Source organism: Streptomyces sp. NPDC053069 (assembly GCF_044546895.1).
GTDB lineage: Bacteria > Actinomycetota > Actinomycetes > Streptomycetales > Streptomycetaceae > Streptomyces.
On record NZ_JBITZN010000001.1, the window covers coordinates 1 to 112,954 of the forward strand.

At 72.2% G+C, this 112,954-nt stretch carries 99 protein-coding genes and 4 pseudogenes (1 of these 103 cut by a window edge); 55 read left to right on the forward strand and 48 right to left on the reverse strand.

Annotated elements, in window-relative coordinates:
- The 4 genes from ACIGXP_RS00005 to ACIGXP_RS00020 all read left to right on the forward strand — a co-directional run.
- Positions 1–255 (forward strand): alpha-glucosidase C-terminal domain-containing protein (locus ACIGXP_RS00005; protein ID WP_360098540.1); only part of this gene is annotated, 255 nt, incomplete at its 5' end.
- 28 nt (positions 256–283) lie between these two features.
- The gene (locus tag ACIGXP_RS00010) at positions 284–1,648 is read left to right on the forward strand and encodes a maltokinase (RefSeq protein ID WP_363220961.1); all 1,365 of its coding nucleotides are present in this window, start codon (positions 284–286) and stop codon (positions 1,646–1,648) included.
- Positions 1,649–1,650: 2 nt separating this feature from the next.
- Positions 1,651–3,852, forward strand: a complete 2,202-nt coding sequence (gene glgB, locus ACIGXP_RS00015) for a 1,4-alpha-glucan branching enzyme (protein ID WP_399762470.1) — start codon at positions 1,651–1,653, stop codon at positions 3,850–3,852.
- Between the two features lie 95 nt (positions 3,853–3,947).
- On the forward strand, positions 3,948–5,036 hold the full coding sequence (locus tag ACIGXP_RS00020) for a glutamate--cysteine ligase (RefSeq protein WP_399762472.1): 1,089 nt from the start codon (positions 3,948–3,950) through the stop codon (positions 5,034–5,036).
- Positions 5,037–5,044: 8 nt separating this feature from the next.
- Here the strand turns inward: ACIGXP_RS00020 and ACIGXP_RS00025 are convergent, their stop codons facing one another.
- Complete coding sequence (locus ACIGXP_RS00025; protein ID WP_363218677.1) at positions 5,045–5,278, reverse strand: DUF6480 family protein; 234 nt, start codon at positions 5,276–5,278, stop codon at positions 5,045–5,047.
- 150 nt (positions 5,279–5,428) lie between these two features.
- Between ACIGXP_RS00025 and ACIGXP_RS00030 the strand changes: the two genes are divergently transcribed.
- The 4 genes from ACIGXP_RS00030 to ACIGXP_RS00045 all read left to right on the forward strand — a co-directional run bounded on the left by ACIGXP_RS00030 (position 5,429) and on the right by ACIGXP_RS00045 (position 11,866).
- Entirely contained in the window at positions 5,429–7,327 is a 1,899-nt protein-coding gene (locus ACIGXP_RS00030) for an AMP-dependent synthetase/ligase (RefSeq protein WP_399762474.1), read from the forward strand.
- A gap of 151 nt (positions 7,328–7,478) precedes the next feature.
- Positions 7,479–7,913: an ATP-binding protein gene (locus ACIGXP_RS00035; protein ID WP_363218675.1), complete on the forward strand. Its 435-nt coding sequence runs from the start codon at positions 7,479–7,481 to the stop codon at positions 7,911–7,913.
- Positions 7,914–8,114: 201 nt separating this feature from the next.
- A complete protein-coding gene (locus ACIGXP_RS00040) occupies positions 8,115–9,488 on the forward strand; it encodes an NAD(P)/FAD-dependent oxidoreductase (RefSeq protein WP_399763480.1) in 1,374 nt (457 codons plus the stop codon).
- Positions 9,489–9,643: 155 nt separating this feature from the next.
- A complete protein-coding gene (locus ACIGXP_RS00045) occupies positions 9,644–11,866 on the forward strand; it encodes an FUSC family protein (protein WP_399763482.1) in 2,223 nt (740 codons plus the stop codon).
- A gap of 19 nt (positions 11,867–11,885) precedes the next feature.
- On the opposite strand, the gene ACIGXP_RS00050 is transcribed toward ACIGXP_RS00045, so the two are convergent.
- Both ACIGXP_RS00050 and ACIGXP_RS00055 read right to left on the reverse strand, forming a co-directional pair.
- Positions 11,886–12,740, reverse strand: a complete 855-nt coding sequence (locus tag ACIGXP_RS00050; protein ID WP_399762476.1) for a SigB/SigF/SigG family RNA polymerase sigma factor — start codon at positions 12,738–12,740, stop codon at positions 11,886–11,888.
- Positions 12,741–12,975: 235 nt separating this feature from the next.
- On the reverse strand, positions 12,976–13,410 hold the full coding sequence (locus ACIGXP_RS00055; protein ID WP_399762477.1) for an ATP-binding protein: 435 nt from the start codon (positions 13,408–13,410) through the stop codon (positions 12,976–12,978).
- 125 nt (positions 13,411–13,535) lie between these two features.
- Between ACIGXP_RS00055 and ACIGXP_RS00060 the strand changes: the two genes are divergently transcribed.
- Both ACIGXP_RS00060 and ACIGXP_RS00065 read left to right on the forward strand, forming a co-directional pair.
- Positions 13,536–13,778, forward strand: a complete 243-nt coding sequence (locus ACIGXP_RS00060) for a hypothetical protein (RefSeq protein WP_399762478.1) — start codon at positions 13,536–13,538, stop codon at positions 13,776–13,778.
- Between the two features lie 281 nt (positions 13,779–14,059).
- Entirely contained in the window at positions 14,060–14,518 is a 459-nt protein-coding gene (locus tag ACIGXP_RS00065) for a cyclic nucleotide-binding domain-containing protein (protein ID WP_363218671.1), read from the forward strand.
- 1 nt (position 14,519) lies between these two features.
- Here ACIGXP_RS00065 and ACIGXP_RS00070 read toward each other — a convergent pair whose 3' ends face one another.
- Positions 14,520–15,827, reverse strand: coding sequence for an MFS transporter (locus tag ACIGXP_RS00070; RefSeq protein ID WP_399762480.1), 1,308 nt, complete (start codon positions 15,825–15,827; stop codon positions 14,520–14,522).
- Positions 15,828–15,929: 102 nt separating this feature from the next.
- A complete protein-coding gene (locus ACIGXP_RS00075) occupies positions 15,930–16,547 on the reverse strand; it encodes a LysE/ArgO family amino acid transporter (RefSeq protein ID WP_399762481.1) in 618 nt (205 codons plus the stop codon).
- Between the two features lie 67 nt (positions 16,548–16,614).
- Between ACIGXP_RS00075 and ACIGXP_RS00080 the strand changes: the two genes are divergently transcribed.
- Both ACIGXP_RS00080 and ACIGXP_RS00085 read left to right on the forward strand, forming a co-directional pair.
- On the forward strand, positions 16,615–17,502 hold the full coding sequence (locus ACIGXP_RS00080) for a LysR family transcriptional regulator ArgP (protein ID WP_399762483.1): 888 nt from the start codon (positions 16,615–16,617) through the stop codon (positions 17,500–17,502).
- A 355-nt stretch (positions 17,503–17,857) separates the two neighbouring features.
- Entirely contained in the window at positions 17,858–18,109 is a 252-nt protein-coding gene (locus ACIGXP_RS00085) for a WhiB family transcriptional regulator (protein ID WP_363220786.1), read from the forward strand.
- Positions 18,110–18,164: 55 nt separating this feature from the next.
- Here the strand turns inward: ACIGXP_RS00085 and ACIGXP_RS00090 are convergent, their stop codons facing one another.
- The 5 genes and pseudogenes from ACIGXP_RS00090 to ACIGXP_RS00110 form a co-directional block, all read right to left on the reverse strand.
- Complete coding sequence (locus tag ACIGXP_RS00090) at positions 18,165–18,614, reverse strand: DUF6098 family protein (protein WP_363220785.1); 450 nt, start codon at positions 18,612–18,614, stop codon at positions 18,165–18,167.
- 69 nt (positions 18,615–18,683) lie between these two features.
- Positions 18,684–20,544: pseudogene (locus ACIGXP_RS00095) on the reverse strand (ATP-binding protein).
- Positions 20,541–21,248, reverse strand: coding sequence for a response regulator transcription factor (locus ACIGXP_RS00100; protein ID WP_363220783.1), 708 nt, complete (start codon positions 21,246–21,248; stop codon positions 20,541–20,543). The pseudogene ACIGXP_RS00095 and the gene ACIGXP_RS00100 overlap by 4 nt, the downstream one beginning before the upstream one ends.
- 20 nt (positions 21,249–21,268) lie before the next feature.
- Positions 21,269–21,430, reverse strand: a complete 162-nt coding sequence (locus tag ACIGXP_RS00105; protein WP_399762484.1) for a hypothetical protein — start codon at positions 21,428–21,430, stop codon at positions 21,269–21,271.
- 42 nt (positions 21,431–21,472) lie between these two features.
- Positions 21,473–22,897, reverse strand: a complete 1,425-nt coding sequence (locus ACIGXP_RS00110; RefSeq protein WP_399762485.1) for a M1 family metallopeptidase — start codon at positions 22,895–22,897, stop codon at positions 21,473–21,475.
- Between the two features lie 165 nt (positions 22,898–23,062).
- On the opposite strand from ACIGXP_RS00110, the gene ACIGXP_RS00115 reads away from it, so the two are divergent.
- Complete coding sequence (locus ACIGXP_RS00115) at positions 23,063–23,410, forward strand: DUF488 family protein (protein WP_363220566.1); 348 nt, start codon at positions 23,063–23,065, stop codon at positions 23,408–23,410.
- Positions 23,411–23,413: 3 nt separating this feature from the next.
- Here the strand turns inward: ACIGXP_RS00115 and ACIGXP_RS00120 are convergent, their stop codons facing one another.
- Both ACIGXP_RS00120 and ACIGXP_RS00125 read right to left on the reverse strand, forming a co-directional pair.
- A complete protein-coding gene (locus ACIGXP_RS00120) occupies positions 23,414–25,087 on the reverse strand; it encodes an FAD-binding dehydrogenase (RefSeq protein ID WP_399762486.1) in 1,674 nt (557 codons plus the stop codon).
- Positions 25,088–25,104: 17 nt separating this feature from the next.
- Entirely contained in the window at positions 25,105–25,731 is a 627-nt protein-coding gene (locus ACIGXP_RS00125) for a TetR/AcrR family transcriptional regulator (protein ID WP_399762487.1), read from the reverse strand.
- A 119-nt stretch (positions 25,732–25,850) separates the two neighbouring features.
- On the opposite strand from ACIGXP_RS00125, the gene ACIGXP_RS00130 reads away from it, so the two are divergent.
- The 3 genes from ACIGXP_RS00130 (at position 25,851) to ACIGXP_RS00140 (ending at position 28,596) form a co-directional block, all read left to right on the forward strand.
- Entirely contained in the window at positions 25,851–26,480 is a 630-nt protein-coding gene (locus ACIGXP_RS00130; RefSeq protein WP_399762488.1) for an alpha-ketoglutarate-dependent dioxygenase AlkB, read from the forward strand.
- Positions 26,481–26,559: 79 nt separating this feature from the next.
- Positions 26,560–27,306 carry an MBL fold metallo-hydrolase gene (locus ACIGXP_RS00135; protein ID WP_399762489.1) on the forward strand — a complete coding sequence of 249 codons (747 nt, stop codon included), beginning with the start codon at positions 26,560–26,562 and terminating at the stop codon, positions 27,304–27,306.
- Positions 27,307–27,375: 69 nt separating this feature from the next.
- The gene (locus tag ACIGXP_RS00140) at positions 27,376–28,596 is read left to right on the forward strand and encodes a DUF4032 domain-containing protein (protein ID WP_399762490.1); all 1,221 of its coding nucleotides are present in this window, start codon (positions 27,376–27,378) and stop codon (positions 28,594–28,596) included.
- 1 nt (position 28,597) lies between these two features.
- On the opposite strand, the gene ACIGXP_RS00145 is transcribed toward ACIGXP_RS00140, so the two are convergent.
- On the reverse strand, positions 28,598–29,464 hold the full coding sequence (locus ACIGXP_RS00145) for a universal stress protein (RefSeq protein ID WP_363219014.1): 867 nt from the start codon (positions 29,462–29,464) through the stop codon (positions 28,598–28,600).
- Between the two features lie 280 nt (positions 29,465–29,744).
- On the opposite strand from ACIGXP_RS00145, the gene ACIGXP_RS00150 reads away from it, so the two are divergent.
- Genes ACIGXP_RS00150 through ACIGXP_RS00160 form a run of 3 tightly spaced genes read left to right on the forward strand, consistent with a single transcriptional unit; the run spans position 29,745 to position 33,245 of the window.
- A complete protein-coding gene (locus ACIGXP_RS00150; RefSeq protein ID WP_399762492.1) occupies positions 29,745–31,421 on the forward strand; it encodes an FAD-dependent oxidoreductase in 1,677 nt (558 codons plus the stop codon).
- A gap of 13 nt (positions 31,422–31,434) precedes the next feature.
- Positions 31,435–32,895: an ATP-binding protein gene (locus ACIGXP_RS00155; RefSeq protein ID WP_399762494.1), complete on the forward strand. Its 1,461-nt coding sequence runs from the start codon at positions 31,435–31,437 to the stop codon at positions 32,893–32,895.
- Positions 32,892–33,245 (forward strand): UBP-type zinc finger domain-containing protein, encoded by a 354-nt coding sequence (locus ACIGXP_RS00160; protein ID WP_363219017.1) that lies wholly within the window; start codon positions 32,892–32,894, stop codon positions 33,243–33,245. Before ACIGXP_RS00155 ends, ACIGXP_RS00160 begins: the two co-directional genes overlap by 4 nt.
- A gap of 46 nt (positions 33,246–33,291) precedes the next feature.
- Here the strand turns inward: ACIGXP_RS00160 and ACIGXP_RS00165 are convergent, their stop codons facing one another.
- Together ACIGXP_RS00165 and ACIGXP_RS00170 are read right to left on the reverse strand one after the other, a co-directional pair.
- Positions 33,292–34,509 (reverse strand): SGNH/GDSL hydrolase family protein, encoded by a 1,218-nt coding sequence (locus tag ACIGXP_RS00165; RefSeq protein ID WP_399763484.1) that lies wholly within the window; start codon positions 34,507–34,509, stop codon positions 33,292–33,294.
- Between the two features lie 441 nt (positions 34,510–34,950).
- Positions 34,951–36,738 (reverse strand): M4 family metallopeptidase, encoded by a 1,788-nt coding sequence (locus ACIGXP_RS00170; RefSeq protein ID WP_399762495.1) that lies wholly within the window; start codon positions 36,736–36,738, stop codon positions 34,951–34,953.
- Between the two features lie 319 nt (positions 36,739–37,057).
- Between ACIGXP_RS00170 and ACIGXP_RS00175 the strand changes: the two genes are divergently transcribed.
- The 10 genes and pseudogenes from ACIGXP_RS00175 to ACIGXP_RS00220 all read left to right on the forward strand — a co-directional run bounded on the left by ACIGXP_RS00175 (position 37,058) and on the right by ACIGXP_RS00220 (position 47,739).
- Positions 37,058–38,224, forward strand: coding sequence for a serine hydrolase domain-containing protein (locus ACIGXP_RS00175; protein WP_399762496.1), 1,167 nt, complete (start codon positions 37,058–37,060; stop codon positions 38,222–38,224).
- Positions 38,225–38,330: 106 nt separating this feature from the next.
- Positions 38,331–39,677, forward strand: coding sequence for a CAP domain-containing protein (locus ACIGXP_RS00180; protein ID WP_399762497.1), 1,347 nt, complete (start codon positions 38,331–38,333; stop codon positions 39,675–39,677).
- Positions 39,678–39,733: 56 nt separating this feature from the next.
- Positions 39,734–40,411: an AIM24 family protein gene (locus ACIGXP_RS00185; protein WP_399762499.1), complete on the forward strand. Its 678-nt coding sequence runs from the start codon at positions 39,734–39,736 to the stop codon at positions 40,409–40,411.
- Positions 40,412–40,565: 154 nt separating this feature from the next.
- Positions 40,566–41,606: a tetratricopeptide repeat protein gene (locus ACIGXP_RS00190; protein ID WP_399762501.1), complete on the forward strand. Its 1,041-nt coding sequence runs from the start codon at positions 40,566–40,568 to the stop codon at positions 41,604–41,606.
- Positions 41,603–42,622: a polyprenyl synthetase family protein gene (locus ACIGXP_RS00195; RefSeq protein ID WP_399762503.1), complete on the forward strand. Its 1,020-nt coding sequence runs from the start codon at positions 41,603–41,605 to the stop codon at positions 42,620–42,622. The genes ACIGXP_RS00190 and ACIGXP_RS00195 overlap by 4 nt, the downstream gene beginning before the upstream one ends.
- 103 nt (positions 42,623–42,725) lie before the next feature.
- A complete protein-coding gene (locus tag ACIGXP_RS00200) occupies positions 42,726–43,694 on the forward strand; it encodes a pyridoxal-phosphate dependent enzyme (RefSeq protein ID WP_399762505.1) in 969 nt (322 codons plus the stop codon).
- 196 nt (positions 43,695–43,890) lie between these two features.
- Complete coding sequence (locus ACIGXP_RS00205) at positions 43,891–45,459, forward strand: protein kinase (RefSeq protein ID WP_399762507.1); 1,569 nt, start codon at positions 43,891–43,893, stop codon at positions 45,457–45,459.
- A 50-nt stretch (positions 45,460–45,509) separates the two neighbouring features.
- Complete coding sequence (locus tag ACIGXP_RS00210) at positions 45,510–46,481, forward strand: LLM class F420-dependent oxidoreductase (RefSeq protein ID WP_363219027.1); 972 nt, start codon at positions 45,510–45,512, stop codon at positions 46,479–46,481.
- A gap of 61 nt (positions 46,482–46,542) precedes the next feature.
- Positions 46,543–47,215, forward strand: a pseudogene (locus ACIGXP_RS00215) (hypothetical protein); the annotation flags it as partial.
- 98 nt (positions 47,216–47,313) lie between these two features.
- A complete protein-coding gene (locus ACIGXP_RS00220; RefSeq protein WP_363219028.1) occupies positions 47,314–47,739 on the forward strand; it encodes an SsgA family sporulation/cell division regulator in 426 nt (141 codons plus the stop codon).
- A gap of 37 nt (positions 47,740–47,776) precedes the next feature.
- Here ACIGXP_RS00220 and ACIGXP_RS00225 read toward each other — a convergent pair whose 3' ends face one another.
- Together ACIGXP_RS00225 and ACIGXP_RS00230 are read right to left on the reverse strand one after the other, a co-directional pair.
- Complete coding sequence (locus tag ACIGXP_RS00225) at positions 47,777–48,322, reverse strand: DUF6328 family protein (protein WP_399762510.1); 546 nt, start codon at positions 48,320–48,322, stop codon at positions 47,777–47,779.
- A gap of 52 nt (positions 48,323–48,374) precedes the next feature.
- Positions 48,375–49,358, reverse strand: coding sequence for an aldo/keto reductase (locus ACIGXP_RS00230; protein ID WP_399762512.1), 984 nt, complete (start codon positions 49,356–49,358; stop codon positions 48,375–48,377).
- A gap of 151 nt (positions 49,359–49,509) precedes the next feature.
- Between ACIGXP_RS00230 and ACIGXP_RS00235 the strand changes: the two genes are divergently transcribed.
- The 3 genes from ACIGXP_RS00235 (at position 49,510) to ACIGXP_RS00245 (ending at position 52,797) form a co-directional block, all read left to right on the forward strand.
- Positions 49,510–51,228, forward strand: coding sequence for a cholesterol oxidase substrate-binding domain-containing protein (locus ACIGXP_RS00235; protein WP_399763487.1), 1,719 nt, complete (start codon positions 49,510–49,512; stop codon positions 51,226–51,228).
- A gap of 327 nt (positions 51,229–51,555) precedes the next feature.
- Entirely contained in the window at positions 51,556–51,942 is a 387-nt protein-coding gene (locus ACIGXP_RS00240) for a tyrosinase cofactor (RefSeq protein ID WP_399762514.1), read from the forward strand.
- Between the two features lie 36 nt (positions 51,943–51,978).
- Positions 51,979–52,797, forward strand: coding sequence for a tyrosinase family protein (locus ACIGXP_RS00245; RefSeq protein ID WP_363218450.1), 819 nt, complete (start codon positions 51,979–51,981; stop codon positions 52,795–52,797).
- A gap of 49 nt (positions 52,798–52,846) precedes the next feature.
- On the opposite strand, the gene ACIGXP_RS00250 is transcribed toward ACIGXP_RS00245, so the two are convergent.
- On the reverse strand, positions 52,847–53,539 hold the full coding sequence (locus tag ACIGXP_RS00250) for a ribonuclease H (protein WP_399762516.1): 693 nt from the start codon (positions 53,537–53,539) through the stop codon (positions 52,847–52,849).
- Positions 53,540–53,601: 62 nt separating this feature from the next.
- Entirely contained in the window at positions 53,602–54,396 is a 795-nt protein-coding gene (locus tag ACIGXP_RS00255) for a VOC family protein (protein ID WP_363218452.1), read from the reverse strand.
- Positions 54,397–54,801: 405 nt separating this feature from the next.
- Between ACIGXP_RS00255 and ACIGXP_RS00260 the strand changes: the two genes are divergently transcribed.
- From ACIGXP_RS00260 to ACIGXP_RS00275, 4 genes are read left to right on the forward strand one after another with little or no spacing between them, the layout of a single operon-like run.
- Positions 54,802–56,244, forward strand: a complete 1,443-nt coding sequence (locus ACIGXP_RS00260; RefSeq protein WP_399762519.1) for a family 2B encapsulin nanocompartment shell protein — start codon at positions 54,802–54,804, stop codon at positions 56,242–56,244.
- Positions 56,245–56,258: 14 nt separating this feature from the next.
- The gene (locus tag ACIGXP_RS00265; RefSeq protein WP_399762521.1) at positions 56,259–57,311 is read left to right on the forward strand and encodes a family 2 encapsulin nanocompartment cargo protein terpene cyclase; all 1,053 of its coding nucleotides are present in this window, start codon (positions 56,259–56,261) and stop codon (positions 57,309–57,311) included.
- Between the two features lie 45 nt (positions 57,312–57,356).
- On the forward strand, positions 57,357–58,235 hold the full coding sequence (locus ACIGXP_RS00270) for a geranyl diphosphate 2-C-methyltransferase (protein ID WP_363218455.1): 879 nt from the start codon (positions 57,357–57,359) through the stop codon (positions 58,233–58,235).
- A 54-nt stretch (positions 58,236–58,289) separates the two neighbouring features.
- A complete protein-coding gene (locus tag ACIGXP_RS00275; protein WP_399762523.1) occupies positions 58,290–59,198 on the forward strand; it encodes an aminoglycoside phosphotransferase family protein in 909 nt (302 codons plus the stop codon).
- A 25-nt stretch (positions 59,199–59,223) separates the two neighbouring features.
- On the opposite strand, the gene ACIGXP_RS00280 is transcribed toward ACIGXP_RS00275, so the two are convergent.
- Positions 59,224–59,709 (reverse strand): VOC family protein, encoded by a 486-nt coding sequence (locus tag ACIGXP_RS00280; RefSeq protein ID WP_363218456.1) that lies wholly within the window; start codon positions 59,707–59,709, stop codon positions 59,224–59,226.
- 121 nt (positions 59,710–59,830) lie between these two features.
- Between ACIGXP_RS00280 and ACIGXP_RS00285 the strand changes: the two genes are divergently transcribed.
- Entirely contained in the window at positions 59,831–61,030 is a 1,200-nt protein-coding gene (locus ACIGXP_RS00285; RefSeq protein WP_399762526.1) for an epoxide hydrolase family protein, read from the forward strand.
- Positions 61,031–61,448: 418 nt separating this feature from the next.
- Here ACIGXP_RS00285 and ACIGXP_RS00290 read toward each other — a convergent pair whose 3' ends face one another.
- On the reverse strand, positions 61,449–61,865 hold the full coding sequence (locus tag ACIGXP_RS00290) for a helix-turn-helix domain-containing protein (RefSeq protein ID WP_399762528.1): 417 nt from the start codon (positions 61,863–61,865) through the stop codon (positions 61,449–61,451).
- Positions 61,866–62,119: 254 nt separating this feature from the next.
- Here ACIGXP_RS00290 and ACIGXP_RS00295 point away from each other — a divergent pair, with 254 nt between their 5' ends.
- The gene (locus tag ACIGXP_RS00295) at positions 62,120–63,007 is read left to right on the forward strand and encodes an RNA polymerase sigma factor SigF (RefSeq protein WP_363218474.1); all 888 of its coding nucleotides are present in this window, start codon (positions 62,120–62,122) and stop codon (positions 63,005–63,007) included.
- Between the two features lie 49 nt (positions 63,008–63,056).
- Here ACIGXP_RS00295 and ACIGXP_RS00300 read toward each other — a convergent pair whose 3' ends face one another.
- Positions 63,057–63,509, reverse strand: coding sequence for an ATP-binding protein (locus ACIGXP_RS00300; protein WP_399762530.1), 453 nt, complete (start codon positions 63,507–63,509; stop codon positions 63,057–63,059).
- 488 nt (positions 63,510–63,997) lie between these two features.
- Here ACIGXP_RS00300 and ACIGXP_RS00305 point away from each other — a divergent pair, with 488 nt between their 5' ends.
- Positions 63,998–65,266 carry a streptophobe family protein gene (locus ACIGXP_RS00305; protein WP_399762532.1) on the forward strand — a complete coding sequence of 423 codons (1,269 nt, stop codon included), beginning with the start codon at positions 63,998–64,000 and terminating at the stop codon, positions 65,264–65,266.
- 157 nt (positions 65,267–65,423) lie between these two features.
- Here the strand turns inward: ACIGXP_RS00305 and ACIGXP_RS00310 are convergent, their stop codons facing one another.
- On the reverse strand, positions 65,424–65,834 hold the full coding sequence (locus ACIGXP_RS00310; protein ID WP_363218461.1) for a hypothetical protein: 411 nt from the start codon (positions 65,832–65,834) through the stop codon (positions 65,424–65,426).
- Positions 65,835–66,146: 312 nt separating this feature from the next.
- Between ACIGXP_RS00310 and ACIGXP_RS00315 the strand changes: the two genes are divergently transcribed.
- Complete coding sequence (locus ACIGXP_RS00315; protein WP_399762534.1) at positions 66,147–66,530, forward strand: nuclear transport factor 2 family protein; 384 nt, start codon at positions 66,147–66,149, stop codon at positions 66,528–66,530.
- Positions 66,531–67,077: 547 nt separating this feature from the next.
- Here ACIGXP_RS00315 and mgrA read toward each other — a convergent pair.
- Complete coding sequence (gene mgrA, locus ACIGXP_RS00320) at positions 67,078–68,070, reverse strand: L-glyceraldehyde 3-phosphate reductase (protein ID WP_399762535.1); 993 nt, start codon at positions 68,068–68,070, stop codon at positions 67,078–67,080.
- 149 nt (positions 68,071–68,219) lie between these two features.
- Between mgrA and ACIGXP_RS00325 the strand changes: the two genes are divergently transcribed.
- Positions 68,220–69,134, forward strand: coding sequence for a LysR substrate-binding domain-containing protein (locus ACIGXP_RS00325; RefSeq protein ID WP_363218464.1), 915 nt, complete (start codon positions 68,220–68,222; stop codon positions 69,132–69,134).
- Between the two features lie 330 nt (positions 69,135–69,464).
- Positions 69,465–69,980: a DUF664 domain-containing protein gene (locus tag ACIGXP_RS00330; protein ID WP_399762537.1), complete on the forward strand. Its 516-nt coding sequence runs from the start codon at positions 69,465–69,467 to the stop codon at positions 69,978–69,980.
- Here ACIGXP_RS00330 and ACIGXP_RS00335 read toward each other — a convergent pair.
- The 3 genes from ACIGXP_RS00335 to ACIGXP_RS00345 form a co-directional block, all read right to left on the reverse strand.
- Positions 69,962–71,041 (reverse strand): adenosine deaminase, encoded by a 1,080-nt coding sequence (locus ACIGXP_RS00335; protein WP_399762539.1) that lies wholly within the window; start codon positions 71,039–71,041, stop codon positions 69,962–69,964. The two genes, ACIGXP_RS00330 and ACIGXP_RS00335, sit on opposite strands and share 19 nt — an antisense overlap.
- Positions 71,042–71,084: 43 nt before the next feature.
- Positions 71,085–71,477 carry a VOC family protein gene (locus ACIGXP_RS00340; RefSeq protein ID WP_399762540.1) on the reverse strand — a complete coding sequence of 131 codons (393 nt, stop codon included), beginning with the start codon at positions 71,475–71,477 and terminating at the stop codon, positions 71,085–71,087.
- A 147-nt stretch (positions 71,478–71,624) separates the two neighbouring features.
- Positions 71,625–72,668 (reverse strand): GlxA family transcriptional regulator, encoded by a 1,044-nt coding sequence (locus tag ACIGXP_RS00345; protein WP_399762542.1) that lies wholly within the window; start codon positions 72,666–72,668, stop codon positions 71,625–71,627.
- Positions 72,669–72,808: 140 nt separating this feature from the next.
- Between ACIGXP_RS00345 and ACIGXP_RS00350 the strand changes: the two genes are divergently transcribed.
- Positions 72,809–73,639, forward strand: a complete 831-nt coding sequence (locus ACIGXP_RS00350) for a dienelactone hydrolase family protein (protein WP_363218469.1) — start codon at positions 72,809–72,811, stop codon at positions 73,637–73,639.
- Positions 73,640–73,752: 113 nt separating this feature from the next.
- On the opposite strand, the gene ACIGXP_RS00355 is transcribed toward ACIGXP_RS00350, so the two are convergent.
- From ACIGXP_RS00355 to ACIGXP_RS00375, 5 genes and pseudogenes are all read right to left on the reverse strand, one after another.
- Positions 73,753–74,679, reverse strand: a complete 927-nt coding sequence (locus ACIGXP_RS00355) for a M48 family metalloprotease (RefSeq protein ID WP_399762544.1) — start codon at positions 74,677–74,679, stop codon at positions 73,753–73,755.
- On the reverse strand, positions 74,676–75,056 hold the full coding sequence (locus ACIGXP_RS00360) for a BlaI/MecI/CopY family transcriptional regulator (protein ID WP_363218471.1): 381 nt from the start codon (positions 75,054–75,056) through the stop codon (positions 74,676–74,678). Before ACIGXP_RS00360 ends, ACIGXP_RS00355 begins: the two co-directional genes overlap by 4 nt.
- 106 nt (positions 75,057–75,162) lie before the next feature.
- Positions 75,163–75,824 (reverse strand): annotated as a pseudogene (locus ACIGXP_RS00365) (aldo/keto reductase).
- 41 nt (positions 75,825–75,865) lie between these two features.
- A complete protein-coding gene (locus ACIGXP_RS00370; protein ID WP_399763491.1) occupies positions 75,866–77,188 on the reverse strand; it encodes an aldehyde dehydrogenase family protein in 1,323 nt (440 codons plus the stop codon).
- A gap of 323 nt (positions 77,189–77,511) precedes the next feature.
- Positions 77,512–77,766: pseudogene (locus ACIGXP_RS00375) on the reverse strand (YciI family protein); the annotation flags it as partial.
- A 131-nt stretch (positions 77,767–77,897) separates the two neighbouring features.
- On the opposite strand from ACIGXP_RS00375, the gene ACIGXP_RS00380 reads away from it, so the two are divergent.
- Positions 77,898–78,977, forward strand: a complete 1,080-nt coding sequence (locus ACIGXP_RS00380; protein WP_399762546.1) for an acyl-CoA dehydrogenase family protein — start codon at positions 77,898–77,900, stop codon at positions 78,975–78,977.
- 285 nt (positions 78,978–79,262) lie between these two features.
- On the opposite strand, the gene ACIGXP_RS00385 is transcribed toward ACIGXP_RS00380, so the two are convergent.
- Together ACIGXP_RS00385 and ACIGXP_RS00390 are read right to left on the reverse strand one after the other, a co-directional pair.
- Positions 79,263–79,799 carry an HXXEE domain-containing protein gene (locus ACIGXP_RS00385; RefSeq protein ID WP_399762548.1) on the reverse strand — a complete coding sequence of 179 codons (537 nt, stop codon included), beginning with the start codon at positions 79,797–79,799 and terminating at the stop codon, positions 79,263–79,265.
- Between the two features lie 28 nt (positions 79,800–79,827).
- Positions 79,828–80,955, reverse strand: coding sequence for an LLM class flavin-dependent oxidoreductase (locus ACIGXP_RS00390; protein WP_399762550.1), 1,128 nt, complete (start codon positions 80,953–80,955; stop codon positions 79,828–79,830).
- 186 nt (positions 80,956–81,141) lie between these two features.
- Here ACIGXP_RS00390 and ACIGXP_RS00395 point away from each other — a divergent pair, with 186 nt between their 5' ends.
- Positions 81,142–81,576, forward strand: a complete 435-nt coding sequence (locus ACIGXP_RS00395) for an SPW repeat protein (RefSeq protein WP_399762551.1) — start codon at positions 81,142–81,144, stop codon at positions 81,574–81,576.
- A gap of 77 nt (positions 81,577–81,653) precedes the next feature.
- Here ACIGXP_RS00395 and ACIGXP_RS00400 read toward each other — a convergent pair whose 3' ends face one another.
- The 3 genes from ACIGXP_RS00400 to ACIGXP_RS00410 all read right to left on the reverse strand — a co-directional run bounded on the left by ACIGXP_RS00400 (position 81,654) and on the right by ACIGXP_RS00410 (position 84,569).
- Positions 81,654–82,421 carry an ArsR/SmtB family transcription factor gene (locus ACIGXP_RS00400; protein ID WP_399763493.1) on the reverse strand — a complete coding sequence of 256 codons (768 nt, stop codon included), beginning with the start codon at positions 82,419–82,421 and terminating at the stop codon, positions 81,654–81,656.
- Between the two features lie 137 nt (positions 82,422–82,558).
- The gene (locus tag ACIGXP_RS00405; protein WP_399762553.1) at positions 82,559–83,071 is read right to left on the reverse strand and encodes a GNAT family N-acetyltransferase; all 513 of its coding nucleotides are present in this window, start codon (positions 83,069–83,071) and stop codon (positions 82,559–82,561) included.
- Positions 83,072–83,135: 64 nt separating this feature from the next.
- On the reverse strand, positions 83,136–84,569 hold the full coding sequence (locus ACIGXP_RS00410) for an APC family permease (protein WP_399762555.1): 1,434 nt from the start codon (positions 84,567–84,569) through the stop codon (positions 83,136–83,138).
- 118 nt (positions 84,570–84,687) lie between these two features.
- Between ACIGXP_RS00410 and ACIGXP_RS00415 the strand changes: the two genes are divergently transcribed.
- A complete protein-coding gene (locus ACIGXP_RS00415; RefSeq protein WP_399762557.1) occupies positions 84,688–85,872 on the forward strand; it encodes an ROK family protein in 1,185 nt (394 codons plus the stop codon).
- A gap of 107 nt (positions 85,873–85,979) precedes the next feature.
- Positions 85,980–88,700: a glycosyl hydrolase 2 galactose-binding domain-containing protein gene (locus ACIGXP_RS00420; protein WP_399762559.1), complete on the forward strand. Its 2,721-nt coding sequence runs from the start codon at positions 85,980–85,982 to the stop codon at positions 88,698–88,700.
- 40 nt (positions 88,701–88,740) lie between these two features.
- On the opposite strand, the gene ACIGXP_RS00425 is transcribed toward ACIGXP_RS00420, so the two are convergent.
- Positions 88,741–90,192 (reverse strand): hydrolase, encoded by a 1,452-nt coding sequence (locus ACIGXP_RS00425; protein WP_399762560.1) that lies wholly within the window; start codon positions 90,190–90,192, stop codon positions 88,741–88,743.
- A 212-nt stretch (positions 90,193–90,404) separates the two neighbouring features.
- Between ACIGXP_RS00425 and ACIGXP_RS00430 the strand changes: the two genes are divergently transcribed.
- Positions 90,405–90,668 (forward strand): GlsB/YeaQ/YmgE family stress response membrane protein, encoded by a 264-nt coding sequence (locus tag ACIGXP_RS00430; RefSeq protein ID WP_399762562.1) that lies wholly within the window; start codon positions 90,405–90,407, stop codon positions 90,666–90,668.
- A 10-nt stretch (positions 90,669–90,678) separates the two neighbouring features.
- Here the strand turns inward: ACIGXP_RS00430 and ACIGXP_RS00435 are convergent, their stop codons facing one another.
- From ACIGXP_RS00435 to ACIGXP_RS00445, 3 genes are all read right to left on the reverse strand, one after another.
- Entirely contained in the window at positions 90,679–91,455 is a 777-nt protein-coding gene (locus ACIGXP_RS00435) for a GNAT family N-acetyltransferase (RefSeq protein ID WP_399762564.1), read from the reverse strand.
- A gap of 126 nt (positions 91,456–91,581) precedes the next feature.
- Complete coding sequence (locus ACIGXP_RS00440; RefSeq protein WP_399762566.1) at positions 91,582–92,436, reverse strand: GNAT family N-acetyltransferase; 855 nt, start codon at positions 92,434–92,436, stop codon at positions 91,582–91,584.
- 396 nt (positions 92,437–92,832) lie between these two features.
- Complete coding sequence (locus ACIGXP_RS00445) at positions 92,833–93,492, reverse strand: chaplin (protein ID WP_363219277.1); 660 nt, start codon at positions 93,490–93,492, stop codon at positions 92,833–92,835.
- A 281-nt stretch (positions 93,493–93,773) separates the two neighbouring features.
- Here ACIGXP_RS00445 and ACIGXP_RS00450 point away from each other — a divergent pair, with 281 nt between their 5' ends.
- Together ACIGXP_RS00450 and ACIGXP_RS00455 are read left to right on the forward strand one after the other, a co-directional pair.
- Positions 93,774–95,384 (forward strand): alpha/beta hydrolase, encoded by a 1,611-nt coding sequence (locus ACIGXP_RS00450; RefSeq protein ID WP_399762569.1) that lies wholly within the window; start codon positions 93,774–93,776, stop codon positions 95,382–95,384.
- 129 nt (positions 95,385–95,513) lie between these two features.
- Positions 95,514–96,038: a DUF4232 domain-containing protein gene (locus tag ACIGXP_RS00455; RefSeq protein WP_399762571.1), complete on the forward strand. Its 525-nt coding sequence runs from the start codon at positions 95,514–95,516 to the stop codon at positions 96,036–96,038.
- On the opposite strand, the gene asnB is transcribed toward ACIGXP_RS00455, so the two are convergent.
- Both asnB and ACIGXP_RS00465 read right to left on the reverse strand, forming a co-directional pair.
- On the reverse strand, positions 96,031–97,872 hold the full coding sequence (gene asnB, locus ACIGXP_RS00460; RefSeq protein WP_399762572.1) for an asparagine synthase (glutamine-hydrolyzing): 1,842 nt from the start codon (positions 97,870–97,872) through the stop codon (positions 96,031–96,033). The two genes, ACIGXP_RS00455 and asnB, sit on opposite strands and share 8 nt — an antisense overlap.
- A 283-nt stretch (positions 97,873–98,155) precedes the next feature.
- Positions 98,156–98,950 carry an alpha/beta fold hydrolase gene (locus ACIGXP_RS00465; protein WP_399762574.1) on the reverse strand — a complete coding sequence of 265 codons (795 nt, stop codon included), beginning with the start codon at positions 98,948–98,950 and terminating at the stop codon, positions 98,156–98,158.
- A gap of 157 nt (positions 98,951–99,107) precedes the next feature.
- On the opposite strand from ACIGXP_RS00465, the gene ACIGXP_RS00470 reads away from it, so the two are divergent.
- On the forward strand, positions 99,108–100,202 hold the full coding sequence (locus ACIGXP_RS00470; protein ID WP_363219272.1) for a chemotaxis protein: 1,095 nt from the start codon (positions 99,108–99,110) through the stop codon (positions 100,200–100,202).
- Positions 100,203–100,303: 101 nt separating this feature from the next.
- Entirely contained in the window at positions 100,304–101,329 is a 1,026-nt protein-coding gene (locus ACIGXP_RS00475; protein ID WP_399762577.1) for a Gfo/Idh/MocA family protein, read from the forward strand.
- On the opposite strand, the gene ACIGXP_RS00480 is transcribed toward ACIGXP_RS00475, so the two are convergent.
- Complete coding sequence (locus ACIGXP_RS00480; protein WP_399762579.1) at positions 101,319–103,382, reverse strand: phosphocholine-specific phospholipase C; 2,064 nt, start codon at positions 103,380–103,382, stop codon at positions 101,319–101,321. The two genes, ACIGXP_RS00475 and ACIGXP_RS00480, sit on opposite strands and share 11 nt — an antisense overlap.
- A 128-nt stretch (positions 103,383–103,510) precedes the next feature.
- Entirely contained in the window at positions 103,511–103,927 is a 417-nt protein-coding gene (locus tag ACIGXP_RS00485; protein WP_363219268.1) for an SsgA family sporulation/cell division regulator, read from the reverse strand.
- Between the two features lie 347 nt (positions 103,928–104,274).
- On the opposite strand from ACIGXP_RS00485, the gene ACIGXP_RS00490 reads away from it, so the two are divergent.
- Entirely contained in the window at positions 104,275–105,693 is a 1,419-nt protein-coding gene (locus tag ACIGXP_RS00490) for a PP2C family protein-serine/threonine phosphatase (protein ID WP_399762581.1), read from the forward strand.
- A gap of 63 nt (positions 105,694–105,756) precedes the next feature.
- Here ACIGXP_RS00490 and ACIGXP_RS00495 read toward each other — a convergent pair whose 3' ends face one another.
- Positions 105,757–107,250, reverse strand: a complete 1,494-nt coding sequence (locus ACIGXP_RS00495; protein WP_399762584.1) for a hypothetical protein — start codon at positions 107,248–107,250, stop codon at positions 105,757–105,759.
- Positions 107,251–107,585: 335 nt separating this feature from the next.
- Here ACIGXP_RS00495 and ACIGXP_RS00500 point away from each other — a divergent pair, with 335 nt between their 5' ends.
- Entirely contained in the window at positions 107,586–108,731 is a 1,146-nt protein-coding gene (locus tag ACIGXP_RS00500) for an aminoglycoside phosphotransferase family protein (RefSeq protein WP_399762586.1), read from the forward strand.
- Positions 108,732–109,017: 286 nt separating this feature from the next.
- On the forward strand, positions 109,018–110,985 hold the full coding sequence (locus ACIGXP_RS00505; protein ID WP_399762588.1) for an N-acetylmuramoyl-L-alanine amidase: 1,968 nt from the start codon (positions 109,018–109,020) through the stop codon (positions 110,983–110,985).
- 16 nt (positions 110,986–111,001) lie between these two features.
- Here the strand turns inward: ACIGXP_RS00505 and ACIGXP_RS00510 are convergent, their stop codons facing one another.
- Complete coding sequence (locus tag ACIGXP_RS00510) at positions 111,002–111,499, reverse strand: hypothetical protein (protein ID WP_030339601.1); 498 nt, start codon at positions 111,497–111,499, stop codon at positions 111,002–111,004.
- Between the two features lie 135 nt (positions 111,500–111,634).
- A protein-coding gene (locus tag ACIGXP_RS00515; protein WP_399762591.1) for a 3-hydroxybutyrate oligomer hydrolase family protein crosses the window boundary here: on the reverse strand, positions 111,635–112,954 show its 3' portion. The gene runs 96 nt beyond the window's last position; 1,320 of the gene's 1,416 nt are visible here — the last part of the coding sequence; the start codon falls outside the window, past its right edge; the stop codon is at positions 111,635–111,637.

A 112,954-nucleotide genomic window follows, 5' to 3' on the forward strand; every position in this document is an offset into this window, starting at 1 on the left:
TCCAACCCGGCCGTCCTCGCCTTCCTCCGCGAGTACGAGGACGACCTGGTGCTGTGCGTCCACAACTTCTCCCGCTTCGCACAGCCCACCGAGCTCGACCTCAGGGCGTACGACGGACGGCACCCCGTCGAGCTGATCGGCGGGGTGCGCTTCCCCGCCATCGGTGAACTTCCCTACCTGCTGACCCTGCAAGGCCACGGCTTCTACTGGTTCCGGCTCACCCGAGTCGCATCCCGCATCGGCCGCCGTCGCTGAACGCCCGGCGCCGAGGAAAGGACGCGTCATGCCGAAGACCATCACCGCACGACCGAGAAGCGCGGCCGGCCTCGACGGGCCCCTGGTGTCGCTGGGCGGGCTGCTGCGGCAATGGCTGCCGAGGCAACGCTGGTTCGCGGGCAAGGACCGGCCCGTCGCCGATCTGTCGGTGCTGTCCGTGACCGAGCTGTTCCCGGGGTGTCTGCACCTGCTGGTGCACGCCTCGCACGCGCCCGTGCCCACCCCGGGCGGCACTCCCCCGCCCGGCGACTGCTACCAACTGCTGCTCGGCCTGCGCGAACATCTCGCCCCCCGACTGGAGCGGGCGTACATCGGGCGGGCCGAACAGGGCCCGTTCACCGGGCTCGCGGTGTATGACGCGCTGCACGATCCACGTTCGGCGCATCTGCTGCTGGAGCGGCTGCGGCAGCCCGGCGCGGCCGGCCCGCTGCGGTTCGGGGCGGCCCCGGGCGCCGAGGTGCCCGGCGGGCTGCCGCCGCGCCTGCTGGACGCCGAGCAGTCCAACTCGTCGATCGTGTACGGCGACGCGTACATCCTGAAGGTCTTCCGCCGGATCCAGCCGGGCGTCAACCCGGACCTGGAGGTCACGGCCGCACTGGCCGCGCAGGGCTGCACCCGGGTACCCGCGCCGGTGGCCTGGTTCGGGACGACCGCGCCGCAGCCGGCCACCCTGGGCGTGCTGCAGCCGTTCCTGCCGGACGCCTCCGACGGCTGGACGCTGGCGCTGCGCGCGCTCGCCGCGGGCGACGACTTCACCGCCGAGGCCCATGAGCTGGGCCGGGCCATGGCCGAGGTGCACCTCGCGCTGGCCGAGGCGTTCGGTCCGGCTGGGCCCGGCGAGAACGGCCGTACGGCACAGGCGATGTGCGCACGGCTGGACGCGGCGGCGCACGCCGTACCGGGGCTCAGGCCGTTCGTGCCGGGGCTGCGGGCCGCGTTCGGGGCCCTCGCCACCTGCGACACCGGCCCGCCCGCCCAGCGCATCCACGGCGACATGCACCTCGGGCAGGTGCTGCGGGCGGGCCGCGACTGGTTCGTCATCGATTTCGAGGGCGAGCCGTCCCGGCCGCTCGCCGAGCGGTGCGCCCCGCACTCCCCGGTACGGGATGTGGCGGGGATGCTGCGTTCCTTCGACTACGCGGCCCGGCAGCGCCGCCCCTGGCGACCCGAGTGGGCGCGCCGCTGCCGGGAGGCGTTCTGCGCGGGCTACGCGGCCCGGGCGGGCTGGGATCCACGGAAGAAGCACGCGCTGCTGCGCGCGCACGAGACGGACAGGGCGGTGTACGAGGTGCTGTACGAGGCGAGACATCGGCCGGACTGGCTGCCGGTACCGATGGCGGCGATCAAGCGGCTCGCCGTGTGGGGAGGCTGACCATGGCCCTGCGCGACACCGCGCTCCCCGAGGCGGCCGGCCCCCAGCCGCTCGTGGCCCTCCCGCTCGACCCCGCCGACCGGGCCCGGCTGCTCGGCGGCGCCCACCACGATCCGCACGCCCTGCTGGGCGCCCACCCGGTCCCGGGCGGCGTCCTGTTCCGGGCGCTGCGCCCGAACGCGCGCTCGGTGAGCGTCGTGGTCGACGGGGTGCGCGGCGCCCTCCGGTCGGAGGGCGACGGTCTCTTCGCGGCCGTGCTGCCGTACCCGCAGATCCCGGCGTACACGCTGCTGGTGGCGTATGACGAGGTCGAGCAGGAGGTGCACGATCCGTACCGGTTCCTGCCCGCTCTCGGTGAGCTGGATCTGCATCTGATCCGGGAGGGCCGGCACGAGCAGCTGTGGCAGGCGCTCGGCGCCGAGCCGATGACGCACGAGGGGGTGACGGGCACCCGCTTCACCGTGTGGGCGCCCAACGCCCAGGGGGTGCGGGTGGCCGGTGACTTCACGTACTGGGACGGCACGCAGTACCCGATGCGGTCGCTGGGCGCGTCCGGGGTCTGGGAGCTGTTCCTGCCCGGGATCGGCGAGGGCGACCGGTACAAGTTCGAGATCACCTCGCGCTACGGCCACCGTTTCCTGAAGGCCGACCCGATGGCGCGGCGCACGGAGGTGCCGCCCGACACGGCGTCGGTCGTCGCTGTGTCGCGGTACGAGTGGGGCGACGCGGAGTGGATGGCCCACCGGGGCGACACGCCCGTGCACCAGGCGCCGTTCTCCGTCTACGAGGTCCACCTTCCCTCCTGGCGACCCGGATCGACGTACCGTCAACTGGCCGAAGAACTGCCCGCCTATGTGCAGGAGATGGGCTTCACCCACGTCGAGCTCATGCCGGTCGCCGGGCATCCGTTCAGCGGCTCCTGGGGCTACCAGGTCACCTCCTACTACGCGCCGACGCCCCGCCTCGGCTCTCCGGACGACTTCAAGTACCTGGTGGACGCGCTGCACCGGGCCGGCATCGGCGTGATCATGGACTGGGTGCCGGCGCACTTCCCCAAGGACGACTGGGCGCTGGCCCGGTTCGACGGGGATCCGCTGTACGAACCCGGGAACGCGACGCGCGCCGAGCATCCGGACTGGGGGACGTACGAGTTCGACTACGGCCGCACCGAGGTGCGCAACTTCCTGGTCGCCAACGCCGTGTACTGGTGCCAGGAGTTCCATATCGACGGGCTGCGCGTGGACGCCGTCGCCTCGATGCTCTACCTGGACTACTCGCGGGACTCCGGCCAGTGGGAGCCGAACGTGTTCGGCGGGCGGGAGGACCTGGACGCGGTGGCCTTCCTGCAGGAGATGAACGCCACCGTCTACCGGCGCTGCCCGGGTGTGGTGACCATCGCCGAGGAGTCCACGGCCTGGGACGGGGTGACCCGGCCGACGGACAGCGGCGGGCTCGGCTTCGGGCTGAAGTGGAACATGGGCTGGATGCACGACTCGCTGCAGTACATCCAGAAGGAGCCGGTGCACCGCAAGTACCACCACAACGAGATGACCTTCTCGATGGTGTACGCCTACAGCGAGAACTACGTCCTGCCGATCTCCCACGACGAGGTCGTGCACGGCAAACAGGCGCTGGTGTCGAAGATGCCGGGCGACTGGTGGCAGCGGCGGGCCGATCATCGCGCCTACCTGGGTTTCATGTGGGCCCATCCCGGTAAGCAGCTGCTGTTCATGGGGCAGGAGTTCGCTCAGGGAGCCGAGTGGTCCGAGGCGCACGGCCCGGAGTGGTGGCTGCTGGACGACGACTACCACTCGGCCGGCGACCACCGGGGTGTGCAGAATCTCGTGCGGGAGCTGAACACCGTGTACCGGGCGACGCCGGCGCTGTGGCAGCGGGACACCGACCCGGGCGGCTTCCGGTGGGTGCTGTGCGACGCGGCGGACGACAACGTCTTCGCGTTCCTGCGGTTCGCCGCCGACGGCTCCCCCCTGCTGGCGGTGTCGCACTTCTCCCCGGTGGTGCGGCAGGACTACCGGCTCTGGGTCCCGGACGGGATCCGCGCGTGGCAGGAGACGCTGAACACCGACGACGTCCGGTACGGCGGCAGCGGGGTCGGCAACGCGGGGCCGCTGAAGCCGGACGACGGCTTCCTGAGGCTCACGCTCCCGCCGCTGGCCACGGTCTGGCTGACACCGGAGCGCTGAAAGGCGCAGGTGTCGGCGGCCCGTCGAGGGGCAGTCGGGGTCGTACAGACCCACGACTGCCCCTCGTGGCATGGAGACAGAAGGGTGGCACCACGTTGCGCACCGTCGGAGTGGAGGAGGAACTCCTTCTGGTCGACCCGGACACCGGCGAGCCGAAGGCGCTGGCGGCGGCCGTCCTCGCCCATGTCGCCCATGACGACCCCGGACAGCAGGTGTTCGAGAAGGAGCTGTTCCGGCAGATGCTGGAGTTCGCCACGCATCCGCAGGCGGACATGGGGGCCCTCGGCGAGGAGATCGTGCGCTGGCGCAAGGAGGCGGCCCGGCACGCCGGCGAGATCGGCAGCGCGGTCGTCGCCCTGGCCACCTCTCCCCTGCCGGTCAGTCCCTCCCTCAGCGTCAACGAGCGGTACCAGTGGCTGGCCGAGCGGTACGGGATACCCACCTGGGAGCAGCTGGTGTGCGGCTGCCATGTGCATGTGTCGGTGGAGTCCGACGAGGAGGGTGTCGCGGTCCTCGACCGGATCCGCCCCTGGCTGCCGGTGCTGCGCGCGGTCAGCGCCAACTCCCCGTTCTGGCAGGGAAGGGACACCAGCTACGCCAGCTATCGCAGCCAGGTGTGGAGCCGCTGGCCGTCGGCGGGGCCGACGGAGCTCTTCGAGTCGGCCGAGCGCTATCACCGGCGCGTGACGGAGATGGTGGCCACCGGCGCCATTCTCGACGTGGGGATGGTCTACTTCGACGCGCGGCTGTCCGCCCACTATCCGACCGTGGAGATCCGCGTCTCGGACGTCTGTCTCAGCGCGGAGACCGCCGCGCTGATCGCGACGCTGAGCCGCGCACTCGTGGAGACGGCCGCACGGGACTGGCGGGCCGGCCGTCCTGCACCCGGCCACAGCGTGAGCGTGCTCAGGCTCGCCGACTGGCAGGCCGCCCGGTTCGGCCTGGAGGAGGACCTGCTCGACCCGCTCACCATGCGGCCGGTGACCGCCCCGCAGGTGCTGCGCTCACTGCTGGAGCACACCGGGGACGCGCTCACCGCCTGCGGCGACGCGGAGCGCGCCGAGCAGGGTGTGGCGGAGCTGCTGCGACACGGCAACGGGGCCCGCCGGCAGCGCCGGCTGCTGGAGCGGACCGGCAGCCTGCGGGATGTCGTCACCGAGTGCGTACGGCACACCCAGGGCTGAGTCCCCGCTCAGAAGATGAGCGAGAGGGCGTATCCCAGGAAGCCCGCCGCGATCAGGACGACGAGGACGATGATCAGGGCCATCGGCGCCTTCGCCCAGCCTCTGCGCTGGACGTGCGGCTCCCGGGGGCCGGCCTCGGGCAGGCTGCTCTCGGCGGGCGGGGTCTCGCCCGGCGGGACCGAGCCCCCGGGCTCCAGCCCGGTGGTGCGTTCTGGTTCCGGATCGGGGTTCACATGACTCATGTCTGCCGAGTCCCCAGGACACGGCCACATCATCAGCCGATCACGACTTCTCCGTTCCCCGCACCGAACGCGTTCCGCTGGGCTACATTCGAGCACCGCCGACACAGAGCCGGTCGGCGGTGTGACCCTCAGTACACCCAGGAGCAGCGCATGCGCGACGTCGCCCTCGCTCCCGCCGTTGCCCCGCCGCTCACCGGCGGCCTCGCCGACAGCGTCTTCGACACCGCCGAGCGCAGTCCGACGCTGCCGGTGCTCGCGCACCGCACGGATCCCGCCGCCACCGTGTGGCAGGAGGTGACCGCCGTCGAGCTGCGGGACGAGGTGGTCGAGCTGGCCAAGGGGCTGGTCGCCGCCGGGATCTCACCGGGCCACCGGGTGGCCCTGATGTCCCGCACCCGCTACGAGTGGACCGTCTTCGCCCATGCGCTGTGGACCGTCGGCGCCGAGATCGTGCCGATCCATCCGGCCGCCTCGCGCGACCAGGTCGAGTGGATCCTGCGGGACGCCGGCTGTGTGGCCGTGGTGGTGGAGGACGAGCAGGGCGTCATGACCGTCGGCACGGTGTGTGCCGGGCTGCCCCGGCTGGGCCACGTCTGGCAGCTGGACGCGGGCGCGCTGCCCGATCTCGTCCAGCGGGGCGCGCTCGTGCCGTACACCACGGTGGAGTCGCTGCGCCGGATCGTGCTGCCGGACGCCACGGCGGCGGTCGTCTACACCTCCGGTACCACCGGCCGCCCCCAGGGCTGCGCGCTGAGCCACCGCGGCCTCGCCTATCCCTGCGACACGCTGCTGGCCGGCTGGGCGCACACCGCGGCCCCGCCGGGCGAACAGCCGTCCGTGCTGGCCTTCCTGCCCTTCTCGCACGTCTACGGCATCATGATCATGCTCATGTGTGTCCGCGGCGGCGTCCTGATGGGGCACGAGCCGGAGCTGAGCGAGGCGGCCCTGGCCTCGGCGCTGAGCACGTTCCGGCCGACGTACCTGTACGGCGTACCGTCGATGTTCGAGAAGTTGTACAAGAAGTTCCTGCGGACCGCCGGGCAGGCGGGCCGGGGGGCACTCTTCGAGCGGGCCGCGCAGACGGCCCGGGACTTCGCCGCGGCGGAGGAACGCCACCGGCTGGGCAGGGGGCAGGGTCCAGGGTTCGAGCTCAGGCTGCAACACGCCCTGTACGAGCGGACGGTGTACCGCAGGCTGCGTGCGGCACTCGGCGGCCGAGTGCTGCGCGGCACCTCCGGCGGTTCCTCGCTCAGCCGCGAACTCAGCCTGTTCTACGCGGGCATCGGTGTGTTCATCCACGACGGCTACGGCCTCACCGAGGCCTCCGGCGGGATCACCATGCAGCCGCTCGGCCGGGAGAAGTCCGGGACCGTGGGCCGGCCGCTGCCGGGCACCGAGGTCCAGGTGGCCGACGACGGGGAGATCCTGGTGCGCGGGCCGTCGGTGTTCCAGGGCTATGTCGGCGACGAGGCGGCGACGCGGGCCGTGCTGCGTGGCGGCTGGCTGGCCACCGGGGACATCGGGCGGCTGGACTCCGAGGGCTATCTGACGATCACCGGGCGCAAGAAGGACATCATCGTCACCAGCGGCGGCAAGAGCGTCGCCCCGGCCCCGCTGGAGCAGCGGCTGCGCATGCATCCGCTCGTCCACCAGGCGGTCGTGATCGGCGACGACCGGCCCTGCGTCGGCGCCCTGATCACCCTGGACCCGGAGTTCCTCGCCGACTGGCGGGCCGCCCTGGCGCTCCAGGGCGACAGTCCGGGCCGGGAGAGCCGCGAGGAGAACGCGCTGCGGGAGGAGATCGCGCGGGCCGTCGCCTCGGCGAACGCCGCCGTCTCCCGTGCGGAGTCGATCAGGGTCTACCGTGTCCTGCAGGAGCCGTTCGCCGCGGACAACGGACTGCTCACGCCGTCGATGAAGCTGCGCCGGGACGCGATCGTGCGGCACTACGCCGCCGAGATCGATGCGATGTACCTGGCGCGGTCCCGGGCGGCGCGCGGTCCGCAGGAGCCGGCGGACTGGGACGAGCCGGACGACGTCTTCCGCTGAGGGGGGTGGACCGTAGGGACCGCGGGCCGGGGTGACGGATAGGCCGCGCGGGGGCGGGAACCCGCAAGCACAGACGGAGACCAGCACCGACGACCGTCCTGGTCCGGGGGCTCGCGAGGGCCCCCGACCGGCCGGGACCGGGGAATGCGAGATGGCGACGGAGCCGCGTTGGGACGACACACCGTCCTCGGAGGACAGGTACGAGCGCACCTTCTCCTTCGCGGGTGAGCTGCGCAACGTCACAGAGGCGCGGCTTGCCGCGGAGGATTTCCTGTGCGCGCTCGCCACGCAGTCGCCGCCGACCGCGCACGAGTACTGGGACGACATCCTGCTGGTGGTGACGGAACTGGCCGCCAACGTCATCCAGTACGCGCCCGGGCCGTTCGGGCTGCGGATGCGCCGCACCTTCGACGGTGTGCACGTGACGATGCGCGACACGAGCACGACCAGGCCGGAGCCCCGGCCCTTCCACCCGCGCACCGGTGGCGGCGGCATCGGCTGGCACCTGGTGCACACGCTGTGCACGCAGGTCAGCGTGGTCGTCCATGAGGAGGGCAAGGACATCCACGTGTTCCTGCCCTGGTGACCACATCGTGTGTACGACGTGTATCTGTGCGACAACCGGTTACTCCACCCGGAGTGGGGGCATGCTGGTGCCCACGCGTTCGTCTGCCTGCCGCGCCCAGCTGGCGGAACGGCTCGGGCCACGGTGGGATCGAAGGTGCTGCGCACCGATCCCGCGCAGGCGAACGGCGTCGACTCGGACCGCCTGGAGCCGCAGAAAGGGATGAACACCGTGACACGACCCAGGATCCTGGTGGTTGGCGCAGGCTTCGCCGGCGTCGAGTGCGTCCGCCGCCTGGAACGGAAGCTCGCTCCCGCCGAAGCCGACGTCACCCTGGTGACGCCGTTCTCGTATCAGCTGTATCTGCCGCTGTTGCCCCAGGTCGCCTCCGGGGTGCTCACGCCGCAGTCGATCGCCCTCAGCCTGCGCCGCAGCAAGAAGTACCGCACCCGCATCCTGCCGGGCGGCGCCATCGGGGTGGACCTGAAGGCGAAGGTGTGTGTCGTCCGCACCATCACCGACAAGATCGTCAACGAGCCGTACGACTACATCGTGCTGGCACCCGGCAGCGTGACCCGCACCTTCGACATCCCGGGGCTGACCGAGCACGCCTTCGGGATGAAGACCCTCGCCGAAGCCGCCTACATCCGCGACCACGTCATCACCCAGCTCGACCTCGCGGACGCCAGCGACGACCCGGCCGAGCGGGCGGCGCGGCTGCAGTTCGTGGTGGTCGGCGGCGGATACGCGGGCACCGAGACCGCCGCCTGTCTGCAACGGCTGACGCACGCCGCCGTCACCCGCTACCCGCGGCTGGACCCCGGCCTGATCAAGTGGCATCTGATCGACATCGCGCCCAAGCTGATGCCGGAGCTGGGCGACAAGCTCGGCCGCAGCGCCCAGGAGATCCTGGGGCGGCGCGGCATCGAGGTGTCGCTGGGCGTGTCGATCGACAAGGCCGGGGCGGAGGAGGTCACCTTCACCGACGGCCGGGTGGTACCGACGCACACGCTGATCTGGACGGCCGGGGTGGTCGCCAGCCCGCTGATGGCCACGCTCGGCGCGGAGACGGTCCGTGGCCGGCTGGCGGTCACGCCGGAGATGTGTCTGCCGGGCCACGACGGGGTGTTCTCGCTCGGCGACTCGGCCGCCGTGCCGGACCTGGCGAAGGGCGACGGCGCGGTCTGCCCGCCCACCGCGCAGCACGCGATGCGCCAGGGCAAGAAGGTCGCCGACAATGTCATCGCGACGCTGCGGGGTCAGCCGATGCAGCCGTACGTGCACCATGACCTGGGCCTCGTCGTCGACCTCGGCGGCAAGGACGCGGTGTCCAAGCCGCTGGGCATCGAGCTGCGCGGCGTGCCGGCGCAGGCGGTGGCGCGCGGCTACCACTGGTCGGCGCTGCGCACCAATGTCGCCAAGACCCGTGTGATGACCAACTGGCTGCTGAACGCCGTCGCCGGCGACGATTTCGTCCGCACCGGCTTCCAGGCCCGCAAGGCCGCCCGCCTGAAGGACTTCGAGTTCACCGACGCGTATCTGACGCCGGAACAGGTACGGGCCCGGGTGGAGGGGACGCCTGTCGAGGGCCCGTGATCCCCTGACGTGACCCACGTTCCGGTGGCCGGGGCACCGGCCACCGGAACGCGAGCGGTTTCGGTCCGTCGTGCGATGCTGGACCGGAGATCATGTGCGGGCACGGGAGAGAGCGCGGCGGCGTGGGCACAGCGGGACGGTCGGGGCGGGTACGGATGTGGGACCGGCTCGCGGCGTCCGATCCCGGGCTGCTCAGACTCACCGCCGGGCTGCGCACGGTCGCCGCGATCGCGCTCACCCTCGCCGTCCTGGCCGCCCTGCGGGTGCCGGTGCCGCAGCTGGTCGCAGGTGCCATGGCCGCGATGGTGGCGACCTTCGCCATCCGGGAGAAGCAGCGCGCCCAGCAGGCCCTCACGCTCGCGCTCGGACTGCCGGTGGCGCTGGCCTCGGTGTCACTGGGGGCGTTGCTGCACCAACGGGTCGTCGTCGGGGACCTGTTCTTCGTCCTCCTCATCTTCTGCGCGGTCTACGGCCGCCGGTTCGGCGACCGCGGCACCGCGCTGGGCCTCATCGGCTTCCAGGTGTATTTCCTGTCCCTGTTCGTGCGGGCGACCACCGCCGCGCTGCCCGCGCTGTACGGGATCATCTGTGTGGCGTTCGCGTGCAGCGCCGCCGCGCGGTTCGTGCTGCTGCCGCAGATCCCGGCGGGCACCCTGGACCGGCTGCGGCGGGCGTTCCGCGCCCGCCTCGCGCAGCTGATCTCCGTGCAGGCCGAGTTGCTGGACGCCGGCCCCGACGACGTGGACAAGGTCCTGGACGACCTGCGCACGGCCACCGCGCGGCTGCACGAGACGGCGCTGATGATCCAGGGGCGGCTGGAGGACGGCACCTCCGACCCGGCGGTGGCCCGGCTGCTGCAGCGCCGGGTCGCCGACGCCGAGATCGCCGCCGAGCGGCTCGGCCTGCTGCTGCTCACCGCGCGCAGCGCCGAGCGCACCGACACCCTCACCCTGCATCTGCCGGGTGCCGCGCTGCCCTCCGGCGGTGAGCTGCCGGTGCGGGACGAGGCGACGGCGGCGCTGCGCCGGGACCTGCAGGCCCTGCGGCTGCTGATGCTGCGGCCGCTCGGCGAGGCCCGGGGCACCGCGCTCGCCCAGGTGCGCAACCGTCTGCTCGGCTACCGCGACGAGGAGAACCTGCCCAAGGCCGCCCCGGCGGTGCAGGACGTCTTCCGCGGGCTCGGCGAGGCCGCCCGTGCCGCACTGGGCCTGAGGCTGGCGCTGGACGGGCCGCAGGACGACTCCGACGACAGCCCGGCGACGACGCGGTCGCGCGAGGAGCTGGACGCGGAGGACGCCGCGATCGAGGCGGGCGAGGAGCGGGAGGCGGAGGAGCCGGAGCCGACCGGCCTCGGGCGGCCCACGACGCGGGCCGCGGTCCAGGTGGCCGTCGGCTCCGCGCTGGCCATCGCCGGTGGTGAGCTGCTGTCCAGTCAGCGCTGGTACTGGGCGGTGCTGACCTGCTGGATCGTGTTCATCAACACGGCCTCCACCGGCGAGATCCTGGTGAAGGGCTACCGTCGGCTGCTGGGCACGGTGCTCGGCGTGGTGGCCGGTATCGGCCTGGCCGGGCTGGTCGGCCATCACACGTGGACGGCGTTCGCGCTGGTGCTGGTCCTCATCTTCGCGATGTTCTACACGGCGCCGCTGTCGTACACGCTGATGTCGTTCTTCGTGACGGCGATGCTGGGGCTGCTGTACACGCTGCTGAACACCTACAGCATGGCGGTGCTGGTGCTGCGGGTGGAGGAGACGGCGCTCGGTGCGGCCTGCGGGGTGATCGCGGCGGCGGTGGTGCTGCCGATCCACACCGACCGCCGTACCAACGAGCTTCTCGTCACGGTCCTGAACCGGCTGGCGGAGGTCACGCGGGCCGCCGTCGAGCAGTTGAGCGGCGGGGCCGGCGCCGATCTGGTGGAGCAGGCGCGGGATCTGGACCAGGCGCTGGCCGATCTGCGCGCGGCCACCCAGCCGCTGACCCATCCCATCACCCCGCTGCGCTCACGCCGTGACACCGCCCGCTATGTGGTGGCGCTGCTGGAGACGTGCGCCTACCACGGGCGCTCGCTCGCGGCCACGGCCGAGCTGCTGCCGACGCATCCGTCGATCGCGGCGGATCCGAGGCTGCGCGGGGCGTGCGGGCGGATCGTGCACAACATCGAGGCGATCGCCGCGCATGTGGCCGACCCACGCGCCATGGCGGAGATGGAGACCGGCTCCAGCATCGCCTCGATGCTGGAGCCGGGAACGCTGCGGACTCCGCGCTACGGCCGGGTGACCGACCGGGTGTTGCGCCATCTGCAGCGGCTGGACGAGGCGGTCTCGGGCCTGGCCCGGCCGCTGGGCCTCGCCGCGGGGGCAGTCCGGCCGGTGAGGTGACGCCGCGTCGTCCGCCTGCTCATCCCCGGTCGCTCCCGCCGGCCCGGCGGCCCAGGGCTTCCTCGCGGACGCGGGCGCAGCTGCGGCTGATCAGCCGGGAGACGTGCATCTGGGAGATGCCCAGCCGGTCGGCGATACGGCTTTGCGTCATGTCCTCGAAGAAGCGCATGTAGAGGATGGCCCGCTCCCGCTCGGGCAGCCGGCGCAGCCCTTCCCTGGCCGCCTCGCGGTCGACCACGACGTCGTACGAGGCGTCGGCCGCACCGAGGGTGTCGGCGAGGCTGTAGCCGTCCTCACCGGTGGCCAGTTCGGCGTCCAGGGACAGGGTGCTGAAGCTCTCCAGCGCCTCCATCCCCGCGGTGACGTCCTCTTCGCTGAGGCCGGTGTGCGCTGCGATCGCGGCGACGGTCGGTTCGGGGCTGCCGGGGTTCTGGGTGAGTTCCCGGCGGGCCACCCGCACCCGGTTGCGCAGTTCCTGCACCCGGCGGGGCACCCTGAGGGCCCACATCCGGTCCCGGAAGTGCCGCTTGACCTCGCCGGTGATGGTCGGCACCGCGTAGCTCTCGAAGGCCCCGCGGGACGGGTCGAACCGGTCGATGGCCTTCACCAGCCCGAGCGCGGCCACCTGCCGCAGGTCCTCGACGGACTCACCCCGGTCGCGGAAGCGCCCGGCGATCCGGTGGGCCATGGGCAGCCAGGCGGTGACGAGTTCGTCGCGGATGGCGTCCCGCTCGGGGCCGTCGTCCAGTTCCGCCAGCCGGGCGAACAGCTCCGCGGTCTCGGGGGCGTCGTCATGGGGCCGCCGTGCGGGTGCCGCTGCGGCCGCGGTCGTGGTGGGTGCGCCGGGACGGCTTGTCGACATGTCTGTCAGCATGCGGAATCGCTCCTGAACGTGGTTTCAGGGCGCACGGCCGGAACGAGGGTTCGTGGCCTGGCCCGAACGGGGGTTTCAGGGTTCGCCGCGGGTGGTCCGCCCGGTCCGCCAGGAGGGGACCCAGGGCGGTCGTACAAGTCCCGCTGGGCGCGCGCCTCCGGTCCGAAGCACGAAATTCCGCCTGCCCGCGGCTCCGGGGAGCAAACACCGCGGGGGCGGAACTTCCCGCACGGGTTCAGTGCAGCGGCACGACGGCAGTGATGCGCTTGCCCCCGCAGGGCAGCTCCGCCACCCGCACCTCCCGGGCCAGCCGGCACACGATGGGCCAGCCGCGACCGCCGGGCTGGGTGTGCCCGCGCTTGTCGACGGGCGCGGTGGCCACCGGCAGCTCGTCGCTGCGGTCGCTCACGGAGACCCGTACGCCGGCGGAGTCGACGTCCACGTCGAAGCCGGTGATGCCGCCGCCGTGCAGGATGGCGTTGGTGGTGAGTTCCGAGGTGACCAGCAGGGCGTCCTCCATGACCTCCGCACCGCAGGACAGCGCGCGGGCCCGGCAGCCCTCGGCCACCACTCGCTGGACCGTTCTGCGGGCGTCGGCGGGTCGGCACGGAAGCCGGTGGCACGGTTCCCGCAACGCCGCGGAGGAGCTGGTCCGGTGCTTGTCGAGCATCCCTTCCTCCCTGAACGGTGCCCGGAATGCAGGTCTCTCTCCCCTTTCGGCTGACCCGCTGCGGCGCTGTCAAACACGATGCGTGCCGGTGTCATCACCGCGCAGCGGGCGGGTACCCGAGCGGCATGACCGATGTCGTGGACGCGGACGAGCTGTTGCGGCGCATCCGGCGCGGCCGGGAGCGGGCGGCCGAGGAGGAGCGGGCCTGGCGGGAACGCGCCCGGAGCCTGACGGCGACGGATCCGGACGGCGCCCGGGAGGCGGCGGTGCGGGCGCGGGCGTTCGAGGCGGTGCTCAGGGTGCTGGAGGAGATCGTCAGCCCGGGCCGGCCGCCGACTGTGACAGAGGGCGTGAAACAGGTCACTTGACCCGCTTCCGGTTTCCGGACCGCCCGCAAGGTGGTTTATCGTTCATACATACGTGATGCCGGAGCGGACCGGAACCGTCCTTCCTCCCTCCTGGCGTCACCGCATACGGCCCTGGCTGGCCTCCCCCGTCCAGCCAGGGCTTTTTCTTGCCCGGAAACCGGCGGCGGGCGGGGAGGGCGGCAAGGAAATCCGCGTCCTTCGAGGTGCTCGCGGCGGCGGCAGCGGCTGAAATGGGCTGAGAGGAAAGCACCCGAACCGCCTCCGGCGAGGAGTCCCGCGCCATGACCAAAGCGATAAAACTGCTGACCGCCCTGCCCCAGGCGCAGCGCGAGCGCCTCATGGAACTGGCCAAGGAGGTCGCGTTCCCGGAGGACACCCGCATCTTCGAGGCGGGCGGCACCGCCGACCGGTTCTGGGTGATCCGCTCGGGCGCGGTCCATCTGGACACCCACGTCACCTCCCGGCAGCGGGTGACGGTGGCCACGCTCGGCGCGGGCGACCTGCTCGGCTGGTCCTGGCTGTTCCCGCCGTACCAGTGGGACTTCGGGGCGGTGGCCTTCAGCAACGTACGGGCCTACGAGTTCGACGGGCCCTCGGTGCTCGCGCTGTCCGTGGAGGATCCGCTGCTCGGGCTGTCCCTGGTGCGGACGGTGGCCGAGATCCTCGCCCACCGCCTGGAGACGACCCGGGGCAAGCTGATGGACCAGTACGCCATCCAGCGCCGCACCGGGCTGCTGTAGCTCAGACCCGGTAGCGGCGCAGCGCCGGGACGGCGGCGGTCAGGGTCAGCATCACCACGACGACCAGGGCGCCACCGCCCGCCACGGCGGCGCGCGGGCCGAACGCGGAGCCGGCCGTGCCGTGCAGCACGTCGGCCAGGCGCGGGCCGCCCGCGACGACCACCGTGAACACGCCCTGCATCCGGCCGCGCATCTCGTCGGTCGCCGCCGACAGCAGGATCGCGCCGCGGAACACCATCGAGACCATGTCGGCGACACCGGCCGCGGCGAGGAAGGCCAGGGCCACCCACAGGTTGCCGCTCAGCCCGAACCCGGCCACGGCCACCCCCCAGCCGACGACCGCCCCGATGACCATCCAGCCGTGCCGGCGGGCCCGCGAGAACGCCCCGGAGAACAGGCCGCCGAGCACCGCGCCGACCGGGATGCCGGCGAACAGCACACCGAGCGCGAGCCCTTCGCCCCAGGAGTGGTACGTCTGCGCGGCCAGCTGCGGGAACAGGGCGCGGGGCATGCCGAACACCATCGCGACGATGTCGGCGAGGAAGGACAGCAGCAGCACCTTGTGCCGGGATATGTACTGGAACCCGGCGGCTATCGCGCGCACTCCGGCGCGGCGGGCGGCGGACTCGCCGAGCGGCGGCAGCGCGGGCAGCCGGAAGACGGCCCACACGGTCACGCACAGCGCCAGCGCGTCGATCAGGTACAGCTCGGGCAGCCCGATGACCGGGATGAGCACACCGGCGAGCAGCGGACCCGCCACCAGGCCGGTCTGCATCACCGTGGAGCCGAGCGCATTGGCGGCCGGCAGCTCCTCGACCGGGACGAGCCGGGCGATGGAGGCGTTGCGGGCCGGGGAATTGAGCCCGAAGAACGCCTGCTGCAGGGCGAGCAGCAGCATCAGTACGACGACCGAGCCCAGCCCGGTGACGGCCTGCACCCAGAACAGCAGCGAGGTCACGGCGATGCCGGAGTTGGTGAGCAGCAGCAGTTTGCGGCGGTCCACGGTGTCGGCGACCGCTCCGCCCCACAGCGCGAACGCCACCATGGGCACGAGGCCGGCCAGGCTTGCGTAGCCGACCCATGCCGAGGAGTGGGTGATGTCGTAGATCTGCTTGGGCACGGCGACGGCGGTGAGCTGGCTGCCGACGGCGGTGACGATGGTCGACGTCCACAGGCGCCGGTAGGCGGGGATGCGCAGGGGGCGGGTGTCCATCGCCCAGCGGCGCCAGCCGCGCCGGGGCGGGGCCGCCGCGTCCTTCGCGTCCGTATCGGAGGCGGGTTCGGTGGTGCTGCTCTCGCTCGTGTCCACGGGTGTCCTGTTGGGGTGCGCTGGTGCCGACAGAGGTTGCTCGTTACATCTTTTCGGTTCGAGAGCCTAACTATCTCGGCAACCATGTGCACACCGGTTTGTTCAGGCCCCGGCGATCAGCGCGGCCCCCAGCGCCAGCATGGTGACGGCGACCAGGCCGTCCAGGACCCGCCAGGCCGTCGGCCGGGCCAGGAAGCGGCCGAGCGCACGGGCGCCGAAGCCGAGCGCTGCGAACCAGCACAGGCTGGCGAGCGCCGCGCCGAGCCCGAAGGTCCAGCGCAGGGCGCCCCGGTCGGCGGCGAGGGAACCGAGCAGGAACACGGTGTCCAGGTAGACATGCGGGTTGAGCCAGGTCATCGCCAGACAGGTGAGCACCGCCCGGCGCCGGGAACCGGCCGCCTCCCCCTCGGTGCTCAGTCCGGCCGCGCCCGGCCCGAGCACCCGGCGGGCGGCAAGGACTCCGTAGCAGAGCAGGAAGGCACCGCCGACGATGCCGACCACCCGGACGGCGCCCGGCCACGCCACCACCACCGCCCCGACCCCGCCCACGCCGAGCGCGATCAGCACCGCGTCGGACAGGGCGCAGATGCCCACCACGGCGAGCACCGCGTCCCGGCGCACCCCCTGCCGCAGGACGAAGGCGTTCTGGGCGCCGATGGCGACGATCAGGGACAGGCCGGTGCCGAATCCGGCGACCGCGGCGGTCAGGGTGTGGTTCATGCCGTCGAACGTAAGTAGCCGTGCAGTGGCAAGTCCAGCTAAAGATTCTTAACTATCCTTAGCCCGTGTGATGACAGATCTTCCCCTCGACCAGGTGCGGACTCTGCTGGCCGTGGTGGACGAGGGCACCTTCGACGCCGCCGCGGCGGCCCTGCACGTGACCCCGTCGGCGGTCAGCCAGCGGGTCAAGGCACTGGAACAGCGCACCGGCCGGGTGCTGCTGCAACGCACCAAACCGGTGCGGCCCACGGAGTCGGGCGCGGTGCTGGTGCGGTATGCGCGGCAGCTCGCCCGGCTGGAACAGGACGCCTGGGGCGAGCTGGGGCTCAGCGGTGCCGGAGAGCCGACGCGGGTGTCCGTGGCAGTGAACGCGGACTCGCTGGCGACCTGGTTCCTGCCCGCGCTCACCCGGGTGGCGGGACTCTGCTTCGAACTGCACCGGGAGGACGAGGACCACACGGCGGCCCTGCTGCGCGAGGGCCTGGTGATGGCGGCGGTGACCACCGCGCGCGATCCGGTACCGGGCTGCACCGTGCGTGTGCTCGGGCGGATGCGCTATCTGCCGGTCGCCGCACCGGAGTTGCACCGCACCCGGCTCGGCGGACGGCCCCTCGAAGACGCCCTGCCCGAGGCGCCCGTCGTGGTCTTCGACCGCAAGGACGACTTCCAGGACGCCTTCGCACGGCGGCTCGGCCGCGGGTCCGCGAGCCGGCTGAGGCACCATGTGCCCACCTCCGAGGGCTTCCTGGACGCGGTGGCCGCGGGGCTCGGCTGGGGCATGGTGCCGGAGGTCCAGGCGGAACCGCTGCTGGCCGAGGGGCGGCTGGTGCTGCTCGCACCCGGCACCTGGATGGACGTCACGCTGTACTGGCAGCAGTGGAAGCTCGACTCCCCGGCGCTGGCGGCACTGGCCGAGGCGGTGACGGCGACGGCGGCCGAGGCGCTGCGCCGCTGACCGGAGCAACTCGTTCCAGCCGTTTCGCAGCGCCGCAAGCGCCCCGCGCAGTACGGTGGTCGCGCGGTGGCGCGGCGCACGGCGGTCCCACCGGGGGTCCTCGCCCCGTCTGCGCCGCCGGTGCCCGGTCGGGCACGGGTGTCCTCGGTGCGGCCGGTGGCCCATCCGCCCCGCTGCCCCGGCCTGTTGAGCGCGTACGGCTCGTCCCGGGCCGTACGCGCGCCCGTGACCGGATCGCGGCCGTCACGCGAACCCCTGCCGGATACGCCGTTTCACACCGTCCCGTCCGGTCACCCGAGTCCGACGTACGCATTCGACAGGCACGGACGACTTCGATCCGATCCGGGAGACTTCGATGGACAACTGGCGCGACCATGCCGCGTGCCGTCACGAGGACCCAGACCTGTTCTTCCCCGTCGGCACCACCGGGCCGGCGCAGGTGCAGACGCAGTACGCCAAGGCGGTCTGCGGGGACTGCTCCGTCCGGGAGCAGTGTCTGGACTGGGCGCTGGAGACGGGCCAGGGCATCGGCATCTGGGGCGGGACGACCGAGCTCGAACGCCGGGCACTGCGCCGCCGCGCCCGCTCCCATCCCCGCTCCGGCTGACCGGAACCCCTGAGCCCCGTGGGCTCGGCCGCCCGCACTGCGAGAGGCCCTGCTCTCAGCGGCCACCGCGGCGCAGGGTCCCCCACTCCCGCTCCTGCCGGGTCACCTCGGTCCTCGCCGCGTCGATCACCTCGTCGGCGATCCAGCACAACGGCTCGACATCGGTCACGAGCGGCTCGTTGTCCGGACCCCGGCCCGTCTCACTGCCCCGCAGGACCCAGGGACGTACGCCGGGACCCTTGTCGTGCGGCAGGTGCGCGTAGTCGTACAGCCGGCGCGCGACCCACAGTTCCACCGAGCGGTCCTCCCACCAGTCCTCGACGTCGAGCGGACTGGCGGACAGGCCCGGCATGGGCACGCCGGTGAGGTCGTCGGTGCTGGAGGCGTCGGTGAGGTCGGGGCCGGGTCCCCGGGACCAGCGCACGTACAGGCCCTGGTGCGTGTCCACCAGGCGGGCCACCTCGCCCAGCGTGGACAGGACCGGCAGGTCCTCCTCTGCGCTCATGGCACGACCTCCCTCTCACTGCGCCGCGGGACCGGAGTACCCCTGGTGGGCGCGGGGAACCGGAGACGGTCAGGTGGCGTCGGCGGGCGGGCCGGCCGCGGGCAGCCGCAGCGTGAGGACCGCGCCCCCGCCGGGCCGGCTCCCGGCCTCCGCCGTACCGCCGTGGCCGGCGACCAGGTGCCGCACGATCGGCAGACCGAGGCCGCTGCCGCCGGTGCGGCGGCTGCGGGACTTCTCGGCGCGCCAGAACCGGTCGAAGACGTGCGGCAGATCCTCGGGCGCGATGCCCGTGCCGGTGTCGGTGACGGTGAGGACGACATCGGGGCCGTCCCGGCGGGCGGCGAGCGTGACCGTGCCGTCGGCCGGGGTGTGCCGCAGCGCGTTGGAGACCAGATTGCCGAGGGCCTGCCGCATCCGTACCGGGTCGGCGTCCAGCCAGGCGGTGGCGTCGGCCTCGGTACACAGGGTGACCCCGGCGGCCTTGGCGGCGACCCGGTGGGCGTCGGCGACCTGGTCCAGCAGATCGCCGGCGCGCAGCCGCTCGCGGTGCAGCCGCAGGGTGCCGGCGTCGGCGGCGGCGAGGTCCTGCAGGTCGTCGATGATCCGCTGCAGGACGAGCGCCTCCTCGTGCAGCGAGTCCAGCAGGGGCGGGTCGGGCTCGACGACCCCGTCCCGGACGACCTCCAGCCAGCCGCGGATGTTGGTGAGCGGGCTCCGCAGCTCGTGCGCGATGTCGCTGACCATCGCCTTGCGCTGGGCCTCCAGGCGTTCCCGGCGCTCGGCCAGGCCGTTGAAGGCCTCGGCGAGGATGCCGGTCTCGTCCCGGGTGGTCACCGGCACCCGTACATGCCGTTCGGGTGGCTGCTGCGCGGCCTCGGTCAGTGCGCGCAGCGGCCGTACCAGCCGGATCGCGACGACGGCGGTCACGGCGACGGTGACGGCGAGGACCAGGCCGGCCGCGCCGATCACCTTGGCCTTGTTCGCCGGGGACATGTCGAAGCGTGAGGGATTCCGGTCACCGATGCCGAGGAACAGCTCGGCCACCGGGGCGACATAGGACTCCAGCTGGGTGCGCCGGGCGCCGAGCACACAGGTCTGGACGGTCCGGCCGGCCGCCGTGCTGCCCAGCTTGGCGTACTGGGCAATCGGATACCCGCCGCCCAGGGGGGTGTTGCCGGTGGGGTCGAAGGTGAGGAACACGGGGGCGCCGCGGTCCAGGCCGGCCCGTCTCAGACAGGGACGGGCCCCCTCGCTCAGCGTGTCCAGGGCCTTCTGCTCGGTCGGTGTGGGGGTGTTCAGCCGTCCGTCCTCGCACTGCGCAGCGACATGGCCGGAGGCCTCCGCGCCGTCCGGGCGGGGAACCACGGGCCGTCCGCTCGGGGCCCGCACGATCGTGGCCTGGAGGCCGAAGCGCGTAGCACTGTTTGCGTGCGCGGGCGAGCTTGTCCAGCTCGGCGCGTTCGCGCGCGGTGATCCGGTACGGGCCGACCGCCCGCGGGTCGATGCCGCTGAGCTGAGCGCCGCTCTCGGTGTAGGTGTCGGTGCGCAGCGGATCGACGGTGGCGGCGGACCGGGGCGGCAACGGGGTGCCGCGCGGTGCGGAGTCGGCGACCAGCGTGCGGTCGGCGGTGGTGAGGGCGATGCGCCGGCCGGTCTTCGCGGCCAGCGCGCGGACGGTGTGCCCGACGTCCGACCAGTCGGCGTGAGTGGCGGCGTAGCCGCTGAGCCGGGCGAGGATGCTGTTGTCCGCGGCGAGGTCCTGGCCCTGCTCCTCCTTGAGCGCGCTGGTGGTGGTCGTCACCGCGAGCCAGGCGGTGGCCGCCACCGAGCAGCTGGCGATGAGCACCGAGACGAACAGCAACCGGACGAGGAGGCGTTTGCGCAGCGGGATCCGGCGTTTCGTGCGGACCGCCGGTGTCCGGCGCCTCACGGCCGCGCGCCGCTCAGCTTGTAGCCGACCCCGAACACGGTCAGCAGCCGTGCCGGGCGGCGCGGGTCGGTCTCGATCTTGCGGCGCAGGTTCATGATGTGCACGTCGACGGCCCGCTCGGTGGAGGCCCGGTCGAAGCCACGGGTGCACTGCAGCAACTGCCGCCGGGTGAACACCCGTTCCGGTTCCCCGGCCATGGCCAGCAGGATCTGGAACTCGGCGGGCGTGCACTCGACCGGGACGCCGTCGCAGCGCACCTCGTGCCGCACGGGATCGACGCTGATCCCGGCGGCCCGTACAACGGGGTCGTCGTCCCGGGTGCCGACGCCGCGCCCGCTGCGTCTGAGGACCGTGCGGATGCGGGCCATCAGCTCGCGCGGGCTGTACGGCTTGGTCATGTAGTCGTCGGCGCCGAGTTCGAGGCCGAGCAAGACGTCGTCCTCGGCGGAGCGGGCGGTGAGCATGACCACGGGGATCTCCGGGTCCTGCGCGCCGCCGCGCAGCGCCCGGCACACGCCGAAACCGTCGACGACCGGCAGCATCAGGTCCAGGACGACGAGGTCGGGCCGGAGCCGGCGGGCGGCAGCGAGCGCGGCGGCGCCGTCATGCACCACCGTGGCGGTGTGTCCTTCGGCCAGCAGGGAGCGGCGGATCAGTTCGGCCTGCTTCTCGTCGTCCTCGGCGACCAGCACGTGTGCGCACACGAGTTCGGATCCTGGGCGGTTCAGCCGGCCAGCCAGTCGGCGTACCCCATGACGACGACCGGATGCCGGTCCGGGCCGAGGGTGCGCAGCAGTTCCTTCACAGGAGCCTTGGCGACGCCGGCACAGCCGGTGAGCAGCAGCGGGGAGGCGAGGAGCGCGACGGCGGTTCTGCGTTGGACCATGGTGTCGACCTTGGCCGGCACTTGTTTGGAACTGGTGAGTACTCAGGTGTTCTTGGGCTTGCCCTGTGTGAACAGCCAGGTGTGGAACAGCCCGTCCAGTCGCTTGCCCGAAATCTGCTCGGCCAGCCGCACGAACTGGTCCGTCGTCCCGTGGCCGCCCCGGTGCTCCGTCGCCCAGGCGCGCAGGATCCGGAAGAAGTCCCGGTCGCCGACGGCCTTGCGCAGTTCGTGCAGCGTCATCGCGCCGCGGGCGTAGACGGGTGTGTCGAAGATGTTCTCGCCGCCGCCCGGGTCGCCGGGCGGGAAGTCCCACAGGTGGTCGCTCGCGGGGTGGGCGTAGAGGGCGTCGAAGGACTCCTGGGCGCTGTCGCCGCCGTGCTGCTCGTCGTACAGCCACTCGGCGTAGGTGGCGAAGCCCTCGTTGAGCCAGATGTCCTTCCAGGCGGTCAGCGAGACGGAGTCGCCGAACCACTGGTGGGCGGTCTCGTGGACGAGGGTGTCGGTGTCGGGCGCGGAGTCGTAGAGCGGCCTGGTCTGGGTCTCCAGGGCGTAGCCCACGTCCGGGGCGTGGTCGACGATCGCCCCGGCGGAGCGGAAGGGGTACGGCCCGAACAGTGTGCTCTCCCACTCCAGGACGGACGGCAGCTTCTTCAGCACCGGCGCGGCCCGGCTCGCCTCACGCGGGTCGACGGCGTTGTACACGTGGATGCCGTCGTGGGTGGTGTACTGCTCGACCTTGAACGTTCCGACGGTGGCGGTGGCCAGGTAGGCGGCCATGGGCTGGGTTTCGCGCCAGTGGAAGGTCGTGTTCCCGTGCGCGGTGCGCTGTCCGAGCAGGACGCCGTTGGCGACGGCCGTGCGCCCTTGCGGGACGGTGATCGTGATGTCGTACGACGACTTGTCCCTGGGGTGGCTGTTCGCCGGGAACCAGGTCATCGCGCCCTGCGGCTCGCCCGCGACGAAGGCGCCGTCGTCGGTGGGGATCCAGCCGTCTGCGGAGCCGTCGGGGTCGGTGACCGGCTTCGGGGTGCCGTGGTAGGCGACGGTGACCCGGAAGTCACGTCCCGCGCGCAGGGTGTGGCGCGGGGTGACGACGAGTTCCTGCCCGTGGCGCCGGAGGGCCGCGGGCAGGCCGTCGACGGTGACGCCGGTGACCTCCAGTCCGGTGAGGTCGAGGTCGAAGCGGCTGAGGTTCTGGGTGGCGCGGGCGGCGAGCACGGCCTTGCCGTCGAGTTCACGAGCGTCGCTGTGGTAACGGAGCGTCAGGTCGTAGTGCCGGACGTGGTAGCCGCCGTTGCCGCTGAGCGGGAAGTAGGGGTCGCCCGCCCCGGCCGCGCCGGCCGTCCCCGCCGCGGGCCCGGTGGCGCCGAGCAGGGCCGCCACGGCGACGGGAACGGTGGCGAGCACCGCCTCGCGGCGCAGGACGGCGGTACGGCGCCGGGCGGGCTGTCTGCAAGGTGGCGTCACGAGCGCTCCTCGGGAGGTGGCGGGTGATCGGCTGACAGACTAGGGGCGCCGGTGCCCGGATTCGCTCTTGTCGCGGTCAAGTCTCGTCGCGTCGCCGCCCGGCGGGCGCCGCGCCACCGGGTTACGCTCGCATCACCGTCCGCCGTCCCGGGAGGGAGTGAGACCGTGAGCGTGCGTGTGCGCCGGATCTATGATGCGCCCGAGTCCGACGACGGGCTGCGCGTGCTGGTCGACCGGTTGTGGCCGCGCGGCCTCGCCAAGGACGAGGCGCACGTCGACGAGTGGCCCAAGGGGCTCACGCCCTCCGCCGAACTGCGCAAGTGGTACCACGGCGGCGGTTCGTACGAGGAGTTCCGCCACCGTTACGAGACGGAACTCGGCGGTCCCGAGGCCGCCGAACTCCTCGACGGCCTGCGCAAGGCGGCCCGCACGAAGCGCGTGACCCTGCTGACCGCGTCCAAGAGGCCGGAGCAGAGCCACGCGCAGGTGCTGCTGGAGCTGCTGAAGGGCTGAGCCTCAGCCCGTGTGCCGGGCCGCGTGCCGTCCCGCGGCCCGCCCCGAGAACAGGCAGCCGCCGAGGAACGTGCCCTCCAGCGCGTTGTAGCCGTGCACCCCGCCGCCGCCGAAGCCGGCCACCTCGCCCGCCGCGTACAGCCCCTCGATCGGTGTGCCGTCGGTACCGAGGGCGCGGGAGTCGAGGTCGGTCTGGATGCCGCCGAGGGTCTTGCGGGTCAGCACGTGCAGCCGGACACCGATGAGGGGGCCCGCGGCCGGGTCGAGGATGCGGTGCGGCGCGGCCACCCGGCCGAGCCGGTCACCGATGTAGCGGCGGGCGTTGTGGATGCCCTGGACCTGGGAGTCCTTGCTGTAGGGGTTGGCGATCTGCAGGTCGCGGGCCTCGATCTGGCGGCGCACCTCGGCCGCGTCCAGCAGCGGCTTGCGGGTGAGGGCGTTCATCTTCCCGACCAGTTGCTCCAGATTGCCCGCGGTCACGAAGTCCGCGCCCCTGTCGAGGAAGGCCTGCACCGGTGCCGGCGCGCCCTTGCCGAGCAGCCGGTCGCGCAGCACGGCGCCCCGGTCCCTGGCGGTGATGTCGGGGTTCTGCTCGGAGCCGGAGAGCGCGAACTCCTTCTCGATGATCTTCCGGGTGAGGATGAACCAGGAGTGGTCGTATCCGGCTATGTCCTCGGTGGTGCGCAGGTACCTGAGGGTGTTGAGGGTGTCGTAGCCCGGCAGGCAGGGGTCGGGCAGGCGGCGGCCGAGGGCGTCCAGCCATATGGAGGAGGGGCCGGGCAGGATGCGGATGCCGTGGCCGGGCCAGATCGGGTCCCAGTTCTGCAGGCCCTCGGTGTAGTGCCACATGCGGTCCCGGTTGACCAGCCGGACACCGGCCGCGGCGCTGATGTCGAGCATGCGGCCGTCGACATAGGCGGGGACGCCGGTGACCATCTCGGCCGGCGGGGTGCCGAGCCGGGCGGGCCAGTGGCGGCGCACGATGTCGTGGTCGGCGCCGATACCGCCGGTGGTGACGACGACCGCCTGGGCGGTGAGTTCGAAATCGCCCACACGGTCCCGGTTGGAGGCGACACCGCGCGGCGAGCGGTCCTCGGCCAGCACGGTGCCGCGCACTCCGCGTGCCGTGCCGTTCTCGACGACCAGCTCGTCGACCCGATGGCGGTGGTGGAAGGTCAGCAGTCCCTCCCGGGCGGCCCGGCGGGCGTAGCGGACGAACGGTTCGACCACACCGGTGCCGGTGCCCCAGGCTATGTGGAAGCGGGGTACGGAGTTGCCGTGCCCGCCCGCCCTGAGGTCGCCGCGCTCGGCCCAGCCGACGGTCGGCAGCAGCTCGATGCCGTGACCGCGCAGCCAGGAGCGCTTCTCGCCGGCCGCGAACTCGACGTAGGCGCGGGCCCAGCGCACCGCCCAGGAGTCCTCGTCGTCGAGCCGGTCGAACCCCGCGCTGCCCTGCCAGTCGTTCCAGGCGAGGTCGAAGGAGTCCTTGATGCCGAGACGGCGCTGCTCCGGGGAGCCCACGAGGAAGAGCCCGCCGAAGGACCAGAACGCCTGTCCGCCGAGGTCGGCGGCGTTCTCCTGGTCGACCAGGGCCACCCGGCGGCCCCGGCTGGTGAGCTCGTGCGCCGCGACCAGGCCGGCGAGGCCCGCTCCGACGACGATGACGTCCGCGTCCATGGCGACTGTGTCCTTCCTCAGATCCTCGACGGGGAGCTGCTGCCGTCGGTGAGAAGTGCGGTGAGCAGCTGTTTCAGCCAGGCCCGGGCCGCTTCGACGTCCTTGTCCAGCAGCAGCTGGGTGGTGACGCCGTCGTACGCGGCGACCACGGCGTGCGCGGCGCCGTTCACGTCACCGAGCACGGCGGGCAGTTCGGTGTGGCCGCGCGCCCGGAACAGCCGGTCGGCGATCGCCTCCCGGAGCCGGCCGCGATGGTCCAGCAGGGCCCGGGCGACCTCCGGGTCACGGGCGGCGTGCACCAGGAAGTCGGTCTTGACCAGCAGCCAGTCCACGTCGAGCAGCAGCACCTCGGTGACCCGGTCCACGGCGGCCGGCACGTCGAGTCCGGGCCCGTCCTGGGCGAGCGCCTCGGCCACCTGGGCGGCGATGAGGTCGGCGCGCTCCTGGTAGAGGGCGAAGAACAGCTCGTCCAGCGTGGCGAAGTTCGAGTAGAAGGCACCGCGGCTGAAGCCGGCCGTTTCGCAGACCTCCTCGATGGACACACGCCCGAAGCCCTTGGCCGCGAAGACCTGGAACGCGGCGTCGAGCAGCCGGGCGCGGGTCTGTACCCGGCGCCGGGTGACGCGCTTGGGGGTGTCTTCCATGGGCTGGCTGCCGCCTTCCGTTCGATACGCGAATGTATCCGATACACCGATGTATCGAAAGGGCTCCGCGTACACATGATCGTGGGAACATATTTTCGATTAAGGAGTACGCTGGGCTCATGTCCACGCACCTGCAGGGCTCCCTCTTCGACCAGACCGACGAGCTGCGGCTCGGCTCCCTCGAAGGGCTGCGCCGGACCGAGCTGGGCGCCGGCGCCTGGATCGACGTGCTGCCGGGCTGGCTGAGCGGCGCCGCCGCCCTGTTCGAGAGCCTGGCGGCGGACGTGCCGTGGCGCGCCGAGCGCCGGAAGATGTACGACAACGTCGTGGCCGTCCCGCGTCTGCTGGCCTTCTACGGCGCGTGCGACCCCCTCCCCCACCCCGTGCTCACCGAGGCACGCGACGCCCTGTCCCGGCACTACGCCGAGGAGCTGGGCGAACCGTTCACCACCGCCGGGCTGTGCCTCTACCGCGACGGCCGGGACAGCGTGGCCTGGCACGGGGACCGGATCGGGCGGGGTGCCCGCGAGGACACCATGGTGGCGATCCTGTCCGTCGGCACACCCCGGGACCTGCTGCTGCGCCCGGCGGGCGGCGGTGGTACGACACTGCGGCGGCCGCTCGGCCACGGCGACCTGATCGTGATGGGCGGCTCCTGCCAGCGGACCTGGGAGCACTGCGTACCGAAGACGACCAGGGCGGTGGGGCCGCGGATCAGCATCCAGTTCCGGCCACACGGCGTGCACTGACTTAACCCGCCGGTGCGGGGGACCGGCACATCTGGTTGGCTGTCCCCCGACGATCGGCCGCACAGGGCTCGGGGAGATCATGCGGGCAGAGGTACACCAAGTCGCCGACGGCACCTATCTGGTGCACGGCAACAACGTCAACTGGGTCATCCTCAAGGACGGCGACGCCGTCACACTGGTGGACACCGGGTACCCCGGAGACCGGCAGGGGCTGCTGCAGTCCCTTGCGGAGGTGGGCAGTTCACCGGAGGCGGTCACCGCCGTGCTGATCACCCATGCGCACAACGACCATCTGGGCTCGGCCGAATACCTGCGGGCCACCCACGGCACGCCCGTCCTTCTGCACCCGGCCGAGGTACCGCACGCGCGCCGGGACTTCCTCCAGCAGGCCACCATCGGCGACGTGGTGCGCAACGCCTGGCGGCCGGGTGTCCTGCCCTGGGCGGTGCACGTGATCCGCGCGGGCGGCACCGACCACAACCCCGTCACCGCGCCCGAGCCGTTCCCGGGCGAGGGCGCGCTGGACCTGCCCGGCCGCCCCGTGCCCGTGCACACCCCCGGCCACACCGACGGCCACTGCGTCTACCACCTGCCGGAGGCGGGGATCGTCATCTCCGGGGACGCACTGGTCAGCGGGCACGCGACCTCGCGGGTCAAGGGCCCGCAGATCCTGCACGACTTCTTCCACCACGAGCGTCCCCGGGTCGTGGCCTCCCTGGAGCTGATCGGCGCGCTCGACGGCGACACCCTGCTGCCGGGACACGGGCCGGTGCACCGGGGCTCGGTGCGCGCGGCGGCCGAGCTGGCCCGGGACCGGGCCGCCTAGAACGCCCCGGGACTCCTGGCGCGCCCCGGGTCTCCTGGAAGCCCCGGGCGGGGCCTTAGGGTGCGTGCCATGGCCTTGCAGATCAACGCCACCAACCCGGAGCATCCCGCGCTCCTGCTCGCCCTGCCCTGGGACGTGCCCCTGGAGGAGTGGCCCGAGGAGTACCTGGTGCCGCTGCCGCGGGGCATCTCCCGGCACGTGGTGCGGTACGCGCACGCCGGGGACGAGGTGATCGCCGTCAAGGAGCTGGCCGAGCGGCCGGCGCTGCGCGAGTACGGGCTGCTGCGCGACCTCGACCGGCTCGGCATCCCGGCCGTCGATCCGCTCGCGGTGGTCACCGGCCGCACCGACGGCTCGGGCTCTCCGCTGGAGCCGGTCCTGATCACCCGGCATCTGCGCGGCTCGATGCCGTACCGCTCGATGTTCGAGACGACCATGCGCCCTGCGACCATGCACCGCCTGATGGACGCCCTCGCCGTGCTGCTGGTCCGGCTGCATCTGGCCGGGTTCGCGTGGGGGGACTGCTCGCTGTCCAACACCCTCTTCCGGCGGGACGCGGGCGCCTACGCCGCCTATCTGGTCGACGCCGAGACCGGCGACCTGCACCCCCGGCTGAGCCCCGGGCAGCGGGAGTACGACCTGGATCTGGCCCGGGTGAACATCAGCGGCGAACTGCTCGACCTGGAGGCGTCCGGGGCGCTGCACCCGTCCGTGGACCCGGTGGAGTTCGGGCACGAGATCTGCACCCGGTACCAGGGCCTGTGGCAGGAGCTGACCCGCACCTCGGTGTATCCGGCGGGCGAGTACCACTACATCGAACGCCGGATCCGCCGCCTGAACGACCTGGGCTTCGACGTGGCCGAGATGCAGATCGAGCACTCCTCGAACGGCGACACGGTCACCTTTGTGCCGAAGGTCGTCGACGCCGGCCACCACCAGCGTCAGCTGCTGCGGCTGACCGGCCTGGACGCCGAGGAGAACCAGGCGCGGCGGCTGCTGAACGACCTGGAGAGCTGGATGGCCACCCAGGACGACTACGCGCCCGGCGACCCGCTCGCCGCCCGCCCCGAGGTGCTCGCCCACCGCTGGGTGCGGGAGGTGTTCCGGCCCACCGTGCGGGCCGTGCCCCCTCAGCTGCGCGGCTCCATGGACCCGGCCGAGATCTACCACGAACTCCTCGAACACCGCTGGTACCTGTCCGAGCACGCCCAGCACGACATAGGCCTCGGCACCGCCGTCGAGGACTACATCGAGAACGTCCTGCCGAAGGCGCGGGCCGCCCTGGAGTAGCTCAGCCGTGCGGGACGACCGCCACCGGGCAGCCGGCGTGGTGCAGCATCCCGTGCGCGACCGAGCCGATCCGGGCGCCCACGGCCGTACGGTGCGACCGGCGCCCGACGACCATCAGCTGGGCCCGGCCGGCCACCGACAGCAGCACCTGGCCCGCGCTGCCCATCTCGACGTGCTCGGCCACGGGGACGTCCGGGAACCGCTGCCGCCACGGCCGGAGCGCCTCGGCCAGTGCCTCCTTCTCGTAGGGCTCCAGACCGCCCGTGTCGTCGAGAAGTTTGAGTGAGCCGGGGCTGTAGGCGAAGACCGGGGGCAGGGTCCACGCCCGTACGGCTCGTACGGTGGCGCCGCGGGCGGCCGCCGTCTCGAACGCGAATTGCAGCGTGGCCGCGCTGTCCTCGGGGTCGCCGTGCTGGCCGACGACGACGTCCCGCCCGGCGGCCTCGGCCGTCGGCTGGTCCCCGGCGCGCACCAGGACCACCGGACGGGTCGCCTCGGCGATCACCTGCCGGCCCACCGAGCCCAGCAGGAACCCGAGCACAGGCCCGTGCCCGCGCGAGCCCAGCACCAGCATCTCGGCCTCCGCCGCCGCGCCGGCCAGTGCGCGCACGGGCTCGCCCTCGACGACGTCCACGCTCACGTCGAGCTTCGGATGCCGCTCGGAAACCGCGCGCACGGCCTGGGTCACGCCCTCCGAGACCCATCCGTGCTGGGTGTCCCGGTCGGCGGTGGCGAGCGCCTCGGCGTAGCGCCAGGCGTGCACCACGCGCAGGGGCAGCCCGCGGCGCACGGCCTCCCGGCCGGCCCAGTCCAGCGCGGCCAGGCTCTCCTCCGTACCGTCCACCCCTGCCGTGATCGGGCGTGTCATGCGGGGCCTCCTCGTCCTCGACGCTCTGTCGTGGTGCTGCTGCCCACAGTCGGGCACCGTCGTGCACCGGCACGGTGGTCTCTTCGGCGATCTTTCCACGAGCCGCCGCCTGTTCCCCGGAGCCGAGTTGTGCGTGCTCGGGGAGCGGCGCCCGGGGTGATCGCGGTGCCTGCCGTATCCCGGGGCGAAGCGGGGCGAGCACACATACGATGGCTGGGGAACCGGTGCGGTGGTCTCCACGACACCGGCCCGTGGAACCAACGCTCGGGGTGGGAGACGTATGGCACAGGCCGCCGACGCAGCGCGGACCGTCATCCTGACCGTGGACGACGACCCGGGAGTCTCCCGCGCCGTCGCCCGCGATCTGCGGCGGCGCTACGGCGAGTCGTACCGGATCGTGCGCGCGGAGTCCGGGGAGTCCGCGCTCGACGCGCTGCGTGAGCTGAAGCTGCGCGGTGACCTGGTCGCCGTGATCCTGGCCGACTACCGCATGCCGCAGATGAACGGCATCGAGTTCCTGGAGCAGGCGCTCGATGTCTATCCGGGGGCACGGCGGGTGCTGCTGACCGCGTACGCGGACACCGACGCGGCGATCGACGCGATCAACGTGGTCGACCTGGACCACTATCTGCTCAAGCCCTGGGACCCGCCGGAGGAGAAGCTCTACCCGGTCCTGGACGACCTGCTCCAGGCCTGGCGCTCCAGCGCCTACAAGCCGGTGCCCAGCACCAAGGTCGTCGGGCACCGCTGGTCGGCCCGGTCCTCGGACGTGCGCGAGTTCCTGGCCCGCAACCAGGTGCCCTACCGCTGGTACTCGGTGGAGGAGCCGGAGGGGCAGCGGCTGCTGGCCGCCGCCGGACAGGACGGGCAGCGGCTGCCGCTGGTGATCACCCCGGACGGCACCACGCTGGTCGAGCCGGAGGCGCCCGAGCTGGCGGCACGGGTCGGCCTGGCGACGACGCCTGCGGGCGACTTCTACGACCTCATCGTGATCGGCGGCGGACCGGCCGGGCTCGGCGCGGCCGTCTACGGGGCGTCCGAGGGGCTGCGGACCGTGCTGGTGGAGCGCTCGGCGACCGGCGGGCAGGCCGGGCAGAGCTCCCGGATCGAGAACTACCTGGGCTTCCCCGACGGGGTCTCCGGCGCCCAGCTCACCGACCGGGCACGGCGGCAGGCGGCCAAGTTCGGCGCCGAGATCCTGACCGCACGTGAGGTGACGGGACTGGAGGTGAACGGCGCCGCCCGGGTCGTACGGTTCGCGGACGGCTCGACGATCGCCGCGCACAGCGTGATCCTCGCGACCGGCGTGCAGTACCGGCAGCTGGAGGCCGCCGGCTGCACCGACCTGACCGGCTGCGGGGTGTTCTACGGCTCGGCGCTGACCGAGGCCGCCGCCTGCCAGGGGCAGGACATCTACATCGTCGGCGGCGCCAACTCGGCGGGACAGGCGGCGATGTATCTGTCCCGCGGCGCGAAGTCGGTGACATTGCTGGTGCGCGGCCCCGACCTGTCGGCCTCCATGTCGCACTACCTGATCCAGCAGATCAACGAGGCGCCGAACATCTCGGTGCGCCCCCACACGGTGGTGGACGCGGCGCACGGCTCGGACCACCTGGAGCAGCTGACACTGCGTCATACGGTGACCGGGGAGAGCGAACGGGTCGACGCGCAGTGGATGTTCGTGTTCATCGGTGCCGCGCCGCTGACGGACTGGCTCGGGGATGCGGTGCTGCGTGACGAGCGCGGGTTCATCCTGGCCGGGCCCGATCTGACCGCCGACGGGCGGGCGCCGGCCGGCTGGGAACTGGACCGGGCGCCGTACCACCTGGAGACCAGCGTCCCCGGGGTGTTCGTGGCGGGCGACGCGCGCGCCGAGTCCGCCAAGCGGGTCGCGTCCGCCGTAGGAGAGGGAGCCATGGCCGTGATGCTCGTCCACCGGTATCTGGAGCAGTCATGAACGGGGAGCAGTCATGAGCGGTCGGATCATGCCGTGCAGCCCCCGGGAGATCAGCTCGCTGTTCCTGTTCGAGAAACTGAGCCCCGAGCAGCTGGGGCGGTTGTGCAGCGAAGGACGGGTGGAACTGTTCGAGCCGGGCCCGGTGTACACCGAGGGCGATCCCGCCACCTGCTTCTTCGTGATGATCGAGGGCACGGTGGTGCTGTCCCGCCGGGTCGCCGGCGACGACGTGGAGGTCACCCGCACCTCGCAGCGCGGCGTGTACGCGGGCGCGATGCAGGCCTACCTCGGTGACCGGGTGCGGCAGGTCTACAACAACTCCATGCGGGTGACGGAGCCGACGCGGTTCTTCGTGCTGCCGGCGGACATCTTCGCGGAGGTCATGAGCGAGTGGTTCCCGATGGCCACGCACCTGCTGGAGGGTCTGTTCTTCGGCTCGAAGAACACCCAGGCGGCGATCGGGCAGCGGGAGCGGCTGCTGGCGCTCGGCTCGTTGTCGGCGGGGCTCACACACGAGCTGAACAACCCGGCGGCGGCAGCGGTCCGGGCCACTGCCACCCTGCGCGAGCGGGTCGCGAAGATGCGGCACAAGCTCGGGGTGATCGCCGAAGGGCCCTTCTCCCGTGACGCGCTGGCCGGCCTGATCGAGATCCAGGAGCGCACCGCGGAGCGGGTGGCGAAGGCGCCGGTGCTCAGCCCGCTGGAGGCCAGCGACCGGGAGGACACGCTCACCGACTGGCTGGAGGACCACGGGATCGACCACGGCTGGCAGCTGGCGCCCACCTTCGTGCAGGCCGGGCTCGACATCGACTGGCTGGAGCAGGTCGCGGCGGCGGTGGACGAGGAGATCCTGCCGGGCGCGGTGGGCTGGCTCAACTACACCATCGAGACCGAGCTGCTGATGAACGAGATCGAGGACTCCACCACCCGTATCTCGCATCTCGTCGACGCGGCCAAGCAGTACTCGCAGCTGGACCGTGCCCCCTACCGTGTGGTGGACGTGCACGAGCTCCTCGACAGCACCCTGCTGATGCTGTCGGGCAAGAGGGGACCCGGCATCAAGGTCGTCAAGGAGTACGACCGCACCGTTCCGCCGGTGCCCGCGTATCCGGCGGAGCTGAACCAGGTCTGGACGAACCTGATCGACAACGCGGTGTCCGCCATGAACAGCGTCGGCGGCACGGGCACGTTGACCGTGCGGACCGGGCTCGACCACGAGCGGCTGCTGGTGGAGTTCCGGGACACCGGGCCCGGTGTCCCGCCCGAGATCAAGGACCGCATCTTCGACCCGTTCTTCACCACGAAACCGGTCGGCCAGGGCACCGGGCTCGGCCTGGACATCTCCTGGCGGATCGTCGTCAACAAGCACCACGGCACCCTGCGCGTGGAGTCGGTGCCCGGCGACACCCGCTTCCAGGTGCTGCTGCCGCTGACCGCCGGGACTCCGGCGGAGGAAGTGGAGGAACCGGTATGAGCACTGTCGAAGGAGTCGACCCGGGCGTTCCGCCGAGCGGTCCGGGATGTGTGGAGTGCGAGGAGGCCGGGGGCTGGTGGTTCCATCTGCGGCGGTGCGCGCAGTGCGGGCACGTCGGGTGCTGCGACGACTCCCCCGCGAAGCACGCCACCGCGCACTATCGCGCCACCGGGCATCCGGTGATCCGGAGTTTCGAGCCGGGTGAGGAGTGGTTCTGGAACTACACCACGGACGAGTTGTACGCCGGGGGCCCCGAGCTGGCCCCGCCCGCCAGTCATCCCGCCGATCAGCCCGTGCCCGGCCCGGCGGGACGCGTTCCGGTGAACTGGGCCGAGACACTGCGGGGCTGATCGCGCCGGAGCCGACCGGGTCGCGCCGGCCCGGCCGCAGCTCCGGTCAGCGGGCGCAGCGAAGCCTGGCGAGGTCGACGGTGTCGGCCAGCGCGTGCATGCCCTTGTCGTTGGGGTGGAGGTGGTCGCCGCCGTCGAGGGACGGCAGCAGCCGCGCGGAGTCGTAGGGGCTGCGCAGGGTGCGGTCGAAGTCGGTGACCGCGTCGAAGTCGCCGCCGGTGCGGATGTACCGGTTCACTTCCCGGCGCACGGCCTCGGCGCCGGGGTCCCATTCGGGCCAGCCCTCGAACGGGCCGACCGTGGCGGCGACCACGCACTTCCCCGCCGCGTGCACGCGCCGGGCGATCTGCCGGTACCCGGCGATCAGGTCGTGCGCGGTGACGCCGGTGTGCGCCTTGAGGTCGTTGACCCCCTCGAAGAGGAAGACGGTGCGGACGCCGGGCAGGGACAGCACATCCCGGTCCAGCCGGTTCAGGGCGCTCGGCCCGGCGCCGTCCGCGAGCACCTTGTTGCCCGAGAAGCCTTCGTCGGCGACGCCCTGGACGGGGGCGTGGGCGGTGTGCAGGCGCCGGGCGAGGTAGTCGGGCCAGCGGTGGTTCTCGTCGGTGGTGGACGCCCAGCCGTCGGTGATGGAGTCGCCGAGCGCGACGACGGCCCCGGTGGCCGCGCGGGACGGCCGTACGGACACGGCGTCGAGGTACCACCAGGAGCCGGTGGTCTGCCTCCAGGTGCGGGCGCTCTCCTCGGCGGTGTGGTCGCCCTGGCCGGTGTACGAGGTCTGCATCGCCATCCAGTGGCCGGTCGCCGGCCCGGCCGCGTCCGGGCTGTGCAGGCTGACGGCCAGGTCGCTGCCGGCCGGCCAGCTGCCGGGCAGCGGATCGCTCCAGACGACGGCGCCCGCGGGCACGGTGACCGTGCGGTCGCCGCCGAAGGTGAGCCGCCGGTTGCTGCCGGGGCGCAGGGCGGCGCCCCTGCCGCGCAGGCCGGCGTAGGCGCTGTCCAGGGTCAGCGGCCGGTCGCCGAAGGCGTTGCTGACGCGGACGCGCAGACCGGTGCCGCCGACGCTGGTGTGCACGATCAGCCGGTAGCCCCGATCGGCGGTGCCCTCGCCCATGCGATCGGCGCTCGCCGCCCAGGTGACGGCCCCGGAGGCCCGTGCGGCGGGCGGCGCCGGTGCGGCCGCCCGGGCGGGTCCGGACTGGCAGGAGACGGCCGTGAGCAGCGCGGCGACGACGCGGCAGACGCGTCCGAGCCGGCCGGTCACCGGGCGAAGTCCCGCAGCGTGACGGACCCGCCGGGTGGCATGCGGACCGTCCGGGACGTTCCTGCGTACCCCACGGAGGTCATGGTCCCGCCGAGGCTGCGGATGCGCACCCCGGTGGGTTTCCCGTCCCGCCCGTGCGGTCCGGCGCCCGGCCGGCGGGAAGAGGTGACGGTGGGTGGTCTCGCCGAGGTCGTCCGGGTGCATCCACTCCTCCAGCCGGCCGGTCTTCGCACTCACCACGGGCAGGTAGAGCCGTTCCCCTACCAGTTCCCCAGCCGCACCTTCCGGAACTCCGAGGCCCGCTTCCGGAACGGGTAGATCTTTTCCACACGGGTGCGCGAGCCGGTGAACGGGTCATGGTCACACAGCGGGTTGCACGGGTGGGAGCGGACATGCGGATGCCCCGCGCGAAGGCGGGGCATCCGGTGGTGCGGCTGTCCGTCAGTGGTGCGACGGCGTGTTGGCGGCGGTGACGTTGACCGCGGCCCACGCCTTGTCCACCGTCTTGTACTCGGTGCTGTTCGCGCCGTACAGGTCCTTGGCCGCCTTCAGCGTCGCGACGCGCGCGTCGTGGAAGTCGGTCGTGGAGACCATGTAGCGGGTGAGCGCCCGGTAGAAGATGGCGGTGGCCTTGGTGCGGCCGATGCCCTTGACCGTGGCGTGGTTGTAGGTCGGCGAGTCGTAGTTGACGCCGTTGATCGTCTTCTTGCCGCTGCCCTCGGCGAGGAGGTAGTAGGCGTGCGAGGAGACACCGGAACCGGCGTGCACCTCGGCGTCGTGCACCCGCGGCGCCCAGTAGTCGATCGTGCCCTCGAGCTTGTCCAGCGAGGGGTGGTCGAGGCGGCGCAGGAACTTCTGCGCGAGGCCCAGCTTCTCGCCGATCAGGTAGTCCGGCGTGTCCTTGGCGTTCTTGGCGTAGAACTCGACGTTGGAGCCGAAGATGTCCGCGAGCGACTCGTTCAGCGCGCCGGGCTCACCGAACTGGTTGCCGTCGGGGTCGACGTAGGTCGGCTCCAGCTTGGCGGTGGCGTCCACCACACCGTGGGTCAGCTCGTGACCGGTGACGTCCAGGACGACGAGCGGCTTCTTGAACATCTGGCCGTCGCCGTCACCGTAGAGCATGCAGTTGCAGGTCGGGTCCCAGAAGGCGTTCGCGACCTTCTTGCCCCAGTGGACCATGCCCTGGGCGGCCTTGCTGTTGTTGGCTATGCCCTTGCGCCCGAAGGTGGCCTTGTAGAAGTCCAGCGTCTTGGTGATGCCGTACTGGGCGTCCGCGGCGGCGCTGGCGCGGTTGGCGGTCGTGCCGTTGCCCCACACGTTGGTGGTGCTGGTGAACTTCGCGCCCGAGCCGAACCTCTCGGTGGTCGAGCCCTTGGCGTCGCGCGTCTCGGTGCCGTACCGGCTCGGGTCCTTGAGCTGGTAGTGGCCGCGCGAGGTCTGCGTGGTGGTCAGACCGACGCTGCCCACGAAGAGGGTCTTGCCGGTGCCCTTGGCGGCCGACGGGTAGCTCGTCGTGGCGCCGGAGACGCCGGAGCCGAGCAGGCCGGACTCGCCGGAGGCGGAGCCGATGCCGGTGGCCGGGTCGGCGGTCTCACCGTGCTTGCGCAGGCTTTCGAGCAGCTTGGGCGACAGGAACTCGTCGCTGTCGGGCGTGTTGCTGCGCACCTTGCCGGTGACGGCGTCGACGACGACGGTGTGGGAGCCGTCCTGGCCGGTCACGGTCACCTGGTAGGCGAGGGCGGAGGAGCCGTCGCGCGCGTCGACGACGAGCTGGGCGGTGCCCGCGTCGCCCTTCGCGGCCTGGGCGGCCTTGTCGGCGGCCTGGTCCGCGGTCAGCTTGGCCTGCGTGGTGGCCGGCTTGACGGCGTGTCCGGCGGCGCGGGTCACGCCGGTGTAGGACAGCTTGTGGTCGAGGTGGACGATGAGGTCACCGCCGAGCACGGGCATGCCGTCGTGCGTACGGACGAACCGGACGTGCCGGGCGCCCTCGGGGTCGAGCATCACGTCCTGGGCGTGCAGTTCGTCGCCCTGGGACACAGCGGTCGCCGAGGCGTGGGCGAAGGCCGCGGTGCGCGCCGCCTCCACCACTGCCGTGGCGTTCGTGGTGGCGGCGGCCGTGGACCGCTCCGCACCCGTGGAGGAGCCCGCGAAGGCCGTGCCGGCCAGGCCCGTGGCAGCGGTGGTCACCGCGATGGCGACGGCGACGCTGCGTATGTGCGGTCTACGCACTGATCAGGGTTCCTTCGTTCGAAGGCAGCCGGGATCCCCAACCGCCTTGGCGCGTGACGCGGTTGGGCGTCACGGGGGCTGGTCGGGCCCCGAGGCGCAACCCTTGCTGACCAGTCATGTGCACGTAAAGGCGGAATGATCGATTTCTCGACCTTCTAGGGCAATCCTTTACAAATGCGCGCCACAGAGTGATCAGGAGCTGACCAACTGTGTGTCGGCTGTGGAGACGTCGTCCCCATCCCTTAGGTTCCAGGGCCGGAATGTGACCGAAGTCGCATCACGCGCCGTGCGGGTTCGTATCGCTGAAAGAGGGTGCCGGATGGTCTCAGCAACGGTGGGGCGGGGCGTGCTCCTCGGGGCGGTCGCACTGTCGCTCCTGGCGGTCCCGGCGCGGGCCGCGACGACAGAGGCGGACACGCCGGCGGCAGCCGCGGCGCTCCCAGCTCCCGACCCCGCGGGCCTCGCCGCGGCCCTGCGCTCCGCGGTGGACCAGGGCGCGCCGGGCGCGATGGCCAGGATCGACGAACCGGGCCGGACGTACACGGCGGCGCGCGGAGTTGCCGACCGGAGCACCCGGCGGGCCCTGACCGCCGACGACCGGTTCCGGGTCGGCAGCGTCACCAAGACCTTCTCGGCCGTCGTCCTGCTGCAGCTCGCCGACGAGGACCGGCTGGTGCTCGACGCACCGGTCAACCGCTACCTGCCGGGGCTGCTGCCGGACGACCGGATCACGGTCCGCGACGTGCTGAGCCACCGCAGTGGCCTGTACGACTACACCAACGACCTGTTCGCCGACAGCGTGTCCGGCTTCGAGGCGGTGCGGAACAAGGTCTTCACCCATCGCCAACTGGTCGACCTCTCCTTGAGGAAGCCGCTCACCAACGAACCCGGCACCGCGTACTCCTACTCCAACACCAACTTCGTCGTGGCGGGCATGCTCATCGAGAAGCTCACCGGGCACTCCGTGGGGACCGAGTACGAGGAGCGCGTCTTCAAGCCGCTGAAGCTGCGGGACACGTTCTACGTCCATCCCTCGACCGTCATTCCGGGGCGGTACGCCCGTGGGTACCTCACCCCGGACCAGGGCGGTGAGCCGTTGGTCGACGCCACCGACCAGACCGTGTCGTGGGCGCAGAGCGCGGGGGCGATCATCTCCAGCACGCGGGATCTCGACATCTTCTACCGTGCGCTGCTCGGGGGCGAGCTGCTGTCCGCTGCGCGGCTCGGCGAGATGGAGCGGTTCACGCCGGTCGACGGTACGACGGCGTACGGGCTGGGGTTGCGCCGTCGCGATCTGTCGTGCGGGGTGTCGGTGTACGGGCACACGGGGGTGGTGCAGGGGTACTACACGTATGCCTTCGCCTCGGAGGATGGTTCGCGCAGTCTTACGGCTGTCGCCAACACGTCCAACAACGGGAAGGTGTCGGATGCGCTGGCGGGGGCCTTGGAAGCCGGGTTCTGTGGTCAGGGGGCGGCCAAGGGGTAGGGGCGTCCACCGTTGCCGGTTGCGGGCGCCTGCGGTCCGGTCGCGCAGTTCCTCGCGCCCCCGCACAGCTGGAACCTTCTGTGGAGTGCGGGGCGTTGTCCTGTGCGTGACGAGCGAGCTGGTGCCCGGCGGCAATCTGGCGCTGCCCGGTGGTGTGGTGCGGCTGCGGGTGGCCGGAGACTTCGACGTGTCCGCACTCGTCACCGGGGCGGACGGCAAAGTCGGGTCCGACGCCGACTTCGTGTTCTACAACCAGGCTCAGGCACCCGGAGTCCTGCTCGGCGGTGACGCCCTGGCCGTCGATCCGGGCCGGCTGCGCTCCGGTGCGTGCCGGGTGACGGTGGTGGTGAGCGCGGCCGTACCCGGTACGCCGCTCGGGCGGCTGCCCGCTCCCCGGCTGGAGGTCACGGACGGCGCGGGGCGTACGGTGGCCCGGTTCGCGCCGCCGCCCCCCGGTCCGGAGACCGTGCTGCTGCTCGCCGAGCTGTATGTGCGGCCGGGCACGGGCTGGAAGCTGCGGGCGATCGGGCAGGGCTACGCGGACGGGCTGGCCGGGCTCGCACGGGACTTCGGGGTGCAGGTCACGGACGACGGCGGGCAGACGGCGCCGGCCGTACCCGGGGCGCGCAGCCACCCCGCCCGGCCGGCCATGACCGGCACCCGCGCGTCGCGGCTCGCGGAAGACGCCGCGGACGGCTTCCTCCGCCTGGTCAACTCGGCCCGCACACAGGCCGGTTCCCCGGCCGTCGCCCTCGATCCGCGCCTCGCCTCCGCCGCGCGGTCGCACGCCCGCGCCATGGCGGACGCCGGGCGGCTCGGCGGCGAGGGGCGGGACGGCGTCTCGGTGCACCAGCGCATCACCGCCGCCGGATACGCGTACGTCACGGTTGGCGAGCACCTCGTCTCCGGCCCGCGCACCCCGGCCGGGTTCGTGGACCACTGTCTGCAGTCGGCGCGTTCCCGGGGCACCCTGCTCGACCCGGCCTTCCGGCACGCCGCCCTGGCGCACGCCGACGGCGGCGACCGGTACTGGACCGCACTGTGGGCCGCTCCGCTCACCCCGGAGGCGCTGACCGGCACGGCCGCCGAGGTCGTCGTGCTCACCAACGCCGCACGCGGCCGGGCCGGCCTGCCCCCACTGGCGGTGGACCCGCTGCTCACGGCCGCCGCCCAGGCGCACTGCGCGGACATGGTGGCCCGCGACTTCTACGACCACACCTGCCCCGACGGCTCCCAGCCCTGGGACCGGGCCCGCGCCGCGGGGTCCCGCAGGCACACGATCGGCGAGAACATCGCCTGCGGTCAGCGCTCCCCCGCCGAGGTCGTGGACGGCTGGGTGAACAGCCCCGGTCATCGCGCCAACATCCTCAAGCGGGAGTTCGGCCACATCGGCGTCGGCTTCGCGGGCGGCGGCCGGGCCGGTACCTACTGGGCCCAGCTGTTCGGTGGCTGACCGGACACATTCCGCGATCTTGGCGGAATGGCATCCTCCGGGACACCATGCCCCGCATGAAGGGTGATCTCTTTTCCAGTGAGCACATGGTGCAGCCGGCCGTGGAGCCGGGCATGTCCGTCCAGAACGCCAAGTGCATCAAGTACGCGGTGAGCGGCGAGATGTACGCCCGCCAGGGCGCGATGGTCGCCTATCGCGGGGACCTGAAGTTCGAGCGGAAGGGGCAGGGCGTCGGCGGCATGCTGAAGCGTGCGGTCACCGGCGAGGGGCTGCCCCTCATGGCGGTGCGCGGGCAGGGCGAGGCCTGGTTCGCGCACGAGGCGCAGAACTGTTTCATCGTCGAGGTGGAGGCCGGCGACCAGTTCACGGTCAACGGCCGCAACGTGCTGTGTTTCGACGCCTCGCTGGCGTACGAGATCAAGACGGTCAAGGGGTCGGGCATCGCCGGCGGCGGTCTGTTCAACAGCGTGTTCAGCGGGCAGGGCCGGCTCGGCCTGGTCTGCGAGGGCAATCCGCTGGTGATCCCGGTCTCCGCGCAGTCCCCGGTGTACGTCGACACGGACGCGGTGGTCGGCTGGACCGCGCATCTGCAGACCTCGCTGCACCGCTCCCAGTCCATCGGCTCCATGCTGCGCGGCGGTTCCGGCGAGGCCGTGCAGCTGATGCTCCAGGGCGAGGGCTTCGTCGTGGTGCGTCCGAGTGAGCTGACCCCGCAGAAGACCCAGCAACACTGAAACTTCACAGGGTGACCCGGTCGCACGGGCAACCCCCTGCGCCGTGCCTGCGTCTTGATCGGCAACAGACCGAACCGCCCCGGTCCTTCGGCCGGGGCGCATTTCCGACTCACTATGCACGTGATGTATACACTGCGTGTATAGAAAGGTACGCATGTACGGCAAGGCTTTCGCCCCGGAGTACCAGGGCGCACTGACCACCCTGTCCGTGAACTCCTCGCTGGTCGATGTGCTGGCTGAGGGCACCGAGAAGCTGCGCGAGGCCGAGCGGTCGGGGCGCCCGGCCGAGGCGGCCCGCTGCGGGCTCGCCGTCGCCGAGGCGCACCGGCGACTCGGTCACGTGGAGGACGCGGACCGGGCCTGGAAGGCGAGTTACCGCGCCGCCCGGGAGGCCGACGACACGGCCGCGATGGCGTGGGCGCTGTGGAGCGGCGGCACCCTCGCCCGGCAGCGCGGAGCCTTCCCGCTGGCCTGGCGGCTGCTCGGACTCGCGGCCGAACTCGGGGAGCGGGGCGGCGACATCGTCTGCCGGGGGTACTCGCTGGCCGGTCTCGCCGAGACCGGCCGCATCCAGGGCGACTACGAGGCGGTCGGCCGGCTGCACGAGCAACTGCTGGCCGAGGCCCGCAGGCGCGGTGAGGCCCGGCACACGGTGTGGGCGCTGGAGGGCATCGCGCAGATGCACCGCAACACCGGCGACTACGACCGGGCGTACGCGCTGTTCGAGGAGGCGGCGGAGATAGCCGAGCGGGCGGAGGACCGGCGCGGGCACGCCTGGGCGCTGCGCGGACTCGCCGACATCCTCTCGGTGCGCGACAAGGACACCGACCGGGCGCTGGAGCTGTTGTCGCAGGCGGAGGCGGGCTGCCGGGCGATGAACCTGTCCAGCGCGCTCGCCTACAACCACAAGATGCGCGGCAACGTCCTGTACCGGGCGGAACGTTACGCCGAGGCGCGGGAGCTGTACGAGCTGGCGCTGGAGGAGTTCCGGGCGATGAGTGAGCCGCGCGGGGCCGCGCTGGCCCGGCTGGGGCTGGCCAAGTCGCTGGCGCAGCTGGGCCGCGACCGCGCCGAGACGGCCGCCGAACTCGCCGATCTGGCACGGACGTTGGAGCGCAGCGGGCTGAAGCACGCCCGGGAGATGGTGGCCCGGGCCCAGGAGGAGTTCGGTGTCCAGGCGGAGGTCGCCCGGTGAGCGCCGTTCAGGCTCCGCCCTCCGCTGCCGAAGTCCTCGCCCGCTGCCGGAACCTGGTGCAGCCGGCACTGCGGGAGGCGGTGGGGCGGCTGCATCCCTGGGTGGCCGAGATGGCCGCGTACTCCTTCGGCTGGTGCGAGGTCGGCGGGGCGCCCGCCGCCGCGCCGGGCGGCAAGGGGGTGCGGCAGGCGCTGGCGGTGCTCGGCGCCGAGGCGGCGGGCGCCGACGGACGGGCCGGCATCCCGGCCGCGGTCGCGGTGGAGCTGGTGCACGCCTTCTCGCTGCTGCACGACGACATCATGGACGGCGACGCGACCCGGCGCCGCCGCCCCGCCGTGTGGAAGGCGTACGGCACCGGTCCCGCGGTGCTCGCCGGGGACGCCCTGTTCGCACTGGCGGTGGAGACCCTCGCCGCCGCTCCGCAGGGGGCGGGGGCGGTACGGCTGCTCTCCGGAGCACTCGCCGACCTGGTGCGCGGGCAGGCCGACGACCTGCTGTTCGCCGCACGGCCCTGCACCGGCCCGGAGCGGGTGACGCCCGAGGAGTACCGGACCATGGCGGAGGGCAAGACCGGTGCGCTGCTGGGCTGCGCCGCCGCGCTGGGCGCGGCGCTCGGCGGGGCACCCGAGACCACGGTGGCCGCGCTGGAGCGGGCCGGACGGCATCTCGGCGTCGCCTTCCAGCTGGTCGACGACGTGCTCGGCATCTGGGGCGATCCGGCCGTCACGGGCAAGCCCGTGGGCGGCGATCTGCGCGAGCGCAAGAAGACGTATCCGGTGCTGGCCGCGCTCGGCTCCCCCGCGGCCGAGGGACTCCCCGAGCTGCTCGACGCCCCGGGGCGGACCGCGGAGGCCGCCGCGCTGATCGAGGCGGCGGGCGGCCGTACGGCGGCGCTGGCCGGGGCCCGTGCGCACACGGACGCGGCGCGGGCGCTGCTGACGGGCGTGCCACTGGCGGCCGAGGCCGCCGGTGAGCTGTTCCGGCTGCTGGACTTCCTGGCGGACCGCGAGCTGTGAGGCCCCGGTGATCACGGACTGAAACCGTGTTGACCTCGGCGGTCGCCGCGGGTCAGGGTGCGAGGGGCGCGGCCCCGTCCCCGCGCAGGAAGGGTGAAGCACCTTGATCGGCATCACGGAGATCGAAGCCGCGGCGCAGCGGATCGCCGGGCATGTCGTGCGGACACCGACCGTACCGAGCCCGGGCCTGACCGCGCTGCTCGGCGTCCCGGTCACCGCCAAGCTCGAACTGCTCCAGCGCACCGGTTCGTTCAAGGCACGCGGGGCGACGGCGAAGCTGCTCTCGCTGAGCGAGGACGAGCGGGCGGCGGGTGTGGTCGCGGTCAGCGGCGGCAATCACGGAGTCGCCCTCGCGGTGATGGCCGCGGCCCTCGACATGAAGGCGACCGTGGTGATGCCCCGTACCGCGCCCGCGCGCTCCGTCGGGATCGTGCAGGAGGCGGGGGCCTCGGTGCGGCTGACCGACGGCATGGACAGCGCCTTCGAGCTGGTGACGCGGCTGCGGGACGAGGGGCTGACCCTGGTCCACCCGTTCGACGACCCGGTGGTGATCGCCGGGCAGGGCACGGTCGGGCTGGAGCTGGCCGAAGACGCCGAGGACGCCGGCGGACCGACGGACGTCGTGGTCAGCATCGGCGGCGGCGGACTGATCGCCGGGATCGCGGCCGCGCTCGCCGCCCGACGCCCCGGGGTGCGGGTGTGGGGCGTGGAGACCGAGGGCGCCGAGGCCATGTCCGCCGCGCTGAAGGCGGGCGGACCGGTGCCGGTGCCCCTGTCCTCCCTGGTCACCACGCTCAGCGCGCCCGCCGTCTCGCAGCTGACCTACGACCATGTGTCCGCGCTCGTCCACGAGGTTCTGGTGGTCTCCGACCGGGACGCCGTGCAGGGCTCGCTGGACTTCGCCGACCACGCCAAGGTGTGGGCCGAGCCGGCCGCGGGCTGTCTGCTGCCTGCGGCCCGCGAGGTGGCGGCACGGGTCGGCGACGGCGCCCGGATCGGACTCGTGGTGTGCGGCGGCAACACGACACCGCGCGAACTCACCGACCGGGCGGAGCGGTTCGGACTGCTGTGAGGCCGGGCCGCACCGGACATTTACCGTCGGTTACCCGCAGGTCGAACGACCACGGCGGACGACCATCGCAAACTCGCAAGCCCTTTCGAAGAGTTGAATAAAAGGCAGGAACGCGGCCTGGTCACGGATTCTTTGAACGCATCCCGGCGCGTCCCGCGTACCTCTGTGAGACACACAACAGGGGTTCCAGCGAGGGATGACCATGGTCAAGGCGCACGTCTCCGCACACGAGTTGGTCGCCGGACGCTACCGGCTCCTGGAGGTCTTCACCCGGGAGACGAACCGCCTGTGGTGGTACGCCGAGGACGTGGCGGCGGAGCAGCCCCGGCTGGTGGCCCAGACCGCCCTGCCGGAGGCCTCCGCCGACGACAGCGTGCGCCGGATCACGGCGCGTGTCGTCCGTACCTCCGAGACCATGCGGCTGCTGTGCCCCGGCCAGGTCGCTTCCGTGGTCGACGCCGTGGTGGAGGCCGGCGCGCTGTGGACCGTCACCGAGTGGATCGACGGCACGCCGCTCACCGAACTCCTGGACCGCGAGGGCGCGTTCCACACGGTGCGGGCGGCCCGGATCGGTCTGGAGCTGCTCGATGTGCTCCAGGCCGCGCACGACGAGGGGATCACCCACGGCGAGCTGAGCCCCGGCCAGGTCTTCGTACGGGACAGCGGCCCCGTCGTCGTCACCGGGTTCGGGCTGGCGGGCGCCACGCTGGTGCCGCGGCTGACGGCACCGTCGTACGCCTCGCCGGAACAGGCCCGCGACGAGCGCATCGGGCCGGCCGCCGACCTGTGGGCGCTGGGGGCGCTGCTGTACACGATGGTGGAGGGCCGGCCGCCGTTCCGGGACCGCGGCCGGCCCGACGCCACCCTGAAGGCCGTGGACCGGCTGCCGCTGCGCACTCCCCTGCGCGCGGGCCCGCTCACCCAGGCCGTGCAGGGGCTGCTGCGGAAGAACTCGCGGGAGCGGCTGACCCGGCCGGTGGTCCGCGAGGCCCTGGTCCGTACCCTCGACGAGGACACCGACGCCGACCGGCAGCCGGCCCCCCGGCCCCGGCTGCGCGGCGCGTACGCGGGTGTGCGCCTCGCCGGGCGGGAGCACGGCCGACGCGCCCTGGCGGCCGGTACCGCGCTGGCCGCGCTCACCGTCACCGCCGCCGTCCTCGCCGCGGCCCACCAGCTCCCGGGCACCGGTACGACGCAGACCGCGCACCGCCCCTCTGCCGCGGCCACCCCCACCGGCGGGCACACCGGCGGCGGCACCGCGACGCCCTCGGCGGGCCGCACTCCGGGCGCCCCGTCCGCCTCCCCGGCCGGTTACCACCCCTACACCGCCCCGGAGGGCTTCTCGGTGGCCCTGCCCGACGGCTGGACACGGCTGGCCACCAAGCGCGCCACCGGCGCCTACCGCATCACCTTCGGCCCGGACGGCGCCTCCCCCACGCTGGCCGTCACCCACAGCGAGCGCGTGGGTCCCGACCCGGTCGCCGTCTGGCGGGACGACGTCGAACCGGATCTGCGGCAGCTGCCCGGCTACCACCGCGTCGGCGCCGTCCGGGCCGTCACCTACCAGGGCCACAAGGCCGCCGACCTGGAGTGGCTGGCCGGTACGGGGGACGCGCGCGTGCACACCTTCGGGCGCGGCATTCTGACGGGCGGCGGCGACGGCTTCTCGCTGCGCTTCACCACCCCGGCCGCGACCTGGGACGACACCACCAACCGGCTGGCGCTGAAGACGTTCCTGCAGACGTTCCGTACGCCGGCGGGCTGACCGACGCCGGTGGTCCGTTTTCGGGCCGCCGACCCGGGGACACACCTCTTATGGTGCAAATCGGATACACGATGATGACCGAGCAGGCCGGCCCACGGGACCTGGTGGACCACGTGGTCCGAGCCGAGGAGACCGGGTTCGACTTCTCTGTGATCTCCGACCACTACTTTCCGTGGCTGCGCTCGCAGGGCCACTCCTCGTACGCGTGGAGCGTGCTGGGCGCCGCCGCCCAGGCCACCTCACGGATTCCGCTGATGACCTATGTGACCTGCCCGATCCTGCGCTACCACCCGGCGATCGTGGCGCAGAAGGCGGCCACGGTGCAGCTGCTGTCCGAGGGCAGGTTCCGGCTCGGGCTGGGCGCGGGCGAGAACCTCAACGAACATGTGGTGGGCGGTGGCTGGCCCCCGGTGGACGTGCGCCACGAGATGCTCGAGGAGGCCGTGGGGATCATCCGCGCGCTGTTCGAGGGCGGCCACGTCACCCACCACGGACCGCACTACGACGTCGAGTCGGCCCGGCTGTGGGATCTGCCGGACCCACCGCCGCCGATCGGCATCGCCGTCTCCGGCGAGCAGTCCTGCAAGCTCGCCGGGCACCTCGCCGACCTGGTCATCGCGACCGAACCGAAGCAGGGGCTGCTGGAGGCCTTCGACCGGCACGGCGGCAGCGGCAAGCCCCGGGTCGGGCAGTTGCCCGTGTGCTACGACCCCGACCGGGACACGGCGGTCAAGCGCGCCCACTCCCAGTTCCGCTGGTTCGGGCTCGGTTGGAAGGTGAACGCCGAACTGCCGCACCCCGACTCCTTCGAGGCAGCGACCCAGTTCGTGGACGAGGACGACGTCGCCTCCTCGATCCCGTGCGGCGACGACCCGGACGCCTTCGTGGAGGCCGTACGGCCCTACGCCGAGGCCGGGTTCGGGGAGATCGCGCTCGTGCAGATCGGCGGCGACACGCAGCCGGAGTTCCTGGACTGGTCGGCGAAGACCCTGCTGCCCGCGCTGCGGGAGGCCTTCGGCTGACCACCGGCCCGACGGGCCCCCACAGGCTCTCCTGTCCGCGCCCGCTCCCGGGTACGGTCCCTTGAGCATCCTCGCAGGAGAGTCATCCGTGACCCTGGTCGTCGACGCGTCCGAGACGTCCGCCGCGGCCGCGCTGATGGTGGCCCGCAGCGTGCGCCCGGAGCGGGTCATGCGCTACTACAAGGCCTGGGACCGGGCCGCCGACGACGGGCTGGTCCCGCCCTTCGAGGCCCTCCAGCCGGGCCAGGAGGCAGACCTGCCGGACGCGGACGTGTGGCTGAGCTGCTACGTCTCCGCACCAGCGCGAACTCCGAGCGCGGCACCGCGATCGCCGAGGCAGCCGAGGCCGAGGGCATCCGCCCGACCAGGGCGCTGGAGGTCGCCGAGAACCCGACCGCGCTGCGCGCGGCGATACTCGCCGACCCCTCGACCGCCCGTGCGGCCCGCGCCGCCCTGCTGGACCGGCTGCGGGAGGATCCCGAGCTGCAGGCGGAGCCGGCGCGTGACGTCGTACGCACCGACGACCTGAAGAAGGCCGTCGCGACCGGGAGCCGGGCCGCCGACCGGATCGGGTATGTCCGGCCGAGCTGCGCGAGGAGGCCGAGCGGCATCTGTCGCTGATCGACGAGCTGGAGGACGGCGAGGACACCGGCGAGTGGGCCACCGAGGCTTACGACACCATGAAGTCGCTGGCCGCCGAGGCCGTCGAGGCCGACCACGAACTGCGCGTCCAGTCCGGCGGGAATCCGCGGAATCAGTCACACGGGTGAGCATCCCGGGCGGCACCGGGGTACTAGAGGGCTCTACGCCGATTGTTGCCGGAGGCCCTCGCATGAACTCGTTCGTGCACACGACGCTGGTGGTGCAGCTGCGCGCGGAAGGCACCAGCCGGTGTCCCGTGCTGGCCCATCTCAGTTACGACACCGACGACCCGTTCGCGGTCACCGCCGTCTTCGGCCACGACGGCCGGGTACTGGCCTGCTGGCGGCTGGACCGGGAGATGCTCTGCGACGGTCTGGTCCGGCCGGTCGGCGCCGGGGACGTGCGGCTGCGGCCGGCCGCGACCGGTGCGTGGCACGAACTGCGCATGGAGTTCCTCGGGGACGTCCGGCCGGACGGCAGTCGGCACCGCGCGGTGGTGTTCGCCTGGGCGCCCGCGGTCGCCGCGTTCCTGCGGGAGACCCACCGGATCGTCCCGCCGGGCCGGGAACGCGTCCCGGTCGACGAGCTGGTGGCCGAGATCCTCTCCGCGGGCTGAGCGGCCGTGGTCAGGCCCGCGGGTCCGGCCGCCGGTGCTATGCCGGGCCCCGGCCGGGCGCGCCGCCGTCCGGCCGCCCGCGCGCGGCGCCGTCGGACGAACGGGCCGTGTGCCGGTGGCGGGCCCACAGCGGCAGGCCGTACCAGCAGACCAGGTACCAGACGACCACGGCCGTCACCAGATACGGCACATAGCCGTCGTGGGTGGCCACGCGCAGGATCAGCAGCAGCGAGGACGCCATCGTCACCAGGAGCATGACCAGGCCGACGAACGTCATCCGGGACGCCAGCCGTACCGCCTGCGGTTTCACGCGGCGGCCGGACACCAGGCGGTGCAGGGACACCGGTCCGATGAGGGCGCCGGTCGCGCAGGCGCCGAGGACGACGGTCACGATGTAGATGACCTGGTCGGCGTGGGGCAGCGTGGCGTACTTCGGCTGGAAGACGACGGTCAGCAGGAAGCCGAACAGGATCTGCACGCCCGTCTGGGCGACCCGGACCTCCTGGATGAGTTCGACCCACATCCGGTCGGCCCGCTCCTCCTCGGTCTCGTTCCGCCCTCTGCGCCGTCCTTCCTGAGTCATGCGGTGCGGGTAACCGCTCGGCCGTTCGTTCAAACGACGCGTGCCCCGACGACTACCAGCGGTGTTCGACCTGGTCCTTGATCCGCCGCTCGTACAGGTCACGGATCGCGGTGAACGTCTCCTCGGGCAGCGGGGGCAGCTTGGCGGCGGCCGCGTTGGCGCGGGCCTGCCCCGGGTTGCGGGCGCCGGGGATCACCGTGGTCACGCCGTCCTGCTCGATGATCCAGCGCAGGGCCAGCTGGGCCGGGGTGTACCCCTCGGGGGCCAGCGCGGCGAACTCGGCGGCGGCGTCGACGCCGGTGTCGTAGTCGACGCCGGAGAAGGTCTCGCCCTGGTCGAACTGCTCGCCGTGCCGGTTGAAGGTGCGGTGGTCGTTGGCCGCGAACACCGTGTCCTTGGTGTACTTGCCGGACAGCAGGCCGGAGGCGAGCGGCACCCGCGCGATGATGCCGACGCCGGCCTCGCGGGCCGCGGGCAGCACCTCGTACAGGGGCTTCATGCGGAAGGGGTTGAGGATGATCTGCACACTGGCCACATGCGGCCGCCTGATGGCGGTGAGCGCCTCGGCGCAGGTCTCCACGCTCACCCCGTAGGCCGCGATGCGCTCCTCTTCGACCAGGGTGTCCAGGGCGTCGAACACCGCGTCGGAGGAGTAGACGGGCGTCGGCGGGCAGTGCAGCTGGACCAGGTCGATGCGGTCGACGCCGAGGTTGCGGCGCGAGCGGTCGTTCCAGGCGCGGAAATTGTCCAGGACGTAGTTCTCGGGGATCTGTTCGACCCGGCGGCCCATCTTGGTGGCCACCAGCACATGCAGGTCGGGCCGGCCGCGCAGGAAGGAGGCGATGGTCTCCTCGCTGCGTCCGTCGCCGTACACGTCGGCCGTGTCGAAGAAGGTGACCCCGGCCTCGGCCGCCGCCTCCAGGACGGACAGGGCCTGCTTGTCGTCCACGTCGCCCCAGTCGGCGCCCAGCTGCCATGTGCCGAGACCGACCACCGATGCCCACTGCCCCGACCTGCGGATTGCGCGTTCGTCCATGGCGCCAGTCTGTCATCCGGCGCGGGAGCAGGCGGAACGGTCCTCTCCGGCGGGCAGGCCGTGTCTCCATCACCCACTTGGGTGAGATGGGCCGGCGTCACGCCGAGAACCCCACAGTGGAACCTAGCGTGGCCGTGTGATCGATCGTTCGATGGACAACCATCCTTACCCCGACGGTGGTTCGGGCCCGCTCAGCCGGCGCGGTCTGCTGCGCAGCGCCGCCGCGCTGGCCGCCGTACCGGTGCTGATCGCGGCCGACCCGGCGGTGGCCGCTGCCGAACTCCCCGGGTTTCCGGCGCCGGTGGCGCTGTACCGCTCGGCGTACCGCAACTGGGTGGGCGAGATCACCGCCGACGGGTTGTGGGCCTGTGCACCGGCCGGGCCGGAGCAGGTGCGGGACGTCGTCAACTGGGCCTGGCGCAGCGGCTGGCGGGTGCGGGCGCGGGGCTGTGCGCACGGCTGGTCCCCACTCACGATCACCGAGGGGACACCGGCCGGCTCCCGGGTCCTGCTGGTCGACACGGCCCCGCATCTGACCGGACTGGTGCTGGAGCCGGACTCGGCAGTCCGCGCCGGCGCCGGAGTCACCCTGGAGGCCCTCCTCGCCTTCCTGGAGGGGCACGGGCTGGGCCTCACCGCCACACCGGCGCCGGGCGACCTGACGCTGGGCGGTGCCCTGGCGATCGACGCGCACGGCACCGCCGTACCGGCCGACGGCGAAAGCCCGCTGCCGGGGAGCACGTACGGCTCGCTCAGCAACCGGGTGCTGGAGCTGACGGCCGTGGTGTGGGACGCGGACCGCGGGGCGTACGTACTGCGCACGTTCCGCCGGGACGAGGCGGACTGTGCCGCGCTGCTCACGCATCTCGGCCGGGCCCTGGTGACCGAGGTGGTGCTGCGGGTCGGTCCGGACACCCCGCTGCGCTGTGTCAGCCGCACTGACGTCCCGGCCCGCGAGCTGTTCGCGGCGCCCGGCTCCGCCGGCCGGACCCTGGAGAGCTTTCTGCGGCGCTCGGGCCGTGTCGAGGCGATCTGGTTCGCCTTCACCGAGTTCCCGTGGCTCAAGGAGTGGAGTGTCGCGCCGGTGCGGCCGGCCGGCTCACGGCACGTCACCGCGCCGTACAACTACCCGTTCTCCGACAGCCTGCCGACGCCCGTGGCCGATATGGTGGGGCGGCTGGTGGCGGGCGCCGCCTGGTACCTGGCGCCGGAGCTGGGCGCCGCGCAGCTCACCGTGGCCTCCCTGGGGCTTGCGGCCACGGACTCCGCCGACCTGTGGGGCCCGTCGAAGAACACGCTGCTGTACCTCCGGCCGACCACGCTGCGGGTGACCGCGAACGGGTACGCGGTGCTCACCGGCCGGGCCGGAGTCCAGCGCGTGGTGCACGAGTTCACGCGTGTCTACAGGGAGCGACTGGCGGCGTACGCGGCACAGGGGCGTTTCCCGGTCAACGGCTCGGTGGAGATCCGGGTGACCGGTCTCGACGACCCGGCCGACTCCGGCGTGTCCGGCGCGCAGGCCCCGCTGCTGTCCGCGCTGCGCCCGCGCCCGGACCACCCCGAGTGGGACACCGCGGTGTGGCTGGACGTGCTCACCCTGCCGGGCACGCCGTACGGGGAGGCGTTCCTGCGCGAGCTGGAGCGGTTCCTGCTGACGACGTACGACGGCGGGGCCGCGCTCGCCCGCGTGGAGTGGTCCAAGGGCTGGGCGTACACGGCGGACGCCGCCTGGAGCGACGCCGGGGTGCTGGGCACGGCCGTGTCCGGCACCTTCGGGCCACAGGAGTGGGCGGAGGCGGTCGCGAACCTCGACCGCCTCGACCCGCACCGGGTGTTCGGGAACGCCTTCCTGGACCGGCTCCTGCGCTGACCGCGCCTTCTGCACCGCTCCTGCGGGCGGTGTGCGGGACAGCGGGCCGCCCGGGTGTCCGATCGCGTCAGTCTGACGTGGTGAGCCGGGCCACTCGGGCGGACGGCGGACGGCAAGTAACAGCGTGAACGCGGTCGTCGCGGCAAGGAATTCCCCGTTCCGGAGCGGATCCCGACCCGTACACGACAAGATCATCTTTGTTCAACCCTGTACGACATGTGGGTAATTGTCCGAATCGCAGCCAACCGGTTCCGGGCGATTTCTTCCCGTCACCGAGCCCCCGATAGGCATGCGTGGTCACCACCGGAACACTCCAGGAGGACCCGCATGCCCGACCTCACCCGGCGCCGCGCGCTCGCCGCGACGGCCGCCCTCGCCGCGACGGCCACCGTCACCGCCCTCGCGGCGCCCACGGCCTCGGCCGCCGGACACGACCACTCCATGCCGATGCCGGACACCTTCAGCGAGGTCTACAAGGGCCGCCGGATACAGGGCCGGCCGATGACGACGGGCTCCGGCGGCCACCACCACGAACACGGCGGCGGCTACGAGGTGTTGATCGACGGCGTGCAACTGCATGTGATGCGCAACGCCGACGGCAGCTGGATCAGCGTCGTCAGCCACTACGACCCGGTGCCCACCCCGCGCGCCGCCGCCCGCGCCGCGGTCGACGAGCTGCAGGGCGCCCCGCTGCTGCCGTTCCCCGCCAACTGACCGCCACCGCCAAGGACTTCCGGAGCACCGCGCACCATGACCGTACGCAAGAACCAGGCCACCCTGACCGCCGACGAGAAGCGCCGGTTCGTAGGCGCCGTCCTCGAACTCAAGCGCAACGGACGCTACGACGAGTTCGTCCGCACGCACAACGCCTTCATCATGTCGGACACCGACACCAGTGAGCGGACCGGCCACCGCTCGCCGTCCTTCCTGCCCTGGCACCGCAGATTCCTGCTCGACTTCGAACAAGCGCTGCAGTCGGTGGACCCCTCGGTCGCGCTGCCCTACTGGGACTGGAGCACCGACCGCACGGTACGGGCCGCGCTGTGGGCGCCGGACTTCCTCGGCGGCACCGGGCGCAGCAGCGACGGCCGGGTGATGGACGGCCCGTTCGCCGACTCCGGCAAGTGGCCGCTGAACATACGCGTCGACGGCCGTACGTTCCTGCGCCGCTCGCTCGGCACCGCCGTACGCGAGCTGCCGACGCGCGCGGAGGTGGAGTCGGTGCTGTCCATACCGACGTACGACATGGCGCCGTACAACAGCGCCTCGGACGGGTTCCGCAACCACCTGGAGGGGTGGCGCGGGGTCAATCTGCACAACCGGGTCCACGTCTGGGTCGGCGGCCAGATGGCCACCGGGGTCTCCCCCAACGATCCGGTGTTCTGGCTGCACCACGCCTTCGTCGACAAGCTGTGGGCGGAGTGGCAGCGGCGGCATCCGGGCGCGGCCTACGTGCCGGCCGGCGGCACGCCGGACGTCGTGGACCTGAACGAGACGATGAAGCCGTGGAACGACGTGCGCCCGGCGGATCTGCTGGACCACACGAAGTTCTACACCTTCGACAGCTGACGACAGCTGACGACGGCCGACGGCGACCGAGACGGCCGAGGCGGGCTGATCAGGCCTCGGCGGTCCGGCACTCCGGGTGGCCCCAGCCCTGCGCGTTCTTGGCGATGGACTCGCCGGCCGCGTAGGAGCGGCCGCACAGGCAGCGGCCGGGGAACTTCGCCTTGATCGTGCGGGAGGACGCTCCGCCGCCGGCGCGGCGGGGCGCCTTCTTGCGCGGGGCGGCCGCCTTCGGGGTGTCGGGCGACGGCGGCGGCTCGGGCGAGCCGAGCGCGCTGCCGGCCGCCTCCTGGACGGTGGCGGCCTGGCTGGCGGCACGGTCGGCGAAGTCGTTCAGCGGGTCGCCGTCGACCTGGTGGGCCGGGACATAACGGAAGTCGACCGACCGGCCGTCGAGCAGCGCGTCGATGCGGACGACGAGATCCTGGTTGGCGACGGGCTTGCCGGCCGCGGTCTTCCAGCCGTTGCGCTTCCAGCCGGGCAGCCAGGTGGTGACCGCCTTCATCGCGTACTGGGAGTCCATCCGGATCTCCAGCGGCACGTCCGGCGCGACGGCCGTGAGCAGCCGCTCCAGGGCGGTGAGTTCGGCGACGTTGTTGGTGGCCCGGCCGAGCGGGCCGGCCTCCCAGCGGACGGCGGTCCGCTCGTCGTCGGAGATCACCCACGCCCATCCGGCCGGTCCCGGGTTTCCCTTCGAAGCCCCGTCGCACGCGGCCACCACACGTTCACGCATATGCCCGATCATGCCATGGTCACGCGGGTGACCGTGCCGCGTCGTGCCGCGGGCCGCCTGGCCGGGGGCGCAGGTCAGACGTCCGTGACGGTCGGCATCTCCCCTTCCCTGGTCGTGATGTCGATCACGGAGAAGTTCGCACCCTGCGGATCACCGAGGGCCGCGAACCGGCCGAAGGGGCTGCCCATCGGCCCGAAGCGGAGGACACCGCCGAGCTTGGTGGCGCGGGCCACGGCCTCGTCGCAGTCGTCGACGGTGAAGTAGACGTTGATGTACGACGGCACCTCGGGCGGGAAGTCGTCGGTCATCCGCATCCGGCCGAGGACCGTGTTCTCGCCCACGTCGAACATCCGGAAGTCGACGGCGTGGTCGTCGATCTGCTTCATCCGGTACGGGAAGACACCGGAGAAGAAGGTGTCGGCCTTCTCCGGCTCACGGGTGAAGACCTCGGCCCAGCAGTAGGCGCCCGGGACCGCGGTCGCCTCGAAGCCCTCGTGGGTGCCGCCCTGCCAGACGCCGAACACGGCTCCGCTGGGCTCGCGGGCCAGGCACATCGTGCCGAAGTCGCCGACCTGCATCGGCTCCATCAGCACCTCGCCGCCGTTCTCGCGGATCTTCTCCGCGGTGGCGGCGGCGTCCGGCGAGGCGAAGTACAGGCACCACTGCGACTGACCTTCCTGGCCGGGCATGGGCGGGACGACGGCGGCCACCGCCTTGCCGTCCGCGTAGGCCTGCGTGTAGTTCCCGTACTCCGACGACGACTCGCCGAAGGTCCAGCCGAGGACGTCGGCGTAGAACCGCTTGGCTCCCTCGACGTCGCTGAACATCGCATCGGCCCAACAGGGCGTTCCCTCGGGTTGCACGGCCATGCTCGCGGCCCTCCTGGTCTGTGTCGCGTACGGCTGGTCCCCCGCTGCAGTCGGTGTGTCCCGAAGCTCACGCTAGCCATCCGGTCCTCGGGCCGCGCGCCGGACGAGGGGATCGCCGGGCCGCCGAGGCCGTCCGGTGCCGCTCGTCACGGAGGGTGACCCACCCTGCACCGGGCCGGCGGGAGGTGCGCACCACGGGCGCGGGGGCGAAAGCCCGGCGCGCATCCACCCACGCGCCCCCCTTGCAGCCACCATCGACAGGTTTGCACCACCAGGTGATGAAAGAGCCCCTTTTCGCGCCTTTCCCAGCGATCATGCGGCCTGTTTGGCTGTCCGTGCACACCACCACCTGGCACACCACCGCTCGATCCCGTCACCCCTGTTCATCGCTCTGCTGGAGGCAATGTGACCACACCGGACAGCGCCACCGGTCCCGCCGTCGACGAACCCGCTCCCGATCCCGGGGCCGACGGGCAGCTCACCAGTCTGAGCACCCGGGCTGCCCGTCAGCTCACCACGACCACCAAGTCCGAACCGCAGATGCAGGCCATCACCTCGCGATGGCTGCTGAAGACGCTGCCGTGGGTGGACGTCAAGGGGGGCACCTACCGGGTCAACCGCCGACTGACGCTGCGCACGGGGCGCGGCCGGGTGCACTTCGAGCAGAACGGCGCCGACGACATCCGGGTCATCCCGGAGACCCTGACCGAGCTGCCGATCCTGCGCGGCTACCCCGACATCGACGTGCTGCGGGAGATCGCCGGCCGCTTCCAGCCCCGTGAGGTGCGCGCCGGGCAGGTGCTGTTCGAGGCCGGCCAGCCGGTGACGGAGGCCTACCTGGTCGTGCACGGCCGGTTCACCCGCTACACCGCCGGCAAGTACGGCGACGAGGAGATCACCGGGGTCGTCACCGACGGCGACCAGATGGGCGACGAGGCCGTCGGCCAGTCCGACCCGCTGTGGCTGGCCTCGGTGCGGGCCGAGACCGCGGGCGTGGTGCTCGCGCTGCCCTGGGCCGTCGTGCAGGAGTTCACCGAGCGGGTGCCCTCGCTCGCCGCGCACCTCCAGGCATACGTCGAGCGGCAGAACCGGCCCATGAACCGCAAGGGCGAGGCCGAGGTGCCGGTGCAGGCCGGCCATGTCGGCGAGCCCACGCTGCCCGGTGGCTTCGTGGACTACGAACTCGCCCCGCGCGAGTACGAGTTGTCCCTCACCCAGACCGTGCTGCGGGTGCACACCCGGGTCGCCGATCTCTATAACCACCCCATGGACCAGACCGCGCAGCAGCTGCGGCTGACGGTCGAGGAGATCCGCGAGCGCCAGGAGTGGGAGCTGGTCAACAACCGGGAGTTCGGGCTGCTGCACAACGTCGACTACGGCCAGCGGATCAGCACCTTCACCGGCCCGCCGGTGCCCGACGACCTGGACGAGCTGCTGTCGATGCGGCGCAAGACCAAGGTGTTCCTGGCCCATCCCAAGGCGATCGCGGCGTTCTTCCGGCAGTGCAACCGGCGCGGACTGGTGCCGGGCACCGCAAGCGTCGACGGCCATGAGGTGCCGGCGTGGCGGGGGGTGCCGATCTTCCCGTGCAGCAAGATCCCGATCAGCGACGACCACACCACGAGCATCATCGCGCTGCGCACCGGCGAAGCCGACCAGGGTGTGATCGGGCTGTACCCGACCGGCATCCCGGAGGAGTACCAGCCGGGACTGAACGTCCGGTTCATGGGCATCGACTCGGCCGCGATCGTCAACTACCTCGTGACCGCCTACTACTCCCTGGCGATCCTCGTGCCCGACGCGGCCGGGATCCTGGAGAACGTCCAGATCGGCCGGTTCCCCGAATGACGTCCGAGCACTCCATGAGCACACCCGCCCCCTCCTACACGCTGCCCGGGCCGCCCAACATCGCCCAGAGCCTGCGCAGGCCCCGCCGCACCGGCGCGATCCCCGGACTGCACTACCAGCCGGCCGTCCCCGCCGACCCGGAGAAGGCGGCCGAGATCGACCGCCGGCTGGAGACCTGGGCCCGGGAGCTGGACCTGTTTCCCACGGCCTGGAACGGGGACTTCTCCGGCTTCCAGTTCGGCCGGGCCGTCGTACTCCAGCACCCGGGCGGCCTCGACCTGGACCGGCTCACCGCCGCCGGGAAACTGCTGCTCGCCGAGAACATCGTCGACTCGTGCTACTGCGAGGAGGACGAGGGCAGGGGCGGCTCGCGGCGCGGTCTGGCCGGCCCGCTGATCATCGCCCAGTCGGCGCTCGACCCCTTCCACGGTGTCCCGGAGCTGGAGGAGGAGTGGCGCCACGGCATCCAGGCCGACGGCCCGCTGCGCTCGTACCACTTCGCGCTCGCGGACTACGCCACCTTCGCCACGCCCAGCCAGACCGACCGGTTCGTGCACGACATCGCCCGGCTGCACCTGGGTTATCTGGGCGAGGCCGCCTGGATGGAGACGAAGTACGTGCCGCGGGTCTGGGAGTACCTGGTGATGCGGCAGTTCAACAACTTCCGCCCGTGTCTGTCACTCGTCGACGCCGTGGACGGCTACGAGCTGCCCGAGCAGGTCTACGCCCGCCCCGAGATCCAGCGGATCACCGCCCTGGCCGCCAACGCCACCACGATCGTCAACGACCTGTACTCCTTCACCAAGGAGCTGGCCAGCGACCCCACGCACCTGAACCTGCCGCAGGTCGTCGCCGCCAACGAGCGGCGCGGTCTGAAGGCCGCCTATCTGAAGTCCGTCGAGATCCACAACCGGATCATGGAGGCCTTCGAGGAGGAGGCGGCCCTGCTGTCCGCCACCTCGCCGCTGGTGGAGCGCTACGCCCGGGGGCTCGCCGCCTGGGTGTCGGGCAACCACGAGTGGCACGCCACCAACACCCACCGCTACCACCTGCCCGACTACTGGTAACCGCCACTTGTGAAACACCGTCACATGCGCTCAGAGGAGTCCTCGTTGACCACTGCCCCCGCCACCCGGACCACGCCCGCTCCGGTCCCGGCCCAGTCCATCTACCAGAGCCGGGTCGCGGACTACTGGAACGCCGAGGAGAACCCGGTCAACCTCGAACTCGGCAAGATCGACGACCTGTACCACCACCACTACGGCATCGGAGAGGCCGACCGCTCGGTGCTCGACGAACCCGATCCGGAGCGGCGCCGGGCACGCGTCACCGCGGAACTGCACCGCCTGGAACACGCCCAGGCCGAACTGCTCGCCGCCCACCTCGGGCCGCTGGCCCCAGCCGACCGGGTCTTCGACGCCGGCTGCGGCCGGGGCGGCGGAAGCGTCGTGGCGCACCTGCGCTACGGCTGCCACGCCGACGGCGTCACGATCTCCGCCAAGCAGGCCGAGTTCGCGAACGAGCAGGCCCGCGCCCGGGGCATCGACGACAAGGTGCGCTACCACCACCGCAACATGCTCGACACCGGCTTCCCGTCGGGAGCGTACGCGGCGTCGTGGAACAACGAGTCCACCATGTACGTCGAGCTGGACCTGCTGTTCGCCGAGCACGCCCGGCTGCTGCGCCGCGGCGGACGCTATGTGGTGATCACCGGCTGCTACAACGACACCTACGGGCGGGCCTCGCGCGAGGTGTCCCTGATCAACGCGCACTACATCTGCGACATCCACCCGCGCTCGGAGTACTTCAGGGCGATGGCCCGCAACCGGCTGGTACCGGTGCACGTCCAGGACCTGACCGAGGCCACGATGCCCTACTGGGAACTGCGCAAGCAGGCCGACCATCTGGTCACGGGCATCGAGGACACGTTCCTCGACGCCTACCGCAACGGCAGCTTCCAGTACCTGCTGATCGCGGCCGACCGGGTCTGAGCCCGAGAAAACCGTGTGGACAGCGAGGGCTTCGAGACGCTGTCATGGGCCGCGATGACTGCCCATGACAGCCGGACTCCACCGAAGATGCACGCGGACGAGGCCGACCTCGACGCCCCGCTGGTCAGGCGGCTGATCGCCCGCCGGTTCCCGCACTGGGCCGCGCTGCCCGTACGGCGGCTGGCGTCCTCCGGGACCGAGAACGCCATGTTCCGCCTCGGCAGCGACCTGCTGGTACGGCTGCCCCGGCGGCCCGGCGCCGTACCGGATCTGACGCACGAGCAGCGCTGGCTGCCCCGGCTCGGGCCGCTGCTGCCGGTCGCCGTGCCCGAACCGGTGGGTGCCGGCGAACCGGACGAGGGCTATCCGTGGCCCTGGTCCGTCTACCGCTGGCTCCAGGGATGCAATCCGGTGGCCGGCGCCGTCTGCGAGCCGGAGCGGCTCGCCGAGGACCTCGGCGCGTTCGTGCGCGCGCTGCGCCGGATCGCGCCGCAGGACGGGCCGCCCGGATACCGGGGCGGCCCCTTGCGGGACCGGGACGAGCCCACCCGGGCAGCCATCGCCGAGCTGGGCGGACGGGTCGACGGCGGCGCGGTCACGGCCCTGTGGGAGCAGTCCCTGCAGGTGCCGGCCCACACCGGGCCGCCGGTGTGGGCCCATGGAGATCTCTCCCCCGGGAACGTGCTGGTCGACGAGGGCCGGCTCAGCGCGGTCATCGACTTCGGCTGCGCGGGAACGGGCGACCCGGCCGTGGATCTGATCGTGGCCTGGAACCTCCTGCCCGCCTCCGTCCGGGACACCTTCCGCGAGGCCGTCGGCGCCGACGACGCGGAATGGGCGCGCGGGCGGGGCTGGGCGCTGTCGATCTCGCTGATCCAGCTGCCGTACTACTGGGACACCAACCCCGTCCTGGCGGAGAACTCCCGGCATGTGATCACGGAGATCCTCGCCGAGGCGGGGTGACGGCCGGGGAGCCCCCGGAGGTCCACTACTCCCCCGCGTACGCCTTCTCCAGCGCGGCGACGTCCAGCTTGCCCATGCTCATCATGGCCTTCATGGTGCGGGCCGCCTTCTCCTGGTCGGGGTCGCCGAGCAGGTCGGGCATCCGGTCGTAGACGACCTGCCAGGAAACGCCGTACTTGTCCTTGAGCCAGCCGCAGGGGCCGCCCTCGCCGCCGTTCTCGGTGAGCCTGGTCCAGTAGTAGTCGATCTCGCTCTGGTCGGAGCAGAGGATCTGGAAGGAGATGGCCTCGTTGAAGGTGAACTGGGGGCCGCCGTTGAGCGCGATGAACTTCTGGCCGTTGGCCGTGAACTCGACCACCAGCACGGAGCCTGCCGGGCCGGGACCGGCCTCGGTGTGGCGGCCGATGCGGCCGATGCTCGACGAGTTCTTGAAGACCGAGACGTAGAACTCGGCGGCCTCCTCGGCCTGGCCGTCGAACCACAGACACGTGACGAATCCGTCGGTGGTCATGAGTACCTCCTGGGCGGGGAACGCGGTCTTCGGTGTGGACCGGTCCTCGCGGCGAAACTCATCGGCGGGAGCGCCGATTACTCCGTGCGGGTGAACGGGGTCCCCGCCTAGCATCCCGATCATGCCCTCCACACCTGCCGAACGCATCGAACCCTTCCGGCTGTCCGTCCCACAGAGTGACCTCGACGACCTGTACGACCGACTCGACCGCACCCGCTGGCCGGCCGAACTGCGCGGAGCCGGCTGGGAGTACGGAGTCCCGGCCGGCTATCTGCGGGAGCTGGTCCGGTACTGGCGGCACGAGTACGACTGGCGCGCCGCCGAGGCCGAGCTGAACCGGTGGCCGCAGTTCACCACCACCATCGACGGCGCCACGGTCCACTTCGCGCACGTCCGCTCCCCGGAGCCGGACGCCACACCTCTGCTGCTCACCCATGGCTGGCCGGGCTCGATCGTGGAGTTCCTGGATGTGGTCGGCCCGCTGACCGACCCCGTGGCGCACGGCGGGGACGCGGCCGACGCCTTCCACGTCGTGGTGCCGAGCATCCCCGGCTTCGGGCTGTCCGGGCCCACCACCGAGCAGGGCTGGGAGGCGCGCCGGGTGGCCGACGCCTGGGCGGAGCTGATGCGGCGGCTCGGCTACGAGCGGTTCGGGCTGCAGGGCGGCGACTGGGGCGCGGGTATCTCGCGCGAGCTGGGCCGCGTCCATCCGGACCGGGTGATCGGTGTCCACCTCAATCTGCTGCCGGGCGCGCAGGCGCTCAGCGAGCCGACCGAGGAGGAGCTCGCCGCGCTCGGCCCCGAGGAGCGGGAGCGGACGCTGCTGTCCTGGCGCCGGTGGGACGCATGGTTCCGCGACGGCGCAGGGTACGCCGCCCTGCAGTCCACCCGTCCGCACACCCTCGGCTACGCCCTGACGGACTCACCCGTCGGCCAACTCGCCTGGATCGTCGAGAAGTTCCGGGAGTGGGCGGACTGCGAGGACCTGCCGGAGGATGCGGTGGACCGGGACCGGCTGCTGACCAATGTGATGCTGTACTGGCTGACCGGTACGGCGGGTTCGTCCGCCCGCATCTACTACGAGCGGGCCCACGTCACCGGCGCCCGGGCCGCCCGACCGGCCGCGCCGTCGACCGCGCCGACCGCGCTGGCCGTGTTCCCGGCCGACCCCCAGATTCCACTGCGGCACAAGGCGGAGCGCACCGAGAACCTCGTCCGCTGGACCGAGTTCGACCGCGGCGGCCACTTCGCAGCGATGGAGGAGCCGGACCTCCTGATTCCCGACATCCGGGCCTTCTTCCGCCGGCTCCGCGAGAAGTGACACGCCCGCCGGGTGGCGCGGCCGGGGCATCTCGGGTGGTCGCCGGGCCGCCGGTGATCCGCCCTGGCGGGTCGGGCCAGGTGATCCCAGGGCCGCCGGGTAAGTGCCCCGGCGGGTCGGACCAGGTGATCGGGAGGGCGCGGGGTCGCGGGGCGAGTGGCCGGGCCGAAGGCGGACGGCCCGGGCACGGCCCGTCGCGGGACCCGGCCGGCCAGGGAGGCCGCTCGGCTGCGGTGCACCGCCCCCACGGCCGGGACCGGGTCCGCTGAGACGGTCGCTCCGTTGCCGTCACCCGGTTGCCGTACACGGGCGCAGGACCACCGCAGCGTCGATACGCCCTCGGGCGGCCGGGGAGCCCCTCGCCACCGCGCACCGCTCGGGCCACCAGAGACGGAGCCTGCCGTAACGCCGGGGCGGCTCAGGCTGCCAGGCAGAGGGTGTTGTAGGGGCGGGCGGTGGAGGGGCGGGGGTGCGGGGTCGTGCGGCGGGTCAGGTCGGCGTGGGCCAGGGACAGCAGGTCGGCGAGGCCCAGGCCGAGTGCGTGCGCTGCGGCGGCGAGGACCTCCGAGGACGCCTCCTTGCGCCCGCGCTCGATCTCGGAGAGATAGGGCAGCGAAATCCTGGCCGCGTCGGCCACGTCCTTGAGGGTGCGGTCCTGCGCCCGCCGCTCGCGGCGCAGCACCTCACCGACCAGATCGCGCCACAACGGCTCCTTGGTCTCTGTGCTCTGTGTGCTCTCTGCATGACGCGTGGGCGCGGGCTCGCCTTCCGCCGGACGGGCGGGCGCCGGTCGCAGGGGGATCACTCGGGCTTCGTTGCTCACCTGGTTGGTCACCCACGTCAGCGTAGGGGCGGTGGGCCATCGGACAAGGGCCCGGCATTGCGCCCTGAGGGAAATCCGAGAGGCCGGTTTCCCGCCACTGAGCAACTCCGTGTGCATGCGAGACGTGACCGGGGGTACCCGCCCCGTGAGCGGCACCACCGGCGCGCATGAAAACAGAGCGCTCCGGGTATCCAGAACAAACGGTAAGAAACGGGCAAAGTAGCCGCCGAGGCAGACGGAGAACCGTGACTTTCGTGGGAGAGGTAATGAACACCGCCGGGATCCGGTCGGAAGCAGAGGTCACCATGAGGACCGAGCAGGACAGGACGGGCGAGGGGTCACTGCCTGGCATCGCGGACCCGGCGTCCGTCGCGCCCCGTGACGCGCGGGAGCTGTCCCGCCAGTTCTTCCGCCGGCTGACCGAGCTGGAGGAGGGCACGCACGAGTACCAGTACGCGCGCAACACGCTCATCGAGATGAACATGTCGCTGGTCCGCTTCGCAGCCGGACGGTTCCGGGGCCGCGGCGACGACATGGAGGACATCGTCCAGACCGGCATGATCGGCCTGATCAAGGCCATCGACCGGTTCGAGCTGGCACGCGAGGTGGAGTTCACGTCCTTCGCGCTGCCGTACATCGTGGGCGAGATCAAGCGTTTCTTCCGGGACACCACCTGGGCCGTGCATGTGCCGCGCCGGCTCCAGGAGGCCCGGGTGGAGCTGGCCAAGGCGCGCGAGGAGCTGTCCAGCCGGCTCGACCGGGATCCGACGGTGAGCGAGCTGGCGACACTGATGAACATCTCCGAGGACGAGGTGGTCGAGGCCCAGCTCGCCTCCAACGGGTACAACTCCGCGTCCCTGGACGCCGCGCTCACCGGCGACGGCCCCGAGGACGGCGAGGCGGTGCTCGCGGACTTCATCGGCGTCGAGGAGGAGGGGCTGCGGCTCGTCGAGGACTACCACGCGCTCGCCCCGCTGATGGCACAACTCAGCGAGCGGGACCGGCAGATCATCCATATGCGGTTCGTCGAGGAGGCCACCCAGGCGGAGATCGGGGAACGACTCGGCTGCTCCCAGATGCACGTGTCCCGGCTGATCAAGCGGATCATCACCCGGCTGCGCGCGGGGATGCTCGGCGAGCTGGGCTGCGCCTGAGCCGGCTGCGAGTGCGGCACGCCCCTGAGGCGGCGGTGCGTCCGCCGCCTCAGCGCTGCAGTTCGAAGCGGGCCCGCACCCGCTTGCCGACCGGAACGCGCTCCGCGGTGACCTCCGAGGCCAGGGCGCACACGATCTCCAGACCGTGGCGCCCCACGCGTTCGGGGTTCTTGGGGTAGCGGCGGGGCAGGGCGGTGCTGCTGTCGTACACGCACACGGTGACGGCGCTGTCCGTGCCCTCCAGTTCCAGGATGAACGGGCCATTGCTGTGCTGGTCGGCGTTGGTGACCAGTTCGCTCACGACCAGCAGCAGCTCGCCGTCGGCGCGCCGGTCAAGGGTGGCGCACCACTCGGTTCGCAACTGCTCCAGGAACTGGGCCGCGAAGACGCGCGCCTCGGCGATGCATCCGGGTTCGCCGGTGTAATGCGCCGCGCGCCGTAGCGGTTCCACGGGTACGTCGAAACCAGTCGGTATCACTGTCCCGCCCAGATGCTTGGTCATGCCGTCTCTCTCGAAAACCCGGTCCGGCCGGTCACTGTTGCACCTGTCCTCGTACCCCGAGCCGGGCTCGGCAGTCCCCCGGGGCGTTCGCCCACCGCGCACAGTGGCGACGGTCACGCGCCCAGCAGACTCCCCCTGCTCACTCCGACGGCGAGCCCTGCGGCTGCGGCTGTGCGGCCTGACCGCCGACTCGCCGGGAGCGGAGTCCCCCGGCGACGGCGCGGATCCTGTCGTCTGCCGCTCCGAGGACGACGTGGACGATCCGCCGCCGACCGCACAGGTGACGTGGCCGGGCGGCGGTCCTGTCGGGTGGCCGGGAGACGGAAACTCGGCGCTCACGTGCCCTTCTTCCCGTCGCGTTCCGGTCGCGATCGCAGCGATCGTCGTGATACGCGGCTTGATGTGTCGCAGGGTGCCGAGGCTCGCAAGCCGACGCGGACGGCCCACCCGGCGGGCGCCGTGCCGGGCCGCTGCTTAGCGTGGCAAGCGTGAGCGCTCCGACCGTCTCCGCGCGGCCCGCCGCCCACCACGGCTGGGCGCGGGCCGTGGCGACGGTGCTGACCGGGCTGGCCGTCATGGTGCTGGTTTCAGCGCTCGGACTGTGGGCGGCCGGAGCAGCGGGCCTGCCGGACGGCGCGTTCCCGCGGGTGGTGGCCGCGGCCCTGGTCACGGCGGTGGGCGGCAGTGTGGAACTCTCCGGCAACGCGGGGGTACTGGCGCAGACCCGGGCCGGGATCACCGTGATCCCCCTTTCGGTGACCCTGGCCGGTGCCCTGGTGATCGGCGCGGGCTTCCTGCGCCCGCTGCGGCACCGGGCGGTGGCCTCGGCGGGTGAACTGGCCGGCTGGGCCGCCCGGATCGCGGTGCTGTGGCTGCTCGTGCTGATCGGCCTGGCCTTCGGCGCCCGGCAGACGTTCGCCGTCGACGTGGGCAGCGGCGCCCTCAGCGACCTGACGGGGCTGTTCGACGTGGCGCCGAAGGTGGGGTTCACCACGGACGTGCCGCTGACGGTGCTGTTCGGGTTGCTGTGGCTGGCCGGAGTGCTGCTGCTGGCGCTGCTGGTCGCGTACGGGGCGCCGCTGCCGGCTCGGCTGCTGCGTTTCCAGGAGTCGGTGCGCCCGGCCGCGCACGCGGTGGTGGTCCTGCTCCTCGCCTACGTCGTGATCGGCCTCGTCGTCGCGCTGATCACGGCGGCCACCCGTGGGCACGTCCCGGAGACCTTCGCGCTGATTCTGCTCGGCCTGCCCAATCTGGCCTGGCTGGCCCTGACCCTCGGCATGGGGGCGACCTGGAACGGCCGCGTGGACGGGCCGTTCGGCCTGCCGATGCCGCACGTCCTGGACGCGATCCTGCGCACCCCGGACGTCTCCGCGCTGAACATGGGCTCGCTCACCGACCACGACGGCCGGTGGTGGTGGCTGGTGGCCGTGGACGCGATCCTGCTGCTGGTCGTGGCCTTCCGCATGGCGGTCCGCTCACCGGCCCGGATCCGCCTGTGGCAGCACGCCGTTCACCTGGCCGTGGCGCTGGCGCTGGCGGTGCTGATGATCTGTCTGGCGGGCCGCAGTTCGGCGCACTACGGACTCTCCCTGCTCGGCATCGGGGATCTGGGCGGCGGGCTGTCCGGAGAGTTGTTCCTCAAGCCACGGTTGTGGCAGGCGGTGGGCCTGGGCGCAGTGTGGGGACTGGTCGCGGGCTTCCTGGGCGGCCTGCTGGCGCGCCCGCTGCGAAGGCAGGGCGAGGTGAACCGGCCTTGAAGTCCCGGACACCGGCCACCCCATCCGTCCGGGCACGCCGCTCGTCACGGGGGGCGTCCTCGGGGAAGCCCGGTTCGGCGGCACAGGACAGGGGCGTGCGCGGTGAGCCGGGGTGCAGGACGTCGTCCTGCGGCAGGGTCGGCGTCATGGACACGTGTCAGGCGACGGGCACCACGAGCACCGGCAGGGTGCGCTGCATGCGCAGCGCGTCCACGGACTCGGCGAGCAGTTCGTACTCGGTGGTGTCGTCGCTGGCGGCGATCCGCACCAGCCGTCCGCCCGCCAGCTCGTCGGCCACCAGCTCCTGCCGGACGTCATCGGCACACCAGGCACGCAACAGGGCGGGCACGTCGGCGACCGTGTCCGCGACCGGCACCAGCGCGCCCGCCGGGAAGGCCAGGTCCTCCGGGCTCGGGTCGAGGCGCTCGGCGATCCAGGACGCCCGGTCCCGCAGCCACCACAGGGCCAGGGCCAGCGTCGGCGCGCGATAGGTGCCGAGCGGTACGCCGATGCGCCGGCCGTCGCACATGCCGTACGCCGTGACATGGCACAGGAATTCGTCGTGCATGTCTCACTCCCCCGTCGCCTCGCTGGTGTGCCGGCCTGGACCTCGCTCTGCGTGCGGCTCCTGTGCGGTGAAGTGCCCCTGGCGTTCGAGTATCGCCACTCCTGAAACAGTGTCACCATGACTTTCCGGCCAGTCTGTTGGCATATTCACCGCGTGTTCTGGCCGGAATTCACCGGCAGGTGCGCGCCCGGGCATGACCCGGCAGGTAATCGACCCGCCCCTCGGACCTCCGGCATGGTGGTCACACCGGATCGGCGAAGCCCCGAACCGGCTCCGACCAGCAGCTACGACCTCGATGGAGGCTGATTCACCATGTCCGTGAACACCGACCGCTACGAGACCGCCGCCGCCCGCTACTTCGAGGCCTGGAACGCCACCGAGCCGGAGGCGCTGAAGAAGGCGGTCGCCGCCGCATGGACGGCGGACGGCGGCTACACCGACCCCCTCGCCGAGGTCCGCGGCCACGAGGGCATCGCGGCGGTGATCGCGGCGGTGCACGAGCAGTTCCCGGGGTTCGTCTTCCGTCCGCTCGGCGCGGTGGACGGGCACCACGACACCGCGCGCTTCGGCTGGGAGCTGGTGAACACGGCCGACGGCTCGGCGCCGGTGGCGGGGTTCGACGTCGTCACACTGGACGAGGAGGGCCGGATCCGGCAGGTCCTGGGCTTTCTGGACCGCGTCCCGGCGGATGTCTGACACCGCCCGGCCGGCGACGGGTTCGACCGCTGGGGAGGGTCTGCCCCGGCGGACGGTTCCCTGACGGAGCCGAGTTCTCCGGCACCCCCGGCCGGTCGAGGTCCGCGGCACGGTCGACGGGGCGGAGGGGGTGCGGGCCTTCTCCGTGCATCCCGGCAGCCTCGTCGACCCCGGCCTCGCCCGGCACCTCGCCCGGAAGACCCGGGGGCCGGGCCACGGGCACCCGCGGCACCCGGACCCGCCCGGTTCATGGCTCCGCCCGCCGGCTGAAGACGATCCCGGAGGTGACGGGGACCAGTTGTCCCGCCGCCCCGTCCGGCGAGACAACGGGCCGCCGGGCGGACGGCGTCCACTGCGGGGCGGCCGCTGTCGGCCCCTGATCCGGGCGGACGACGAGGCATCCCGACCGACCGGCCCCGTCGCGCCACCCGGCGTGCACGGCCCCCCAAGGCAGCGCCGGGCGCGTTCGGTTTCCCCCAGGCGGCACCCGGATGCCCTCGGCAGCCGCCCTCACCGCCCCGGTGGCCGGTGTCCGTGCACGGAGTGCTCAGTGCTTCACGATCGCGTCGATCCGGGCCAGTTCCTCGGCGTCGAAGTCCAGGTTGCGGATGGTGCCGACGCTGTCCTCGATCTGCCGGGGGCTGCTCGCGCCGACCAGTGCCGAGGTGACCCGGCCACCGCGCAGCACCCAGGCCAGGGCCAGCTGGGCCAGGGTCTGGCCGCGGGACTTGGCGATCTCGTCGAGGGCGCGCAGCCGGGCGACCAGGTCCTCGGTGACCGCGTCCGAGTTCAGGAAGGGGCTGTCGCTCGCCGCGCGGGAGTCCTCCGGGATGCCGTCGAGATAGCGCCCGGTGAGCAGGCCCTGCTCCAGCGGGGAGTAGACGATGGAGCCGACCTGCAGTTCGTCCAGGGCGTCGAGCAGTCCCTCGTCCTCGGGCCGCCGGTCGAGCATCGAGTAGCGCGGCTGGTGGATGAGGAGCGGGGTGCCGAGGTCGGCGAGGATGCGCGCGGCCTCGCGGGTCTGCTCCGCAGAGTAGTTGGAGACGCCGACGTAGAGGGCCTTGCCCTGCTGCACCGCGGTGTGCAGCGCGCCCATCGTCTCCTCCAGCGGAGTGTCCGGGTCGGGGCGGTGCGAGTAGAAGATGTCGACGTAGTCCAGGCCCATCCGGGTCAGGCTCTGGTCGAGCGAGGACAGCAGGTACTTGCGCGAGCCCCATTCGCCGTAGGGGCCGGGCCACATGAGGTAGCCGGCCTTGGTGGAGATCACCAGCTCGTCGCGGTACGGCGCGAAGTCGGCCCTGAGTGCCTCGCCGAGCGCGGACTCGGCGGCGCCGGGGGGCGGGCCGTAGTTGTTGGCGAGGTCGAAGTGGGTGACGCCCAGGTCGAAGGCGCGCCGCAGGATGGCCCGCTGCGTCTCGACGGGCCGGTCCGGGCCGAAGTTGTGCCACAGGCCGAGGGACAGCGCGGGCAGTTTCAGCCCGCTGCGTCCGGTGCGCCGGTGGGGCATGTCGGCGTAACGGTCGGGGTGTGCGGTGTACAACGCGACTCCAGAGGGGTTGGCACACGGTCACGGTCGTCGCGGCTCCCGGGAGCCTGCGCTCCGGGCAACCGCTTCCCACTCTTCCCCGCCCGCCGGGCAGCGGTCCAACAGAAGAATCCGATGGTATTCAGCGATTAGGCTTCTCAATCATGGAACTGCGCCATCTCCAGCACTTCGCCGCCGTCGCCGAGGACCGGCATTTCACCCGGGCCGCCGAACGCCTGATGGTGTCCCAGTCGGGGCTGTCGGCGTCCATCAGGGCGCTGGAACGGGAGCTGCGGGCGCCGCTGTTCGTGCGGACCACCCGCCGGGTGACGCTCACCGAGGCGGGGCGGGCGCTGCTGGTGGAGGCCGAGCGGATCCTGGCGCAGGTGCGCGCGGCGCACGAAGCGGTCGCGGCGGTACAGGGTGTGCTGCGCGGCACCCTGGCCCTGGGCACCGAGCAGTGCATCGCCGGGGTGCAGGTGGCCCGGCTGCTGGCCGCGTTCCGGGGCCGTCATCCGGACGTGGAGATCCGGCTGCGGCAGGCCGGTTCGGGCGCGCTGGCCGAGGAGGTCGGGGCCGGCCGGCTCGACCTCGCCTTCGCCTACCGCACCCAGGCCGACAGCGACCAGCTGCGGTCGGTGTCGCTGACCAGCGAGCCGATGACCGTGCTGTGCCATCCCGGCCACCGGCTGGCTTCGGCGGGCGCGGTGCTGACTCCGGACGACCTGGCGGGCGAGGTCTTCGTGGACTTCCACCCGGACTGGGGGCCGCGCCGCACCACCGACGCCGCGTTCACCGCGGCCGGTGTGCGGCGCACAGTCGCGCTGGAGGTCAACGACGTGCACAGCCTGCTGGACCTGGTGGACGAGAACCTGGGGATCGCGGTCGTACCCCGGCACTTCCGGCACAAGCGGCCGTCCCTCACGGCGCTGCCGCTGAAGGGCACGGGCGAGGCGGAGTACGAGACCGTGGCCCTGCTGCCGCCGGAACGGGCCACCAGCCCGGCGGCCCGCGCGCTGGTCACGCTCCTCGAAACAGGGGACCTGGCGCCCTCCCGGGAAGGCTCCCAGGCCTCCTGATTCCGGCCGTCCTCCGCCATGCCGGCCGTCCTCCGCCATCCGGCCGTTCTCCGCCGCGGACGCAAAACGGCCGGGCGCACAGCGGGTGTCGGACGACCGGCCGCAGGAATTCCCGCGGGTGAACGCGTTGTCCATGTCGCGGCGCCACCGGCGCGCACCCGCTGAGCAGGTGCGCCGCGGCGGGCGGGGGCGGCGTTCGTATCCTCGCGGCGCAGGACTTCACCGGGGAGGCCGGTGGCGCGGGTGCAGCTGCCGGAGCGGGTGCCGCCCGGTTTCCACGGAGCCGGATTCCGGACGCGTGAGCGCCCGGGGTTTGGGATGGTGGACGGTATGCATGCAAAGGACATCCTCATCGACGGCTACGGCCGCATCCAGGAAGAAGTCCATGCCGCCCTCGACGGCCTCGGACCGGAGGAGCTGCACCACCGCCCCGCCCCCGACGCCAACTCGATCACCTGGCTCGTCTGGCATCTCACCCGGGTCCAGGACGACCACATCGCCGACGCCTTCGACCTCGACCAGGTGTGGCTGTCCCAGGGCTGGGAGAAACGCTTCGGCCTCGGCCTGCCCCGCCACGACACCGGGTACGGGCACAGTCCCGCGAAGGTCGCGAAGGTGCGGGTCGAGTCGGCCGACCAGCTGACCGGGTACTACGACGCCGTCCACGAGCAGACGCTCGGCGCGCTGCGCTCGCTCGCCGCCAAGGATCTGGAGCGGATCGTGGACGAACGCTGGGATCCCCCGGTCAGTCTGGGGGTGCGCCTGGTGAGCGTCCTGTCCGACGACCTTCAGCACGTCGGACAGGCCGCCTACCTCAGGGGGCTCGTTCAGAGCGCTGCCGCGTAACCCGGCAGGACCACGTCCTCGATGAGGGCCTTGCGCTCGTCGAACGGGATGAACGCGCTCTTGAGGGCGTTCACCGTGACCGTACGCAGGTCCTCGACGGTCCAGCCGGCCTCCTCGACCAGCAGGGACATCTCGCGGGTCATCGTCGTACCCGACACCAGACGGTTGTCGGTGTTGAGGGTGACCCGGAAGCCCAGGTCCTTCAGGGCCGTGATCGGGTGCTCGGCGATCGAGGTGGCACAGCCCGTCTGCAGGTTCGAGGTGGGGCACATCTCCAGGGCGATACGGCGGTCGCGCACCCAGGAGGCGAGCCGGCCGAGCTTGCCGGCCGCGAGGTCGGGGATGTCCTCGGTGAGGCGCACGCCGTGGCCGATGCGCTGGGCGCCGCACACCTGCAGGGCCTGGTGGATGCTGGGCAGGCCGTGCGCCTCACCGGCGTGGATGGTGAAGGGCACGTTCTCGCGGCGCAGGTGCTCGAAGGCGGCCAGGTGGTCGGCGGGCGGGAAGCCGTCCTCGGCGCCGGCGATGTCGAAGCCGACGACCCCGGCGTCCCGGTAGGCGACGGCCAGGTCGGCGGCCTCGCGGACCCGGTCGAACATCCGCATGCCGCACAGCAGGGTGCCGACCCGGACGGGGGTGCCCGCCGCGGCGGCCTTGGCCATACCGGCGGCCAGGCCCTCCTGCACGGTCTCCACGACGTCGCTCATCGTCAGCCCGCCCCTGGTGTTCAGCTCGGGGGCGTAGCGCACCTCGGCGTAGACGACACCGTCGGCGGCGAGGTCGAGGACGTACTCCTCGGCGGTGCGCAGCAGGCCCTCACGGGTCTGCATCACGGCGAGGGTGTGCTCGAAGGTGGCTATGTAGCGGACCAGGTCGCCCGAGTTCGCGGCCTCGAAGTACCAGGCGGCCAGCTCGTCGGGGTCGGTGGTGGGCAGGGTGTGACCGATCTCCGCCGCGAGTTCGACGACGGTGGCGGGGCGCAGGCCGCCGTCGAGGTGGTCGTGCAGCACGGCCTTGGGGAGCCGGCGGAGGGTCTCGATGTCGATGCGGGGCGCGGTCATGGCAGGGCTTTCCTCAGGAGTGGGTCGCGGGTGGTTCTCAAGGTCAGGGGGCGGGCTGGAGCAGGTCCCAGCGGTTGCCGTAGAGGTCCTGGAAGACGGCGACGATGCCGTACGGCTCGTGGCGGGGCTCCTCCAGGAAGGTCACGCCGGCCGTGGCCATCCGGGCGTGGTCGCGGGCGAAGTCGTCGGTGTGCAGGAAGAACCCGACGCGTCCGCCGGTCTGGTCGCCGATCCGGGCCCGCTGGTCCTCGCCCTTGGCGCGGGCCAGGAGCAGACCGGTTCCGGCTCCGTCGCTTCCCGGCTCCACCACGACCCAGCGGGAGCCGTCGGGGCGCGGGACGTCCTCGGCCAGCCGGAAGCCGAGGGCCTCGGTGTAGAAGCGGATGGCCTCGTCGTAGTCGTCAACGACGAGGGTGACCAGGGCGACGCGTCGCATCGGGACCTTCCGGTGGGGGTGGTTAGCGGGTGAGGTTATACGTAAAACCCGACGGACGCCAGTCCCTGTTCTACGCGCGTTGCGGCGGGCGTGTTCCCGCGTCGTCGGCGGCAGGCCGGGCCGACGGTCCGGTGATCGGAAAGACTCCTAGACGCCGTCCGGGACGGACGCCCGGGCCGGGCGGCGGAAGGCGGCCCGGTACGCGCTCGGGCGGTGGCCGGTGTGGCGGGCGAAGAGGGCGGCGAAGGTGCCGGGGTCCTGGTAGCCGACGGCCGCGGCGACGGCGGCGACGGTGCGGTCGGTGGTCTCCAGAAGATGGCGGGCGCGCCGGACCCGGGAGGCCTGCAGATGGGCCAGCGGGCTGCGTCCGGTCTCTTCGGCGAAGCGGCGCAGCAGCGTACGGGGGCTGACCCGGAAGGCGTCCGCGAGCGCGGCGAGGTCGTACCGCTCGGCGAGGTTCTGGTCGAGCCGCCGCATCACCCGCTGGGAGAACTCCCGGCCGGGCTGCGGGAGGAGCCGCGGGTCGACGTACGGGGTCTGGGAGGGCCGCGCGTCGTCGACCAGCGCCAGCCGTGCGGTGGTACGGGCCACGCGGTCGCCGCTGTTGCGGCGGATCAGGTCCAGCGCGAAGTCGTACATGGCGCTGAAGGCGGCCGTGGTCGTCACTCCCGTGTCAGTGACGACGAGGTGCTCGGGCCGCACGTCGGCGTCCGGGCAGCGCCTGGCCAGCTCGCCCGCGTGCAGCCAGGAGGTGGTGACCCTGCGCCGGTCGAGGAGCCCCGCCTCGGCGAGCAGGAACGCGCCGACGCAGAGGGAGACGACGGCGGTGCCGGCCGCGGCCTGCGCGCGGATCGCGGCGATCTCGGGGGCGAGCCGGGCGAGCCGCGCGTCGAGATCCGCGTCCGGGCGCAGTTCGAAGCCGGGGACCACGAGGACGTCGACCTCGCGCAGGGGACGCACGTCCAGGCTCGCGCCGCCCGAGGCTGTGACCCGGCGGCGGGGCGAGACGACCGACACCCGGTAGCCGGGCGCGTCGGCTCCGGCGACATGCCCGGCCATCGTCAACAGGTCGGGGACACCGAACACTTCGGACGCGAAGCAGTCCGGGTACGCCAGAACCCCGACCCGCAGCGCACCCGGTCCGGCGCCCGGACACGCACCGTCCTCCGCCTGCCGCGCCGCTTCAGCCATCGCTCCCCCACCCCCTGGTGTCCCCGGCGCCGGGCCGCCGACCGCGTGCCGCTCGCATCCCTCGCGTGTGGCGAGATTACCCCCGGCCTTGGCGATCCCGCCCCTCACCCGGCGCCCGGCCCAGGGGCCAGGCTGGCCCCATGAGCGACGACGATCCGATGACCGACTTCACCCGCCGGAGCGTGACCGTGGAGGGGGTGGAGAAGACGGTGTACGTGGCCGGGGCCGGTCCCGCGGTCGTGGTGCTGCCCGAGATGCCGGGCATCAGTCCCGACGTCCTGCGGCTCGCGCGCTGGGTGCGGGACGCGGGCTTCACCGTGCATGTGCCCTCCCTGTTCGGGACGGACGGCGCCTTTCCCACGGTCGAGGGCGGCCGGGAGGTCGTCCGCCGCGCCTGTGTCAGCGCGGAGTTCCGCGCCTTCGCCGGGGGCGGCACCAGCCCGGTGACGGTCTGGCTGCGCGGCCTGGCGCGCCAGGCCCACACCGCGTGCGGTGGGCCGGGGGTGGGCGCGATCGGCCTGTGCTTCACCGGCAACTTCGCCCTCACCATGGCCCTGGAGCCGGCGGTGATCGCCCCGGTGGTCAACCACCCGTCGCTGCCGCTCGACGACCCCGGCGGACTCGAACTCGACGCGGCGGACGCGCGAGCGGTGCGCGACCGGCTCGACCGCGACGGACTCACCGTCCTCGCCTACCGCTTCGAGGGCGACCGCTGGTGCACGGGGCAGCGCTTCGCCGCCTACCGCGCGCTGCTCGGCGACGCCTTCGACGGACGTGTCCTCCCGGACAGCGCCGCCAACCCCTCCCCGCCGCCCTTCTTCGCCGACCTGGTCGGCACCCCGCACAGCGTCGTCACCGCCCATCTCGTCGATGAGGGCGGCCACCCCACGGTCCGGGCCCGCGACGAGATCCTGGCCTTCCTCACCGACCGCCTGCACCCGCACGGAAACCGACCGCTGCCCGCCACCTGACCGGGCCCTGGTCCGCCGGACACCGCCACCTCGCCGCCATCGGCCCACGTGGCTCCCCCGTCCGGCCCGGACCGTGACCGACAGGACGCTCCCCGGCGCGGGGGGCGGCGGCGTCAGGGCGTCTCGTCCCCCTGGGCGACCTCGATCCGGTGGTGGACGTCGGCCATTCCGGCGGCCGATGCCACACACGAGACGGCGGTGCAGGCGATGAGGAGGCCGGCGATCGTCCGGCCGGCCCGGGGCACGAGCGGAGCGGCGAGCAGGGCCTGGACGCGCTGCGGGACGGGGCCGGTGGTCGCGGCGGCGGCGAAGCCGGGGCGCGGGGAGCGGGCGGCCTGCCCGGCGAGTGCCGCGCGGGCGATGGCCCGGGCGATCAGGCGCCGGTCGCCGACCCGGGCGGCGGCGGCCTCGTCGGCGGCGCGCTCGGCGGCGAGGCGGATGGTCTCGCGGACCGGGCGCAGCGCCGGATGGCAGTGCGCGGCGAGTTCGGCGGCGGCGAGGAAGTAGTGGTGGCCGCCGTCGTTGTGGGCCCGCTCGTGTGCGAACAGCGCCTCCCGCTCGGGGCCGTCCAGGCTGCGGAGCATCGCGGTGGTGACGACGATGCGGTGCGGGCGGCCGGGCAGCGCGTAGGCGTCCGGGCGGGGCGAGTCCACCACGCACAGGTCGCCGGCCGCGGGTCCGCGCCCGGCCTCCGTCCGGGCCGCGCGGAAGGCACGGCCCTGGTGCAGCACCGAGCGGACGAGGGTCCAGCCGCAGACGGCGAGCGCACCGACGGACGTCGCGGCGGCCGGCAGCACGACGAGGTCCGAGGCGGTGTGCAGCGGATGGATCAGCTCGCCGAGCGCGGCGAAGAGCGGGATCTTGAGGAGTCCGGTCAGCACGAATGCGCCGAGGGCGGCCAGTGAGCAGCCGGCGAGGAGGACCGCACAGGTGGTGACGGCCCACAGCGCGGCCACCGGGACGAGCCGGTCCAGCGCCCGGCGGGCCAGGGCCGGCAGGGCGAACGGCAGCAGCAGGGGCAGCAGGAGCAGTGCGGTCATCGTTCGCCGGATTCGAGCAGGTCCCGCAGAATGCGTTCGTCGTCGGGGCTGAGCTGGGCGACGAAGCGGGCGAGGACCGTCTCGCGGTCGCTGTCCCGGTCCAGTTCGCTGTGCATCCGGCGGGCGGTGAGGCCGTGGGCGTCCTGGACGTCACGGACGGGGACATAGGCGTAGCCCCGGCCCTGGCGGTGCCGCTCGACGACTCCCTTGTCGTACAGGCGGGTGAGGATCGTGGTCACCGTCGTACGGGCCAGGTCCGTGCCGAGGCTCCGCTGGACCTCGCCGGGCGTCCGGGGGCTGCCCGCGGCCCAGAGCGCGGCCATGACGCTCGCTTCGAGCTCGCCCGCCGGCCGGCGCTCGTCCTTCGCCTCGGTCATGGAACGTTCCTCACCCCGTCCTCGTCTGCGGCCCGTACGACCGTCTACACGATGGTAGTCAATCGGACCTTCGTACGGCCGTGCCCGGGCCCCATTCAAAAACCAGTCAGCCGGCGGCGCTGTCCAGCGCGTCCAGCCGTTTCAGTTCGTCCGCCGTGAGGCGCAGGGCGCCCGCGGCGACGTTCTCCACGAGGTGTCCGGGTTGCCGGTGCCGGGGATGGCGAGGACGTGCGGGCCCTGGTGCAAGGTCCAGGCGATGCGGATCCGCGCGGGGCTCACGCCGTGGGCGCGGGCGATGTCGCGCCCGGTGACGTCTTGGGTGTCGGCCTCGCCGGCGACGGGGTCGCGGCGGTCCAGGGCGTACCGGTCCTGCACGGACACCACCGGGGCGATCTCCAGTGTCTCGGCGAGGTGGCGTGGTTCGACCGCGGAGATGCCGAGGTGCCCCACTCGCCGTAGTGGTCGCGGAAGGGGCCGACCTTGGTGGCGATGACCAGGTCGTCGGCGTACGGGGCGAGGGCGGTGTTGATCAGTTCATTTGGCGGAGCGCGTGGCGGAGAAGCAGAAGGCGGCGGTGTCGATGTGGTTCACGCCCGGTTCGACGGCCCGCCGCAGCACGGCCATGGAGCGTGCGCGACCGCTGGGCGTGCCGAGGTGGAACGCGGCGCTGCCCGTCGGCCGCATGGCTCCGAAGCCGATGCGGTGGACGGGCAGGTCGCGCACTGCGAAGGCGCCGGAGGCGTCCGCAGTGATCATTTCAGCGCTCACTCGGCGGAGTGCCGCACAGCTGCCGCGCCACGCACGGCAGTTCAGCTCAGCGGCTTCTCCAGGACCGCCTTGCGGTGGCTGAAGGTCTCGATGGAGTAGCGGCCGTGGTAGCTGCCCATGCCGCTCTCCCCCACGCCGCCGAACGGCAGGTCGGAGACGGTGAGATGGGCGAGGGGCAGGCCGTGGCCCAGGCCGCCGGAGGAGGTCTCGGCGGCGAAGCGCGCACGGGTCTGCTCGGACTCGGTGAAGACGTACAGCGCGAGCGGCTTGTCGCGGTCGTTGATGAAGTCGATCGCCTCGTCCAGGCCGGACACGGTGACGACGGGCAGGATCGGGCCGAAGATCTCCTCCTGCATGACGGGCGACTTGGGGTCGACGTCCACGAGGACGGTCGGCGCGATGTATTTGGCCGTACGGTCGCTGGTGCCGCCGACCGCGATCCGACCGGAGTCGAGCAGGCCGGAGAGCCGGTCGAAGTGCCGCTCGTTGACGATCCGGCCGTACTCGGGCGAGGCCGCCGGGTCCGTGCCGTACAGCGCCTCCACGGCCCGGACGAGTGCCGCCTCCAGGACAGGGGCGGTCTCCGGGTCGGTCAGCACGTAGTCGGGGGCCACACAGGTCTGGCCGGCGTTGAGGAACTTGCCGCGCGCAAGCCGGTCCGCGACCACGTCGAGGTCGGCGTCGCGGTCCACGAACGCCGGGGACTTTCCGCCGAGTTCGAGGGTGACCGGGGTGAGGTGCTCGGCGGCGGCGCGCATGACGATCCGGCCGACGGCGCCGTTGCCGGTGTAGAAGATGTGGTCGAAGCGCTCGGCCAGCAGGGCGGTGGTCTCCGGGACGCCGCCCTCGACGACGGCGACCGCGTCGGTGTCGAGATAGGCCGGGATCAGCTCGGCCAGCGCGGCCGAGGTGGCCGGGGCCAGCTCGCTGGGCTTGGCGACGACCGCGTTTCCGGAGGCCATGGCGCCGACCATCGGGGCGAGCAGCAGCTGCGCCGGGTAGTTCCAGGGCGCGATGACGAGGACGACGCCGAGCGGGTCGTACTGCGTCCAGGCCCTGGCGTCGGCGCCGAGGTGGGCCGGGACCGGCGCGGGCTCGGGGCGCAGCCAGTCCGCGAGGTGGTCGAGGGTGTGGTCGATCTCACGGACGGTGAAGTCGATCTCGGTGCGGTGGGCCTCGGTGCTGCTCTTGCCGAGGTCGGCGTGGAGGGCGGCGGCGAGGTCGGCGCCGCGCTCGGTGAGCATCGCGCGCAGGCGGCGCAGCTGGCCGGTGCGCCACTCGACGGGCCTGGTGCGGCCGGTGGCGAAGGTGGCGCGCAGCCGGGACACGATGTCGGCGGGCTGCTCGGTGGCGGAGTGGTTCACGGGTGCCTCGCAGGTGTGCTCGGGCTGATTCGGCCCGAGCCTAGGCGGCATGGATGTATTTGCCAACCTTTCACGTTCTCAAGTTCATTCCGGCGCCCCGGGGTGACGCGGGTCACGTCTGAGTGGGGCCGGTCTCGTGTCGGCGTCGCCGCAGGTGGGCCCGCCCGGCCTCGCTTCCGGCCAGTTCGGCGGCGAGGCCGCACTCGGTCGCCGCCTCGGCGGTGCGGCCCAGGCGGCGCAGCAGCTCGGCGCGGACGGCGTGCAGCAGGTGACGGCGGCCCAGGTCGAGCGCCGTGGCCGGGCCCTTGGCCTCGGCGCTGGACGCGTAGCTCGATGGGCAGGGTGGTGGCGAGGGCGGCCCTGCGGCCCCACTCCGGGGCCTCGTCCGGGTCGGCGGCCCTGATCAGGTGGAGTCCGCCGAGGTACTCCTCCTTGCCCTCGGCATACGGGCCGTCGGTGATGAGCACGTCGCCGTCCTTCGGGCGGAGCACGGTGGCGGTCTCCGGGCCGTGCAGACCGCCGGCGAACACCCACGTTCCGGCCGCGCGCAACTCGTCGTTGAAGGCCTCGACGTCCCGCTGAGCAGGTAGTGCTTCATGATGTCCTCCTCGGTGACTTCGGGGTCTCTCGGATGCCTGTCACGTCCTGCACGAACGACCGGCCCCGGGATCGGCACGGCGCCGGGGGAATGTTCGACAGAATCCTCCGTATGACAGCCACCACGCCGCATCCGCTCCTCGACCGCGCCCACCGGCTCGCCACGGACCTGCTGCTCCCCGAGGCCGAGCGGGTCGACCAGGAGGGCGTTCCGGTGAGCCACATCGAGGCGGTGAAGAGGTCGGGGCTGCTCGGGGTGGGCGCTCCGGTCGCGTCCGGCGGCTCGGGCGCCCCGCCGGACGTGGTCCGCCGGACCGCGGAGATCCTGGCCGGAGCGTGCTGTTCGACATGGTTCGTGCAGACCCAGCACCACACGCCCGTACAGATTCTGGCGCAGAGCGAACTCCCCGTCCGGGAGCGGCTGTTGGGTCCGCTGTCGCGGGGCGAGCTGATGTCCGGGGTGGCGTACGCGCATCTGCGCTCGTATCCGCGTGTCCCGGTACGCGTGCGCCGGGAGGGCGGCGGTTGGCGGTTCGACGGGACCGTGCCCTGGTACACCGGGTGGGGCCTGAACGACGTGATGCTGCTCGCCGGGATGACCGATGCGGGCGAGGCGGTGCTCGCCTTCGCCGAGGCGCGCGTGCAGCCGGGGCTGCGGGCCTCGGAACCGATGCGCCTCGCCGCGCTCACCGCCGCGCGCACGGTGTCGCTGGAACTGACCGGACTGTGGCTGCCGGAGGAGTCGGTCGCCCTGCGGATGCCGTACGAGCGGTTGGCGCCCCTGGACCGGGCCAGGACGCTCAACGCCAACCCGGCGGTCTTCGGCCTCACGGAGGCCGCCCTGTCCCTGCTGGACGCGGAGACGGCCGCCCCGCTCACGGCCCGGCTCGCCGACGTCCGCCGCCGCGCCTACGCCCTGGCCGACCATCCGGCACCGCTGGAGCGGGTCGCGGAGCGGCTGGCGGTGCGCGCGGAGTCGTACGAGGTGCTGCGGACGGCCACCACCGCGGCGGTGGTGGCCGGCGGCGGCCGGTCGATGGCCCTGACCAGCCGCGCCCAGCGCCTGGCCCGGGAAGCGCTGTTCCTGCTGGTCCAGGGACAGACGACCGAGTCCCGGGCGGCACATCTGCGGGCCCTGGGGGCCACCGGGCCGGGAGCCGCCGACAGCACCGACACGGGTGCTGCGGGCTGAGGACCACCGGTGCCAGGGCCCTGCGCCAGCCGCCGGCGCAGCTGAGCCCATGGGGGCTCTGCAGCCGGGGCCGCCCTGACCGGCGACGCGGCTACGGGCCGGCCGAGCCTTGGCCAGGGGCCTTCCCCGTCACCCTCGGGGCGGCTACCGGCGGCGCTGCCGCCGGAGCCGGGGCGCCCGCCTCACCGCCGGTGCTGGTACGGGCGCCGGGGCGCTGCAGCGGGGCCACTGTCAGCAGCAGCGCGGCCGTGGGCGTTCTTGACGGGTGATTCGGGGCGCCCTGCGTCACCGTCGGCGCAGCAGGCGCTGGGCCAGTGCGTGGGTGCCGACCGCGGCCGTGGCGGCAAAGGCGAGGCCCTCGGCCAGTTGCCGCGGCCGGGTGGGGCGCAGGGCGCCGGAGCGGCGGAGCCGGCCGCGGGCCCACACGGTGAAGGGGAGGACCACCAGGGGGGTGGTCGCGGAGCCCGGGGTGTAACCGCGCATCGCGGCCGCCTGGGCCAGGTGGACCAGGCCGTGCAGGCCGAAGGCGTTCAGCGCCGTCTGGTAGACGGCCGAGCGGCCCCCGGTCCGGTGGCCGTCGGCCGCCGCGGCGGCCAGCACCACAGCCATCGCGGCGACAGCGGTGTTGAACTCCCGCGCGTCCACGGCCTCCAGCCGCCGCCACACCGTCTCCGGCACCCGGGGATACTTCTTGCGCAGCTGAGGCACATGGGTGCGCACCCAGCGCGGCACCATCACCACTTCCTCGGTGTCGTGCACGGCCCACGCGGCCAGCAGACCCCAAGTGACGGCGGGCGAGACGTCGTTCGGTTCTTGTGTCATGAACCCACAGTCTGCCAAGGCCGGTTGGTCAGCTCACGAACGGCAGCTGGGCGAAGGCGGCGGACACGGTGTCGTCGGGGTGCGCCCACAGCCCCTGCGCGGCGAGCCGGGGCAGCACACCCTCGCCGAACCAGTACGCCTCCTCCAGGTGGGGGTGGCCGGAGAGCACGAACTCGTCGATGCCGAGGGCGTGGTACTCCCGGATCCGCTCGGCGACCTGCTCATGGCTGCCGACCAGGGCGGTGCCCGCGCCACCACGCACCAGGCCGATCCCGGCCGACAGGTTGGGGTGGATCTCCAGATTCTCCCGGCTGCCGCCGTGCAGGGCGAGCATGCGCTGCTGTCCCTCCGACTCGCTGCGGGCCAGGCCCGCCTGGACGGCCCGTACGGTCGCCGTGTCGAAGCCGTCGAGCAGCCGGTCCGCCTCCGCCCAGGCCTGTTCGGAAGTGTCCCGGGTGATGACGTGCAGCCGGATACCGAAGCGCAGGGTACGGCCGTGCCCGGCGGCGAGCTTACGGATCCGGGCGATCTTCTCGGCGACCTGCGCGGGCGGCTCGCCCCAGGGGAGGTACACGTCCGCGTACCGGGCCGCGACCTCGCCGGCGGCGGGCGAGGAGCCGCCGAAGTACACCTCGGGCACCGGGTCGGGCACCCGGGCGAGCCTGGCGTCCTCGACCCGCAGGTGCTCGCCGTGCAGGTCGACGCTCTTGCCGTCCCACAACTCCCGGCCGGAGGCGGTGGCCTCGTGGCAGCCGCCGGGGAGACGGTCAAGGAAAACCCGACCGGTCTCGTGTCGCGGACCGTTGGAGTTCACGAAGGTGTGACACCGGTACGTGCACCGGCTGCTGTCCGTGTCGTCGGCGATCCGCGGGAACGGTCCGGCACGATCACCTGTCGGCCGCTCGCCGACGACACTGTGCCGCCGAGCGGAGTCGGTACCGCGGGCGCCCGGGGCCCGGCTCAGGGCCGGCTGTCGTCCTGCGCCTCGGCGACCTCGGCCACGACGAGGAAGGCGTCGGAGTTCAGGTCCATCACCACGGTCACCCGCTCGCCGGCGGCGCGGCGCGCTGCCGCGTACTCCTCCGCGGGCAACGATCCGCGCGGGGCCCCGGCGGGGAACCGCTCCAGCACCTTCGCATCCATGACGGACGGTCACCTCCCAGGTCGCCAGCCGAACGCATCGTACGTCCCGTACTCCTTCGGCTGCCCTGTGTCGGTACCGGCATGTCACCCGATGTGGGTCTACACATAAAGAATAAATAAGAGCAGACTGGGAACATGCGGATATATCCGCACACCGCACCAGACGCGGTCTGGCCTGCAAAGTCAAAGGAGACGAGTCATGGCCAACCTGCACAGGGGTGATATGACGACCCACCCCGATGTCTCCGAAATGCGGGCACGCTACGCCCGCATGCTCGGCGGTCGCGATGTGGCGCTCGTGGACGGGCCGGTCTTCCTGCTCGGGCTCTACTGCGCGGCATCTCCGTGGATAGTGCACTACACGGCGAGCCAGCCCGCCCTCATGACGCACAACCTGATCATGGGTATCGCGATAGGGCTGCTCGCCCTGGGATTCACCCGGGCCCCCGAGCGGATGTACGGCCTCAGCTGGGCCATGTGCGCCATCGGCATCTGGATGATCATCGCCCCCTGGGTCGTGGGCAGGGGCCCGGACGCGGGCGTGATCATCAACAACGTGATCATCGGCGCACTCGCGCTCGTACTCGGACTCGTCTGTGCCGGTACGGCGGCGAGGAGCACGCCCAGGCCGTAGCCGGAGATGCGAGGAAAGGAAGACACGCAGGATGGGAGGCCGGTCCGCCCGGGCGGACCGGCCTTTCCCGTGCCCGCTCAGCGTCCCGGCACCAGCCACGGCTCCTGCGGCAGCGTGCGGCCGGTCTCCAGCAGCGACTTGAGGTTGGACAGCACGGCCGGCCAGCCGTACGCGACCTCCGAGCGCTCGCCCTCGTCGTTGAGGTCCTCGTGGACGACGGTCAGCCGGACGATGTCCTCGTGGGGGCGGATCTCGAAGGTGACGCGGGAGTGCCGGTCCTCCTGATCCTCCTGATCGGGCGCGGCCCAGGTGGTGACCAGCCGGGTCGGCGGTTCGCTCTCCACCACCCGGCCGACCACGTCGGCGGTTCCGGAACCGTCGGTGCGCACGTGCGCCCAGCGGGAGCCCGGTCGCCAGTCGGACTCGTTGCGGTGGCCCCAGTAGGCGGCCGTCAGGTCGGTGTCGGTGAGCGCCTCCCAGACCTTCTCGGGCGTGCTCGCGATGTAGGTGACGTACACAAAACTCGGCTTGTCGGCCATGGCTTCCTCGGCTCGTCGCTTCAGGGCACCGAGCGCGCTCAGGCGCGGGCGCTCGAACTTGTCGATCCACCGCTCCTGGATCTCGTGGAGCGGTACGGGGTTGAGGTAGTGCAGCTTTTCCCGCCCCCGCCGCACCGTGCTGATCAGGTTGGCGGCCTCCAGGACGGCCAGATGCTGGGTGACGGACTGGCGCGTCATGGCGATCCGCTCGCACAGCTCGCCCAGCGTCTGACCGTTGTTCTCGTGGAGCCGGTCCAGCAGACGCCTGCGCGTGTCGTCGGCCAGCGCCTTGAAGACCTTGTCCATCCCGGTGTCGTCCTCTGATCGCACACTCAACGTTATGCAGGCAATTACTTGCATGTCAAGGAGGTCCACGTAGGGGCGATCTTGATGGGCGTCCGTAAGGCCGGTCGAGGACGCGCCGCGGACGGACCCGGCTCCGCTCAGCCGGTCACGGTGAACGAGATCCACACGTCCGCGCGCAGCTCCGGCCGGTCCGGTACCGGGCGGAGCTCGCGCGTCCAGGCGCGCCCGGCAAGCTCCCGGGCGACGTGCGGCCAGAACCGTACGGCGGCCGGGTTGGTGTCCTGAAAGGCGATCTCCCAGGTACCGGGATGCCGGCGCAGCACGTCCCGTACGAGGTGCGTGCCGGCACCGCGCCGTCGTGCACCGCGCACCACGAAGAAGCTGTTCAGCACCCGCACCGGCCCGTCCAGGCCGCGCACGAAAGCGAAGCCGGCCGGACGCTCGTCCTTCAGGAACAGGTACGGCGCCCAGCCCGGCCGGGTGAAGGCGTACTCGACGCACTCGCTGCGGAAGGTGCCGTCCGGGCCGGGCAGGGCGCCCTCGAACTCGGACAGGTCGTGGCGGAACAGCAGCCACAGCCGTTCCACGGTGGGCCGGTCCTCGGGGGTCGCGAGGCGGACGGTCACGTCCGCCGGGAGTGTCGGGGTCATCAACGCAGCCTCCCCGGCGGACATGGTGTCCGGCCCGGGGAGGCTGGCGAAGACTGCCGTAGCTCTAGCTCATCTCAAGGGCCTTGTACTCCTCGGCGATCTCCCTCTCGCCGAACGGCCACACCTTCTCCCGCCGCGCCCAGACGGCGAAGGCCGCACAGCCGAGGGCCAGCCAGGCCAGCGACCACTCGATGGGGCGGCGGCCCGGGGAGTTCTTGTCGGCGTAGCCGTAGATCACGCACCAGCCGGCGAACGCGATCACGCTCGGCAGGGGGTAGAGCCACATCCGGTACGGGCGGCGCAGGTCCGGCCGCCGCCGGCGCAGCACGGTCAGGGCCACGATCTGGGCGAGCGCCTGGACGATCACCATCACCGTGGTCAGCAGCTGGATGAGCGTGGCCAGGTCGGTATGACGGCCGATCAGGAAACCGACTGCGGTGATCAGGCCCATGGTCGCCAGGCCCAGCGTCGGGAAGCGGTGTCTGGGGTGCAGCTTCTCGTACGGCCGGAAGAAGACGCGGTCGCGGGCGGCGTCGTAGGGCACCCTCGAACCGCCGAGCAGGCCGGTGAAGACCGAGGCGAAGGCCGTGATCAGGATCAGTACCGTGACCGTGTCGGCGGCGCCCTTGCCCCAGGTCTCCTCCAGCACCGCCGAGGCGACCGAGGTGGAGGCGATGTCGTGCGGGTCGGTCATCCGCTGCCAGTCGACGACGCCGAGGGTGCCGATCTGCAGGAGCAGGTAGATCGCCATGATGCCGAGGATCGAGAACAGGATCGAGCGCGGCAGCGTACGGCCGGGGTCCTTGATCTCGGCACCCATGTACGCGGTGGTGTTGTAGCCGAGGTAGTCGTAGATGCCGATGGTCAGGCCCGCGGCGAAGCCCAGCCAGAAGTGGTCGCCGGTCAGGTCGAAGGCGCCCGACGGGTAGCTGAAGGCCAGGTGCGGGCTGAAGTCGGTGGCCGCCGCGGTGATCACCAGCAGCACCGAGGCGATCATCACGGTCCACATCACGGTGGTGATCCGGGCGATGTGCTCGATGCCGCGCCAGAGCAGGAGCACGACCAGGGCGATGATGCCGAGGCCGATCAGGTCGGCCGCCGTCCGCCCGAGACCGGGGGCCAGATAGCCCAGGTACTGCACGAAGCCGACCACGCCCGTGGACATGATCAGCGGAATGAAGAGCATCGCCGTCCACACGAACAGGAACGGCATCAGCCGGCCCGTGCGGTACTGGAAGGCCTGGCGCAGATAGACGTAACTGCCGCCGGAGCCGGGCATCGAGGCGCCCAGCTCGGCCCAGACCAGTCCGTCGCACAGCGCGAGGACGGCGCCCGCGACGAAGCCGATGACCGCCTGGGGACCGCCGAAGGCGGTGACCATCAGCGGGATCGTGACGAACGGGCCGATGCCGCACATCTGGCTCATGTTGATGGCCGTGGCCTGGAACAGGCCGACACGGCGGAGGAAACCACCCGCGGGTGGCGGACTACCGGACATGGGGACTCCTGACGCCACGGGCGGCCTCGACGGCACCCGGCGGGCTGACTGGCCGATAAAGTTAAGGAGCCTTACTAGAGGCGTCAAGTATGCGCCGGGAATACCTGAGAATGGTCCGATGACCGCCAGTGACGTCGATGAGCAGCAGGAGCAGCCCTGGAGCCGCCGGCGGCTGCGCAGCACCAACGAGCGGCTGCTGCTCGACCGGCTGCGCACCCTCGGCGCCGCCTCGCGCGCCCAACTCGCCCGCGAAACCGGCCTGTCGAAGCCCACGGTCTCCAGCGCCCTGGCATCGCTGGAGACGGCCGGCCTGGTGCACGAGGTCGGCACCCACGCCCCGGAGCGCGGACGCACCGCCGTGCTCTACGCCCCCGACCCGGCCGCCGGGTACGCGCTCGGCGTGGACATCGGCCGGGGCTGGCTGCGGGTGGCGGTGGCCGACCTGGACGGCACGGTCGTCGCCCGGTCCGACGTACGCAACCGGGCCCGCACCTCCGCGGCGCTGGCCGACCTGGTTGTGGGCACCGCCCGCCAGGTGACCGCCCATTCGGGCGTGGACCCGGCCGAGGTGGTGCACGCAGTGGTCGGCACGCCCGGCGTCTACGACCCGAAGCAGCGGCGGGTGCGGTACGCGATGCATCTGCCCGGCTGGGGGCGGGCGGGGCTGGTCGACCGGATGCGCAAGGAGCTGGGCGTGCCGCTGGAGGTGCACAACGACGCCAATCTGGCCGCGCTCGGCGAGTACTCGTACGGCGTGGGCAGGGGCAGCCGGCTGTTCGCGTACATCCTGATCGGCACCGGACTCGGGATGGGCGTCGTCAGTGAGGGACGGCTGTTCACGGGGGCGCACGGGCTGGCCGGCGAGATCGGCTTCCTGCCCTGGCCGGGCCGGCAGAAGCCGGAGCGGCTGGAGGACGCGGTGTCCGGGGTGGCCGTGGTGGAGGCCGCCCGGGAGTTCGGGATGAGCGGGCAGCTCACGGCGAAGGCGGTCTTCGACGCGGCCCGGCAGGGCCATCCGGCCGCCGCGCGGGCGGTGGAGCTGGAGGGCGAGCGGATCGCGCACACCGTGGCGGCGGCCGCCGCCGTGCTCGACCCGGACCTGGTGGTGCTCGGCGGCGGCGTCGGCCACAGCGTCGACCTGCTGCTGCGCCCGGTCCAGGAGCACGTGCGCACCCTCACCCCGCTGCGCCCGCGGATCGCGCCGAGCCGGCTCGGCGAGGACGCGGTCCTGCTCGGCGCGGTGGCCACGGCGCTGGACACGGCCCGGGACCTGGTGTTCGAGCGCAGGGCGGCCGGAAGCTGACCCTGCAAGGCCCGCCACGGCCACGGTCGTTGACACGGCCCGCGCGGCACCCTAGCTTGAGGCAGGTTAGTAAAGTTTCCTAACTTTACGAGGCCGGTGCTGCTGCCATGTTCCCTCGCCCCGCCCCCGCCCGCCGGTACGCCGTCACCGCGCTGGTGCTCGGCCTGCTCGGCTCCCTGACCAGCGGTGCCTGGGCCGGCGCCCGGCCTTCGGCGGTGCCGCACGGGCCCGTCCCGGCCACCCGCGTCTCCTCGGCGGCCGGCACCGGCACCCCGCTCGGCGGATACGCCATCCAGTCCTCGGCGAAGGTGAGCGACTCACCGGCGGCCGTCTCCTCGCCCGGCTATCCGGCCAAGGGCTGGTTTCCGGCGGGCCCCCGGTCGACGGTCCTGGCCGCGCTGCTCGCCGACGGCGTGTACGCCGATCCGTTCTACTCCACCAACCAGCAGAAGATCCCGAAGGCGGACTTCCAGGTCCCCTGGTGGTACCGCTCCGACTTCACGGTCGAGGACACCACCCGGCGAACCTTCCTCGACTTCAGCGGGGTGATCTCGGCGGCCGACGTCCATGTCAACGGCCACCAGGTGGCGAAGGCCGCGGAGGTCACCGGCGTCTACCCGCACCACGAGCTGGACATCACCTCGCTGGTCCGGCCCGGCACCAACGCGGTCGCCTTCCGTGTCCAGCCCAACGAACCGAGCAAGAACCTCACCATGGGCTGGCTGGACTGGCTCCAGCCGCCGGCCGACCGGAACATGGGCATCGTCCGGGACGTCGTGGTGCGCCGGGGCGGCCCGGTGGCGCTGCGCGACGCGCATGTCGTCACCGAACTGGCCGTGCCGTCGCTCTCCTCCGCCGACCTCACCGTGAAGGTGCAGGCCCGCAATGACACCGGCACCGCGGTCACGGCCGAGGTCACCGGACTCATCGGCGCGACGACGTTCACCCGGCAGGTCCCGCTCGCCGCCCACGAGACGAAGACCGTCACCTTCTCCCCCGCCGACACCCCGGGCCTGCGCGTCACCTCGCCGAAGGTGTGGTGGCCGGCCGGGATGGGCGGGCAGCCGCTGTACGACCTCGACCTCACCGCGTCCGTCGCCGGTACGACGTCCGACACCGCGCACGAGACCTTCGGCATCCGTGACGTCCGGGCCCCCCTGAACGCCGACGGGGCTCGGGAGTACCGGATCAACGGCCGCAGGCTGCTGATCAAGGGCGGCGGCTGGTCGCCGGACGAGTTCCTGCGCTGGGACCGCACCTATGTCGAGGACCGGCTGAAGTACGCCCTCGACCTGGGCCTGAACACGATCCGCCTGGAAGGACACCTGGAGCCGGACGAGTTCTTCGACCTGGCCGACCGTTACGGCGTGCTCACCCTGCCCGGCTGGGAGTGCTGCGACAAGTGGGAGGGCCAGGTCAACGGCAGCGAGACCGGCGACCAGTGGACCGAGGCCGACTACCCGGTGGCGAAGGCGTCCATGGCCGCAGAGGCCGCCCGGCTGCGCGGCCACCCCAGCGTGATCTCCTTCCTGATCGGCAGCGACTTCGCACCCGACGCGAGGATCGAGAAGACCTACCTGGACGCCCTGAAGGCCGCCGACTGGACCGCTCCTGTCGTCCCCGCCGCCTCCGAGAAGTCCTCGCCGCAGCTCGGCGGTTCGGGCATGAAGATGACCGGGCCGTACGACTGGGTGCCGCCCGGCTACTGGTACGCCAAACGCGAGGGCGGGGCCACCGGCTTCAACTCCGAGACCAGCGCGGGGCCGAGCATCCCCACCCTCGACACGCTGCGCCGCATGATGACCCCCGCCGAACTGGACACCCTCTGGAAGGACCCGGACGCCAAGCAGTACCACCGCTCGCCGTCCCCGACCTTCGGCACGCTCAAGATCTACGACGCCGCCCTCACCGGCCGCTACGGCGCCCCCACGAGCCTCGCCGACTATGTTCGCAAGGCCCAGCTGGCCCAGTACGAGAACGTCCGCGCCCAGTTCGAGGCGTACGACCGCAACGCCACGGACTCCTCGGCCCCCTCCACCGGCGTCATCCACTGGATGTTCAACAGCGGCTGGACCTCACTGCACTGGCAGCTGATGGACCGCTACCTGGACCAGGGCGGGGCCTACTTCGGCGCGAAGAAGGCGAACGAACCGCTGCACATCCAGTACTCCTACGACGACCGCTCGGTCGTCGTCGTCAACCACCGGCACGCCTCCGCGACCGGGCTCAGCGCACACGCCACCCTCTACGACCCCGACGGCACACAGAGGTACGACAAGACCGTCACCGGGCTGACGGTGAGCGGCGACGGGGCGCACGGCACCGTCCTCGCCCTGCCGTCCTCGGTGAGCGGACTGTCGTCGACGTATCTGCTCCGGCTGGTCCTGACGGACGCGGACGGCAAGGAGGTGAGCCGGAACGTGTACTGGCTCTCCACCCGGCCCGACACCCTCGACTGGAACGGCACCACCTGGTACTACACGCCGACGACGAGCTACGCCGACCTCAAGGGGCTCGCCTCGATGGCGCGGGTTCCGGTCTCGGCGACGGCGGCCACCGAGTCGTCGGAGGGCACGTCGACCACGACGGTCACCCTGCGGAACACGGGCGGCGGGGCGACCCCGGCGCTGCTGACGGACGTCCACCTCGTGGACGGGCAGGGCAAGCCGGTGCTGCCGGTGCGCTGGTCGGACAACGAGGTGAGCCTGTGGCCGGGCGAGTCGGTGACGCTGACCGCCACCTGCCGGACGGCCGATCTGCACGGTTCGGCGCCGGGCGTGCGGGTCTCCGGCTGGAACACACCCCAGATCACGGTACCGGCGGCCTGACCGGGCGGGGGCGGGCCCGGACGGCCCGCCCCCGCATGGTTCAGCTCACGTTGAGCGCGGTGTCGTCGATCACGAACGACGTCTGGAGGGTGGACCCCTCCGTGCCGGTGAACTTGATCGTGACCGTCTGGCCCGCGTAGCCCGCGAGGTTGAAGCTGCGCTGGGTGTATCCGCTCGCCGCGTTCAGGTTCGAGTAGGTCGCGAGCGTGGACAGCACCGTTCCGCTGCTGTTGACCACCTGCGCCTTGAGCGTGTCGTACGCCGTCGAGGTGGTCGTCTCCGCCGTGTCGACGTGCAGGTAGAACGACAGGGTGGCGCTGGTGCAGCCGGCCGGGACGGTCACCGACTGGGAGAGCGTGTCCGTGTGGGCGGAACCGTAGCCGTTCAGCCAGGCCTTGTAGGACCCGGTGCGGGCGGCCTCACCGGTGTCGCTGTCGATGACACCGCTGGAGGCGCTCCAGGACGTGGCACCGGACTCGAAGCCCGGGTTGGCCAGCAGCTGGCCGGCGGTGCAGCTGCCGGTACCGCCGCCTCCACCGCCGCTGCTGGTGCCCGAACCGGCGAGCCAGGCGGTGGCGTTGAGGGCGAGGGCCGCGTTGGTGGCGCCGGAGTCGTTCCAGCCGTCGTACAGGGTGTTGCCGGACTGGCCGGTGCCGTCGTCGATCGGGGAGCTGTCGCCCCAGAAGGCGACCCGGCCGCTGCCGAAGGTGCTGGTGAGGAAGAAGGCTCCGGTGTTACCGGAGTAACCGCTGCGGTAGAGCAGGCCCTTGACGGAGGAGTTGTCGGCGGGCTTGAGGGTGGCCGTGGTGCCGTTCGCGATCAGGCTCTTGGTGACGGTGCCGAAGGAGCCGTGCAGGACCGGGTCGGTGCTGTCGCTGATCGCCGCCGGGTAGCCGGACGTGATGTTCAGCGAGTCGATGGAGAAGCCGAACGGGTCGGTGGAGTCGACGCTGTTGTTCGTCATCAGGTCGTTGAGGATCTCGACCGCGTCCTGGCCGTCGTTGTTGCGGTCGGCGCCGGTGTGGTCGGAGATCATGAACAGACCGCCGCCGTTCTTCACGAAGTTCATGATCGCCGTCTTCTCGGCGCTGGTGAACGACGTGTTCGGTTCCGGCAGGACCAGGGTGTCGAAGTTCGACAGGTCCGTCGAGGACGAGCCGCCGTAGCTGAGGCTGGAGCCCGAGGGCAGCGTCTTCAGGCTGTAGTCGCCGGTCTTCTGCAGCGCCACGCCCCAGGAGGACAGGGCGCCGGTCCAGTCCGTCTCGGCCGACGGGGAGGAGTCCTGGCCGAGCGGGTCGGGCTGGCTGGTGGAGATGATCCAGTCGGCGTTGCCGGCCGTCTCGGCGTGGGCGTTGTCGAACAGGATGCGGTGCGTGGTCGCCGCGTGGGCGGCGGTGCCGCTGCCGACCTGGACCGCGGCTCCGGTGAGCAGCAGCCCGAATCCGGCCAGGGCGGTGGTGAGTCTGGGACGGGATCTCCTGGATCCAAGCATCCGGCGAACCTCCATGAGGGGTGGGGAGAGGCGGTGCGGGCGCCAAGTCTGCGCGCGTAGAGCCCGCTTGAGGGTTCTACACGCGTGGAATGGTTGAAAGGTACATGGCATGAAGGTCGGATGAACAGAAAGTCCCGGCAACGAGCCGAGCGGACTGGCTTCGCTCACAGCGGGCAGACGATGAGCGGGAGGCACCACGAAAAGGGGTGGACATGGAGATATCAGGCATCATCAGTGCCCTTGTCATCGGCATCATCATCGGTGTCCTGGGACGCCTGGTCGTCCCCGGACGCCAGCACATCGGCATTCTGTGGACCATCGTGGTCGGCATCGTGGCCGCACTGCTGGGCTCGGCCATCGCCGCCGGGTTCGGGGTCGCGCAGACCAAGGGGCCGGACTGGATCGAGTGGTTCATCCAGATCGCCCTGGCCGCACTCGGTGTCGCCGCGCTGGACCGGGCCCGCGTGCGTCGCTGACGTGCGGCGGTCAGCTGCCGTACACGTACGGCGTCGTGGTGCTCAGCGCCTGGAAGCCGAGGCGCTCGAGGATCGGGCGGCTCATGGATGAGGCGTCGACCTGGAGGTAACGGTAGCCGTGGGCGGCGGCGACGCGGGCGCGGTGGGTGACCAGGGCACGGTAGATGCCCCGGCCCCGGAAGGCCTCGACGGTGCCGCCGCCCCACAGCCCGGCGAACGGGGTGCCGGGCACCAGCTCCATCCGGGCGGCGCTGACGGGCTCGTCCCCGGCGAGGGCGACCACGGCGACGACCGTGCCGGGGTCGGCGGCCAGACGGGCGAGCAGCCGGTGCCGCAGCCGGGTGGCGTCGTCGCCGAACGCCTTCTCGTGGACGCCCACGACGAGGTCGACGCCGGCCGGGTCGGTGACCGGCAGGAGACGGATGCCCGCGGGCGGTTCGGCGTCCAGGGCGAGCCGGTCGGTCTCGCCGATCAGCAGCGTCTCCGCGGGCTCGGCCCGGAACCCGGCGGCGGTGAGCCGGGCACCGAGATCCTCCGGCCGGTCGTGGCTGTAGAGCTTCCACTCGAAGTCGCGGCCGAGGCCGGTGAAATGGACGATCTGGTCCCTGATCACCTGCTCCGCACTCGTCCGGTCCAGGTCGGACCAGAGCACGCCGTTCCAGCCGTACGCGTCCGCGACCTGACGCACGACCGCACCGGACCGCTCGATCCGTGCACCGGGGCCGTCGGGAACCGCGTTCTCGCGCATGTCACGGTCGTAGCGGGCGAGCACTGCCAAGTGATCCATGGGCCCAGCTCACCAGGAACGTCCCGGCCCGGGCAACGGGATTACCGCATGTACCCCTGGAGCGGTTGCCCGGCCCGGCGCCCACGGGGCGGAGCCGCAGCGCGAACACAGCCCCGGGCCTGTGTGTCAGCCCAGTTCGAGCGTGGTGACGCCGAACACGCGGTCCTGGGCGTAAGGGCGCACCGGCCCGGTGTACATGCGGGCGGTCTCGAACGACGCCCGGAGGCCGGCTTGTTCGGCGAGCGCGACGCCGGCCGTGTTGGGCTCGGGCACGTCGATGGCGATCTCGCGTCCGGCGGCGTCGGCCGTGAGGGCGGCGAACAGGACACGGGCGTCGTCGGCGGTGTCCGCGAAGAGGGGTCCGATGCGCAGGGTGTCCCGGCCGGGGCGGAGCACGCCGTACCCGGTGAGGCGTGCGCCGTCGTGGCGGACGAAGACCCGGTGGCCGGGGCCGGTGAGCCACTCGGCGAGGAAGCGCGGACGGTCCGCCGGGTAGCAGGCGCTGTCGTAGGCGGTGATCGCGGCGAGGTCGGCGAGGCCGGCCGGACGCACTCCGGCCGGCGTCTCGCTCTGCGGGGCGGTGCCGGTGAACCGGATGGTGCGGTAGGCGAGTTCGAACCCGGACTGGCGGTAGTTGTCCTGCTGGGCGACGACGCCGTCCAGGCCGACGGTACGGTCGCCGGCGTGGGCGAGGGCGGTCTTCCAGGTGGTGAGGCCGTGGCCGTGGCCACGCAGATCCGGGCGGACGAGGTAGCAGCCCAGGAAGGCGTAGTCCGCGCCGTAGTTGACGACGGAGATGGCCGAGACCGGCTCCCCGTCGATCCGGCCGAGGAAGAACCCCTCGGGGTCCTGTGCGAAGAACGCGGGTCCGTCGGACAGTCCGGGATTCCAGCCCTCCGCCGCCGCCCACCCGGCGATCACCGGCCAGTCGGTGAGGGTGGCCTGCGTGACGACGAGGTCGTGGGGGGTCGCAGAGGTCATCGATGCGCTCCATTTTCCGTCGGGACCGGACTGCCGTACCGCATCCTTGCGGATCAACGGGGGCCGCGCCACGGCAGGATCAGCCGTTGGACGCGCCCGGCTCGACTTCGAGAGCACTCGCATCGTGGGCGGCGACCTCGCCACAGCCGGACGGGCTCGGTGGCGTCCCTCTGGAGGACTGCGACATCGCCGAACTCACCCCGGGGGCCACTGCCTTACCGTGCCGCCCGCCGCCTCGCGATCGGCGCGGGCCTGGCTGTCACCTGCCGCGGCATGCGCCGGACTGACCGAACAAGGTGATCGGCAACAGCCCGGCCGGCTGCAGCAGTTGCCCCGGGTCCGTCTTCGGGGCCCCACCGGGCCTGCGTCCGGTGGGGCCCTTTCAGGGGCGGCGGGTCAACTGGTGCGACCGGAGCGGAAGCGGCGGTAGAGGGCCGTACCCGCGAGCAGGAGCGTGGCGCTGCCGGCGATGGCCGGGGCCGTCACGTCCATTCCGGTGTGGGCCAGCGCCGCCGACTGCGCGACGGGATGTGCGCGCGGGCTGGGCCGGTGCTTCGTGGGGGCCGGTGGCCTGGGGGCCGGGGTGCGCGGACGGCGGGGGGTGCCGGGCGCCTCGCCGTTGACGGACTGGTTGCCCTGGGCCGGGTTGCCCACTCCGACCACGTTGACGCTGTTGCCGCTGACGTTGACCGGAAGGTCGACGGGGAGCTGGACGTCGTTGCCGGACAGCACGCCGGGCGAGTCCTGCGCGCCGCCGTGGGCGGACGCCCCGCGGGACGTGGAGGACCCGCCCTTGCCGGCGCCGCGGTTCGCGCAGGCGTTGCCGGCCGCCGGATTGAGCAGCCCCAGCACGTTCACGGTGTTGCCGCACACATTGACCGGCACATGCACCGGGAGCTGGATGCCGTTGCCGGAGATCAGCCCGGGTGAGCCGGCCGCGGAGCCGTCGGCGCCCGCGCCGTCGGCCGCGAAGGCGGCGGACACCGGCATCGCAAGGGCCATCGCCCCGGAGGCGGCGGCGACGGCGATCACACCGTTTCGGGTAGCCCGTCTCATGGTTCCTGCCTTCCAGACGTCGTCGCGGGCACTCACCCGCACCACATAGAACGCAGGCGAACCATCCGAGTTATGGCTTATCGGTCTTTCACCCCGTCGAGCGACACTGTTATCGAACTGCATGTAAAGCCGCTCAATGATCGCCAACGGGCATGGAGGGCGCGAAGGGTACGGCACCGGGCGCCGTCCCGCTCGCCCGGAGGCGGGTCCCCCGGGGCCCGCTTATGGTGAGTCCAGGGCGCCGTCCCCCGGTCCGCGACAGGCGTCCCGGGAGGCGATCGATGCTGGCCAAGCTGTCCAGACGGCCCGCCGTGCGGCGCTGCGCGGGCGCCGGAGCCCTCGCCCTGGCCCTGCTCGGAGCCGGGCTCCCCCGCGCCGGCGCCGACCGGCCGCAGCCGCAACCCGACCTGTCCCGCTTCTACCGGCAGAAGGTGACGTGGGCGGCCTGCAAGGGTCCGGACATGCCGGAAGACCTCCAGTGCGCGAAGGTCACCGTCCCGCTCGACTACGCCCGGCCCCGCGCAGGCACCCTCGACCTGGCCCTGGCCCGCTATCGGGCGACCGGCACACCGCGGGGCTCGGTGCTGCTGAACTTCGGCGGCCCGGGCGGCGCGGGCATACCCGAACTCGCCTCCGGCAGCAAGGAGTTCATGGACCTGACCAACGGCTACGACGTGGTCACCTTCGACCCGCGCGGCGTCGGCCGGTCCTCCCCCGTCAGCTGCGGCGAGGGCGGCGACGACGCCGCGGTCGCGACGGGCGCCCACGCCGACCTCGCCCATCCGCGGGCACTGCTCACGAAGTTGCGGAAGGCCGCCGACGACTGCGCCCGGCATTCCGGCCCGGTGCTGCAGCACATCGGCACCGTGAACGCGTCCCGCGACCTGGACGTCATCCGGCAGGCCCTCGGCGACAAGAAGCTCAACTACCTCGGTTTCTCCTACGGAACGCGGCTCGGCGCGGTGTACGCGGCGCAGTTCCCGGACAAGGTCGGCCGGCTCGTCCTGGACGGCGTGGACACCCTGACCGAGCCGTTGTCCGAGCAGGGGGTGGCCGGTGCCCAGGGCGAGCAGACCGCGCTGGACGATTTCCTGGACTGGTGTACGACGGACGTCGCCTGTCCGTTCGGCCGGGACCGGCGTGCGGCAGGGGACCAGGTCACCGGGCTGGTGCACTCGCTCGACGAGAACCCGCTCCCGATGGACTTCGGCGGCACGTTCTCAGGACAGGACCTGGTGGGGGCCATCGGCCAGGCCCTGTACAGCAGGGACCTGTGGCCCGCCCTGGAGCGCGCCCTGGCCTCGCTGACGGAGGACGGTGACACGCGGGGCGTGCTGAACTTCGCCGACGGCGGCGCCGCTCCGCCCCGCCAGGGGCAGCCGAAGAACGGCGGCCTCGTCGATCCGCAGAACGTCCCGTCGGACAACCTGGCCTCCGCGCTGATGGCGGTCAACTGCGCCGACGACCCCGACCGGCCCGACGCGGACCGGATCACCAAGGACCTCCGGAGCCTGCGGTCGGCGTACGAGAAGGCATCGCCGGTCTTCGGCCGGTACCGGCTCACCCAGCTGCTCATGTGCTACGGCTGGCCCAAGGGCACCGACTTCATCCGCGACCGGGTGAAGGACGTCCACTCGGCGAAGATGCTGCTCGTGGGCACGCGCGGCGACCCGGCGACGCCCTACCGGTGGACCGTGGAGACGGCGGCACGGCTCGGCCCGTCGGCCGTGGTGCTCGACAACAAGGGCGACGGCCACACCGCGTACGGCTCCTCCAAGTGCGTCCACCGGAAGGTCGACGACTTCCTCCTCTACGGCACCCTGCCCCCGAGCGGCAGCTCCTGCCCGGCGGACGGAGACGACTGGAGCAGCTCCGCGAACACCGCCGGCTGATGACAGCGGCGACGCAACCGGGTATCAGGTGCGAATCCGGCACAACCTTGCGCGCATCACGGCCGTCTCCCTGGGCAGGCGCACTTCGGCCGCCGCATCCCGTACGTGACCACCACAGGGGAGCCCATCATGCGCATCCGCGCCGCCATCGCCGTACCCGCCGCCTCCGCCGCCACGGCGGTGCTGCTGCTGACCGCGCCGCAGAGCCAGGCCGCCACCGACCACGCCCGGCCCGTCCGCTGTGCCGAGAAGGCGCTGACGATCCGGGCGAAGGCCGTGGCCGGTGACCCGACCGTGGTGCGCATGAGCGTCACCAACCGCGGCACCCGCGCGTGCGTCGTCGACCGTGTGCCCACGGTGACCTTCGGGGACCTGGACGGTGCGGCCCTGCCGACACCGCAGGGCGGCACCGGCGACCACCGGCTCGCGGCGGGCCGTACCGCCTACGCCGACGTACGGACCATCGGTGACCCTGCGGACCCCGAGGCCCGCCGGGTGGAGACCGTGACCGTGGCCGCCTCGGCCGCGCACTGGGGCCGCTCCTTCACCGCCGCGCGGCTCGGCACCGGCAAGCAGGTTCTGGTGTGGGAGCCGGTGACGACGTGGTGGCAGCCCACGGCGGCGGCCGCGGACCGGGCCATCGGCCTCAGCTGAGCGTCACCTCGGGAGTGTAGAGCTCCAGCCACTGTGCGAGGTCCAGGGTGCGTTCCAGGCCTCGCCGGGCCGCCTGGGTGCTGACCGGCTCCTCGCGTTCGGCGGCCCGGCGCAGCCGGTCGCGGTCGACGAGGTCGAACACCCGGTGGGAGGGCCGGGACAGCAGCTCCTTGGCCTGTTCCTGGAGGGCTCGGGCGTACCGCGGGTCCTGCGTGGACGGGTACGGGCTCTTGACCCGCTCGTACACCGAGCGCGGCAGGACGTCCGCGGCCGCTTCCCGGAGCAGGCTCTTCTCCCGGCCGTCGAAGGATTTCAGTGCCCAGGGGGCGTTGTAGACGTACTCGACCAGCCGGTGGTCGCAGAACGGCACCCGGACCTCCAGGCCGACGGCCATGCTCATCCGGTCCTTGCGGTCGAGCAGCGCGCGGACGAAGCGGGTGAGGTGCAGATGGCTCATCCGCCGCATCCGGTACTCGAAGTCGCTCTCGCCGTCGAGCCGTTCGACGGCGGCGGCGGCGGTGTGGTAGCCCTCGGCGACATACCCCTCCAGGTCCAGACACTTGCCGAGGTCGGCGCGCAGCACCTCGGCGTCGTCGCCCATGAGCCGGCCCATGCTGGTCAGCCAGGGGAAGGTGTCGGCGTGGCGCGCCTCCTCGTCGAAGAACTGCAGGTAGCCGCCGAAGACCTCGTCGGCGGACTCACCGGACAGGGCCACCGTGGACTTCTCACGGATGGCGCGGAACAGCAGCAGCAGCGAGGCGTCCATGTCACCGAAGCCGGTCGGCAGATCGCGGGCGCGGATCACCTGCTCGCGCACGGCAGGGTCAGCGAGGGACTGCGCGTCGAGGACGATGTCCTGGTGGTCGGTGCCCGCCAGTTCGGCGACGTCGTGCACGAAGGGCGTGTCGGGGGTACCGCGCAGTTCGTCGGCGACGAAGTTGTCGGTCTGGCCGACGAAGTCGACGGCGAAGCTGCGCACCTTCTCGCCCTGCTCGCCGAGTTGCCGGGCGGCGATCGCGGTCATCGCGGAGGAGTCGAGGCCGCCGGAGAGCAGGGTGCAGCGCGGGACGTCGGCGACCAGCTGGCGGCGCACGATGTCGTCGAGCAGCGAGCGCACGGTGGCGATGGTGGTGTCGCGGTCGTCGGTGTGCGGACGGGTCTCAAGACGCCAGTAGACGCGGGTGGCGAGGCCGGAGCGGCCGACGGTGACGACCGTTCCGGGTTCCACCTCGCGCATGCCGTCCCAGATCGCGTGTCCGGGCGTCTTGATGAGGACGAACAGTTCCCGCAGCCCGTTCAGCGCGACCCTCCGGCGGGCGAGCGGGTTGGCGAGGATCGCCTTGGGCTCGGAGCCGAACAGGACGCCGTCGGGGGTGGGGTGGTAGTAGAACGGCTTGATGCCCATGCGGTCGCGGATCATCACGAGCTTGTCGTGACGGCCGTCCCAGATGGCGAACACGTACATCCCGTTGAGCCGTTCGGCGACCGCGTCTCCCCATTCGACATAGCCGCGCAGCACGACCTCGGTGTCGGAGTCGGTGGTGAACCGGTGGCCTCGGCCCTCCAGTTCCCGGCGCAGCTCGGTGAAGTTGTACGCCTCTCCGGAGTACACCAGGGCCACGGTCCCCTCGGCGGTGTCGAGGGACATCGGCTGCCGGCCGCCGGGGAGGTCGATGATCGCGAGCCGGCGGTGTCCGAGGGCGGCCGGGCCCTGGACCCAGGTGCCGCGGTCGTCCGGGCCGCGGCAGGCCATCGTCTCGGTCATCGCATGCAAGGTGGGGGCCTCGGCGGTGAGGTCACGGTCGAAGGAGACCCACCCGGTGATGCCGCACATGCGTTACCTCCTGCCTCCGGCTCGCGGCCGGTTCCCGCGCCCACCTCGGCTTCCCCAGGTGAACCAGGCACTGGCCGGGCAAACCGGTTGTATCTAGCACCTATATGGCCACCCTCCGTCAGTTGCCCGAGGCAGTCAACGCGGCGGCAACACGGACGGCCTCCCCCGCCCCCGTGGTTTCGGCCGCGTTTTGCTCGCGCGACACCCCGCGCACCCCATGCCACCGGGCCGGTCCCGCCAGGAACCGGCCACGGGCAAAAACTTCCCCAAACGCCGCAAGAGATCAGGCTTTTTCGGTCACGAATCGATCGGACACAAATCGATCGAGCACGGCGGTCAGCTCGGCCGGCTTCTCCAGCGGCAGTTCATGGCCCGCGTCGAGGATCCGCACGACCGCGTCCGGGTAGGCCTTGGCCATCCGGAGCATCTGCCGCACCGGCAGCTGCACGTCGTGGTATCCGTGCACCATCAGGGTGGGCGTACGGATCTCACCGGCCCGGTCCAGGACGTCGAAGGCACGCATCGCGCCGTACAGCGTCATCACGACCTCGCGGGGGGTCGCGGCGGAGGCACGGATGTGCGCGCGGATCTCCTCACGCGGATAGCCGGGCGCGAAGGCACGCTGGATGTTGGCAGCGACGAACAGCTTGTACGGCACGAGGGTGGAGGCGGCCATGAGCAGCCCCCGGCCACGGCTGTACGTCATCCGGCCGATGGAACACACCAGTGCCATCCGCTCCACCCGCTCGGGATGGGCCAGGGCGATGGTCTGCGCGATCATCCCGCCCATCGAGTGGCCGACCAGCACGAACCGTTCGACCTTCAGGTGATCGAGCAGGGCGAGGACGTCCTGGGCCAGCTCGGCGATGGTGCGCACCCCGGCCCCGGTGCTCTCGCCGTGCCCGCGCAGGTCCAGCCGGATCACCCGTCGCCCCGGCGAGAAGTGCGCGATCTGGTGGTCCCAGCGGTGCCGGTCGGCGGTCCAGCCGTGGACGAACACGAGGGGCACCTCCGGTGCGTCACGGGGACCCTCGTCGTCGTACGTCAGGGCCGCTCCGTCGAGTTCGAGCTGCGGCATGTCAGGCCTCCGGGGTGCGGCGCGATCGGGTTACTGGCCGGTACCGTAACGGTCCGAGGGGCGTGGCGTCACCGTGGTGCGGCAAGGAGATCCGCGGGCACCTCGGGTGTGGATTACCCCGAATGCCGGACATGTGAATCCGACCTATCGTGCTGTCATGGAGCACGCACTGAGTCCCGCGACCCTCGCCGAACTCCGGCGCCCGCGTCCGTACCCGGCGGTGTCGGTGCTGACCCCGACGCATCGCCGCGAACCCGAGAACGGCCAGGATCCCGTCCGGCTGCGCAATGTGGTCAGCGAGGCCCGCAGGCGCCTGGAGTCGGACCCCGCGGTCACCCGCGAGCGGCGCAACGAGGTCGTGGCGCAGCTCGACCGGGCGCTGGCGGAAGTGGATCTGGCACACGCCGAGGACGGTCTGGTGATCTTCGCCGCCCCCGGCGAGCACCAGGTGTGGTCCCTGGCCCGCACCGTCCCCGAGCGGGTGGTGCTCTCGGACACCTTCCTCACCCGCAACCTGGTGGCCGCACAGGCCGCCGGACGCCCCTTCTGGGTGCTGTCTCTCTCCGCGGACCGCGTCACCCTGTGGAGCGGCGGCGACGACCGCGTGGTGCAGGTCCGTTCGGGCGGCTTCCCGCTGGAGCGCAGACAGGAGAACTTCGATCCGGAGCGCCAGATGCGCACGGGCGGCCTGCCGAGCGTCTTCAGCGACGAGGGCACCCGGCAGTTCCTGCGTGAGGCGGACACCGCCATGAACACGGTCCTGCGCGACCAGCCCCGGCCCGTGTACGTCACCGGCGATCAGGCGGCGCTGTCCCTGCTGGACGAGGTGGGCAGTGTCGCCAAGGCCGCCGTCCACGTCCCGCACGGCGGCCTCGCGCACGCCGGTCCGGAGGCGGTGTGGCAGGCGCTGCGGCCGGTACTGGAGGCCGAGGCCCGCAAGGACACCACGGACGTGGTCCGGGAGCTCATCTCGGCACGCGGTCACCGGACCTTCGCGGCCGGTCTGGACGAGCTGTGGCAGAGCGCCCGCGAGGGCCGGGTCCGGCTGCTCGCCGTGGAGGAGAACTTCCGGCCGACCGTCCGCGACCTCGGCGAGCATCTGGTACCGGCCGAGCCCGGCGATCTGGACGCCCGCGACGACATCGTGGACGAGATCGTCGAGCAGTGTCTGGAGACCGGCGCCGACGTCCGCTTCGTGCCCGACGGCACGCTGGCTGACGCGAACGGTATCGCAGGAGTCCTGCGGTACTGAGGCCTCCTGCGGCAACGGGTGCCCCGGCGGGGCACCCCGAGGAAGCGCTCTCTCGTCGGCGTACGCTACCGCCGTGATCGCCGGCGAGAGGGAGCGCACACATGGGTGACCTGCTGGGAGTGGCGGTACTGGGCGCCGGCCACATGGGGGCCGACCATATACGACGTCTCGACCAGGTGGTCAGCGGCGCCAGGGTCGCGGCGGTGGCCGACCCCGATGTCGACCGGGCGAAGGACGTGGTGGCCGGCCTCGTCGGGGTCACCGTGCACACGGACCCCCTCGCCGCGCTCGACGCGCCCGGTGTCGCCGCCGTGCTGATCGCCTCTCCCGGGCCCGCGCACGAGGAGGCCCTGCTCGCCGCCTTCGCCCGTGGCCTGCCGGTGCTGTGCGAGAAGCCCATGGTGCCGGACTCCACCGGAGCCCTGCGGGTCGTGGAGGCCGAGGCACGGCTGGGCCGACGGCTGGCGCAGATCGGGTTCATGCGCCGCTACGACACCGAGTACCGCCGCCTGAAGGCGCTGCTGGACGACGGCGGCCTCGGCCGGCCCCTGATGCTGCACTGCATCCACCGCAACGTCTCCTCCCCCGGTCACTTCACCAGCGCCATGCTGATCAACAGCTCCGTCTCGCACGAGATCGACGCGGCGCGCTGGCTGCTCGGGCAGGAACTGACGGCGGTGACCGTGCTGCGCCCCACGCCGTCCGCCGGCGCCCCCGAGGGCCTGCTCGACCCGCAGTTCGTGCTGTTCGAGACCGAGGGGGGCGCGCTGGTCGACGTCGAGGTCTTCGTGAACTGCGGCTTCGGCTACCAGGTGCGCTGCGAGGCGGTGTGCGAGAAGGGCAGCGCACGCATCGGTGACGAGCACACCATGGTGGTCACCACCGCGGGCGGCGCCCGCGAGGAGGTGGCGCAGGACTACCTCGTCCGGTTCGCCGACGCCTACGACCGTGAGGTGCAGGCCTGGGTCGACGCCACCCGGCGTGGCGAGGTCACCGGTCCGAGTGCCTGGGACGGGTACGCGGCGTCGGTCGTCGCCGAGGCGGGGGTCCGGGCGCTGGAGAGCGGCGGCCGGGTTGCCGTCGGCCTCGCCCCGCGCCCGGACCTGTACGCCGGGGTCAGCCGCTGACGCTCGCGGCACCCGTCTCCAGATGCCCGGTGAACCGGCGCGACCAGGTCGCGTCGGAGTCGACGGTCACCGTGAAGTCGTACCAGCCGTCCTGATGGGCGACGGCGTTGAAGAAGTCCTCCGTGGAGGCGCCCGCGGCGACGGTGTAGGTCCAGGGGCCGTCGCTGCGGTAGTGGTGCGAGGTGATCGTGAACTTCACCGACGACGTACCGGAGTTGGTCATCCTGAAGTAGACGGCGAGCTTGCCCGTGCCCGGCTCGACCGCGTACCGGGTGCTCACCTCCGCCGCCTTGCCGGCCTTGGTGGCGTCGCCCTGGAAGCGGCGCAGGAAGCGGTTGGGGCCGACCATGGTCAGGTCGTACTTGCCGCCGCCGTAGCCCGTGCCGATGCTGAAGGAGTCGGAGGCGGTGCCGCCGGCGTCGACCGTGTACTGCCAGGGCGTGGTGTCCCGGTAGGCGTTCGGGTGGATGGAGAAGTGGGCGGCGCGGGTGGCCGGGCCGCCCTGGTTGGTCATGGTGAACCAGGCGAGGATCTTGCCGGCGGCGCCGAACTCCAGGTGATCCAGGTAGCCGTTCGGCTGGTAGGGCAGCGCGCGGGCCGGACGGGTGCCGGGCTCCTGGGCGGGCAGGGCGTTGTCCGTCGGCACCGGGTTGGGCAGCGGACCGCAGGTGCCGATGCCGATGACGCCGGTCGCGGGCAGGGAGACCGGGCCGTGGACCGGGGCTGCGAAGTCGAAGACGCCGGTGAGGTCGCCGCTGACTCTGCGCCGCCAGTCGCTGATGTTGGGGCACTTGGCGGGCTTGCCCAGGGCGGTCGTCCAGGTCTCCAGGAAGCGCAGGACCGAGGTGTGCTCGAAGACCTCGGAGGAGACCCAGCCGCCGCGCGTCCAGGGCGAGATCACGATCATCGGGACGCGGAAGCCGAAGCCGTACGGCACGCCGTTGAGGAACTCCCCGGGTGTTCCGGCGGGGGGCACCGGCGGGGGCACATGGTCGAAGCAGCCGTCGTTCTCGTCGTAGTTGAGGAACAGGACCGTCGAGTCGAAGACGTCCTGGTCGGCGGCGAGGGCCTGGTAGACGAGGCTGACGAAGTGGGCGCCGTCGCCGGGCGGGGCGTAGGGGTGCTCGGAGAAGGCCTGGTTGGGCACGATCCACGAGACCTGCGGGAGGGTGCCCGCGACGACGTCGGCCCTGATGGCCGCGGCGATGTCGTCGGGGGTCGAGCCGGTCGTCTTCGGTACCGAGGACATGCCGCGGTCGTACAGCGGGTCGCCCGCCTTGGCGTTCGTGAAGTTCGTGAAGTAGGCGCAGCCGTTGTCGCCGTAGTTGTCGGCCGCGTTCTGGTAGACCTTCCAGCTCACGCCGGCGGCCTGCAGCGCCTCGGCGTAGTTCTGCCAGGTCAGGCCGGACTCGTCGCCGCCGTCGTAGGAGGAGGGGTCGACCTTGCCGCTCCACAGGTAGGTGCGGTTGGGGCCGGTCGCGCTGAGCGCGGAGCAGAAGTAGGCGTCGCAGACGGTGTAGTTGTCGGCGAGCGCGTAGTGGAAGGGGATGTCGGAGCGGTCCAGGTAACCGAGCGAGCGGACGCTGCCGACGCCCGCGACCCAGTGGTCCATGCGGCCCTTGTTCCAGGCCGAGTGCTGCGAGGACCACGAGTGGGGCAGGTCGCCGTTGCACTGGGCCAGGGTTTCCCCGTCCTTGCCGCCGGCCGGCGGTGTCGCACTGAGCTTCCAGGGGTACTGGCGGCTCGTGCCGTTCGGCTGGTTGAAGACCGGGTGGCCGCCGCCCAGGGTGATGCCGCTGCGGTCGTCGAAGCCGCGCACGCCTTTCAGACGGCCGAAGTAGTGGTCGAAGCTGCGGTTCTCCTGCATGAGGATCACCACGTGCCGCACATCCTTGATCGTGCCGGTCGCCGTGGTCGCGGCGGCCGCGGTCATGGCGGTATCTCCCGGAGCGAGCGCATTCGGGCTCCGGGGGAGTGTGCCGGCGCCCAGCGCCGCACCCGCCGCCACGGAGGCACCGAGCCCCACGAAGCCTCTTCGGCTGATCGGTGTCATTGGCCCCGTCCTCGTCAGCGGAGTGCCCCTGCGGCACACCGCGCGCCAGGGTGCCCGCGGTGGCGCTCGGGGTCCATACCGGTGCGATGAGGCGGAGATGAACAGAAGCGGAAATGGCCCGAGTTCCCTCACACCCCGCCGAACAGGGCGCTCAGCCCCCGCTCCACCACCCCGGCCATGTCCTCCTGCCCGGCCGCCACCACCGCGTAGGTGCGCAGCAGGAAGCGGCGCAGCGCCGAGGCGGGGAACTGCAGCAGAGCCAGGCCGTGGGGCGAGTGGAACTCCACGACGGTCCGGGTGCGGCCGTACGGCCATATCTGTACGTCCCCGTGGCCGGCCGGGGCCCGCAGGCCCTGGTCGAGCAGGGAGCGTGCGAAGACCCAGGTGACCTCCTCGCCCTCCAGGGCGGCTTCGGCGGGAAAGTCCACGCGGACGGCCAGGGGGTCGTCCGTGGTGTAGCGCAGCGTGGCCGGTACGGGGATCTCCAGGTCCTCGGCGGTGATGAGCCGGGCCTGGGCGGGCTGTTCGACTGTGATGGCGTCCATGCCCTTATGGAGTCCTCGGGGGCGGCTCGCATGCCGCCAAATCCGGTCAGAGTTCGGCATGTACAAGACGATCGGAGGACACGCGAACACAGGAGCGACGAACAGACGGCTGAGCGCGGTCGAAAAACGTCCGCAATGAGGCAACTCCCGTAGTTGTCCTACGGCTTGAGCGGTCGGGCGCGTACGTCATTCGTGCGCCGGGATCACTCCGGGAAGACTCTGGCATATGCCGGAAGCACCACCGTATCGTGTGTTGCCAAATCCCTTACGGGGCGTCGTGGGCTGTGCCAGAGTCGTAACGGTCCCCCCGTCCTCCCCGGCCGTATCGTCCCCCATCGGAGTGCGTCATGCCGTCCCCAGTCTCCGCGGACCACCCAGCCGCCCAGCCACCCGGACGCGGCTCGGTCGAGGCGTTGATCACGCAGACGCGGCGGCTCAAGGGCGACGTGGACGCCGTACGGCGGGACACCGGGAGCGACGGTGCGGACCCGGAGGAACGCTGGCAGCGCGCCCTGTACGACCTGGCACTGCACCAACTGGACGACCTCGGCGTCCACTTGGCCCAGCTGCGGGACGGCCCCGAGGCCCCGCACTCCGACCCGGCCGAACCCGTCGAGACGCCCGCAGGCCCGGGCGGCTCGCTGCTCAGCCGGGTCGGCAGCGCGGAGTGGAACCTGCTCACGGACGAGGCGACCTGGTCCGGGGAGCTGTACCAGATCCTCGGCCTCGCCCCGACCGCCTCGGCCCTCACCCTGGACGAACTGCCCTCGCTGGTCCTGGAGGAGGACCGGCCGAAGCTCACCGCGATGGTCACGGACTGCCTGGTCGACGGCACGCCGATCGACGGCGAGTTCCGGATCGTCCGGCCCGACGCGTCCGTGCGGACCGTGCACATGATGGGCGAGCCCGTGCTCGGCGCCGACGGCAGCACGACCTCCATGTGGGCCGTGCTGCGGGACGTCAGCGAACTGCGCCGCTGCCGGCGGACGGTGCACGAGACCCATGACTCGCTGCAGCGCCACCGCAGGCAGGAGCGGACCGAGCACCGGATCGCGGCCGAGCTGCAGGAGGCCGTGCTACCGCCATGGCGCGGCTCCCTGCGGCTCCCGCACCAGGGGCCATGCACCCTCGACCTCGCCGCCCGCCGTCTGACCGCGTCGACGACCACGCCGCTCGGCGGCGACTGGTACGACGCGCTGGAGCTGTCCGACGGCGAGACGCTGCTCAGCGTCGGCGATCTCACCGGACACGGGGTGGCCGTCGCCACCGGTATGGCGACGCTGCTCGGCGCCGTACGCGGCATGGCCCTGGCCGGCACACAACCCGGTGAACTGCTCGGCATGCTCAACCAGTTACTGGACGCCACCGTGCAACCCGCCCTGGGCAGCGCCGTCTGCTGCCGCTACCGGCCCGCCAGCCGCACCCTGGTCTGGGCACAGGCAGGACACCCCGCCCCGCTGCTGTACCGCGACGGGACGGGGTGCGTGCTGAACGCACCGGACGGCGTCCTGCTCGGCGCCACCTCGGGCGCCGTCTACGGGGAGGCCGAGGCGACCCTGGAACCCGGTGACCTGCTCCTGCTGCACACCGACGGGGTGGTGCCCGGGCACAGCTCGGCCGACGCCGTGGACCGCCTGCTCGGCCTCGCCCCGCGGTTCGCCGCGGCGCGCAGCGCGCAGGACTGCGTACGGACCGTGGTCGAGGAGTTCGGTGGAACGGGACGCGAGGACGACGCCTGTGTGCTCGTCGCCAAGGTCACCGCATGAGCTGAACAGTGAGTCGGGTGAGGTGGTGAGGAGACCGGCGCACAGGCCCTTGGGCCTGTGCGCTCACGCCTGTGCGGTGCTGCCGCCCTTGCCCCTGGGCTTGGGCAGAGCGAGCCGGATCTCCTCCCGCAGTTCGTGGATCTTCGGATAGCCGGCGTACTCCGCGGTCAGCCGGTACATCTGGCGCAGCCGGTCCCAGGTGCGCCGGGAGGAGTTCGAGCCCATCGACATCAGGGCCAGCCGTGCGTAGCGATCGGCCTGTTCGGGATCGTCGGCGATGAAACAGGCCGAGGCCATGGACAGATGGTCGAAGATCTTCGACCGCTCCCGGCCGTCGACGCGCAGCGCCAGGGCCTTCTCCGCGTAGTGCTGGGCGTGCACGGCCGCGCCCGGGTCGAACTCCGCCAGCGTGCGGTAGGCGAGAGCCTGCATGCCGTACAGGTCCTCGTCCTTGAAGGTCTGCATCCAGTCCGGTGTCTGCGCGTCCTGCCGGTCCGAGACGAAGAGGTCCTCCGCCTGGCCGAGGGTGCGGCGCATCGCCTGGCCCTTGCCCATCGACGCCTGCGCCCAGGCCTCGATGGTGTGGAACATCGCCTTCGTACGCGGCTGCAGACGGTCGCCGGCGCCGGACTGGGCGAGCTTCATCAGGTCCAGTGCGTCGTCGGGCCGGCCGAGGTGCACCATCTGCCGGGCCGCCCGGGACAGGGCCTCACCGGCGCGCGGCCGGTCCCCGCCCTCGCGGGCGGCATGGGCGGCGATGACGAAGTACTTCTGCGCCGTGGGCTCCAGGCCGACGTCGTGCGACATCCAGCCCGCGAGGACGGCCAGGTTGGCGGCGACGCCCCACAGACGCCGCTGGAGATGGGGTGGGTGGTGGTAGGCGAGCATGCCGCCCACCTCATTGAGCTGGCCCACGACCGCCTTGCGCTGAAGCCCGCCGCCACGGGCCGCGTCCCAGGCTCGGAACACCTCGACCGAGCGCTCCAGTTCCTCGACCTCCTGCGACCCGATGGGGGCGGCCTCATAGCGGTCGAACCCAGCGGGGTCGGCGTGCAGGGGATCGTCGAGAACGGGGGCGTCGGCCTTCAGGGCCGGGTCGGTGTGCAGCCAGTCGTACATGGCGCTGCTGAGTGTGGATCCCGCGGCGAGCGCGGCACCCGCGCCCACCAAGCCGCGTCGGTTGAGCATGAGGTCCATTCCCGTGAATTCGGTGAGGACCGCGGCGGTCCGTTCGGGCGCCCACGGCACGCCGTCGGGATGTTCCTCGATCCCGTCGCCCTGCCGTTTCCCCGTACGCCCGTGCCGCACCAGACCGAGGTCCTCAATGGTCACGACACGGCCGAGACGCTCGGTGAACAGAGCCGCCAGCACCCGCGGTACGGGATCGCGCGGGATCTCTCCCATGTCGATCCACCGACGGACCCGGGAGGTGTCGGTCGACAGCTGGGGGTGGCCCATGGCCGCCGCCTGCTTGTTGACCAGCCTCGCGAGTTCGCCCTTGGACCAGCCGGCCAGGCCGAACAGGTCCGCAAGGCGGGTGTTGGGTTGTCCGCTCACGTCAAGCCCCCAGGTTCTCGGCTGAGTTGACAGTAGCCCCGTGGAGGTTGCCGGGCGACTATTCGCCAGGGTTCGCCAGGGTCCGCCAGATGGTGTGCCACTGGGCATCGGGTGTCGAGTAGGAACGCGCCACCCCGACCCGGTCGCAGCTCGGCCTCGTCGGGCTGTCGGATGCATTCCCCAGGGTGCACCCGTGCGGCCGGGCCGGGCAGGCGCACGCTCGCAGTGCATGCGATCGGAGTACGGGCTCCTGGAGCGACCGGCCCCGCGCATGTGCGCCGAGCACGGAACCACAAGGCAGGCACCGCAGGCACACGAAGGGATCTGTATCTCCCATGTACGCAGCATCGTCCTCCGTGTCCGCCCCGCCACGGCCGCTGCGCTCCCGCCCGGCGGGCGGCGGACCCTACCTCGACCCGGTGGCGCGACCGGGCGGACCGGTGCCGGTCGCGGGCCGGCCCCGGCGGGTCCCGGGCCAGCCCGGCACCCAACCGCTGAGTGGGAGACTCGACTTGTCCGGCCCCCAGGGCGCGCAGCTGCGTACCGCGATCGCCTCGGTGCACCGGATCTGTCCGGAGTTCGCTCCGGTACAGGTGCTGCGGCGCAGCGGACGGTCCGTCCTCCTCGTCGGGACGACGGGGCGCAGCACGGCCGTGGCCAAGTGTCTGCTGGACCACTCGCCCGCCTGGGCCGAGCGGTTCCGCCACGAGATAGCCGCATACCGCTCGTTCGTCCGGCACCGGCCACCGGTCCGTGTGCCCCGGCTGATCGCGGCGGACCCGGACAACTGCACACTGGTGATCGAGCGTTCGCCGGGCCGGGTGGCTGCGCTGCAACGGCATCCGGCCGAGGCACCGCCCCGCGCGGACATCCGGGCCGCGCTCGGCGCGATCTGCCGGGTGAACGCCTGGCGGCCCCCCGCGGGCACGTTCGAGATGCCGCTGGACTACGGCGCCCGGATCTCCCGGTACCACGAGCTGGGCCTGCTCACGGACCGGGACCTCGGCGACCTGCAGAAGCTGCTGCACGGCATCGCCCACGAGGTGGGTCGCCACGGCATGCTGCAGTTCTGCCACGGCGACGCCCTGCTGTCGAACATCCTGCTGTCACCGGCCGGTCCAGTGCTGGTGGACTGGGAGCACGCGGGCTGGTATCTGCCGGGGTACGACCTCGCGACGCTGTGGCTGGTCCTCGGGGACGCGCCGGCGGCACGGCGGCAGATCAGCCAGATCGCCCAGGCGGCGGGCCCGGCCTCCCGCGACGCCTTCCTGGTGAACCTGATGCTGCTGCTGACCCGGGAGATCCGTACCTACGAGACGGCCGTGCAGCGTTCGATGCACGACGCGGCCCCGGCGGCACCGGGCCCGGCCCACCCGGGTGCTGCGCAGTCCGGCGAGGAACAGCGGCTGCTGCTGAGGCGGCTGCACGACGACTGCCAGATGGCCCGCAAGGCCGTCCGCGCGGCGGTCGGCACTCGCTGACGGGCACGAAGGTCCGCGGTGCGCCAGAGCGGCGGCGCACCGCGGACCTTCGTATGTCCGGGCCGGCACCGCGGTCTTCGCACATACGGGCCGACGGTGGCCACTGGTGTACGCCAGTGACGCCCCGCAGGCCCGCGCACCGCCGCTGCGAAACTCGCCGGAACCCTCCGTGACAAGGCAAATCGATGTCGTGACGGCATCATTGACGGATCGTCGGCAAGCCGGTACCACTGACCCAGCTCGGCGCCGCACGCCCCGCCACGCCCGCCCGTCACAGGAGGCCGCATTGCGAGGTTCCGCCACCGACCCCACGTCCGCTCCCGGCCACAGACACCTGCGGCGGGCAGCCGTCCCCCTGGCCTCCGCGGCCCTGCTGCTGCCGCTGCTCGGCGCGGCCCCCGCCCCGGGCGCCCAGGACTCCACCGACCAGCTGCAGCAGGCGTTCGCCGCGGCGGCGGCCGACTACCACGTGCCGCAGAGCGTCCTGCTGGCCGTCTCCTACCTCCAGTCGCGCTGGGACTGGCACGCGGGCGCGCCGAGCGTGACCGGCGGCTACGGCCCCATGCACCTCACGGACGCCCGGACCGCGCTCGCCATCACGGAGCACCTCGCCGAGGGCATAGGGGACGCCCGCGGCGACACCGCCCGCGCCGCCCTGCATCCCGTCGTCAAGGTGCCGGCCGCCTCGACGCTCCCGCCCCGTCTGAAGACGCTCCCGAAGGCGGCGGAGCTGACCGGTCTCCCGGCCGAGAAGCTGCGCACCGACCCGGCGGCGAACGTGGCCGGCGGTGCCGCCCTGCTCGCCGCCGCGCAGCGGGAGCTGGGCGAGCCGCTGAGCGCCGACCCGGCCGAATGGTACGGCGCGGTCGCCCGTTTCTCGGGCGCCGACGACACGGCGACCGCGGCGGCGTACGCGAACGACGTGTACGACGTCCTGCGCACCGGCGAGGAACGCATCACGGACGACGGCCAGCTGGTCGCGCTCGCCGCCCAGCCGGCGCTGACCGCCGACATCGCCCAGTTGGCGCGGGCCGGCCTGGGCACGCTGCCCACGGACGGCGTCGAGTGCCCGCGGTCGGTGTCCTGCGAGGCGGTCTGGGCGCCGTATGCACAGTTCGGGAACGACGACTACGGCAACCACGACCTCGGCGACCGTCCGGTGTCGCAGCGCATCAAGTACATCGTCGTCCATGACACGGAGGGCGCCTGGGACGGGGTGCTGAACCTGATCCAGGACCCCACCTACGTGTCGTGGAACTACACCGTGCGCTCCACGGACGGTCTGATCGCCCAGCACGTCAGGGCGAAGGACGTGGCCTGGCACGCGGGCAACTGGGACGTCAACGCCCGGTCCGTCGGCATCGAACACGAAGGTTTCCTCGCCAACCCGGACGCCTGGTACACGGAGGCGATGTACCGGTCCTCGGCCCGGCTGGTGAAGTACCTGGCCAGGAAGTACGACATCCCGCTGGACCGGCAGCACATCCTGGGTCACGACAACGTGCCCGGCCCGACCACGTCCACCATCCCCGGCATGCACACGGACCCGGGTCCGTACTGGGACTGGCGGCACTACTTCCAGCTGCTGGGCCACCCGTTCAAGCGCACCGCGGGCAAGTCGGCCGGGCTGGTGACGATCCTGCCGGACTACGCCGCGAACCAGCCGGCGTACACGGGCTGCACCACCGGCGGTGCCGCGTGCCCGGCGCACGGCTCCAGCGAGGTGCGCCTGTACACGGACCATGACGTGAACGCACCGCTGGTGAAGGACATCGGTCTGAAGAAGGACCCGACCACCGACGTGAACGACCTGTCCTCCCGGGTGTCCACGGGCCAGCAGTACGTGGTGGCGGACCGCTGGGGCGACTGGACCGCGATCTGGTACCTGGGCCAGAAGGCCTGGTTCGAGAATCCGCGCAAGGCACCGACGGCGGTGCCCGCCCGGGGTCTGGTGATCACGCCGAAGGACGGCCTGGCGAGTGTCCCGGTGTACGGCCGCGCCTACCCGGAGAAGGAGGCCTACCCGGCGGATGTCCCCGCCCAGTCGGTCGTCCCGCTGCCGTACACCATCCCGGCCGGGCAGAAGTACGTGGTCGGTGACGTGGTACCGGGCGAGTACGACTATTCGGTCACCTTCACCACCGACTCGCACCGGGTCGTGGTGGGCAAGGACCTGTACTACGAGATCCAGTACGGCCACCGGGTCGGGTTCGTCCGCGCCGAGGACGTGATCGTCGAGGGCTCGTCGTACTAGCCGTGCGCCGCCGGCCTCAGCCCTGCTGGAAAAGCTCCGCCGGAAGCGGCTTCAGCAGGGCGTACAGGTCGTCGGTGATCGGGCGGTCCCAGGCGGCGATGGTGACGAGGACGCCGTCGCTGCGGTCGAACTGGACACAGGAGATCCGGGACTCGGACAGCTTCAGCCGCCGCACGATCAGGAGGTTGTCCCCCTGGAGAACCGGGGTGTCCTCGACGCCGACGACGGTGACCTCCTCGTCGTTCTCCAGCGCCAGCAGCAGCTGGCCCACCTCGAAGGGGATCTCGCCCTCGGCGACCTCGCGGGCCGGGGAGCCCTCCGGCAGATTGCCGATGATCATGGCGGGGCCGCGGCCGCCGAACAGGTCGTAGCGCAGGAAGACACCCTGGCAGGTGCCGTCGGGGGCGGGCAGCAGGCCCGCGCCGAGGTTGCCCGGCCAGTCGCCCGGGTCCATGGCCAGCACGTCGAAGTCGGGCCCGGCGGGAGTGGCGCTGCGGCGGCGGAGGAACGACATGCGGCCATGGTACGTGGGCTCCGCCGCAAGTGTGGTGATGGGGCGGCCGATCGTCCGTGGGTTCGTTGTGGCTGGGCGCGCCCGGGGCGGAGCCGCATGTCGGACACAGCCCCGCCCCCTTCGGGGCGCTCCCCCTCAGGCCAGGGGACAGCTGGTGAGGAGAGCGGCCGGGTCGGCGCCGGCCGGGCGATGGACCGTGTGGTCGGCCGGTGGCAGGCCGGTCCCGGTGATCCAGCGTTCCAGGGCCTCGAAGGCCGCGTGGTGGCAGGGCACCATCGGGCGCAGCCTGTCGGGGAACACGTCGACGAGGGAGTCGGTGTGGGTGCCGTTCTCGATGCGGTAGTAGCGCAGTAGGGAGCCCCGCCCGGACGCGCGGACCATGCGGGCGTAGACGTCGGAGTCCTCGCTGATCGGCAACAGCACGTCGAGGGTGCCCTGAAGGGTGATCAGTGGCTTGCCGATGCGTCCGGTCAGGGCGATCCGGTCGACCGCGCGGTGGACGGAGGCGGGCCGGGCGGCGTAGTCGTAGTCGGCGTCGCAGGCGGATGTGCCCGAGGCGCAGAAGGGGGTGCCGGCCTCGGTGGCGCCGTCGTAGCCGGGGTCGAGTTCCTCCCGGTAGATGCGCTGGGTGAGGTCCCAGTACATCCGGTCGTGGTACGGCCACAGGAACTCCGAGCCGGCGGGGAAGCCCGCTTTGTGCAGGGCGGCCTCGGCGTCGGCGGCTGCGGGGCCGCCGGCGGCGTACGCCGGGTAGTGGCGCAGCGCGGGCGGCAGGAAGGTGAGCGGGTTGGGTCCGGCCGTACGCCAGAGGGTGCCTTCCCAGTCGACTCCGCCGTCGTACAGCTCGGGGTGGTGCTCCAGCTGCCAGCGGACGAGGTAGCCGCCGTTGGACAGGCCGGTGGCGAGGGTGCGGGCCGGGGGCCGGTGGTAGCGCTGGGTGATCACGGCGCGGGCCGCACGGGTGAGCTGGGTGAGGCGGGTGTTCCATTCGGCGATGGCGTCGCCGGGCCGCCGGCCGTCGCGGTAGAAGGCGGTGCCGGTGTTGCCCTTGTCGGTGGCGGCGTAGGCGTAGCCGCGTGCGAGCACCCAGTCGGCGATGGCCTTGTCGTTCGCGTACTGCTCACGGTTGCCGGGGGTTCCGGCGACCACGAGGCCGCCGTTCCAGTGGTCAGGCAGGCGGATGACGAATTGGGAGTCGTGGTGCCAGCCGTGGTCGTTGTTGGTGGTGGAGGTGTCCGGGAAGTAGCCGTCGATCTGGATGCCGGGAACACCGCTGGGGGTGGGCAGGTCCTTGGGTGTGAGACCGGCGTAGTCGGCGGGGTCGGTGTGGCCGGAGGCCACGGTGCCGGCCGTGGTCAGCTCGTCCAGGCAGTCGGCCTGCCGTCGGGCGGCACCGGGGACGCGGAGGTGGATGCGGCCGGCGCAGTGGGCATCCGGGGTGCCGTGGGGTGCCGC

Bases quoted from the DNA above. Each gene is read 5' to 3' on its own strand.
- ACIGXP_RS00245 (WP_363218450.1), top strand. From the start codon at position 51,979: ATGACCGTACGCAAGAACCAGGCCACCCTGACCGCCGACGAGAAGCGC.
- ACIGXP_RS00225 (WP_399762510.1), bottom strand. From the start codon at position 48,322: ATGACTCAGGAAGGACGGCGCAGAGGGCGGAACGAGACCGAGGAGGAG.
- ACIGXP_RS00265 (WP_399762521.1), top strand. From the start codon at position 56,259: ATGAGCACACCCGCCCCCTCCTACACGCTGCCCGGGCCGCCCAACATC.
- ACIGXP_RS00345 (WP_399762542.1), bottom strand. From the start codon at position 72,668: ATGGCTGAAGCGGCGCGGCAGGCGGAGGACGGTGCGTGTCCGGGCGCC.
- ACIGXP_RS00155 (WP_399762494.1), top strand. From the start codon at position 31,435: ATGAGCGGTCGGATCATGCCGTGCAGCCCCCGGGAGATCAGCTCGCTG.
- ACIGXP_RS00105 (WP_399762484.1), bottom strand. From the start codon at position 21,430: ATGGTCCAACGCAGAACCGCCGTCGCGCTCCTCGCCTCCCCGCTGCTG.
- ACIGXP_RS00465 (WP_399762574.1), bottom strand. From the start codon at position 98,950: ATGCCGCAGCTCGAACTCGACGGAGCGGCCCTGACGTACGACGACGAG.
- ACIGXP_RS00440 (WP_399762566.1), bottom strand. From the start codon at position 92,436: ATGACCTCTGCGACCCCCCACGACCTCGTCGTCACGCAGGCCACCCTC.
- ACIGXP_RS00355 (WP_399762544.1), bottom strand. From the start codon at position 74,679: ATGACCGCACTGCTCCTGCTGCCCCTGCTGCTGCCGTTCGCCCTGCCG.
- ACIGXP_RS00425 (WP_399762560.1), bottom strand. From the start codon at position 90,192: ATGCTTGGATCCAGGAGATCCCGTCCCAGACTCACCACCGCCCTGGCC.
- ACIGXP_RS00190 (WP_399762501.1), top strand. From the start codon at position 40,566: ATGTACGGCAAGGCTTTCGCCCCGGAGTACCAGGGCGCACTGACCACC.
- ACIGXP_RS00300 (WP_399762530.1), bottom strand. From the start codon at position 63,509: ATGACCAAGCATCTGGGCGGGACAGTGATACCGACTGGTTTCGACGTA.
- ACIGXP_RS00295 (WP_363218474.1), top strand. From the start codon at position 62,120: ATGAACACCGCCGGGATCCGGTCGGAAGCAGAGGTCACCATGAGGACC.
- ACIGXP_RS00035 (WP_363218675.1), top strand. From the start codon at position 7,479: ATGGCGACGGAGCCGCGTTGGGACGACACACCGTCCTCGGAGGACAGG.
- ACIGXP_RS00030 (WP_399762474.1), top strand. From the start codon at position 5,429: ATGCGCGACGTCGCCCTCGCTCCCGCCGTTGCCCCGCCGCTCACCGGC.
- ACIGXP_RS00285 (WP_399762526.1), top strand. From the start codon at position 59,831: ATGCCCTCCACACCTGCCGAACGCATCGAACCCTTCCGGCTGTCCGTC.
- ACIGXP_RS00395 (WP_399762551.1), top strand. From the start codon at position 81,142: ATGGCCAACCTGCACAGGGGTGATATGACGACCCACCCCGATGTCTCC.
- ACIGXP_RS00120 (WP_399762486.1), bottom strand. From the start codon at position 25,087: ATGGACGCGGACGTCATCGTCGTCGGAGCGGGCCTCGCCGGCCTGGTC.
- ACIGXP_RS00350 (WP_363218469.1), top strand. From the start codon at position 72,809: ATGAGCGACGACGATCCGATGACCGACTTCACCCGCCGGAGCGTGACC.
- ACIGXP_RS00405 (WP_399762553.1), bottom strand. From the start codon at position 83,071: ATGACCCCGACACTCCCGGCGGACGTGACCGTCCGCCTCGCGACCCCC.
- ACIGXP_RS00160 (WP_363219017.1), top strand. From the start codon at position 32,892: ATGAGCACTGTCGAAGGAGTCGACCCGGGCGTTCCGCCGAGCGGTCCG.
- ACIGXP_RS00045 (WP_399763482.1), top strand. From the start codon at position 9,644: ATGTGGGACCGGCTCGCGGCGTCCGATCCCGGGCTGCTCAGACTCACC.
- ACIGXP_RS00410 (WP_399762555.1), bottom strand. From the start codon at position 84,569: ATGTCCGGTAGTCCGCCACCCGCGGGTGGTTTCCTCCGCCGTGTCGGC.
- ACIGXP_RS00240 (WP_399762514.1), top strand. From the start codon at position 51,556: ATGCCCGACCTCACCCGGCGCCGCGCGCTCGCCGCGACGGCCGCCCTC.
- ACIGXP_RS00480 (WP_399762579.1), bottom strand. From the start codon at position 103,382: ATGACACCGATCAGCCGAAGAGGCTTCGTGGGGCTCGGTGCCTCCGTG.
- ACIGXP_RS00055 (WP_399762477.1), bottom strand. From the start codon at position 13,410: ATGCTCGACAAGCACCGGACCAGCTCCTCCGCGGCGTTGCGGGAACCG.
- ACIGXP_RS00025 (WP_363218677.1), bottom strand. From the start codon at position 5,278: ATGAGTCATGTGAACCCCGATCCGGAACCAGAACGCACCACCGGGCTG.
- ACIGXP_RS00435 (WP_399762564.1), bottom strand. From the start codon at position 91,455: ATGGATCACTTGGCAGTGCTCGCCCGCTACGACCGTGACATGCGCGAG.
- ACIGXP_RS00250 (WP_399762516.1), bottom strand. From the start codon at position 53,539: ATGATCGGGCATATGCGTGAACGTGTGGTGGCCGCGTGCGACGGGGCT.
- ACIGXP_RS00085 (WP_363220786.1), top strand. From the start codon at position 17,858: ATGGACAACTGGCGCGACCATGCCGCGTGCCGTCACGAGGACCCAGAC.
- ACIGXP_RS00280 (WP_363218456.1), bottom strand. From the start codon at position 59,709: ATGACCACCGACGGATTCGTCACGTGTCTGTGGTTCGACGGCCAGGCC.
- ACIGXP_RS00090 (WP_363220785.1), bottom strand. From the start codon at position 18,614: ATGAGCGCAGAGGAGGACCTGCCGGTCCTGTCCACGCTGGGCGAGGTG.
- ACIGXP_RS00430 (WP_399762562.1), top strand. From the start codon at position 90,405: ATGGAGATATCAGGCATCATCAGTGCCCTTGTCATCGGCATCATCATC.
- ACIGXP_RS00230 (WP_399762512.1), bottom strand. From the start codon at position 49,358: ATGGACGAACGCGCAATCCGCAGGTCGGGGCAGTGGGCATCGGTGGTC.
- ACIGXP_RS00310 (WP_363218461.1), bottom strand. From the start codon at position 65,834: ATGCACGACGAATTCCTGTGCCATGTCACGGCGTACGGCATGTGCGAC.
- ACIGXP_RS00205 (WP_399762507.1), top strand. From the start codon at position 43,891: ATGACCATGGTCAAGGCGCACGTCTCCGCACACGAGTTGGTCGCCGGA.
- ACIGXP_RS00315 (WP_399762534.1), top strand. From the start codon at position 66,147: ATGTCCGTGAACACCGACCGCTACGAGACCGCCGCCGCCCGCTACTTC.
- ACIGXP_RS00455 (WP_399762571.1), top strand. From the start codon at position 95,514: ATGCGCATCCGCGCCGCCATCGCCGTACCCGCCGCCTCCGCCGCCACG.
- ACIGXP_RS00385 (WP_399762548.1), bottom strand. From the start codon at position 79,799: ATGACACAAGAACCGAACGACGTCTCGCCCGCCGTCACTTGGGGTCTG.
- ACIGXP_RS00415 (WP_399762557.1), top strand. From the start codon at position 84,688: ATGACCGCCAGTGACGTCGATGAGCAGCAGGAGCAGCCCTGGAGCCGC.
- ACIGXP_RS00330 (WP_399762537.1), top strand. From the start codon at position 69,465: ATGCATGCAAAGGACATCCTCATCGACGGCTACGGCCGCATCCAGGAA.
- ACIGXP_RS00485 (WP_363219268.1), bottom strand. From the start codon at position 103,927: ATGGACGCCATCACAGTCGAACAGCCCGCCCAGGCCCGGCTCATCACC.
- ACIGXP_RS00340 (WP_399762540.1), bottom strand. From the start codon at position 71,477: ATGCGACGCGTCGCCCTGGTCACCCTCGTCGTTGACGACTACGACGAG.
- ACIGXP_RS00150 (WP_399762492.1), top strand. From the start codon at position 29,745: ATGGCACAGGCCGCCGACGCAGCGCGGACCGTCATCCTGACCGTGGAC.
- ACIGXP_RS00060 (WP_399762478.1), top strand. From the start codon at position 13,536: ATGACCGATGTCGTGGACGCGGACGAGCTGTTGCGGCGCATCCGGCGC.
- ACIGXP_RS00325 (WP_363218464.1), top strand. From the start codon at position 68,220: ATGGAACTGCGCCATCTCCAGCACTTCGCCGCCGTCGCCGAGGACCGG.
- ACIGXP_RS00050 (WP_399762476.1), bottom strand. From the start codon at position 12,740: ATGCTGACAGACATGTCGACAAGCCGTCCCGGCGCACCCACCACGACC.
- ACIGXP_RS00175 (WP_399762496.1), top strand. From the start codon at position 37,058: ATGGTCTCAGCAACGGTGGGGCGGGGCGTGCTCCTCGGGGCGGTCGCA.
- ACIGXP_RS00470 (WP_363219272.1), top strand. From the start codon at position 99,108: ATGGAGCACGCACTGAGTCCCGCGACCCTCGCCGAACTCCGGCGCCCG.
- ACIGXP_RS00360 (WP_363218471.1), bottom strand. From the start codon at position 75,056: ATGACCGAGGCGAAGGACGAGCGCCGGCCGGCGGGCGAGCTCGAAGCG.
- ACIGXP_RS00510 (WP_030339601.1), bottom strand. From the start codon at position 111,499: ATGTCGTTCCTCCGCCGCCGCAGCGCCACTCCCGCCGGGCCCGACTTC.
- ACIGXP_RS00445 (WP_363219277.1), bottom strand. From the start codon at position 93,492: ATGAGACGGGCTACCCGAAACGGTGTGATCGCCGTCGCCGCCGCCTCC.
- ACIGXP_RS00220 (WP_363219028.1), top strand. From the start codon at position 47,314: ATGAACTCGTTCGTGCACACGACGCTGGTGGTGCAGCTGCGCGCGGAA.
- ACIGXP_RS00490 (WP_399762581.1), top strand. From the start codon at position 104,275: ATGCCGTCCCCAGTCTCCGCGGACCACCCAGCCGCCCAGCCACCCGGA.
- ACIGXP_RS00335 (WP_399762539.1), bottom strand. From the start codon at position 71,041: ATGACCGCGCCCCGCATCGACATCGAGACCCTCCGCCGGCTCCCCAAG.
- ACIGXP_RS00420 (WP_399762559.1), top strand. From the start codon at position 85,980: ATGTTCCCTCGCCCCGCCCCCGCCCGCCGGTACGCCGTCACCGCGCTG.
- asnB (WP_399762572.1), bottom strand. From the start codon at position 97,872: ATGTGCGGCATCACCGGGTGGGTCTCCTTCGACCGTGACCTCACCGCC.
- ACIGXP_RS00235 (WP_399763487.1), top strand. From the start codon at position 49,510: ATGGACAACCATCCTTACCCCGACGGTGGTTCGGGCCCGCTCAGCCGG.
- ACIGXP_RS00125 (WP_399762487.1), bottom strand. From the start codon at position 25,731: ATGGAAGACACCCCCAAGCGCGTCACCCGGCGCCGGGTACAGACCCGC.
- ACIGXP_RS00075 (WP_399762481.1), bottom strand. From the start codon at position 16,547: ATGAACCACACCCTGACCGCCGCGGTCGCCGGATTCGGCACCGGCCTG.
- ACIGXP_RS00210 (WP_363219027.1), top strand. From the start codon at position 45,510: ATGGTGCAAATCGGATACACGATGATGACCGAGCAGGCCGGCCCACGG.
- ACIGXP_RS00145 (WP_363219014.1), bottom strand. From the start codon at position 29,464: ATGACACGCCCGATCACGGCAGGGGTGGACGGTACGGAGGAGAGCCTG.
- ACIGXP_RS00380 (WP_399762546.1), top strand. From the start codon at position 77,898: ATGACAGCCACCACGCCGCATCCGCTCCTCGACCGCGCCCACCGGCTC.
- ACIGXP_RS00255 (WP_363218452.1), bottom strand. From the start codon at position 54,396: ATGGCCGTGCAACCCGAGGGAACGCCCTGTTGGGCCGATGCGATGTTC.
- ACIGXP_RS00400 (WP_399763493.1), bottom strand. From the start codon at position 82,421: ATGGACAAGGTCTTCAAGGCGCTGGCCGACGACACGCGCAGGCGTCTG.
- ACIGXP_RS00185 (WP_399762499.1), top strand. From the start codon at position 39,734: ATGAAGGGTGATCTCTTTTCCAGTGAGCACATGGTGCAGCCGGCCGTG.
- ACIGXP_RS00040 (WP_399763480.1), top strand. From the start codon at position 8,115: ATGAACACCGTGACACGACCCAGGATCCTGGTGGTTGGCGCAGGCTTC.
- ACIGXP_RS00275 (WP_399762523.1), top strand. From the start codon at position 58,290: ATGACTGCCCATGACAGCCGGACTCCACCGAAGATGCACGCGGACGAG.
- ACIGXP_RS00010 (WP_363220961.1), top strand. From the start codon at position 284: ATGCCGAAGACCATCACCGCACGACCGAGAAGCGCGGCCGGCCTCGAC.
- ACIGXP_RS00140 (WP_399762490.1), top strand. From the start codon at position 27,376: ATGGCCTTGCAGATCAACGCCACCAACCCGGAGCATCCCGCGCTCCTG.
- ACIGXP_RS00450 (WP_399762569.1), top strand. From the start codon at position 93,774: ATGCTGGCCAAGCTGTCCAGACGGCCCGCCGTGCGGCGCTGCGCGGGC.
- glgB (WP_399762470.1), top strand. From the start codon at position 1,651: ATGGCCCTGCGCGACACCGCGCTCCCCGAGGCGGCCGGCCCCCAGCCG.
- ACIGXP_RS00065 (WP_363218671.1), top strand. From the start codon at position 14,060: ATGACCAAAGCGATAAAACTGCTGACCGCCCTGCCCCAGGCGCAGCGC.
- ACIGXP_RS00135 (WP_399762489.1), top strand. From the start codon at position 26,560: ATGCGGGCAGAGGTACACCAAGTCGCCGACGGCACCTATCTGGTGCAC.
- ACIGXP_RS00130 (WP_399762488.1), top strand. From the start codon at position 25,851: ATGTCCACGCACCTGCAGGGCTCCCTCTTCGACCAGACCGACGAGCTG.
- ACIGXP_RS00500 (WP_399762586.1), top strand. From the start codon at position 107,586: ATGTACGCAGCATCGTCCTCCGTGTCCGCCCCGCCACGGCCGCTGCGC.
- ACIGXP_RS00475 (WP_399762577.1), top strand. From the start codon at position 100,304: ATGGGTGACCTGCTGGGAGTGGCGGTACTGGGCGCCGGCCACATGGGG.